The sequence below is a fragment of the Salmonella sp. SAL04162 genome (genome assembly GCF_046551535.1).
In the GTDB taxonomy this organism is placed as follows: Bacteria; Pseudomonadota; Gammaproteobacteria; order Enterobacterales; family Enterobacteriaceae; genus Salmonella; species Salmonella enterica.
Genome location: NZ_JBGDVX010000002.1, coordinates 172330 through 281004 on the forward strand (window position 1 = coordinate 172330; position 108675 = coordinate 281004).

The following is a 108675-nucleotide window of genomic DNA, read 5'->3' on the forward strand; positions in this document are numbered from 1 at the left end:
AATCTATGGGCTGCGCTGTATGATTATCGACGATCCGGTTGCCGGGACGCCGCTGGTGGTACCGCTGGGGCGGCGATAGTCGTTCACACAGATGAAAAAGCCGGATAATCGCTATCCGGCTTTTCATATAAATCAGACTAACCGTTCATCTATCGCCAGCGCGTTTTCCATTTTACGCGAGACCATCGCGTGACGCAGTAATACGCCGCCGCAGGCCATCATACCGCCAATCAACGCCGCCAGAATAATAATGATCGCTTTACCCGGGCCATCTTTTTTCACTGGCAGAGACGGCGACAGTTGATATTTAAACGGGGTAAACTTCACGTCGCTCACATTCATTGCCGCCAGTTGTTCAACATGGTATTGACGGTTACGCAAATCACCGTCGATCTCGGCCACGTCCGTTACCCCTTTTTCAATTTCCAGTTTGCGGGAAATACCATCCGCGCCGAGAGAAATAGAAAAATCCGGATCATCTTTTACCGCCTGACCATTACTGTAAACCGGTCTCTTAATGCCGGCGGCGTTGGCGATTTCCAGCGAATAATGGAGACGTTGAATATTGGCATCAAGCTGGTTTTTGAGACGCACCCGATCCATCGCCAGCTTTTCCTGCTCATAGCGGGTTTTGATTTCCAGCTGGTTACGAATATTTTCCAGCGTCTCTTTCACGACGATATCAGAGATGTACTGAATATAGCCAGCCAGCACTTTTTGCGCTTCTTCCCGCGTCGGCGCGGTAAAACTCAACGTCCACGACGTGAATAATGATGTTTCATTTTTCTTGCCGGCATTACTGTCCACTGCTTTCATTTTTTCGCTCAGCACGACAATCGCCCGGTGAAGATCCTGCTCGTCTATTTGCGCGCCTTTTAATTGATCCATGACATACGGAGAAGAACGAAGATATTCTTCCAGCAGCGAGGGCGAGCTAAACTTTTTAATAAACAGATTAAAGACGCTGGCCCGATCAACGCTTACCTCCATATCCAACACGCGCAGCGCGGTCAACGTTCTCTCCAGTCCCTGCCACTGTACCGACTCCGCCGGTGTGACAATCGCCTGGCTGGTCCATTTTTGCGGCAGCAAAAAGGACAGAAGTAACCCCACGCACGCAAAGGCGAAAACGGTAGCAAGAATACGACGTTTCGCCTGCCATAACACCTCTATAAGGCTAAACAAATCGATTTCATGACTGTTGGCGGGCGGCAGTGAGTAACCTGCAAGTGACTGATGTTTTTCTTGTTTTACATTAAGAGATGGCATGCCGTATGACCTGAAAACTTTATCCAATGAAAGAACACATTCCTGTCAGAGATTCTAACAGCAAGTCAGAATTATCCGAAACACTCTTTGCGCGCCAGTGCCCGAAAAGCTAAATATTCGGAATTAAACTTGCCTGTAGCATGTATCACTTATGTTAAAAGAATTAATCGTTGCAATAAAAAACCCATAATAATTAGTAATTATTATGGGTTTCAGGATTTAATTTTTTAAAGGCAGAAACAACGCCCGTTATTTATTAATGAGCTCGCTGATGATGGGCCCGATAGTTTCAAAAGCGGAGGGAGAAATAATATCTACATGCGCGCACGGCTGGCGATAAATAGCCAAAGACGCTATCCACGGCGACCAGCTCTGTTCAGGCGATACGCCTTCCGGCACCGTTTTATCCGCCACAAAGAGCGTAGCATGTCCATCAAACGGTACGCTATGCGCCGTCGTCAGCAAACGGACGGCATCCGCATAATTGCCTTCAATGGCGGTAAATAAGGCTTCGGAGGCATTTCCCTGCTGAGCGGCGACAAACGCTGCGCGTTCACGTTCAATTTCCGCCAATACGTCCGGATTGAGGCCATTCGCCTCTTTTTCCCGCCAGTTTTGCGTTTCCGGCGGCCAGGTGTCCAGTAACCCCAAAAACGCTACGGTTTCGCCGCGTGCGCGCAACCGGGCGGCGATCCCTTGCGCCAGCGTCCCGCCCAGCGAATAGCCTAATAAATAATAAGGGCCATGCGGCTGCCGGGCGAGCAAAGTCGCCAGATGATGTTCACATACCTCATCAAGGGTGGTTGCGGTTTGCATAGGGCCAGCGGGGCGCGGCGACTGAATCCCCATAATCGACCACGACGGGCTGAGATAGCGTGATAACACGCTAAATTGCCAGGCGAACCCCGACGCCGGATGGAAACAAAATAACGTTGGACCATCGCTTTCACGCAGCGGCAACAGCGGCCCGAACCCCAGATTGCGCGAGCGTTCGTCATCGTCAGTATCGAGCAGCTTACTCAACTGCGCCACGTCAGACGCCACCATCACCTGCCCCGGCGTCACCTGGCGATTAAACGTCTGGCTTAGCTGCGCGGCCAGTTTCATCGCCAGCAGCGAGTGTCCGCCCAGCGCAAAGAAATCACTTTCAACGTCGTTAATCTCACAGCCCAGCAGGCGGGAAAACGCCGCGGCGACAGCAATCTCCGTTGCGGACTGCGGCGCACGCCCTTTCACGCGTGGCGTCAGGTCCGGCAGCGGCAGGGCTTTGCGATCCAGCTTGCCATTAGCGCTAAGCGGCAAGCTGGCAAGTTGCAACAGCACAACCGGCACCATATGCGCGGGAAGTTTTTGGCGTAATTTTTCCTGCAGCGCCGGTAAATCCAGCGGCAAACCGGAGTGCGACACCAGATAGCCGACCAGTTGCCGGGCATCCCCGCCCGTCGCCGCCGCCTGATTAAAGACGCAGGCATGTGCTACCGCCAGTTCAACATCCGGCAGCGTTTGCATGACGCGGTCAATCTCGCCCAGTTCAATACGTTGACCCCGAATTTTGAGCTGATCGTCGCTGCGCCCCAGGTATTCTACCGCGCCGGAATCCAGCCAGCGCGCCACATCTCCGGTACGGTACATCCGTTCACCTGGCGCAAAAGGATCGGCGATAAAACGGCTGGCGGTAAGATCCGGACGTCCCAGGTAGCCCTGCGCCAGTTGGATACCGGTAAGATAGAGATCGCCAGCCACGCCCGGCGGCACCGGCTGCATATGCGCATCGAGAATACGTAAACCGGTATTCCAGACGGGATAACCAATCGGGATGCTGTTGCCGTCAACAGCCGCCAGCTCATCGCCACAGGCCGGATACCAGCTCACATCCACCGCGGCCTCCGTTGGCCCGTACAGATTGTGTAGCGGCGCGTTGGTTAACGTCTCCCATTCGCGGCACAGCGCCGTCGGCAGGGCCTCGCCACTACAGAAAACGCGCTTTAAGGAAGCGCAGCTTTTCCCAGCCGACGCTGGCGTGAGCGAGGCAATAAAGGCCGCCAGCATCGACGGCACAAAATGGGTGGTCGTGACGCCGTATTGCGCAAAGAACCGCTGCATCGCGAGCGGGTCGCGGTGCGCTTCCGGTTCAGCCATCACCAGTTTCGCCCCGGCGATAAACGGCCAGAAAAACTCCCATACTGAGACGTCAAAACTGCACGGCGTTTTTTGCGCTACTACATCATCCGCCGTCAACGGATAGTGATCCTGCATCCACAGCAGCCGGTTGACTATCGCCGTTTGTCCCACCATCACCCCTTTCGGCCTGCCCGTCGAGCCAGAGGTGAAAATGATGTAAGCGGTATGATGCGGTAACGACAGCCCCAGCGAAGTGGCGTCACTGACCGGTAGCGGTTGGCTATAACACAAATATTCCATCCCCGGAATATCGTGAAAGCGCGCCAGCTGCGCCTGAGTCGTAATTAACAGTTTCGGCTGCGCATCTTCCAGCATCATTCGCAGCCGATCGTCAGGATAACCAGTATCCAGCGGCAGCCAGGCGGCGCCCGCCTCGACAATGCCATGCAGCGCTAAGGTCAGGAAAACCGACCGCGGCAACGCCACCGCCACGCTATCGCCAGGCTGAACGCCGCGTTCCCGCAGCGCGTACGCCAGCGCCACAACCTGTTCACGCATTTCACGGTAGGTAAAGCGATAATGCGCATCTGCCAACGCGAAAGCCTCTGGCGTTTTTTGCGCCTGCTGCGCCACCAAATCGCTAAGCGTGGCGGCGGGAATCGTTACCGCCGTATTATTAAGGTGTGTTAATTGCGTTTGTTCTTCCGCCAGCAGCATTTGCGCATCGCCGCAGCGCAGCGCCGGATTATCCGCAAACTGCGTGATAAGCGCCATCAATCGTAAGGCATGGCGGGAGAGCGTGGCATCATCGTAACGCTGTGCATTCGCCAGCAATTCAATATCCAGACCGCCGTTTTCATCCGGAAAAAGCGCCAGTTCAAGATCGTTAACCGGCCCCGTCGCCAGGGTATGGGTTTGCGCCTGTATGCCAGGAAGATCCAGATGATAATCAAATACTTTTATGTTGAGCACCGGGCCAAATAGCGGCGTCTCCCCTGCGGCTCGCCCGCTATCGCGTACAATCTGTTCGGCGTCGTAACGCTGGTGGCGGCGCATCTTCTTTAACTGCGCCGCAAGACGCTTCGCCAGCGTTGGCAGATCTTCCGTCGCATGAAGGTTAACCGCCAGCGGCAACACGTTAAGGACAGGCCCGGTCGCCGTTAACGCCGCCGAGCCCATCCGCCGCATAAAGATAAATCCGGCGGCATAATCCATTCGCCCGCATAATCGTCCCAGCCACAACGTCACCAGCGCCAGGGCAAGATCCGCTCGCGGTATCTCAGGCATGTGCGCCACCAGTTGGCGAAACGCCCCCTCCGGCGCGCTCAATTTCATACGCAGAATATCCGCGCTCGCCGACCGCCCCGGCAACGGCGCGGCAGAAATTGACGCCGGCGGCGGCAGCTCGCGGCGCTGCTGCGCCCAGAAGGCGCCGTCACGCTGCCAGGCCTCGCTCTGGCGATAGCGCTGATATTCCTCGACCACATCCGCAAAGGGGGTAAAAGGCGACTCCGGCGTAGGGGCCTCGCTCTGCCAGGCGCGATAAATCGCCGCAATCTGGCGGGTTATCGCCGGGAAGCTAAAGCCATCCACCAGCAAATGGTGATAGCGCTGATACCAATACCAGCGGGTATCATCAATGCGGATTAAATGGTGAAACGCCAGCGGCTTACCGCTATCTGCGCGCAGGTTTTGCCGTAAATCCGCCTGCATTAACGTCAGCGCCGCGTGATGCGGATCGGGCTGGTCGCGTAAATCGGCAATCGGGGGCTCGCCGAAGGTGTGCTCAGGATCTATCCATTGCCAGACCTCGCCGCTCTCTTCGGTAAAACGCATCCGTAGCGTATCCGCCTGTTGCATCCCTACCGCTACCGCTTTTGCCAGCAAGGGGACATCCAGCTCGCCATTCAGTTCCACGTAGTGCGCCACGCTCCAGGCGGAGGGTAAATCAGAGAGTTTTTCCGCCATCCAGATCCCCGGCTGGGCGGCGACTAACGGTAAACGCTGCGTCATTTCGCCTCCTGCTTATCGGCATAATGCGCCGGATTCAGTGTTGTCCAGCTCGTATTAAGCCACTGCTGGCACGCGTCCTGCGATTGCGGTTCGCATACCACGTCCCAGCCTGCGGGAAGCGCGCACGCCGCTGGCCAAAGGCTGAATTGACGCTGCGCATTTTGCAGGATGTAAAACTGTCCCTGCGGATTATCGAAGGGATTACTGAATTCCATACTCAACTCCTGTCATGGACATGTGCCCGGTTAAAGCGTGTCGATAAGCGGCTGCCAAAGCAGCATCAGCCCTTGCGTTAGCCCGCCGCGCCAGCAAAGCGCATCGTGTCCGCCGTCAACCTGACGCCAGAAAATGGACTGCTGCGAAGTATTCAGTTGGGCATAAAGCGCCTGATTCGCCTGAAACACGATCGGCTCACGCACGCCGGCTTCTAGTACGATACGCAGTCCGCGCGCGCATAATGCGCCGGTTTTCAGCCGGGTAATGACTTCCCCCTCCGGCGGGGTGATGCGATGGGGCCACCAGAACGATCCTGACTGGCTTAGTACACAGCCAAAACGCGTCGGCCAGTTCAGGCCGGCATACAGCGCCGACAGGCCGCCAAAACTCTGTCCGGCGACCACCGTTCGCCCGGCATCATCGCTAAAAGGCGTCACGGCTCTGACTTGCGGCAACAGTTCCTGCTGCACCGCCAGCCAGAAGTCGGCATTGCAGGTCAACTCCTGGCTGCGGTGTTGAGTATCAATCGCGTCAATCAGCAGGTAGACGGCACCAGGAAGCAGGCGTTGATGAGTCAGCGAGGCGAGCGCGGGCCAGACGGGCATATTTTCCGCCCAGAATTGACCGTCCAGCAGAATAGCCAACGGTCTTTCCTCCGGCGCCTCGTCTCCGGTCGTCAATATCCATACGCGGCGGGAGTTACCCAGACGTTCGCTATGCCACTGCATCATCAAAGGCGGCGAGTACGGCGTTTCAGGACGATCCCATCCCGGCTGAAGGGGCGCATCCGGCATTTCCAGCGCTGAAACCGCATGACCACGTCCTCCCCGCCAGCTTTGCGAATTAAGCGGGTCGGCAATCGCCTGCGGTAATAGCTGTCGCCAGCCTTCACGCAGTGCGTTCCGATCGGGCGTTTCGCCCGGCGCAAAAGCGGCAAAAACGTCATCGCGTTCGGTAGGAATAAAACAGTAGCTGCCGCGCCAGTTAGCGCTAAGCGCCGTACTCCAGCGCCAGACATCCGTTCCGGCAATACGCGCCATCGTCTGAGGCTGCGCGTTTTGATGATGATCGGTTACGCCAGTGATGTAGACCCAGACACGCCGTATCGGGGAGTGTGTTTCGTTTCCCTGCGGGTCGCGCCACCAAAAAGTGACCCGATAATTTCCGTCTTTTTCCCGTATCCATTCCGGCCCGGTTTTCGTCCTCCACCAGGCCTCACTTCCCGTTGCCAGCGCCTCTTTCATTATAACCCTGTGTTTATTATGAATTTTGTATATAAAAGGTGAAATATATTGATAATATTATTGATAACTATTTGCATTTGCAATAGCGTATTGTCGCGCTATGGGACGCGCGAACACAATTTCACCACCCGGCCAATGCCTTTGACGGGCGCTTTGGCTTATGTGGCTAAAGAAAAGCAGGATATACAATGAACAAGAAGATTCATTCCCTGACCTTACTGGTCAATTTAGGGATTTACGGGGCCGCTCTGCCCGTGATGGCAGAAGAAAAAACCGATAGCGCTGCGCTCACCAATGAAGACACCATCGTGGTGACCGCTGCCCAGCAAAACCTACAGGCACCAGGCGTATCCACCATCACCGCCGATGAGATCCGCAAAAATCCGCCCGCGCGCGACGTGTCAGAAATCATCCGCACCATGCCGGGCGTGAACCTGACCGGCAACTCCACCAGCGGTCAGCGCGGGAATAACCGCCAAATCGATATTCGCGGCATGGGGCCGGAAAACACCCTTATCCTGATTGACGGTAAACCCGTCACCAGCCGTAACTCGGTACGCCTGGGCTGGCGCGGCGAACGCGATACCCGTGGCGATACCGCGTGGGTGCCGCCGGAGATGATCGAACGCATTGAAGTGCTGCGTGGCCCTGCCGCCGCACGCTACGGCAACGGCGCGGCGGGTGGCGTGGTCAATATCATTACCAAAAAAGGCGGTAGCGAGTGGCACGGTTCCTGGAATACCTATTTCAACGCGCCGGAACATAAAGACGAAGGCGCGACCAAACGCACTAACTTTAGCCTGAACGGCCCGCTGGGCGGGGATTTCAGCTTCCGTCTGTATGGCAACCTCGACAAAACGCAGGCGGATGCGCGTAATATTAACCAGGGGCATCAGTCTGAACGTACCGGGAGTTACGCCGACACGCTACCGGCAGGACGCGAGGGGGTCATTAACAAAGATATCAACGGCGTAGTTCGTTGGGATTTTGCTCCGCTTCAGTCTCTGGAGCTGGAGGCCGGTTACAGTCGCCAGGGCAACCTCTATGCCGGTGATACTCAGAACACCAATACGAACCAACTGGTGAAAGATAATTACGGAAAAGAGACGAACCGCCTCTATCGGCAGAACTACTCGCTGACCTGGAACGGCGGCTGGGATAATGGCGTAACCACCAGTAACTGGGTGCAATACGAACATACCCGTAACTCCCGGATGCCGGAAGGCTTAGCAGGCGGCACCGAAGGGATTTTCGATCCCAAAGCATCGCAAAAATATGCCGATGCCGATTTGAATGACGTCACCCTACACAGCGAAGTGAGCCTTCCTTTCGATCTGCTGGTCAATCAAAACCTGACGCTGGGTACCGAATGGGCCCAACAGCGTATGAAAGACGAGCTCTCCAACTCGCAAACCTTTATGGGGGGAAATATCCCGGGTTACAGCAGTACCAATCGTAGCCCCTATTCAAAAGCGGAAATTTTCTCTCTGTTTGCTGAAAACAACATGGAACTGACCGACAGCACCATGCTGACGCCGGGGCTACGTTTCGATCATCACAGTATTGTGGGGGATAACTGGAGCCCGTCGCTGAACCTGTCGCAAGGTCTGGGGGATGACTTTACCCTGAAAATGGGAATCGCCCGCGCTTATAAAGCCCCGAGTCTGTACCAGACTAACCCAAACTATATTTTGTACAGTAAAGGTCAGGGTTGCTACGCGACTGGCGCGGGTACCGGCATCGGCTGCTATATGATGGGTAACGATGATCTGAAAGCCGAAACCAGCATCAATAAAGAGATCGGTCTGGAATTTAAACGCGATGGCTGGCTGGCCGGCATCACCTGGTTCCGCAATGATTACCGCAATAAGATTGAAGCGGGTACGGTGCCGTTGCAGCGTATCAACAACGGCAAAACGGATGTTTATCAGTGGGAGAACGTGCCGAAAGCGGTCGTTGAAGGTCTGGAAGGCACGTTAAACGTACCGGTTAGCGACACCGTCAACTGGACGAATAACGTTACGTATATGCTGCAGAGTAAAAACAAAGAGACCGGCGAACGCCTGTCGATTATTCCACAGTACACGCTTAATTCAACCCTGAGCTGGCAGGTACGTCAGGACGTTTCTCTGCAATCGACCTTCACCTGGTACGGCAAACAAGAGCCGAAGAAATATGATTATCAAGGTAACCCCGTTACCGGAACAGATAAGCAAGCGGTCAGCCCATACAGTATTGTTGGCCTGAGCGCGACCTGGGACGTGACCAAAAATGTCAGCCTGACCGGTGGCGTGGATAACCTCTTTGACAAACGTCTGTGGCGTGAAGGTAACGCGCAAACCGTCAGGGATACTCAAACTGGCGCTTATATGGCGGGCGCTGGCGCGTACACCTATAACGAACCGGGACGTACGTGGTATATGAGCATTAATACCCATTTCTGATGGCAACCTTCCCTCCCTCATTCGGGGGAGGGAATTAGCAAAAAACGATGCGGACATCTCATTTTCCCCTTCCCTTTGCCGGACACAGGCTGCATATCGTCGACTTTGATGCGAGCAGCTTTCACGAGCACGACCTGTTATGGCTGCCTCATCACGATCGGCTCCGGTCTGGCGGACGCAAGCGTAAAGCTGAACATCTGGCAGGCCGCATCGCCGCCGTTCATGCGCTACGCGAGGTGGGCGTCAGGACAGTGCCCGGTATTGGCGACAAGCGACAGCCGCTATGGCCGGACGGCCTATTTGGCAGCATCAGCCACTGTGCGTCAACGGCGCTGGCCGTCATATCCCGACAGCGTATCGGCATTGATATAGAAAAAATCATGAGTCAGCACACGGCGACAGAGCTGGCGCCGTCCATTATTGATAGCGATGAGCGCCAAATTCTCCAGGCGAGCTCGCTCCCTTTTCCGCTTGCCCTGACGCTGGCTTTCTCCGCCAAGGAGAGCGTTTATAAAGCCTTTTCAGACCGCGTCACGCTCCCGGGATTCGATAGCGCAAAAGTTACCTCGCTTACCGCCACGCACATCTCGTTACATCTGCTGCCAGCCTTTGCCGCCACGATGGCTGAACGTACCGTCCGTACAGAATGGTTTCAACGTGGCAATAGCGTTATTACTCTTGTTTCTGCAATAACGCGCTTTCCCCACGACAGGAGCGCTCACGCTTCTATACTTAGCGCAATCCCCCGATAAATGAGATCGCTATGGCGCTGAATGATTTTCACGTTTCTGAACCTTATACGCTTGGTATTGAGCTGGAGATGCAGGTGATCAATCCACCTGGCTACGATTTAAGTCAGGACTCTTCTACGCTGATCGACGCCGTTAAGCCCCAACTTACTGCGGGAGAAATTAAGCACGATATCACCGAAAGTATGCTGGAGATGGCCACGGGCGTCTGCCGCGATATTGACCAGGTGGCGGCCCAACTTTCTGCCATGCAGCACGTTATTTTACAGGCGGCGTCGGAACACCATCTCGGCATTTGCGGCGGCGGTACGCACCCTTTTCAAAAATGGCAGCGTCAGGAGGTCTGTGATAATGAGCGCTATCAACGCACGCTGGAAAATTTCGGCTATTTAATTCAACAGGCGACGGTTTTCGGTCAGCATGTCCACGTCGGCTGCGCGAACGGCGACGATGCGATTTATCTTTTACACGGGCTGTCGCATTTTGTGCCGCACTTTATTGCGCTCTCCGCCGCGTCTCCCTATATGCAAGGATCTGACACCCGTTTTGCCTGCGCGCGCCTGAATATTTTTTCCGCTTTTCCCGATAACGGCCCCATGCCGTGGGTCAGTAACTGGCAAGAGTTTGCCGGACTATTTCGTCGTCTGTCTTACACCACAATGATCGACAGCATCAAAGATTTGCACTGGGATATCCGCCCCAGCCCGGCCTTTGGCACGGTAGAAGTTCGGGTGATGGATACGCCGCTCACCCTTGATCATGCCATCAATATGGCAGGGTTGATTCAGGCGACCGCGCACTGGCTGCTGACCGAGCGTCCCTTTAAACCGCAGGAACAAGACTATCTGTTATATAAATTCAACCGTTTTCAGGCTTGCCGCTATGGTCTGGAGGGCGTGCTAACCGATGCCTATACCGGCGACCGCCGTCGCCTGGCAGATGATACGCTGCGTCTGCTGGACAACGTTACCCCCTCTGCGCGCAAGCTGGGCGCCGACAGCGCCATTGACGCGCTACGTCTGCAGGTGAAAAAAGGCGGTAACGAAGCGCAATATATGCGGGAGTTTATTGCCGACGGCGGATCGCTGATAGGCCTGGTACAAAAACATTGTGAAATCTGGGCAGGACAATAGACAGCATATTTGCCTTACCAGGCGATATCCCGGACAATGGCGTTTTAACTTACGTTTAACAAAGCCATGAAACACCCGCTTGAATCATTGATGACCGCTGCCGGTATTTTGCTGATGGCGTTGCTCTCCAGCCTGCTGCTGCCCGCCCCTTCGCTCGGCCTTGCACTGGCGCAAAAACTGGTCGGGATCTTTCATCTTATGGATCTCAACCAGCTTTATACTTTGTTGTTTTGTTTATGGTTTCTGTTGCTCGGCGCGCTGGAATATTATGTTATTCGCTTTATCTGGCGGCGCTGGTTTTCGCTGGCCGATTAAACATTTCAATGCGTACGGCCATGATTTTCTTTACGATAAGCGCCTGGCGGCAGGTTGAACGTGCGGGTAAAAATGCGCGTAAAGGTTTGCTGCGAATCAAAACCATACTTTAAACAAATATCATACACCTTCTGGTCGGTGTCGCGCAGGTCGCGCGCCGCCAGTTTTAGCTTCCGTTCACGCACGTAGCGCCCCAGACTCTCCCCTTTGTACTGCATAAAAAGGCGCTGCAGGTGCCACTTGGAATACCCCGCATGACGGGCAATATCATCAATACGTAACGGCTGATTCAAATTATCATCAATCCACTCGACAATCGTGTCGATAACCTGAGCGGAAATGGTCATCGTGCTCTCCCCTCTATCAAACTCGTCAGCGGCTCCCGCACCGCACATTTACGGCAACAGCAATAAGCATAGTAATAACCACACAAATTGTGAGACGGCTTATCGCATGGCCTGCAATATGCTTTTCTACCACTTCATGCGGCAGCCCTTGATTATGAGTGAGTAAGCACTCATTATAGAAAGCAAAGATACGCCGTCAAGGTACTTTTCAAAGGTTGACATTCACCGTTGCGACGCGACAACGGGCATGATTCAATCATGTTTTTCCAGACATAAGGGTAACGTGTAGTGGCTCGTCCGAAGAGTGAAGACAAAAAACAAGCATTACTGGAAGCGGCAACCCAGGCGATAGCGCAATCCGGTATCGCCGCCTCAACGGCGGTGATTGCGCGTAACGCAGGTGTTGCAGAAGGAACATTGTTTCGCTATTTCGCGACCAAAGATGAGCTGATTAACACGTTGTATTTGCATTTAAAGCAGGATCTCTGCCAGTCAATGATAATGGAGCTGGATCGATCCATTACCGATGCCAAAATGATGACTCGTTTTATCTGGAACAGTTACATCAGTTGGGGTCTGAACCATCCCGCGCGCCATCGGGCGATCCGTCAACTGGCCGTCAGCGAAAAGCTCACCAAAGAGACGGAACAACGGGCCGACGATATGTTCCCCGAATTGCGCGATTTATGTCATCGTTCCGTTTTGATGGTGTTTATGTCGGATGAGTACCGCGCCTTCGGCGACGGCCTTTTTCTGGCGCTGGCTGAAACAACAATGGATTTCGCCGCGCGCGATCCCGCTCGCGCTGGCGAATATATTGCGCTGGGATTCGAAGCCATGTGGCGCGCGCTGACTCGCGAGGAGCAATAATGGACGGTCAAACACTGCACGCCTGTGCAAAACGCTTTGCGCTGGAACTGCCTTTTACCGAACACTGCTGGCCTTTCGGCCCACAGTACGATGTGTTTAAAGTCGGCGGCAAAATATTCATGCTTTTCACTGAACATCACTGCCGTCCAGTGGTGAACCTGAAGTCGAATCCCCAAAAATCCCTGGTAAATCAACAAATTTACCCCAGCATTGCGCCTGGCTATCACATGAATAAGAAACACTGGATTTCAGTCTATGCGGGCGAGGATATCACCGTCTCGCTACTCAACGATTTGATAAATGACTCATGGAATCTGGTCGTAGACGGGCTGCCTAAAAGAGAGCAACTGCGCCTGCGGCCGCGCTGATGCAATAACCGTTTCCGCATTTTCCTCCCTTATCTTTTTACCGATAACCCGGTACCCTGCTGATACAAAAGGGTACTAAACCAACCAGGAGCATTTATGGATATCGTTTCTGTCGCCTTAAAGCGCTACTCCACTAAGGCGTTCGATCCCAGCAAAAAACTGACCGCCGAAGAAGCGGATAAAATAAAAACACTACTACAGTACAGCCCCTCCAGCACCAATTCCCAGCCGTGGCACTTTATTGTCGCCAGTACGGAAGAAGGCAAAGCGCGCGTAGCAAAATCCGCTGCCGGAAACTACACGTTCAACGAACGCAAAATGCTGGACGCCTCCCATGTGGTGGTCTTCTGCGCCAAAACCGCAATGGACGACGCCTGGCTGCAACGGGTGGTCGATCAGGAAGATGCCGATGGCCGTTTCGCTACGCCGGAAGCTAAAGCGGCAAATGATAAAGGTCGCCGCTTTTTCGCCGATATGCACCGCGTCTCGCTGAAAGATGACCACCAGTGGATGGCGAAACAGGTCTATCTGAACGTCGGCAACTTTCTGCTGGGCGTCGCCGCGATGGGTCTCGACGCCGTCCCCATTGAAGGTTTCGACGCCGAGGTGCTCGACGCTGAATTTGGTCTGAAAGAAAAAGGCTATACCAGTCTGGTCGTGGTGCCGGTCGGCCATCATAGCGTCGAGGATTTCAACGCCGGGCTGCCGAAATCACGTCTGCCGCTTGAAACCACACTGACGGAAGTCTAATCCCCTGCCTAAGCCGGACGCCCGTCCGGCTTTTTTCACCTTTCTGCCAGGTTCCCCAATGATCAATGGCGCGAAGTGCCAGGTTTAACATCGCTAGTGTTAACTTTCTCTTTCAAGGTATTGAAAATAAATAACATTTAAAACTGGCACGCCGTTGGCCATATCTGGATACCCCTTATCTGGATGAAGGAGAAAACGGCGTGGCACCGGTTTGCGCCTACGATGGCGATATTGTCACCACGGGGTTGGCCCTCCCTGGCGTGTCATCAAAATCGGGCGCTAAACCCAACGTTATAACGGGTTTGATTGCCATCGCTTAACCCTGCCGTTTGCGACAGCCCGGCGAAAGCGGACACCGTTGCCGACAGCGGAATATCTGCGCCAATCGCGATATCAACCCAGTTTTTATCCTGCGCTTTTCCGTCGCGGCTAAACGTCAGCGCGGTCGATTTAAGGCCGCCATTCGCCACATACGTATCATCGCCAAACTGACGGCGATAATTAATCTGCGCCCAGGAGTGAATGATGCTGTGGCGGAGATCCAGACGCCAACCAGCGCTACCCACCTGCGAATGGGCGTTTTGGTCGCCAAAACGCATTGATGTACTGGTATTGAGCTTCTCGCTATAACCATTAACGTGGCTGTAATCCCATGCATATTGCAGCATCGGTCCGGTCGTTAACCACGGCATCATGACAAAATCATAACCACTGGTTAACCTCGCGCCCCACAGCCGACCGTTGGTTTCGCCCTCTTCCACCCGTCTTAACGCACCGAGCGTTATACTGCGCTGAATGTTACTGAATTTAGCGGACAGATAGTGTAAATCGCTATCCAGCCACGCCTGACCAGCGCGTAAATGGCTGAATACGGCGGCCTGAAAACCGCGGGCATCATAACGATAATTATCGTCAGGATGTTGCTTATCCAGAGAACCGGCTATCAGCGCTCCCAGCAGTACCTGCTCGTTAAGCTGATAATCGACGCCAACCGTCAGATTATTATGATTACCGTTCCCGTCGGCCTCATTATTATCATAACGTTGATATCCCCCGCTGTATCCGCCGAACATGCCCAGTGAACCAACAGGATTTTCCCCCTGGCGAAGCTGCTGATAACGGCTGTCAAGCGTGGTACGACTGCCTTGCGCCATCGACTGAACGCTTTGGTTCAGGTATGTCGCCTGTACCGGCGCGGCAATGATCGACTGGATATATTGCGCAATAATGGTATGGACCTGCGGACCGGGATGTAAATGATCGGCAAACAGATAGTCCTGCGACGCATTAAATCCAGGCATTGCCGAGGAGCACGCCGAAGCGGATACGCCCGGCGGGCAGGCCATACCTACGGTATTTGTCAGACCAAACGCCTGCGGGTTGGCAAGAATTTCCTTAAAGAGGCCGTTGATATCGGCACGGGCTATATTGCCGCCGTGTTGCTCCAGCCCCTTCTCTTCCATCTGATTATAATAATCGGTCAGAGCTGACGCCTGCTCTGCCGCCGTTTCATAGCCCGCCAGCAGTTGATCAACGAGCAGTTGCTGAATAAACGGATTGCTGCTTACCGTTGCAGCCGCCGCCAGCAACGCCTTGCGGATCGCCTGTTGCCGACTGGCGAAATCGGGCGTAGCACCCTCCGCCAGCGCGTCTAACGCCGCTTTTAGCGCCGGAGGCGCCGCTGCGCCCAGCCCGGCGGTGATTACCGCCTCCAGAAGCATTGGCGTCGCACTAATATCCGGTACGTTTGGCACCACGACCAGCCCGGCGCCGGCATCCAGTAACAGCCCTACCTGCGCCGCCGCGCTAGTGGCGCTATTACCGGCTATTTGCTGTGCCATGGTTGGTTGCGCGATGGCCGCCGCCAGATCGTTTCCGCCGACCCAGTGAATATACAAACCGTTGTGGTCGGCTTTTCCCCCCGTTTTGGCAAGCCACTGCCGTACCTGATCCGCGGTATTATCCTGCGGGTTTAATTCCGGGGTCGCCGTCGCGCCGCCGGCGGCATAATTAGAACCGCCATTGTTGGAAGGGCTTAATGCCAGCCCAAATCGTTCGGCCAACTGTTCGTCGTAGAGCTTATTTTGACCACTATCCCAGGTCCAGCGACCGTTATTCCCGGTATCGCTAAGGCTATCGCCAAATACCGTAAGAGAGTCAAACGCACAGGCAGATAATGGCGCGGCCAGCGCCAGCGAGAGTATGCCGTATTTTAGCAGGGTACGCTTTTGGGTCATCCGATGTTCCTTAATGTTATTGTTGAGAGGTACGACGGTGCTAATCATCATCCGACAGAAACATTGCAATCGTTTTAAGCATTCTGGTTAAAATGTTTTCATCCATTGTTGACGAACTGGCGCCTGTTCAAAAAAATGGGGTGGCGTAAAATAACGACGTTTATGGGGCGCTGGATAAAATATAGCGTATGGATAACCCCTGAAGCGCTTTTACCCGTCTGTTGCTGATTATGCCTGAAGCGCGAGCGTCCTGATTTGCATAAATGCCATTCAGCAGTCATCATAGGCTGCTGTTTATAAAGGAGAGATTATGCAGGAATTGATATCCCAGGTAGAAGATTTAGCGGGAATTGAAATGAATCACACCACGTCGCTGGTGGTGATATTTGGTATTATTTTTCTGACGGCAGTTGTCGTGCATATTATTTTGCACTGGATAGTACTGCGCGCTTTCGAAAAACGTGCCAGCGCCAGTTCCCGCCTGTGGCTGCAAATTATTACCCAGAATAAATTATTCCATCGTCTGGCTTTTACGCTGCAAGGCATCATTGTCAATATTCAGGCCGCGCTCTGGCTACAAAAAGGCAGTGAGGCTGCGGATATCCTGACGACCTGCGCGCAATTATGGATTATGACCTACGCCCTGCTGTCGTTATTTTCTCTGCTGGACGTGATTTTCAATCTATCGCAAAAATGGCCCGCCGCCTCTCAGTTACCGCTAAAAGGAATATTTCAGGGTATTAAGCTCATCGGCGCAATTATCGTCGGCATTCTGATGATCTCACTGCTGATTGGCCAGTCACCAGCAATTTTAATCAGCGGGCTGGGCGCGATGGCCGCGGTATTAATGCTGGTCTTTAAAGACCCGATTCTTGGCCTGGTTGCCGGTATCCAGCTTTCCGCCAACGATATGCTCAAACTGGGCGACTGGCTGGAGATGCCAAAATATGGCGCAGATGGCGCGGTCATTGATATTGGCTTAACCACGGTAAAAGTACGCAACTGGGATAATACCATCACCACCATTCCCACCTGGTCACTGGTTTCCGACTCGTTCAAAAACTGGAGCGGCATGTCTGCGTCCGGCGGACGCCGGATTAAACGCAGCATTAATATTGACGCGACCAGTATCCATTTTCTGGATGATGATGAAAAACAGCGGCTGTTAATCGCGCAACTGTTAAAGCCGTACCTTACCAGCCGTCATCAGGAAATCGATGAATGGAATAAACAACTGGATGCGCCGGAATCAGCCTTAAATCACCGCCGAATGACCAATATCGGAACATTTCGCGCCTATCTGAACGAATATTTACGCCACCATCCGCGCATCCGTAAAGACATGACGCTGATGGTACGCCAACTGGCGCCTGACGATCATGGTTTGCCGATAGAGATCTACGCCTTTACCAATACCGTCGTGTGGCTGGAATATGAGAGCATTCAGGCCGATATTTTCGACCATATTTTTGCCGTGGTGGAAGAGTTCGGCTTGCGTATTCATCAGACGCCGACCGGCAGCGATATTCGCGCGCTGTCAGGGACATTGCGGCATTAATGGATTGCCCGATCGCATGAGCATGGGATCGGGCAAAAAAGTTAATGAGCCTTACGGCGCAAAACTGTAAACGCGATAAACAGGAATACAATCCATACCGGCAGCAAAATCGCCGACAATCGCATATCGTCCATCGTACACATTAACACCAGAATCAGCGCCAGAAACGCAATGCACAAATAGTTTCCGGCGGGATAGAACAGCGCCTTAAATTGCGTCTCGCGCCCTTTACGACGCATCGCCGCGCGAAAACGTAAATGCGCGAGACAGATCATTATCCAGTTTAGCAATAGCGTCGCGACAACCAGCGCCATCAACAGGCTAAACGCTTTTTGCGGCAACAGATAGTTGATCAGCACCACCAGCGAGGTAATCGCTCCGGAAAGTATCAGCGAGTTCACCGGCACGCCGCGATGGCTGACGCGGGTTAAAAATTTCGGCGCATTGCCTTGTACGGACAGGCCGAACAGCATTCGGCTGTTCGAATAAACGCCGCTGTTATACACCGAAAGCGACGCGACCAGAATAACGAAATTCAGCGCCGAAGCCACCACATTACTGTCCAGGTTATGGAAGATCATCACAAAAGGGCTGCTATTGGATTTCACCTCTACCCACGGATAGAGCGCCAGCAACACCACCAGCGAACCGATGTAGAACAGCAAAATACGGTATACCACCTGATTCACCGCTTTCGGAATGCTTTTTTGCGGATCGCGCGCTTCCGCCGCAGTAATGCCGATCAGCTCCAGTCCGCCAAAAGAAAACATAATCACCGCCAGCGACAGAAGCAAACCATGCCAACCGGTAGCGAAGAAACCGTTATAACGCCAGAGGTTATCAATGCTGGCATGTTCGCCGCCGTGGCCGGAGAACAGCAGCCACAGACCAAAACCTATCATGCCGATAATCGCCAGCACTTTAATGAGCGCGAACCAGAATTCCGTTTCGCCATACAGACGAACGTTCACCAGATTTACGGCATTAATGATAATAAAAAATGCCGCCGCCCAAATCCATGTTGGTACGTCAGGCAGCCAGTACTGCATATAGATGCCCGCCGCGGTCAGCTCCGCCATCCCGACCAGCACAAACATGACCCAATAGTTCCAGCCCGACAAAAAGCCCGCAAACGGCCCCCAATATTTCCAGGCGAAGTGGGCAAACGATCCGGAAACCGGCTCTTCCACGACCATTTCACCCAACTGGCGCATAATGAGAAAAGCGATAATCCCGGCAACGCCATAGCCCAACAAAACAGCCGGCCCCGCCATTTGAATCGCCGGGCCGATGCCCAGAAACAGTCCGGTGCCAATGGCGCCGCCCAGCGCAATTAGCTGAATATGGCGGTTTTGCAACCCCCGTTGAAGCGTCGGTTCATTCTTCGACGCGGCATCCGACACGCTGGCGCCGGATGCAGTTGACGCGTTTTTCACGTCCTACCCCTGTATCGTTTTTATTGAGGGGCACCTTTTAACATTTCGCTCTCGCTGCCGCAAGGCGCAATCGTTTGTCAAGGCTCAACTCCGGACGTTAACGTTATCGTGTAAAAAAAGATGTCGCGGGGAGTAAAAAGAAAAGAGCGCGCGCCGATATAGAACGTTACGGGTGACAGACGCCGAGTATAAAACATGTGAATAACTCTGGACGAAAAGTACGACACCCTACAGAATACATTTAGTATTTTTTCAGTATTTTCAAAAAGGTGAATCAGACCTGGTATCTGTTATCCGTTTTTGAGCCACGCCAGGCATCAACGTCATGAATAAGATCATCAAACGTTTAGAGATCATCAAAAGCGCCATTGAACTTGAGGACGAAGAGATTATCCGTCAGCAGCTCATCTACCTGAAAAATGAGCCGCAGGATGCCGTAATCAGCGCGATTGCCCAGGCGATTGAAGCTCGTCGATTCAGTGACGCCATGCAAGAGATCGCCGCCTGGCTACAGGCTCAACGGGCGCTCTCGACGTGGCAAGATCCCTCTATTGCCGCCAGTAAGCTGGAGCTGAAAGCGCTTGAAGCCCAGCTTCGCGATCTGATTGACAAACGAAATGCGCGGGTACAAATCCTCGACGATTTCAACGACCTCTATCATCTGCGCCTCGGGCCGTTGATGAGCCGTATTCTGGAGTTGCGTAAACAGCTCGCGGTGAGTATGCAGCGTAAGCAAGAAGCCGAAATAAAACGCCGGGAAAAGGATTATCAATCCTGCCTGCAATTTATTTCCCAGGCCGTGGATCAACTGGCAACGCTAAAACAGCAGTGGACAGGATTGAATGCCGCCTCGCGCGAAGCGGTGGGCATCCGTCAGCGAATCCAGCAGCAGACGGAATTAATTACCGCGTTGCTGGCGGAAATTCGCGAGCTGGAAGCGGATTTTTCCCATCAGGACGACAGCGCATTCCGCCAGGCGCAGGAAAATGCGGAACAGGACTATCACCAGTACCGGGAGCAGCAGCAGGAAGCGCAATTCCGCTACGCCCGCGATCAACGTTTGTCGGCAGACGAACGCAGTGAATTAAAACGTTTGTGGCGTCAGGCCAGCCGCCTGTGTCACCCGGATGTGGTCGCCGATGAATTGAAAGAAAAAGCGCACCAGATGATGGTACAGCTTAATCAGGCGCGGCAGAATGCCGATCTGGCGGCAATTCGCGCGTTATTGACGCAGCTGCAAAGCGGTCTGGAACCGATGATGGCAAGCGACAGGCTAAATAATCTGGAACATCTGCGCCATAAAATACGCCAGCTCCGCACGCAAATCGACGCGCTGTTGAAAGAGATAACGCAACTGGAAACGGAAAATGCCTGGCGGCTCGCCTCTTCCGTTGCGGATAAGGAAGCCTATTTCTCCGAGCAGGAACGGGCGCTAACCGAAATTCGCAATACGCTGGAGGCGCAGGTTCAACAGGTGGAACAGGAACTTCTGTCAGGGTAGTCCATCATTCATCAATAAATTGTCGGATGGCGCAAGCGCCACCCGACGAATCGCGGCATAAAGAGGGTAAGAGGGGCGCTACTGTCGCTGTAAAAGTAACGAACGGGCGGAGTCCGCCATGATCATCACCGCACCTGCCAGCATTAACGTATCTTTTAATACCAGCCGTCCGGCGCCCGATAAATACGGAAAACCATAATGCGCATCGCCCAGCGGCATAACCCAGGCCTCCGGCGTGGTGATTAAAAACGACAGCGTGACAAATGGCGTCAGGAATGCCAGCACGCCGCCCGCCAGCCCTAACCAGCGGCTGACAGGGTTAGCCAGTACCAGCGCCGCGATAATCAATTCCACCACGCCCAGACCATCCGAAAACGCATACGTATTATTGGCCGTTTGCCAGGCGCGTTCCTCCGGTTTTAGTTCGCCCTCATGAGTCAGATGCTGACGATATTCTTCAGGATGTTCATAGAAAAAAGACATAAACGGACTGTTCGCTACAAACGGGGTAATACTGTCTGCCTCATAGGGCACAAATTTTAGTAGTCCAATCCAGATAAAAACGATGGCGATACTCAGGCGAATTAATGTTAATCCCAGCCGATCCCCCTGACTTAACAGACGAAGATATTTATCCATCTCAGGCTCTCCTTATTTATATAATATCGCAGTGGCGTAACCCGTATTATCAATACGCATGGACGTAATTTTCCATGACGACGCCTGTTTACTTTGCGCCAGTCTGGCAATAGCGTCTTCAAGCATTGACGGCGTTGCTGACACCGCAGAAACGCTGATATATTCAACGTCAGTTAGCGGCTGGGCGGAGGCGGAAAACGCCAGCGGCGCAGCCAATAATGAAGCAATAAGTGTGGTAACTTTTAACATCGAGATTTCCAGTCGTGGGTTATTTCAATGGTGTTATAATACGTTACGCCTGACTAAAGCCTTTTCTTTCAGACGCCAGCATATTTGTCCTGGCGTATTTTTATAGCCTGACAGGCAAAAAAAAGCCCTGATTAACAGGGCTACGTTATTTATGTTTTACTTAATGAGAGAGAAGAGATCGTTTAAAGACTCACTCATTGTAGGATGGGTAAAGATCTGGTCGCGTAACACCGTATAAGGTAAATCTGCATCCATAACGGTTTTAACGATATTAATCATTTCATGAGAATCGACGCATAACAATGACACCCCTACGATACGCTGCGTATTCACGTCCACTACCGCTTTTAGTACGCCACGGGTATCGTTCATAACACGGGCGCGAGGGATCGCCGCCACCGGTAATGTCACCACCTGCACCGTTGCGCCGCTTGCCCGCGCTTGTTCTTCCGTCAGCCCGACACGAGAGAGCGGCGGCGTCATAAAGACGGAATACGGAACATTCTGGCGATCGCGGGTACTGCGTTTGCCATCTCCCAATAACCCGTCGCGTACAATACGAAAATCATCCAGTGAAATATAGGTAAACTGCAACCCACCGGTAACATCGCCCATCGCCCAGATATTGTCCGCCGTGGTACGCAGGTAATCATCCACGATGATCCCGCCGCGTTCGTTCACCGCCACGCCGGCGTTCCGCAACTGTAAGCCAGCCGTCGCCGGTTTTCGCCCCGACGCCACCAGCAGGGCATCCACAAGATGCGCGCCTTCCGGCGTTTCTACTTGTACCGCGCCCTCCTTTGAGGATACGGCCTGTACGTTGGCGTTTAAAATCAGCTCGACGCCCTTTTCCTGTAAAATACGGGTAATTGCCTGCGCGATATCCCGATCTTCACGAGGCAGGAATTGCGGCGCTGCTTCAAAGATAGTGACCTTCGTACCGAAGTTGGCGAACATTGAGGCAAATTCAAGGCCAATATAACCGCCGCCTAAAATCCCCAGCCGCGCCGGACGCTGGCTCAGGCTGAGTAGCCCGGTGCTATCGAACACCCCTGCCGTCGTTGTTAAGCCCGTAATAGCCGGGATCACCGACTCTGCGCCAGTATTAATGAAGATCTTTTCTCCCCGTAACACCCGCTCGCCGTCCGCCTGAAATACCCGTAAGGTATGGTTATCAATAAACTCCGCCCTTCCCTCAATCACATCGACATTGTCCAGGTCGGCAAGATTATGAAAATTTTTGTCGCGTAAAAAATTTACGACCGCCGCTTTGCGTTGCATGGCGACAGAAAAATCGCCCTCACGTTCCGCATCATGCACCAGCGTTTTCGTTGGAATACAGCCAATGTTGATGCAGGTTCCGCCGAACATACTGGCGGACTGTTCGATAATCGCCACGCGCCATCCCGTCTTCGCCAGAGTTGCCGCCAACGTTTTTCCTGCCTTGCCAAAACCAATAATGAGCGCCTGATACTGTGTCATCTTCTTTCTCCGCCAAATCACCATCTGTTTGTCAGGACAAGTATAAATAACGTCAAAAAAGACAGGGTTATCCGCAACGCGTCATTTTTTGTCTTATCGTCTAAATTGGCGGTTAGCAAAAATAAGGGTAGAAATGACATTGAGTCAGAAATATAGTGAACAGATACAGAAATGTTGATCTCTATTTTTGAAAATAAACCTGTTCTGGAGTCTATATGGATGCGCTTAGTCGGCTATTGACGCTTAACGCCCCTCAGGGCTCAATCGACAAGAATTGCCCGTTAGGCGGCGACTGGCAGTTGCCGCACGCCGCTGGCGAGCTATCGGTGATTCGCTGGCATACCGTTACGCAGGGCGAAGCGCAACTGGAAATGCCTACCGGCGACGCCATGACGCTTACGCCGGGAAAGGTGGTGATTCTGCCGCAAAACTCCGCCCACCGTTTGCGCCAGTCTGGCGAAGCACCGACACATATCGTGTGCGGTAGTCTACGTCTGCACACGACGTCACGTTATTTCCTTACCGCGTTGCCGGAAGTGTTATGTCTTGCCCCACCGCCGCATAGCCCCGCCAGTATCTGGATTAACGCCGCCATTTTGCTGTTACAGCAGGAGTCAGAACGCCATTTACCTGGCGCTGATGTCTTATACAGTCAGCAGTGCGCCACGCTGTTTACCCTCGCCGTTCGCGACTGGCTATCGCAGGCTGGCACAGCGAAAAGCGTGCTCAATTTATTGCTGCATCCCCGGCTGGGCCGCGTGATCCTTCACATGCTGGAAACACCGGCGCATCCCTGGACGGTCGAAACGCTGGCGCAACGGGTACACATGTCGCGGGCGAGCTTCGCCCAGCTATTTCGCGACGTGTCCGCGACGACGCCCTTAGCCGTGTTAACAACGCTGCGCCTGCAAATCGCTGCCCAGACCCTGTCGCGTGAAGCGCTGCCGGTGATGGTGATTGCCGAGTCGGTAGGTTATGCGAGCGAATCTTCTTTTCACAAAGCTTTTGTCCGTGAATTCGGTTGTACACCAGGCGAGTACCGCAAACGGGTCAGCGCGCTCGGACGATAAGCGTATACTGAACCCGCCTGCAGTTTGACGCCGCAGGCGGGGTGCACACGTTATGCCGCAAGGCGACGATGCCTGCGCAGCCACATCAGCTTGTAGGCTGCCGGAATGATGAACAGCGACAGCAACGGCGCGGTAATCATGCCGCCGATCATCGCAAAGGGAACGCTGGTAATGTTCAATAACGCTTCCCTTACGTCGACTCTGCAACCTGCCCCGTGGCGGTTTCAACGCTAATAGACGCTCTACGTAGGCGATAATCCCGAAAAATACAGCGGTTGACAGACTAAGCAGCAAGACGGAATCAAAATGACCCGCCCCCTTTTTAGAGAAGCATAAATTTTTATTTGATTACAAACATTTCAGCGCTGGATTTAAGAGTTTTATTTGAGGGAAATTAAACAGCACCCGTAACGACACCTGTTGCGAGATTATTGATAATTAAAAACGTAAGGTAACTGTTTGATTTATCAATGGCGCGCCCTGCAGGATTCGAACCTGCGACCCACGGCTTAGAAGTTCCTAGAACCATCTTTTAAGTCAACAACATACCGCGTCATCCCTGCGCTCACACGTCCCATGATGCGAAAAGTTAGCAATCACTGCCAATCGTTAGAAAAGGATGACTGTCCCGAATCTGTCCCACCTTCTCCCCCCACAAAATGGACTTCAGCCGCTCCCCGGTAAAACCTATCCTCCCCTCATAACTCAGAACAACTAAAAGTTACAGAACAGACGCAATAGAGATGCAGATGGCGCATGTAAGCGGAGGGGCACGTTTTGTGTACAACGAGCAGTGTATCTTGATACACGCAGGGAGATGATGCAGTGGTGGGATGATTGGTTAGATGATAAGGTGACGTAATGCCACCAAAGCAAATTATGAAGCGGGGAACTTTCTGTACAGCGTTGACAGTCCCGCGTCATAAATTATCGCTACTGGCTGGCTGGTTTCTCCGGCCCGCCAGGATTTTTGATGGTTTGCCCGGTGCAAAAAATATCATCTTGGGAGAACTGACCAAGATGGTTCACCGGATCTTCCCCGATGATGATATTCGGGTTAAACCGATGATGGCAATGCCGGTAATCAACACTGACGCCAGCAAACATGAAAAGGAACAGATAAGCCGTACTGTTCAGGAAAAGTTTGAAGAGGCTGAAATGTGGCTGATTTCAGATTAAACGCCCTGAACCGTCATATCGCTTAAGTACAATCCCGGAAGCAATTAACCTGCCAATTCAGTTGATTTTTATTTTTGTAAAGCAGCTATAGTAAGTTTCAATTCTGTAATTTGCGCTTGCAGGTTCTGAATGCATCCTAGCAAATCCATTACAATTGGGTTGTTGTCTATAGACGGACGGTCTGCATACTGCTGGTTGACAAGCTGGCCTTCTTCATTGTAAACCTGACTGCCAGGTACCGGAAATTGGTTGTGCTTGACATATTGTGGTGCCACATCTTCAGCTTCTTCTGCAATAATCCCGAAACGGACACGCGCCAGTTCATCGTCCTTATACACGAAATTAACCATACGCAGCCCCATAATGCGCCGCATTGCTTCGCAGGTGTCTGCATCCTCTATATCCTTTTTGTATTCCCTTCCGGACGTCCCCTGTACGGCAAGAACTCCCGGCGATGACGGCAGAAGTGACTCTATCTGGTTTTCGGGGGTATTCTGGTTATTTTTTTGTATTATTGATCCTCTCGAATTGGCAGCAACTGAAGCTTCAATAGAGACACGAGCACCAACATCTGTTGCGCCTCGAGAGGTATTCTGCACTCCAATAATTGCGTACCCTGTTGTAGAAATGTTTAACTGCGAAAAAAAAGGGCTGCTTTTTTGACCAAGGCCAATATTATTTGCCGCATCCGCAGGGGTTGCTCCTCCCGTCCCACCTTGGGCAACACTTAACGGCGTTGTCAGTCCTGTAAGGCTGGTAATATCTGAGTTGTTCCCTTTTTTAGCCTTGTCACTGACGCTGTTGATTAACTTTTTCGCTGACGGCCCCGTTGTCTGGCTGGTATCAGGAAGCGTAATGGTTACATCACCGTCCGCAGTGAAAAATTGCTGCCAGTTCTGCTTATCGTAATTCAGTCCTCGCAATGCCTCAGCGCTTTGAGCCACCAAGGCAGCCGTGACCATGTTCAAAGCAACACGAGGCACGGCAGACCACGCAGCGCCGGATTGTGTCGGGCCGGTGTATACGCTGACCAGCGTCAGTGATGTATTGTTATTTACTGTTTTAACCGGGAGTGTATAAGGGATGCCACCGACAGTTACGACAATAAAATCACCAGCAGCAAGTTCTGTTGTAAACGCTGTGCCGCTGCCAGTAACAGCATCGGTGTCATTGGTAAGTGTTAAGGTTCCTGCTGACATGAATATTTCCTCAATACATATCCGGAAGGACAAGAATTGGCATATTGATATTTTGATTAAATGTCATATCAAATCTGTTGTCATTGTAATTACCAACAACCTGGTTATACGCTGACCGGATGTTTCCACCTGACATTACCACACCCTTTTTCCTTATATTAAAATATCCACCCACTCGTCTTGACTGCGCGCCAGTGAATACAATCTGACAATATTTATCACCTATGTATTGATTATTGTCTGTTACCGTTATCTGCTGGTCATATACAAATGGTCGCTTCACTGTTGAAAATGTTACCTGTCCTGCTGAATTTGTCATGGTAATGCCATCACCGGCCACAGGCGCGGTATTATTGAAAATTACCAGTTCCATTGTTACAGATGCGGAAACATCATCCCGTCCTGAGTAATTGATGTCTCTTACAATAATATTTGCTCCGTCAAATCCTACAGACACATTATTGTTATCCCACTTCCCGAATGGTATTCCTGATACGGGAAGCGCCATCGAGCCGTTGACTGTCACCGTGCCAACGTAAGCACATGTCATTAACCTTGCCTGATTCGAAATTACAGTGAAATCAGTAGAGTTGGAAACGAGAAGTCCTTCGTTGTAAGTAGCAGCAGGGAGAATTTCAAATACAGTTCCTGCCCAGTTTGGTATTCGCTGGTAGTTTCCCCTGTTTGTACCGTTAACAGTCACACCGTTGTCTCCGTTTCTTGTAACGGATGTCATATATATCGGTAAAACTATCCATGTCTGATTGTCTGCGAACTCCTGAACGTCAACCGGCCGTGTCGGTAAAACAAAAACTGTGGAGCCTGACGTTAATGGAGTATTAACCTGAAACTGGTTTGCCCCCGTACCGTAACCAGCAAAACTTGTGCAGAATGACGGGGCACGGAGCCCCGCTGTAATCGCCATCGCAGGACGGCCATCGTTATAATCTATCAGTATTCCTTCCGGCATATTTTGTCCTACCATCGCCCAACGACAACGCGCCCTCCACCCGGTAGATTTACCGTGACGCCATTGCCATTTATAACAACCGTGTTGTTTTCACCGTTAAAGGCAAACTGGCCACTGTCAGCGTAAAATTTGCCATGCAATTCAGCATTTCCATTTTTATCAATGCGCCAGCCAGTTGAACCCGCAACGAAGTTATTCGACTGGATGTAATTACCAATTTTGGCATTGCTAATGCTGCCATCCTGAATTAACGCATCACGGATAAATACCTGTCCGTTATAGACAAAGAACGCAGCGGTATAGTTTCCAGGATCACTTCCGGAATAAATGCCAAACTGATCAGCGGCAAAAACCACTGTTGATTTGTATGAGCTACCGTCAGGCTCAATGGACATGCCGAAACCGGTATTGTATTTCACGCCATTGCGAACGATACCGAGATTAGTGATATAAGAAGCTTTTGCTGCACCGTCGATATTCACTTCAGCAGTAAGCTTCTGGTTAACTGCAGCGGTCAGGCTACCTTCAGGGCCAATCTGCGCCTGAACATATGTGGACAGGTCAGCAAGTCCCTGCTCAGCAGTCGCTACCGTGGTTTTCACGACCAGGATATCGGCACGTACCTCACCGTACTGCTGATACTGGTGCTCAACAGTACCGTGGTTCGCCAGCGCGTTCTGCATAATGCCTTCAAGGTTGGTGTTAACACCCTGCTGAACATTTTTAAACGCCTCAGAATCCCGCACTGCTTCATCGACAATTTCAATCATCCCAGGAATATCAGATGACGCCTGACCTGATGCCTCAACGAACTCCGATACCCCGAAAGCATTTTTGGTGCGGACATAAACGTAATACGTCTTATCAGCCTGTAGACCATGAAGCGTCCACTGGTTAGAGCGCCCGAGGAACTGAGCCTGGTCTTCAATATCGTCAGGATTGACAATCTGGTTCTGCCCGGAGTACCAGAACTCAAACGATGTGTCTGTCGTTGCCGTAATGCGCATGACGGGGACCAGGTCAGCAGAGAACAAGCCAGGCGTCCAGATAACACTGGATGGTGCAGGTGGCGCACCGATGACCATGCTAATTTGCGTCTCAGCGCCTTTCATTCCGTTTTCATTGCGACCGCGAACGCCAAGCGTGTATCCACCGGCGTTCAGACCAAAGAACTCGTAGCGGAAGTGGTCGGTTTCATACTGAGCAACCACCTTGCCTTCATCGTTGTACACGTACAGTTCGAACATCAGTTTTTTGGTGGTGGTCGCTGTCTCCCATGTAGCAGTAACCTGAACAGTCTCAGAGTTGGTGTTGATGATGCGCAGGTTCTCTACGTTCGGCACTCGATACCCGTTCAGTGTATCGTTGGGAGTCTCAAACACGGCACCTTCATCAACAATGGCCTGTTTGTTCGGGTCATGTTGTGATGCAGTGATGCTGTAGACCGAGTTGTTATCGGTCTCTGCAATGCTAAGGATGCGGAATAGTCTGGTAGAAACGTTACTGGTAGAGATGGCAAATACAGTACCGTCACGAACCCATGCTGGCGTCGTTTTCAGCGTCACCACGTTGCCGGAAATGCTGCCAATCTCGTATTTAACGAACTTCCCGTTGCTACCCATGATTGACATGGTGTCGCCGTCTGATATCAGGGATGAATCAACCGCATCAACGGTAATTCTGTTACCTGCATGCGACATAATGCGGCCACCAAGACGCGCACCAGCATAGTTGTTATCCATGATTTCAACGATATCACCCGGCGTGAAGTGGATAGCATCGCGAGCCATCTGGAAAGACAGTCTGCTGCTTTCCCGTTTCGCCGTTTCAAGAAGCCATTTCCCAGCGCGCCATGCCTGACCGCGAGACGTGCAACCGAATGCTTCAATTGTTGTTTCGTTGTAGTTTCCGCGAGCGATCATCTCATCGTCGGAAACGTATTCTTTTACCTGCTCCCAACCGTTATCCGGATCAGTCCATGACACAACAACGGCATTGTATTTCTCTGAACGCTTCACGGAGCTACGCTTGAACTCGCCATCAACCACGTTAGCATTCGTGATTGTCGCAATCGGGTCCTGTGGCGCATCCAGCATGACAGACAGTCGCATCCCGTCCCACAGTGCTATACCGCGAAACATGCTCGCTATCTTGTCGAGAATGTCACGCGCACTCACCTGCTCGGTAATATAGGCATTCAGCGTCATCCTTGGTTCCTGCCCGCCGTAGCCATCGTTAACAAGCTGATCGCAATACTGTGAGAGGACGTACAGCGCACCGTCATCTATATCGATATAACCGGCACGTTTCGCCAGGCCAAAACGGGTATTCCTCGCCAGTTCACGGAACAGCCACGCCGGGTTGTTAGTCCACGCTTTTTTGAATCCGCCAGTCCATAGCCCTGAGTAAGTTCTGGCAATCGGATCGTAGTTGTCAGGAACGTCCACAATCAGGCCGCGAAAATGGTATGTGCGACTAGGGGTGTCGGTGTACTGGTCACGATCAATAACTGCACCCGCAATGGCGGAGAACGGATAGCTAAGGTTGTCGTCGGTGATTTCACTGTAGCTATTCCAGATAGTGCCGTTGGACAGCAAATCGCTGCTGCTGTCGGGTGTAATGCGGCGAACGCGAATATCAAACGGCTTGATATCCGGAGCATCAATCAGATGGGCCTCAAGATACTCGCCTGATATCTTTCCGGTGATAGTCACGGTCTTTTCAATAACCCAGCCTGAAGCACCAGTTCTACTCTCCAGCACCATAGTGACGGAAGTGTTATTCTGATTGCCTTTAGTGTCCTGCTCAACCAGACCGGTCACACCAACGTTGAACCGCACCCGGGTAACGTCCTGATCGGTTATAGTGCGTACCAAAGGTGTATCGTATGTGACTTCCGTATTAACGATGGTTGTTGCTTCGATTGCCGAGAATCCGTTAATCGGCTCCTGAGTTTCCGAGCCGGGTCTCCATGCCACGCTGACGCCGTTGATGCTGACGTTTCCGTTTGCATCGGTAACTGGCGTCTTGTTCAGTTTGAATGATGACAGGTGCTCCTGGTCTACCGGACCTGCAATTGGTCCCTCACTGATAAGGTCGAGCACCCGGTAAAATTGTTTTGATTTGAGGTTATCGTCAAGAAGGGTTGGAGTTGATGCTTTGCCGCCACCTGAAGACATATTGCCACCTTAGCGAATTGATTCTGTCCAGTCCGCGTTATTGGAAGTGTCGATGCCGAGAGAAATGACGTTAGAGCCGACCTCCATTTCCCCGAGGAGTATCGGGACGGGTCGCCCCTGCCCCACCCTGTTTTCTGCACTGGTAAATGAGTTGTTCGTCAGCGTGTTTGTTTCCGCCGCTTCTGCCGACGTTTTAGTTTTCATGTTGCGGGACATGTAGACCGAGTACGCAATTGAAGCCACGCTGACGGCAACCGCAATCCATGCCGCAGCAGCGGCAGTGAGAGCGCCTTCGACTACCGGCACAAACAGGACTACAGAACCATCTTTCAGGTGGCGATCCAGATGCCATTGCATAGCCGATGCCTCAACATCCTCGCCCGCTATTCGGATCCGAAGTCTTGTATTGAGGAATGCTTTTTTGAATTCGTGATTCTGGGCAAGAAGCAGTCGCAGTCCCTGAGCGGGCGTATCTACGTTCAGAGGGATTTGGCGGTAAAATCGGCGTAAACTGCCAGCAAATTTAAAGATGAGCACTGTTCATGTCTCCATATGGAATGCATCTGCTTAACATATGCCGGACGCATTGGCTCTCTCCGGCTCAGGTGTCCGACGTGGTCATGGTGAAGCACCATGTTTTCGTCGAGGAGAATCATTGCGTGGCAAGGGTCAGCGCCGGGGAATGGCTGCCTGATGATGACGTCACCTGGTTGCGCTTCACCCGTCGATACCTGGCGGAAGCCGTTGAGAGGCATGTTGTTCAGATAAAGATTTTCACCACGTAACCACCACCCATTAGTGCGTTCGAAGTCAGGAAGGTCAATTCCGCAAAGATGATACGCATCCCTGAACAGGGTGTAACAGTCCATGACACCATGCTTGAACTTGCGCCCCAACAGCAATGGAACAGGCCTGAATTTCATAATCACACCATCGCAAGCCAGCCACCACGGAAGTCCACTGGATACCTGTGCGTTGCGGTCTGCTCCTGACAGAAAAGGCACTCTTCCCGGATGCGAGTGAAATACAGCAGTCACCTCTCCCTCGTCCTCGGCTGCCAGCCATTCATCATCACTGATACGGAAATGCATACCTGGATCGGGATGTATGTTCCGACAGCGGAACAGCCGTTCGTCATCAATGATTAAGCCGCACACTTCATCCTGCGACGACGCCGCATAATCGAGTAATTCTTGCATCAGGAGACCTTTTGAGAGCCGGGGAAACTGCTGATTGGCATTGGTTCCGGTCGCGGATAACGGAAACGGCAGCCGCTACGGCGGTGAGAGCACTTATCTTTCGCCGAGTCTGCGGTTGGATTATCGCGCTCATCTGCAACTGGCGGCCCGTCATATCCACACCCAACGCCGCGATACTGCCACTGGCACACGTCAGCCAGAATAGTGCGAGCCGGGATAATGGCGTTATCGCAGTCAATCGGTGTCGCCAGCGTGTAGGTCACCTGTTCAAACGTCTCTTCCGTCATCTCCTCGACAACGTAGCGGGAAACGGCCTCCTGTGTCGGGTCTGCATCAGGATTACCGTTCGGAAAGTTAACCGCATCAAGATATTTTACCGGCACCTGACGCCTGGTGATTACCACGCCAAGCATGTCATCAAAATCGTGGTTAATCCCGGTAATCAGGCCGGTCACGTTCGCCACAACCATTGTTGGCCTGGCATAGGTTCCTTCGTTCTTTGACTCGAATCCTTCCACTGCTATCGGGTAAGCCTGGTACTGGTTGCCCTTCCAGATAACATTACCGTAATAGCCATTTGTACCGGAATGGAAGCGGATAAGGTCACCGCCATATGGTTGCAGGTCTGCTTCGAAAAGGTCAATGAAAGCGCCGACTCCGGCATCGACGCTATCTATAATCATACTGGCTGGTATGTCGCGCACAGCAATCTCCCATAAAAAAAACCCCCCGGAGGTGGCTACTGTCTGAATATCAGGGTGTTGCTAATCAATAACCCTGGTTAATGTATGCGTTCAGCCCGTCAGTGGTGGGACGCTGGCGCACTTAATGAAGGAGGGATGGCTGATTACCTCATTTAGGAGACAAAATGGAAAGAACAATTAACGATCTGATCCATCAGGTTAACGACCTAAAGAAAGAAAATCAGAAAATCAAAGTGGCCTCAAATTTCTTACTTTACAGCATTGTTTCAGCACTAGACGAGCGAGGCGGTGATGAGAAATTTAGCGATTCACTAAAAGCAAAGCTTAATGACGAACTGAGTAAAATTACTATGGGAGGCACATCAGCGCCAAAGCATGCAATCAATGAACTTATGCAACCACCGGTGAGAGCTATGTTTGGTAATAATCAGCCAGAACCGTTCTTGAAATAAACACTTAAGCCGCCGCCTCCAATTTGTCAGCAATATCACAGATTAGTGAGGCGGCCTTTTCAATCGCCTCCATCTCATAAGCAGAAAGGCTCGCATCGCCTTTTCGTTCCATTTCAATCTCCATACTGAATAACAGTAGCGATGGCATTTGTGAAGAATATATACCTAATCCCACCGATACAGTTTCGTTAACTAAATAAAGTGACTTAACTTTTAGGATGTATTTGTTCATTTTGTGCTCCTCGCTTCTCAGGTCTAAATTCATAACATCTCTCCTTATCGTGGTACTTGTTCAAACGTGGCCGTGAGTTCGTATAACGGCCCGGTCTTTGTCATATTCCAGGAACGACAGACAAATAGCGCCTGAACTCCGGTATCAGATGGCGTCCAGTAGAACACTTCTACCGCCATTCGAGCCCTGAGAAATGCCTCAGCATCCTTCGCGGGGTTGCTACGGCACGCTCCGCTGACGCCGCGAAAGGTGAGCGAGTATTTATCCATAAGAGGATTAATACCCTTCACCTGGCGCTGCTCGTAACCGTCACCGAGCTTAACAACGGCTACGTTTGGGGTACGTTCAACCTGGTACGCTCGCTGTGGTGTCCATGTGAATGTTTCTGGCACGATTACTCCCTATAAAAAACCCGCCGAGGCGGGTTGTACGAATCTTGATACCTTGTCAGAAGCCAGCTACCAAGTCTTTCAGTTGCTGCTTTGCGTTTTCAATGGATTGAGTTTCAATATCTGCCAGGGAAACGTCTTTATCTAGCGGGAGATTAACAAAGACACGAATCCCCTCGTGGCGAAGGGCATAATCCTTAAATTCAACTGTAACCAGTACACCCTGTCCATTCGCGTTATCGAAAGCAGTGATGTTGCCAACTTCTGTTTCCATTGCCATTGCTTGGCTCCTTTTCAATATTCAAAATCAACGCTTATTTCTAGGCTGTATCATACCATTTGGGCGGTTGGCTTGGTCATTGATCTGAAACAGAGCAACCTGCTTCATAGATTTAACAATCCACGCCTTTGTTGCATCGTCTATGCCGCCGGTGGTGTTAATTTCGAAGGTAATGTGCTGAACTACGCTGCTGCCACCACTACCACTTCCATGCATATCTCGGTTGCTAATCACCCGCCCGTTATCACCCGGTATCATGTACTGACTACCATTGCTGGCCTGAAATATTTCAGGCTTTCCGTGCTCGCCTACCCGATACATGGAGCCTGCATCTACCGGGCCACCATTATATCGAGCACCCGCCACCGCCATTCCTTTAGCAGCCAGCAATGAACCGGCATATGCAGTCTGGCCAACAGCAGCAGCGCTACCCATGGTTGCGATTGAAGCGCTCATTGCGGCCGGAGCCCATGCAGAAGCAGCGGCGGTAGCCTGAGCCATTGTCGATGCCAGTGATGCCGCGGCAGCTGCCTGACCCATTAACTGGCTTTTAACCCACTCTATCCCCATCTGCACCAGACTACCGACAACACTATTGAGGATAGTCGTGCCAATGTTAGCGAAGGACTCTTGCAGGCTTTGGGTACCATTGATGAGACCAGTTATCGCATTAGTAGCGCCACCTTGAAGGGAATCGACAGCCGCGCCAAGCATGCTATTAATCTCGCTTTGCTGCTGCCATTCCTCCCACATTGCCGCCATGCGTTTCTGACGGTATTGTTCTTCAATTCCGGCCCGAACAGCTTCAGCCTCAGCAATCCTTTGTGGGTAAAGGCGCGCGTACTCATCAAGCTGTGCCTTCTGCTGAGCAAAAGCATTATCAACCGCAGCGACTGGTGAAGCCTGTCCCTGTAGATTTGTGAAGTTTTGCTGTGACTGTTTGCGTTTACGCTCTTCTTCCGCCGCAGCTTTTGTTGCCTGCTGTATTTTCCATATGGATTCCGCTTGCTGTTCAGCTTTGGCAATCTGCTCTGCTGATGCTTTGTTACCAAGCGCAACAACAGCATCGTATTTCGCTAATTCGAGCGAGCCATCGGCGTAACCAGTGTTCAGACGATCGAGTGCGGCTTGCTGTCTGGCGAGAGACTCTGTTGCTTCATCAGCCTGTTTCTTGGTGGACTTCCCACCCCCTCCTTTTCCTCCCTTATTGTTATCGGTCTGAGGTATCTCCACATGCGCTGTTTTTTCAGCCTGCCCATAAAGCCCTTTTAAATCCCCGGTAAGATTGGCAATTTTCTCGCTTAATACATCGACTTGTTTTGGAGGTTCATCTCCTATAAGCCCGTCAGCTAAAAGTTTTCCAATATATCCAGGATTAAGTTTTGAAATAGCACCAGCGAGAGACCATAGTTTATCTGCAGTTGATGTTGACGAGTCTCCGAGTAACTCGATGTATTTTGCCAATTCATCAATGACAGTAACTGCTGCACTTGATGCTCCAGTTGCGTCATTTATTGAGGAGACAAGTTTTGCAAATGATGTTTCGAGAGAGCCGGTAGCTTGTGATAATGAACGTGGAAGCTTATTAAATTCCTCGTTAACAACTGTCGTTCTGTCCTGTATAGCATTAAGAGCATCTTGCGCTGTCAACTTTCCATTGAGCATTCGCTGACGCAACTCGCCCATGCTAATACCCATACCAGCAGCAATCTGTCTTGCTAACTCAGGCATCTGTTCGAGGATTGAGTTAAATTCTTCTGCTCTGACAGTGCCTGACGCAATTGACTGTCCAAACTGGCGAAGAGCATTCGACATTTCTTCTGTCGAGTTTCCGCCTATGCGACCAATTTTTTGCAGCGTATCGGTAAGATTTAATACCTGAGCATTCGATGCGCCAGCTTCTTTAAGAGACGATGTCAATGTTTCCCACAGTTTGGTTGTATCCGACAGGCTGGCGCCTGTTTTTGACGATATTTGCGTCAACGACTGAAACGTTTCTTTTGCTGTGGAGGCATCCGTTGAAAGCCTTGCTATCCTTGCCTGGAGTTGTGTCATGTTGTCCGCAAGCTCAAGGAACTTCTTCCCCCACTCAACAATTAACGCAACAGAAATGGCGGCAGACAGCTTGCTTATTGTCGTAGACAGCTTTGACGCAGAATTATCAGCCTTCTTAAACCCAGTATCCATGTTATTGGTTACAGATGTAACCTGCTTATCTGCACGCAGCAGCTGAGCTGTATCAGCCTTAATTACATATTCAATATCACCTACGTTCTCGGCCATTTCATTTTCTCCGGGCAATAAAAAACCCGCCGGAGCGGGTTACGATTTACAAAATTTGTAATTATGGCCGCATAACCTGATTGACTTACTTCCGTCTGTCGACCAAGCCTCGATTGATTTTACGTAAACGGCCTTATTTTTTGCATCAATATCAAAGAAAACAATACCTTCTTGGTAATCCAATGGTTTTTCTTTTCCAACGATATTCCTGAAAGTCGCCGAAGCTCCATAGGTATTGTCATTCTTCCTTTCTGAAACCTTGGAGCTTCCCCCCTGGACAATGAAGCATGACGCTGATTTATCTCCGCATAAAGCCATTGAAAGTTCCCTTTTCCCTAACTGGAAAGCCTCGTCCTTGGTTGGCGGAGTATCATAACACCCAGTCAACGTCAGCATTGATGCCAAGAGAATTGTTTCTCGTTTCATATCCCTATCCCCTTTGGTAAAAGATGAGGGAATCGTATCAGGGATCGGAGCAACAGGAAAACCCGCAGTTAAGCGGGTTTGGGATTAGTGAGGTCCAATTAGTCCAAACTTGACGATCCATCGAATGTACTCATCAAGAGTCATCCCCTTTAGTCTCGCCATTGCCTTCGCTTTCTCCAATGTATCTTCATCAAGGTCGAGATCTAAAGAGAGCGTCGCAACCCCGTCCTCATTGACTTTTACCGAATTACTAAAGTCAGGCATTATGCCGTAAGCAAGATAGGCATATGGAACGTTCAACGCTTTTGCAATTTTTGAAAGTACATTAGCTCTTGGAATATTTTTTCCTGATTCATAACGCGAAATCTGAGCAGGCGCTACCTCAGACGCGGCTGCAAGTTCACTTTGCGACATACCACGCTCTGCGCGCATTTCAATGATACGTTTTGCTATAGTGTCATTATTAGTCATCTTTTATCATCTTTAGTCTTGACTAACTTCAATATGGTCCATAACATTTAGTATACATGACTATTGATGACTGTTCACTCCTGAATTTGACACATAGTTCTGTGATGACGAAGCCCCGACTGCGGGAACAGTCAGGGCTTCTGATTTGTCTCTCTCCACACGAAGGAATCAAGACATGACTAATTTAGCAAAAAGCATTGCCGCACACACGCAAGCGGATGCAAAATCTGCAATCGTCATTTCCGATATATCTATCCGTCAAGATTCAGAAGGTCGTTACTCGCTTAATGATCTGCATAAGGCTGCTGGCAACGAGTCTCGCCATGCTCCCGCTCAGTGGCTTAGGCTTGAGCAAGTTGGTGAGTTGATTAATACAATTTTAAATATGCAGATCTGCACAATTAAACCAGTTGATAGCTACAAAGGACGCTACGGCGGCACCTATGTCTGTAAAGAACTGGTTTACGCCTATGCCACATGGATCAGCGCTGAGTTCTTCCTGAAAGTTATTCGTGCATATGATGCGCTGGTTTCTGGCGATGCTGAAAAGGCTGTGAGCATAGCCAAAACCACAGTCGACGACCGCACGCCACTGCGCAGTCTCGTTAACCGCATCATGGCGAAGTACGGCACTACCTATCAGTCAGTGTATAAACTGATTCACCGCGAATTCGGCGTTAAACACATCGATGAACTATCGCCAAAGCAGACCACTGAAGCAATGGAGTATCTCGCCACGAAAGCTATTGAAGGCGAGTTTATAGGGAAGCAGACACTTCCTGCTCCTGCTCGCCTTAATATTAATTATCCCGGAAACTGGTGGCTTCAAAACAGCATAGCTGCACAAAAGGAAAATGCCTGGGCAGAATCTGATGGCGTTATAAATATGTCTCTGATGGTGCTAAAGCGTAAAGAAGAAAGCGCTCTGGGGCGCATTTTATTTGAACTCAGAAACAGCGGCTACAACGTAGATGCAGGTTATATTGAGCTTGATGCTATGAAGCACCATCTTCAGTTGTTAACGCGCCTTGCAGAAGCCATGCAGGATAAAAGTTACCAAGCCATTCATCGGGGATTCCATACCAAGATGTAACTTTATCGTGTAACGTCAACGGCACAAGGATGTGCCTGTCCTCGTCAACATAGCTGGTTACTCGCAGGATATAACTCGAATGAAGTGCGATGTAACAACTAGATCCTCAAGCTGGTTGTCTCGACTTGTGCATAGTGTTCGAGAATCATATTCACGGGACCAGTGACACAGCCAGTTTTCCAAATCTTCAACCGAATAATCCTTTCGCGCTAAACCTTCCGCAATTGTCACAACTTCATCACCAGGAGCAGTAAGTTCGTATCCGTTAAGCAACAAAAAAACGTAACCAGCCATCATAGCGGTTCGTTTATTGGCATTCGCGAATGGATGATTTTGGATTAGACTTTCAATCAGTACAGCAGACAGACGAAACATATCATCTGTCTGCTCATAATACCTGACGGTACTTGGTCTTGATTGTGAAGAACTAAGGTTATTCTGATTCAGAACAGCTATAGGCTCGTTTGGAGTTTGGGTTTCTATCAGAACTTTGTTGATATATACAATGTCATCAAGCGATAGATAGTTGACCCCTTCTACGTGCTCTATCATTGATATTTACTCAGACCTTAGAAAGCTCTTCCATCGCTTTTTCATAGCGTGAAAAACCAAAATCAAACGCATTCTTAACCTGATCGTTGTGAGAGCATGCTTCGCTGATCGCTGCACGAGGTTTCGCCACCGTGGATTTGTCACGAGGCGGAATGTACAAGCGATCTGCCTTTTTTAATGCGTGACCCATAGATGGTTCCCCTTGTTACACTTAGGCAGTGCTGATTAGACAATAGCTTGTGCTATAGGTGTCAGTCTAATACCACTAGTGTTAACTGGTCAACATGATGTTGTCTCATATCGTCTCACTCCTACTCATCTCAATTCATGTTGATTCACTGTAATTCACTTAAAAGCCCACCTAAGTGGGCTGCTCGCACCTTTCATCATGCCGCCGCATACAGAAGCTTCATCTGCCCTTTAACGGGGAATGCGGCCATGCAGCGGGCTTCGAAGTCTCGATAGTCGGAACAACCATTAGCAATACTGGTCACAGCAATAATCTGATTCTCAACCAGTTTAAGTGCGTCTGGTTTTAGGTGTTGGTGGATTTTCTCACCGATCGCCAGTCGTGCTTTTACATCCGCGTAGACTTCAGCAGGCAGGACCGGCCCGTAAATCCACTTAGCGCTAATAAGGCTGAATAACATTGGTTTTCGGTCATTTCTATGGCGTGGAAGCCCGGTCATTCTGAATAGTGCATCATACAGCGGGTCATTAAAACGCTTTTCCCACGAAGACGGATCGCTAAGCAGAAAGATTGCCTTAATGCGCTCATCATCAACAGGTGCTGTATGGCCGCGAATAATGGCGTCTATTTGTTCGTCACACCAGATTTCAAAATCGACAGAAAGCCAGCGCGCAAAGCGAACAGCCAGTTTTGGGTGCAGCCATGTTCCGCCGCCACGATCTTTACGCGCCCGACTGGTTTTTACATACGGGATTTTCCCGTATCTACGCTCAAGTCCTTGAATATATGATTCAGTTTCCGGCAGACGGAGGAATTCATTTGGCACTTTATCGAATTTTTCCGCTGCTGTTGTTGCATCAATCCAGCCATCCTCATAGAAGCGCATCGAGTGGCCTTCGAAATCAACTGGGATAATGTTAGACATCGTTCCTTCCTTTTTGGTGATATGAGCCAGTTCCCCAGATATGGACAGCCCAAGAGCGGCACGATGGAAGCCACCGTCCTATCTCTGTCTCATATCCCGAAAAGGGCTCCTGGTTTGATTTGCGCGGGGAATGCGCATTTACTGCGGATACAAAAAAGCCCCGCGGATGCGAGGCATTGTCTTAAAAGTCACTTGTCGAATTTCTTAAGGCGAGAGATTTTTAGTGCGGCCCATGCCTCTGCGCATCCATCGCCAGCATTTGTTCTGCCCAGTCCATGACTTCGTCGTACTTCTCCTGAGTGGGTACTTTGGCTTTCTCTTTCTGCGGGAACTTGGCGTTCATGGCGGCGCGGAAGCTGGTCATTGTCATATTCCAGGCGTCTGACTCACTCATGCCGAGGTGAGCAACAGCGGTGTAGACGAATGACCGAACATCGAATTTGTCGCTGTATTCACCTTTCTTTCCTTCTAATTCTTCCGGTGGCTGGTCGCCCATTACACCATGAAGAATCAGATGGCGGGCAATCTGGATAACATCCTCGATCGGGATGGCTCCCGGCTTGAACAGAAGTCGTCCCGCACCAGTCACCGAGTAGGAACCGATAACTTCAGCAACGTCACCTTCAGAACAGCGCTTGACTACGTTGGCTGCAGCTGCCGCCATTTCAGCAAAGCAGCGGGCATTAGCCGCTTTTAGTATCTGGGGGTCAGCAATTCTGTGCTTTGGGTAATGGCCCGCATGAACTTTCACGAAAACATCAACGATTTGTTCAGGCGTTCCGATTCGGGACATAGCCAGAAATGAAGGGTTGAGAAATACCTCTTTGTCGCCGGCGCGAATGACAGCCTGGCCGATATCGGTGATTGCTTTCATGAATCCCCATAAGAAAAAGGAGGACGGAGCCTCCTGAGCAAGAAATTACGATGCGTTGACAGTCACCGTGGCCGGATTGGTGGTTACACTGGCTGCGGTGCTGGAACTAATCTGACAAGTATATGAACCAGAATCGCCTGTTGTCGCACTGGACTTAGTATATGTAGCTGTCGTACCACCGGAGCTCACATTGGTTCCGTCTTTTTTCCATTGATAAGTCAATGACGAGCTATCTGAAACAGTAGCTGCAACTGTCAGATTCAGGGTGTCGCCAGCAGTCAGTGTTTTACCCTGCGGATGGGTGGTAATGGTAATAACTGCACCGACATCACGCACATCAACCTGACCTGCACTTGATGCCTCAATGGACCACGTTGCCACATCATCGTGTGGAGCTTCATCACCCCATGAAGTAACCATGAATGGCCCTTCGGTGATATCGTTTGGAGAGATGATTTTGAACCACACATACGGCTGGTTGCTGGTCTCCGCTGGCGGGTTATAAACATGACGCTTCAGCGCGTTTTGCGCGTATACATCCTCTTTGCGGGTAACGCCGTCACCAGAGAACGAAATGTTCTTATAGGTAACAAGATTTTCCTGCGTAAACGCGGCGCTCATATCGGCAGTTGCATCTGCGGTTTCCCACTCTGCATTAACTGTTTTACCGCGCATCATGCCGAGTCGCTGGTAAGCGCTGGCGGTAGGTTGTACTTCCGGGCAGCCAATCGCGTAATAAACGACGACATCACGCCCTGTGAAAGCACCTGCTTCACATGCCATGTCTTTATCTCCGTGTTATCGGGAAATGATGGTTTGAAAGGAAATATCGAAGAGGTAACGGCCTTCTTCGGTCTGGATGGCGGTAATTCCGCCGATTGGCCGCATCGAGATGATGCACTCAGTCTGGTAGTCGTCGATCATCGCCTGGCGGATTGCATCAGCGCGGTCTTCAACTTCGTTAATATCGCTGTCGTTCTGTTCTGACAGAACAAGGATGCGAAAAAAGTCTCGCGTTATGGCTTCCTCAGGAGTGCCACCGCCGTTTTGCTGGATTACAAGGTATCTTTCCCCTTCCGTACCTTCCAGCTCGTTCCAGAAGCGTTTCTGGACGCGGTAGCCGACATCAAACCCGTGAGATTGTAACCACATTCTCAGCGCGTTATACACCTCGCTACGTGTCATACTTTGTATCCTTGCCTGATGATGGCCTTAATCTCGTTGAGCCCATCTCGCTCGAAGCCTTTACGGAGAAAGTCCGGCTCACCGTTAGGGTCCCAGTAATTCCCGCTACCGTCAGGCCTTGGCTTACCTTTTAGCTTGCCCTTTGCAGCATTAACCGCGGCTGCATAATTAGCCGTATACCCCACTCTGCCAATCATTCCTGACGGTATTGGTTCGAGCTTCTTGTACTGGCTATTTATGAGGGTCGACGACTTAACGGGGGTAATTACAGCGGCATGATTGGCGCCGGCATTCATCACCAGATAGAGAACCTTCTCCGTGCGTATGCCAGCTATGTCACTAAGTACCCGGTGGGTATTCATCTGGACGCGCTTGATACCTTTAACGGGCATGATTACCTCACGTCATGATTTTGTAATCTGGCTCTTCGCCAAATGGTGACATATCCCAGTCGGTTACGGCCCTGATAACGTTCGCGCCGGCTTTAAGCGGATCTGATAGCGCCGTGGTGTCACCTCTGGCGATGTACCAGTCTCGCTGCGGCATGTTTGCGGTGACGCCATTACGCTTCAGCTCAGTGAAGAAAATAAGGTTGGTGGTGAACTCTTTACCACTGGCATCAACAGCAACTTCATTGTTCGCCGTCCAGGTGCAGTCAATCAGATATGGGGTGCCGTTTGTCCAGGTGTTGTTCCAGTCGTCATAGACGCGAGGATAGACAGTGGCGACGTTGGTATAACACCACTTAGCCGTGACTGACACTATCATCCTCCCACCGGATAACCTCCGGGTTCTCAGCTGCCACCTTTCGGCACAGCAAATACCATTCACCGTTGCTTTTAACGTACCCTGTAACTCGCCTTCCGCTATCAGTGATAACCCAAACCTTTACGAATGGCTCAGGAAGTCTCTGCCTGACCGATATTAAAGCCATCAGCGGCTCCCGTTACACATGCAACCGCCTTTGCCTATCCAGATACCTGCGAAAGCGGTATTTGTTGGGTCAGGGGGGATGAGGCCTTCGGCGCAACCGAATTTGTCAGCGCCACGCAACAGTGATAAGGACCCCTTCCATCGGTCAGCAAAAGACTGATACCGAAATGAACGCGATGCGCCGTTAGGCGCGGTCTGAGAGCTGATGTATCTATCACCCTGCCCCAACGCCATTAAACCCAGTAAATAGGTCTGAATTAGCAGCGCCGTTGCGGGCGGGTAATGTGCATCGAGGCACTCCTGAATGCTGTTAGCCTGCTCTACGATAGCCTGCAGAATGAAATCTGGCAGCGTGATACCCACTGACTCCAGATATTCCTTGGCCTGTTCTGTGGTAATCATGCGAGCCTCTTATAGCCCTCCGAAGAGGGCATAAAAAAACCGCTTTCGCGGCTATTCGTTTTTACGGGGTCGGCCTGATTTCGCTTCTGGAGTTGCCGGTGTTAGGTCACTACCCGCCTCTCCACGCATCAGACGAACGTTCGACTTCAGGGCTGGATGCAGTTCTTTTATATCCACCACATCGCCAACCTTTACGCCGAACCATGGTCGTACAACTTCGTATTTAGCCATACCATTTCCTTACACAAGGTTAGCGCCATAGACAACTCCGGACAGGCCTTGGTCGTCTGCGGTGATTTGCAAACCTTCAGCAGACATGATCTGGAAGTTGTAGTTAACGTTAGGTAACGGACGCGGCAGCGGCACGACGCCAACAGCCATACCAACCAGCGGAGAAATGATGTCCTGACGGCGAACATAGGCAATGAACTCGTTGCCACTCAGCGCAAAGGTCGGGCGAATTTCACGAACAGGCGCAAATGGCAGCACAGCATTCAGTACGTTGCCGCTAACTACGCCGTTTACTACATACGGTTGAGCCAGGTTAGCCCAGATTTCAGGTGACACCCACATCACATCATACTGAGCGACTTTGTTGGCGCGCGCCAGTGTACCAAATGCGCCTTTCCCGAAGAAAGCAAACAGTGCTGTCATATCGGCAGTGGTCAGGTCTATATTTGCGCCACCCGAACCAGAACCCAGGTTGATCTTCTTGGTGTTACGGTGGTTTTTGATACCCTGTGCCGGGTAGGACTGCACCTGAATATTCGGGTCGCCGTTCAGATAGTAGTTGACACGCTTCTGGTTAAACTTGCGCATTTTAGCCATCTGCGAATCCAGCACAAGGTCAATACCTACAGAGTTAAGACCAGCAGCATGACGCCAGTTCACGCCGTAACCTGCGGTGAATACCGGAATCGGGTCGCCATCACTCGCATATTCGGTATGGTCAAATGAGAATGGAGCCTGACCGTCAATGCTCACAGACACATCATCAGCGATATCACCAATAACGTTGTAGAGCTTTGCAGTTTTGCCAACAGAAAGAACAGTCTGCACACCAATCAGGTCGTTGACGATTTCCATGCCAACCTCCTGATCACGCAGTTGCAGCACCTGACGGTCAATCTCGGCCCAGAAATCACGCGTAAAACCGCCTACAGCATTAACCGCCAGCCATTCAGGAGTCATATTAGAACGATTTGCCGCAATCATGGCATCATGCTGTGCGTTCCACATGTTGCGGTTTGCCCAAAGCTCATTCCAGTGACCACCAAGGCGCGAGTTGGTCGCCAGTGTCTCTTTAGAGAAATACATATATGTTTATCCTTTTGTTACGCGCCTGCAGCGGAGGCAGTGCCAACGCGCATACGAACGCGAATGAAGTCGGTGGTGCTGGCTGCGATGGTGAACTCGTCCTGGCTGTAGCCGATTACTGAATCGGTGTCGCCAGTTGCCAGTGTGAATTGACCAGCCGCGCCAAGCTTAATCGGGCTGTCCTTCTTGTACGCACCAGGTACACACAGAAGCGCAAGTTCACGACCTTCTTCGATATAGTTGCCAACAGCAGAATCGCCAGCAGGAACGGCATCACGAATGCCAAGCCCCTGATGATAAGCACAATCAATAATGTACATGCGGCCAGTTAATGCTGTGGCTTGTGCGAACTTACCATCACCGTTAATAGTGACGGCGGTGCCTGGCAGTAGTTCTGCGGCGGTGAGACGGGTTTCGGTCTTGTAGAGCGATTTCCCATCGATATTAACGCGACGATAACGTGACATTATCCAGGCTCCTTATTTGAAGTATTCAGATGCGGCAGGTGCACCAGTTTCTTTCTGCTGTTGCGCAGAGTTGGTTCCCAGCGGCGCGGATTCACCAATGGTTTTGTACATCGCATCCAGCGCATCATCCGACAGTGCGTTTGCCACGATTTCGCCGTGAACTTTTGCAACGGCTTCGCGCTTGGCTTTCTCTTCTGCACGGGAGTTGGCAGTCAGAGTTTCAGCCAATTGCTGCTGGTTGGCCTGCAACGCATCTACCTTTTCTGCGAGAGGCTTGATCGCTTTTTCGGTATTGGTGGCAACGGCCTCGCTAACCATGCTGCCGAGTTGTTCCAGTTCTTCTTTGGTTAAAGGCATGTCGCCCTCCGTTTTGTGGTTTGTTGCAGGCTGCTCCTGCGGTGTGAAAAGAGATTTGAATTTATTGGCGACGATAGTCACCCATGATTCCTGTCGTGCGACTGCCGTTCCGGTATCGTCGAATGTGATTGCGCCGCCATCGGACTTGTAGCCAAATACCTCAGCGCCGCCGCCGTTTCTGACGATTACCGCCTGCGAGTCAGTGAAATCAGCTACCCAGGCGTATTCGTTTTCACCTGGTGCGAACTTTGCTTTGGCTGCACGGTCAAGGCGTTGTTCACGCTCCCGGTAGGACTCGCCAATCAACGCCCCACTATTAGGCTGTAGCGATATTGCCTGGTCTGCGTTCACCATTAGGCCGACGCCCTTTTCTGGTCCGGCTGCCGGTGGTTCGTCGAGAAGAATTGCGTCATGATCAATTGAATGAATCTTTACTACCCAATCAGCACCCTGCTTTTTCAGTTCTTCCGGTGCAGGAATCTGCTCTCGGTACACTGCAACGCTTGACCAGATAGGCTCCGATGAATCACCGCTTTCCAAAGACGAAATGCGCTCCATCAGACGCTGACCGCCTGGAGATTGCATCGCTCTCTCAACGTCTACCCACTTTTCTGAATAAACGCGATTCCCTTTCAGGCTCACATTGCGATTCCACGCTCCGATGAAATTGGTGCATAACCCTTCTGGTGAGAATGCAGAAACATTCCGCCCATCAACTGTTGGATGACCTAGCGGTGCTATTGTCCCTTCCATGCTTTGATAGTTCGCGGTTATCTCTGCCTCTGGATAGAACTCTCTGTTCATAATCACGTTGGCAGGAAGCGTGTAACTTGGAATAACGACATGCTCTCGCCCGTTATAAATCTCACGGCGGATGGTCTGGCTGTTTACCTTTGTGTTGACGTGAATCTGAATTGGCATAGTTATTTCTCCGCCCAGGCGTAACCGCGCGCCTGCATCGATTTATATTCCTGTTTGAGTTTGGTAATGGTGTCTGGGAACTGAGGCCTTCCATCGTCGTCAACCAGAACTGCCTGTTGGCTGCATTTGCAGTTGATACTGTTCGCATCCTTTGCATACCATTCACGAACCTCTTCATTTGTGTAGAGGTGAGCATGGCGCACGGCGTGGGTGTGTCGCGTTGTCGGTGACAGCGCCGAGATGTGAACCAGAAGCGTTTTCAGGGCGAAGAGGTCATTCGCCTCCTTGTCTTCATCCCACTTGGCTCGACGCAGCGCGGTAGTCACTTCAGTGCGCGCTATCCTGTTCGCCCGGCGCTTCTCTATGCCAGCCTGTGCAGTCAGGTTACGAGCAATGTCACGGGGATTAAGACCTCGCCCCACGCCATCAGTCAGCACTCGTGCCATGTCGCGCTTAACATCAGCACTCAGCCCTTTCATTTCCTCAAACACACGCGCATGTACCAGCGCCATACGTTGCTGATACGAGTCACTTGCGAGGATTGCCGCCAGTGACTCGCGTCCTGCTGCATACACAGGTGATTGCTGGCTGAGGTTGTAGAAGGTTTGCCCTGTCCCTTTCTCAGCAGCCAGTTCGATGTACTCGTAAAACCATAGGTCGTATTCGTTACCATCAAGCAGCACTTGGTCTACCAGGTAACTGGCATCGTTCAGGATGATGGAGAGCAGCGTTGGGTTTAGCTGGTATTCATATCTGGCGTTTACTGCGAGGGAGGAAGGTATTTTGTCTAGTGCTGATTTGTACGCTTTGCCAATCTTATTCATCCGCCTGGAGAAGTCTTTCATTGCCCGGCGTTCCAGCGCATCGGCTCCGGTCGGATCCTGATAGTTACGCGGCAGAATCGGTGGCTTTGTCCTCTTCGTCGCCATCCTCTTCTCCTAACGGCTCTTCGTCATCATTGTCATAGCCCGCAGCTGTGCGAATCTCCTCACGGCTAAACGCCGGGTTGTCACCGCTGCCCAGCATGGTCTGGTTAATCTCGCCCATGGTCTTGGCGTTGGTGAGCTTTTCAGTACCGGTCTGTTCGTTCAGGTCATCCCATATCACCGCTTTCTGGCTGACGGAGTCGATAATCTGCAGCTCAATGAGCTTGTCGCAAAAGTCCTCTATCTCGAATGACAGGTCTACGCGGCGAGACTGACATCGGGCGTTGAAATATTTTTGGTCTTCAGTACTTGAACGTTCTGCCTGCTGATTACCAACCAGAATTCTCGTAGGAATATCTACCCCTGCGGCTGCTGTCTGGAGGTTCACGTTGTATGTTGCTGTAGGGTCTGCAACTGATGTAACGAGGGGTGTAACTGTCGCCCCCTGCGTGGTCATTAGCACGTCGTTACCACGGTTAATTTCCCCAGCAACTTCGTTAAACTTATCCTGTAGTTCATCAATACTCACGCCATACAGCGACGCCAGATTTTTGAAGTCGATTTCCTTTTCGAAGTTGACATTAAGCTGGCGTGCAGCGTTCTTTAGGAACGACTCACCTGAACCACCCTCCACCTTCTCCAGACTGACAAAGGCGTTATATGCTGGTTCAAGGAATCCGATTGCATCTTCTGAGTAATCACCCAGGATGAATACTCGGTCAGGGTGAATATCCACACGGCGGCTTGAACCATTCGGCAACCGTTCGGTGTACTTCCACATCTTCGGCTGGCCGTATGTCTTAGAGTTAATGCCAGTGTCCCACTCGCCAACCTTCAACGACCCAGCCCATGACACGGAAACCTTCTGTAGCCCACGGCCTTTCGTGGCAGGCAGATTCCAGTCTTTTTCATCGCGGATGTGCAGCAGTATTCCGGCATATCGACCGACAAGACGACGGCGATCCGCCTCAGCGAATGAGCGCCATAATCGGTTGGTGAATACCAGCTTCGTTTTCTTCTCCCACGCGGTTTCATCTTCGCTCTCGTCTGCGTCGTCACCCTCGATGATTTCCGGGTTCGTCTGCCAGCACTTGCCAACCAGTTTCTCAACTGCGCCGTGGGCTATGCCACCGCGGCGATAGAGCGCATAGAGATTTTCGTATGTTACCTGCTCAGGGAAGCCGTATTCGCACCATGCGGAATGACGCTTATTATCCAGACCCATTGTTGGTGCCAGCATCCCCATACGGGCGCGAGCTAGCCTGACGTTATTCAGCGCGTGATTGACGGCTAGTGTTAATTTGTCAGTCATGGTTTGTCCGTTATGGTCGCTTAGGTGGTGGAGCAATTTCCCCAGCGGGATAATTTTTGGCACATGGCTGATAACCAGGCCAACCTTTTCTTTTGCGTTCACAGCCAGGGCATTTGCATTTGTCTTTCATGATTATCCCCCCCGAAGGCGCTTAGGAATCATCATCCCCACAGGTTGCGATCCATTCAGTTCTGTCAGTGCGTAAACCATCGCGTCGAGCCGGTCAGGTGATTTCTTCGCGGTGGCGGGTATGTATTCCATCAGCTGGTTCTCCAACACGTAGAGATTGCCGTGATTTGCCACTCGCCCCTGTTCGTAGAGCGCCGATATCGGCTCCGCGCGGGCATACTTCCCTTTGCTGGCATGGACACGAATGATGCGACCTTTGAACCCGGCGTTGCGGAGTGTCTCCTCCGCCATGTCTCCGCCCTGGTTCGTCTCAATGACTATCGCGTCAGCTTCGTGCTGCTCATAGGCCGATATAGCTTTCTTGGCCCACCCTGCGGGCGAATATTTGCCGCTGTAATCTCCATCCACAGAGAACTGCTTTTTATCGCCGCCACCATATGAGCTTGCAGCAACAATTCCCGTTTCATCGCTCTCATCGCTATTCGTTGCCTGCGGGTCAATCGCTACGACGGTGCGAACCTTATCATGATGAATTTGCAGTTCTCGCGCTGCGCTGATCATCACTTCTGTCCACAGGGCTCCTTCGGCATTAAACCTGCGAGGCTTCTGCATGTACTGAGCTTCGGCGGTGCGACGGTGCGAGAACAGCGATACACGATGTGATTCGTTATGTTTAAACGGCCATAGCCAGCCATCAGGCAGGCCATGGTCAATTGGTATAGCGTGGGTATTTTCAGGATACTGCGCAGCGTATGGCTGACTATTGTCGATAATCACCGGCAGATTCAGGTGATGCCATTTCTCTCCACTCCCGCCACGCAGCAGATAGCCGCTCAGGTCGTGGTAGTGAATGCGCTGCATGATGACAATCATCGGTGTCGTCTCGATCGCCAGTCGTGATTTGATTGTCTCGTTAAAGCGGTTGTTAACGCCGTTTCGCACAGTATCGGAATAAGCGTCATCCGGCTTGACCGGGTCATCGATGATCAGCGCACCCTGCCAGCCTGGCTCCATATGCCCGGCACGGAATCCGGTAACCTGTCCGGCAGCTGACGACGCATAGACACCGCCGCCGTGTTCAGTCCACCACATAGCCTTGCTGTCTGCGTCATCACGCAATGCCATAGGCCACATAGACTGGTACGCCTGCGACTTAATCATGCCGCGCGCGGTCGAGGAGTTCAGCAGAGCCAGGTTGTGCGAATAGGACAGGTGCATAAAGCGAGCGCGGTTGTTGAGTGCCAGCCCTCGCCCCATCATGTTGATGGTTGCCAGTTCTGTTTTTGTGTAGCCAGGGGGGACGTTGATGATTAAGCGTTGTATCTCACCATCAATGACGCGATCCAGTGTTTGCTGAATCACTTTGTGGTGAGGCGCAACAATCATCTTGCCACCGGTGCGCTGCTTGAAGAAGTAACGCGCAAAATAAAGCCCGTCAGCCTCGCACATGCTGGCGCGGATGGAATCGTCAGCAGTCGTCATTCTCCATCACCCGCTTAATATCGTCAGGCGACATAGTTACTACCCGAACTGGGCCGCCACCCTGACCTGTTAACTCCACGACCTGCTTGTCAAGCCCGGTAAGCTTGGCCTTACCCATCGTTGCCGCTACAGCCGCTGATGATTGAGGCGTTTCTGCGCTCAAAGCTTTCTGTCGAGCCTCTTCCAGTTCAGCGAGGAGAGAATCGACGGTGACGTTATGACGTTGCTTAATCTCGCCCCTCAATTCTTTTATCCTTAGGGCTATCTTAGGGTTATCCTGCAACTTACATGCTTGAACATGTACTGCCTCCGGCTTCATCTTGTCAGCAGCATACGCCGTCCGATAAGCCTCAGAAGCATTACCCGTTTCGATGTATGCCTGACAGAAAGCTTCTTGCTTAATTGTCAGACCTGTCATATTGGAATATTCCTCTACTTAGTTGGTATATCACCCGGAGGCGCACATAAAACAAATTCTGCTTTATAGAGCCCTCGTGGTGGAAAGAACTGTAAAACACTCTCGATTTCTTCTACCCCCGCATCGAGATGGCGAGCAATGAGGGATAGACCAGCCATCGTAAAAGCTGCAAACCCCGGTATGCATCGTTATTGATTATCATTGCACACTCACGCAGAAGGAGCTCCCATTAAGGGCTGCGGTCATTGTTAATGCGGTGATACTGCGACGATACAACGCTGTTATTTCCCCACTTTCTGGCTTGGGTTGTTTCGCTGTACTGCCGTTAATTGGTGAGTCCGGGGATTACGGTTTGCCCGTGCTGTTCAAGGCGTTCAATTCTCGCCAGTAGCTGAGGCTTCTTAATTTTTCCCCAGCGGTTCAGCAAGCGTCCTGACATACTGGCAACATCCTTTTCCTTCATGAACTCCAGCATTAACTCGTTGTGCTCTCTTTGGTATGAGTGAGCCATCTCCATCAGCCTGTCACGCATCCAATTAAATGCTTTGATAAACGCCTCTTTGATGGCGGCAGCTTTTTTGCCGGTAAACGACATGATGATGTACATCGCGCCGTCTTTGGAAATTTCATATTCAACATACTGATTACCCTTGTGTTCATAGGTAACCCGCGAAAAGTTGCTGGTTAGAAATTCATCCGAACAGTCTAGCTTTTCGATTTTCTGAATGATGTGGTGATGCTGCTTGTCGAAGTAAGCTGCTACCTTGCGGGAGGTTGTGATCACGCGATCACCAGAAACAACCACCATGTCCCGGAAATCGAGATTAGCCAATTGATGATTCATAGCGTCTTTACCTTTTAGAAAGTGAGCCTGTCTCACAGAAAAGCCGCCCGAGAGAGGTCGCCACCTATAACGGCATTTCTCAGGCTCGCTTACTGAAAGGCTCTCGTTAATATGCGCGTGAGATGCGCTGTGAAATTCAGATATAAAAAGCCCCGCGAATGCGAGGCTAAATCCTGGTATTTGTAATGAACTGGCTCTTATCTCAACGCAGCCCCTTACCGCGCGCCATATGCTTTACTTCAAGCATCAGCAATGAGATGTTTAATCTGGATTCACTCCAGAAGTGATCACCACCCTGTCTACAGAGCCAAATGTGAAGGATGATGAGTAAAATTATCGCTATCATTGAAGGCATTGCGTCCTGATATATTCCTGAAGCGTTCTTAGTGCTGTCTGGTCTCTGATGATTCCGTCCCGGATACCGAGAACGTTTCGTCCAGCAACTGGAGAGAGTTCGACGGTGGCATCATTGCCCATGCCGGAGGCGCTGGAGGTTTCGGCTGAGGATGGCACAGGGCATTTTCCTTTGACGAGCACCCTGCCACCATTATCAAGCTTCCGCCGAAGAGCATCATTTTCAGCTTTCGCATCAGCTAACTCCTTCGTGTATTTAGCATCAAGTGCATCAGCATCACGCTGGCGCTGCTGCATGTCAGTAATGGTGGCGGTCGCCTTCTTCAGTTCACTGACTTTTTTATCGCGCTGCTCTTTGTAGGTAATGGCGTTATCACGGTAATGATTAACAGCCAACGAAAGACAGACGATGATGCAGATAATGACAGACGCAATAATTGCCTTAATACTACTCACGATAAGAACAGCGCCCTTTCTCGCCGCCTCCTAGGAAGGAGAATATCAGGGTCTTTACCAGCTTTTTTCCATAGCAGGAAAGCATCTGCTGCTGCCTGGTAATTCTTTAAATTCAACTGGCGCAGAACGGTAGAGCCAGCAAATGCTGATTTACCTATATTGAATATAAGACTACATAGTGCATCATACTGGTTCTGATTCAGCTGGACGCGAACAAGACTACTTATCGCATCTTCAACCCACTGCAAATCCTCTTTAAGCAGTTCAGACGATTTTTCGGATGTGATTGTCATCCCTGATACGACAGGATTACCATCCACTTTTCCGGTATGTCCAACCCCAATGGTTGGTATCCCCCTGCTATCTGGATAGGCTTTTAGTCTCTCGCCCTCTTCACGTTTTAATCTGGTGATTCCGTTACTGCTGATTTGCATCATCGACTCCGGCTTTTTTAGCAGCGAAGCGTTTGATTAGCGAACCAATCGAGTCTGTGCCGATGTAGCCGATAAATACACTCGCTATGTAAGCAAGATTACTACTCAGTCCGGCGAAGACTAAAAGGTCACGAATGAACCAGGCGATAATGGCGCACATCGTTGCGTCTATTAGTGTTTTCTTAAACGCACCGCCATTATACCGACCGCGAAGGTACGCCATTGCAAACGCAAGGATGGCCCCGATGCCCTGTTCCTTTGCCGCCATCATGGCGGTTAACAGATCATGTTTTTCTGGCATCTTTTTCATGTCTTACCTCACGACCGTGAGGATTTGTTCAATGTTATGAATTATTGATATTGGAAATAACAAATCCAGGATACAGTGATTAGTAACGTGGTTTGTTCGTGACTAAAGGCATGGGCAAATCAGGCAGGAGGCTGCGTCAACAGTCTCTTGCCGCCCATTTCACGAAGCCCAGCCGAGTGCTGTGTTTTCTTTTGGTCATTATCAAGCGCCCATATATAGACGCTTTGTAATGACTACTGGAATGTAGCTACTGTCACGCCTTTTTCATTGCAGACGTAAGCAACTTCTCCATCGTCAAGTAGCACTTCGGAATCACCTCCATGCCATCCAGTGAAGAAAATCATTCTTGACTCTTTCACGTAGCTGACATCACCTGTCACTTGGAAAATAGAGGTGTCTTTATCTGAGTTAATCGTCTTGAGAGTAAGCATTGTTATTCCTATTGGTATTGGTGGTTGTTTATAGGGTGAAAGCGTCACTACCCCGTCGCCACGAATGTGCAAGGGTATCTGGATGTGTTCTGGTGATTGGTGATAGGGCGCTTTCAGAAATGTCGTGCTTAAAACGCGAAAAGCCCCGAGCTGTTAAACTCAGGGCTTTATTTAACGAGTGCATTTATCCATCGTTGAGTCAAATTTACCCAACTTTATTCAAAAAGTCAATATCATGCTGTTAATATGTTGCCATCCGTGGCAATCATGCTATTAACGCGTAACTGCATTCAAAATATTGTCTGCGATTGACTCTTCCTTGTGGCATTGCACCACCAAAGCGTCATACAGCGGCTTAACAGTGCGTGACCAGGTGGGTTGGGTAAGGTTTGGGATTAGCATCGTTATGGCGCGATATGCGGCGCTTGCCGGCACCCTTGAATAGCCGACGCCCTTGCATCTTCCGCACTCCTTCTCAACAACTCTTCCCCACTGTTCAGTTTTGGAAATATCAACCGCCCGGCCTGTACCGTGACAATCTCTGCATCTTGCTCCCGGCGTCGCAGCACTACGGCAATAATCAGCATAAGCAAATGTTGCGAGCACTTGCAGTACCTTTGCCTTAGTATTTCCTTCAAGCTTTGCCACACCGCGGTATTTCCCCGATACCTTGTGTGCAAATTGCATCAGATAGTTGATAGCCTTTTGTTTGTCGTTCTGGCTGAGTTCGTGCTTACCGCAGAATGCAGCCATTCCGAATCCGGCTTGTGATTGCGCCATCCCCATAGCAGCCATCACATCAGTACCGGAAAGAGAGTCAGAAGCCGTAGCCCGCGGTGAGTCACTCATCATCGGGCTTTTTGGCGAATGAAATTTAGCTACGCTTTCGAGTCTCATGCAGCATCGCCTCCCGCCGGCTTGTTCAATCCAAGCCGGTTCACCAGTTCACGCTCTCGCTCATGCAGATAATCCATCGCCTTCTGGTGTTGCTCCGTCATCTCTCTGACGCTGCGCAATTCAGCTTCGTCACGTTCACGCTGCTGTTTCGCCTGGTTAATGCTGGTTACGGTCATAGATACCTCTCCCGCCCTGATGAATCATTAAAACGCCGTTAACGATGGCGTGATACCTGGCTTCTTTGTCGTACAGATAACGCCTGACTGTGTTGCGGTGGCACGATAAGCGCCGTGCTACTTCTGTCTGGTTTCCATATGTCTCAATGAGCAACTCTGGGATGGTTTTGATAGATGGCGTCATGCTGCCTCCCGGATAACCTGCTCATAAATCAGATATTGACCCCAGCAACTGACCAACAATCTCACTTTCACAGCGTCTTTCTCTTCGTTGCACCACCTGCAGAACCAGTTAACAGCGCCTTCCATTTCTTGCATAACCTTGCCGGCATTGTCGAAATGCAGCGGATAGACAACGTCATTGAAAATTGCCGCAGTGGTCATTGGGTATTGGATTTTGCTCATGCTGCCTCTCTTCTGCTGTCACGCAGGTCTTTAAGTTTCTGCTGATACTCCGCCTTAATCGCTTTGCATTCTTCGATAGTCCAGCGATGGCGGTTATGGTTTGATTCGATTTCGTCTACCGCGGCCTGACCGATACGGTTAATAAGCTCGACGCGATACGGAACGAGATTTCCGCTTTTATGCTGGTTGCACACCACGCATTGCTTGTGAATATTGCGTTCATCAAATCGGAGTTGAGGTGCCGCAGCAGTTGTCCGGTAATGTCCGGCATCCCACTGAGCAGACGTGAGCGTTCCGCACGAGATACATGGTAAGTCGCAGTCTCTTTCTCTGATGAAGGCGTTTACGGCTTGTTGGGCTTGTTTAATCCAGTAACTGCGGGGCTTTAAGGCGAGTTTTCGAATCTTCAGTTTATCTTTCTGTTTCTGCTCCTCTCGTCGTCGTTTCTTCTCTGCTGCTTTTTCCGCTTTTTTTCGCTGTTTACTTTGTAGTTTGAGTGCTAACTGAGTTCCGTGTTCCGGGCAGCACCACCACTGATTTGAGAATGCCGGGTGAAACCATTCCTTGCATATTTTGCATTTCCTTCGCGCTGGTTTAGCCATCGTCTTCTTCCTCGTACATTGAGCTATTCGGATCGCTCATCAGTTCTGCGCAGCAGTGCTCACACACGTGAACTTCAAGCACATGCAGCTTCTGACCGCAGTTAGCGCACGTTAAAGCCCGCTCGACGCTTTCTTTCTGGTATTGAAGGGATTGGGATGGGCTAAGCATTATTAGCGTCCTGCATCATGAGAAAGACAATCATGGCGGCGCGGAGGGGATTAGACTGGTACTGAACTCGGCAAGAATCGAACTGATCAACAGAATTCCACCATTCAGAACTGCCATCTTCAGCGCAATCCCAAACAAGACTGATGCGATTCTTCAAGATGACAGGTCCAGCATCCTCCCAGCAAAGAGTTGGTGCATATTGCACCCATGGGTTTTTACCATCACTCACCCAAACAGTGTGCGGCCGGAGTTCGTGATATTTGCTAGTCATTCCAGTGGCTTTACTATCATCAATGCCCTGAACCAAAAGTCCATTTGCGATTGCCACTCGCTTGTTAATTTCAAAATCACTTAACTGTGAATAATCCATTGTCATTTCCTCGCACGTTCTCTAAGCCACCGGATATCCCACAGGTGAGCCGTGTAGTTGAAGGTTTTTACGTCAGATTCTTTTGGGATTGGCTTTGGTTTATTTCTGGAGCGTTTCGTTGGAAGGTATTTGCAGTTTTCGCAGATTATGTCGGTGATACTTCGTCGCTGTCGTGCCATACGTCCTCCTTCGTCTCTGGCGCCGGGAAATTACCTACTGGCGACCGCTCACATCTGATACACCATTGGTGCCAATAAGGTTGATTTGGCCGGAATCGATAATCGTCTTTGCTTTCTCCGCAGCGGTAGCAGTGTTTCATGCGGCGTCTCCAAATCTCGCTTTCCATTCCAGTGCTAACCGGGCTTCGTCTGACCACTTAACGCCACGCTCTGTACCGAATGCCTGTATAAGCTCTAATAGCTCCGCAAATTCGCTTACACACATCCTGCTGGTTGACTGGCCTATTACCACAAAGCCATTCCCGGCAAGGTTAGGAACAACGTCCTGCTGCTTTAATGCTGCGGTAAACACACACTTCCAGCTTTCTGCATCCAGCCAGCGACCATGCCAGTTAACCTGACGTGAGACATCACTAAGGCAAGCCCAAAGCTTCCTATTTTGGTCTAAGCTGCGGTTGCGTTTCTGAATGGTTACTACGATTGGTTTGGTTGGGTCTGGAAGGATTTGCTGTACTGCGTGAATGGCATTTTGCTGATGTGCTGGAGATCGAATTTCAAAGGTTAGTTTTTTCATGTCTTCCCTCTCCCCCAAATAAAAAGGCCTGCGATTACCAGCAGGCCTGTTACCAGCTCAGTGATGTAGATGGTCATTTAGTACTCCGTAACATTCTCCTGCCTCCACACTTCGTCATACTCCGATTTCGGCATGTTAGCGATATAGTTGTATGGTGACGCACCTTCCATTTGCAGGAACTGGTGAGACTGCTCGTCAAGAAATAACGGCACACCACCTTCCCACCCTTCCCCGTTTCGCTGCTTCTCAAGCATTAAAACAGATGCGGGTGCAGCAAGAAGTTGCTGGTCTTTCTCGTTAATTTGCTCGCCAGCCTGAACGCGCTGTAACGCTCTCTCGCGAGCTTTATTGCGCCAGATGATAAACAGGTTATCTGTCAGGTCTGTAATCGCTCCTGAGCCTTTTACGTCCATCTTTCCGGTAGGTTTCTCCTCGCTGTCTCCCTTTCTGGAGTGAGTGACGAGAATAATGTGAGAGTTGGTTTTATTCTTGAAGTCGCACAGCGCGTCAACAAACGCCTTTTGTCCGTTGTAATCGTCATCGCCAATACCGCACTTCATGAGGCTGTCGATGATGAATAACTGGATGCCGTATCGCCGTCTGGCATATGTGAAAATTTCAATCAGGCGTTCCGCCTTGGCCGTACCTGTCAGGCCAAATAACCAGAGCCGGTCATCGTAAAACTTAAATGCTGATTCAATTTCCAGAACTGGCGGCATTTTGCAACATGTAGACTGCCGGGTCAGGCGTTTAAGCAGAATTCCTGGCTTCAGTTCAAGCGAGGCGACGCATGTTTTTACCCCCTGCCTCATGGCCTCAAGTGCCATATGCCCGACAACCTCCGTTTTTCCATGACCGTTCACGCCATTGACAAGAGTTAACTCCGCCTCGCGGAACTGGAAGTTGTAAGCCAGCGTTTCCCACGGTGGGTTAAACAGATACTGCTGCTTGCCGTAGAAAGCATTGACTGTATCCTGGTAAAACTCACGAGCGCTGTAGAGTTCTTCCGGGTCGAAATATGACGCTGTCCCGATGTACTGCCAGATTTCATCCTCGGTGACGCCGTTCATCAGGCATTCGTTGATATCTTTGTGTGGCAGCGTAACCAGACGACAGCGATGTTCACCCAGTCGGCTTGCGATTTCCCTTGCAGCTTCGCGACCTACATCATCAACATCCATCGAAATGAATATTTCCTCAAACCTGTCGAGGTTATGGTATTCAAACTCAATCCACTGTTGTTTAGCGCCTTTCCCGCCACCGAACGGGACAGATAGCGCCGGAATTCCGTATTGCGCATAGCTCATGCAATCAATTTCGCCTTCGCAAAGTACAACCGCCCTCACGCCAGCATCGAGAGCCTGCCATCCGAACAGACAAGGTTCACAGTCGCCTTCTGCCATGATGACTTTCTTCCCGTCCGGACGTTCGGTGCTGATTCTCTTGACCTGCAACAACTCACCATCGCGTTTGTACGGAAGCACCAAAGCATCCAGTTCTCGCTCTCCATTCCACACCTTGCCGCTGACCACCTCGTACCGCTTTACGACTTCTGGAGATATGCCACGCGATTGCAGGTACTCAAGATGGGATTCTGTTCTGGTAACGTAGCGGGCGATTTTCTTGCGATCAGGTCTGGAGAATTTCTTCTCACGTCTGGCGTCGAAATGGTGGTCATCATCCTTGATACCGAGAAATGCCTTTGCCTCCTGCATAGCCTGATGCAGATTTATTCCCCGACAGGCCATCCACAAATCAAGCATGTCACCGCCGTCGCCCTCAGCGAAATCAGCCCATTTTTTCTTGCCGCTAAGGTTGACCTTCAGGCTGTTTCCCTTGTCACCGTTGACGTTACCGGCAACCCACTCATGCCCCTCTTTCTTGCCGTTTGGCAACAGGTGCGGGGCCACCCTGTCTACCTGCGTCCATAGCAGGTCACTCAGTTCACTTGGAGTCATTACGCTGACCTCAGATCGAGACGGTTAAACCAGAACTCAACGAATGCAGAACTAAGCCAGCCACGGTTATAGCCAGCGATAAGTAACGATTTGATTCTGGATTTCATGATTCACCTGTCGAAAAACACGTAGCCAGTTTTCGATACGGTGATTGCGGATGATGGTTTGGATTGTGGTTGAATTGTTTCTGGCTTTTCGTCGTTCCAGCGCTGACCGTTCAGGTAGCTCGATGGTAACAACCTGTCGAATCCGAACTGCTTACCATTCCTGCATGCGATGTCTTCTGCCAGCATCGTGGCAAACTCGCTTGCCGTCCCCCTGGTAGTTTTACGCCACTCCCTGAACTGTGTTCTGAATGCCGAAGCTGCGTTTTTCTTCCCGGCTTTCCGCATGCCTGCACACCAGAATATTTCCTCGAATGCCTTGTCGGTTTCTTCGTAACGGTCAGGTGATTTTTCACACTCCGTCCGAACACTTTCGGACATAGTGTTTTTATTATTTCTTTTTTCTTTTGTAATAGTTTCTTTTGTGTGTCCCTGTTTTGGTGACAGCGCTGTCACCGTTTTGGTGACACTTTTTGTCACCAATGCAGTGACATTATCACCAGAGTAGTGACAGCCTTCGATTTGCCATTCCTCGATGTTCTTGTTTGGCCCGATTTGCTGGCCTTCGCGAAGGATAACCTTCATCGCGATAAGCTCATTCTTGGCCTTGTTTACCTTCTGTCTTGGCAGCCTGGTAATTTGAGCTAACTGACTATCAGAGATGCGATCCATCTTTTTACCGTAGCCGTATGTTTTACGGCATATGGCGTGGGCAACCTTGCTCTGATTTTTCGTTAAATCTGCGCCGATAAGCTCTTCATACAGGACATTTGCAAGACGGGTATAACCATCTTCAACTTCTGCCACACGACGCTCCACAGGCCGTTGTGAAGGCCTTAAATGTGTTACGGTTGCAAGATTACTCATGACCTTTCTCCTTCTGCATCAGCTTCACTTTTTCCAACTCAGCCCGGAATCGACCAGGCTGCTTGAAGCTGGACAGGAAGCGATCACGTAGTATGTTTTTGTGTAATTTGTCCTGGTCAGGACTGAGTTGTTTTGGCATAATTACTCCTGTGGATTGATCCAGTCTTTCTACATCAGGCCTCGAAGAATTCGCCGTTCTTCGGGGCTTTTTCTTTTGTCAGCAGATGCGCAACTTTCTTTGCCAGTTCTGCCAACTCTTCATCCTCAACACCCCACTCCAGAACCGCCAATAACATCCCCATTTTCGGAATGAAATCGCCTTTCCATCGTGAAATTTGAGATTCGTTAATGCCCAGCGCATCAGCGACTTTCCGCTGACCACGAATAGCTATCCGGTTAAGAATGCTGCTGGTAATTGCGTTGGCTTTCTTGCGAGTGCTTGTGAGTTCCATATGTGAACATTCCTGTAGTTAATAGTTAGTTGTGGCTATGCGCACTGGCGCATAAACCTGTGGTTTATTTGTTATCTGGAGTTCGCTTTTCAGCGACGTAGGACGAATGTCCGTTGTTGGAAGTGGTGTTGCTTACGCAGCCTTTGGTGGAAAAAGATCGTCTATGGTTAGTTCGTAACCGTATTCTTTGAACGCATTGATAAAAGCGCGACAAAGATTGATGTCCATTCCCCTTCTGCCTGTCTCGTAATGACAAACTGCACCACGCGTACAACCGAGTACTTTCGCAAGATCTTCCTGCGTTAAACCGAAGCGCTCGCGAAAATTGCGAATATTATTCATAGGATCCTCCTCACCAATAAGTATACACATCGTATTCAATATCGCAATACATAGTTTACGAGTTGTGACTGTTCTTGTTTGATACAAATTGTATAATTTAAGGATGAAAATGAACTGGTATGACATAGCGAAGCAAAGGATTGATCAGCTTGGATTGAATCAGGATAAAGTTGCTGAACACCTTGGTGTAACCAAAGGTGCTGTTAGTCATTGGCTTAACGGAAGAAGGAACCCATCAATACAAGAAATTGGAGCAATTTTTCAATATCTTGGAGTTACAGACGTGAGGTTCAACGCTGACGGAACCTTTAGCGTTGGAGAATCAACAGAACAAAAGCCTGTTAAACCTCAATTTGAATACCCATTCTTCTCTCACGTTCAGGCTGGAATGTTTACACCAGAATTTCGCACATTCACCGAGAGAGATGCAGAATGCTGGATTAGTACGACCAAAAAAGCCAGTGATTCATCTTTTTGGCTTGAAGTTGAAGGCCACTCAATGACGGCTCCAGCGGGATCACGACCAAGCTTTCCTGAAGGAATGCTGATTCTTGTAGACCCAGAAGTTCCTGTAGACCCAGGCGATTTTTGCATTGCAAGGTTATGTGGTGATGAGTTCACTTTTAAGAAGCTCATCAAAGACAGCGGACAAGTATTCCTACAACCGCTAAACCCTCAGTTCCCAATAATGCCATGTAACGAACAATGCAGGGTTGTAGGTAAGGTTGTAGCCAGCCAATGGCCTGATGAGATATTCGGGTGATGATGGATAAGGGATGTTTGGGTGATATACAAATGATTAAAGAACGTATTTCTTATGTTATCCCGATCGCGATAGATGGCAGCAAATCAGGAGCCCCAGTCCTCATCTATGAGATGGCAAAAGACTCATATGAAGTGGATTTGTCATTCGGTATTTTTTTTATCGGTCTTAGAGCGGCCAAGAAATACTCCGTTGGCATCGAGGTGTTCAATGACAATGAGACACCAATTCCAATTGATACAAAGAAATTTTCCAACCATATGTTTTTCACCGTTGCAGAAGCTGGTGATGGAGAAACTGTTGTGTCGGCATCCATAAAAATAACGTTTCCTAAGGTTGAAATTATTAACCCTGGAATATTTGAAGTTAGAGCATCACTGGTTAATCCAGACACCAAAGAAATCATTGATGTGAAAAGCTCTTTTTTCGATATTAAGCGTGCTGGAGTGGTTCGCAATGAGTTCCAATAACACCGTTACTCAGCTTCGTCCAAATCAAGACATCTCTCGCCAAATTGGACACCACTTCACTGATGATGCATACTCACGGCATGGTGGTGGCAATGGCGGTGGTGATGACATGCTAAAACGTGTAGAAAAATTGGAAGAGAAAATAGCTTCTATTAGCACTGATCTAGCTGTTATCAAGGCCACAATGTGTACAAAGGAAGATTTACACAAAGAGCTGAATGGTCAGACTTGGAAAATTGTCATAGCCCTTGTTATTACTGTTCTAATAGCCGTTTTTTCTAAATACTACATAAAGTAACCCTGACGCCGAGCTGGGGTTCACTGCCTGCCGATCCCTACGTAAACAATTCGCCCGCCAACGTAACTCATTGATAATTACGCAAACGCATAGCTATTTCATCCATTTGCTCGCCACCTTGTAACCACAAAGATCCCTACTCTTTCGGCAGTGTCAGAACATCAATAGCCAGTTCTACAGCCAAGTCCACATCCTCTTCCTGCCACAGCACCTGAATCATTTCTATCAAAGCTTCACGCGAAGGTTCGCGCTGCTCTACCAGTACCTGCATCAGCGCAGTACCGAGAACCTCAACCACTTGCGGGTGAAGCTCCGCAAAGAACTCATCCTCACTTTTCACACAGATTCCTCGCTCGTTTTTTGTTCAGGACAGTATGGCATAGAGGATTTAAAAAAATAAATCACTTTAAAAATCAACACAATGTAAACAAAACAACTATGAGGATACAAAATGTATTTGCAATGATGTTTACCATACGTATACTAAACACATCAACAGGACACACTACTCACCAGGATGGTGAACATACAACGATTCAGTGATGAATCTACGCGGCTGAAAAGCCGGAACGACCAAAGTGAGCTTTGGGATGCGATGAATTGCAGTCCATCGAGACAACCAGAAGATAAGCATCTGGCATCGCATCACCAAAGTTCATCAGGAGGTCTATATGACACGCAGAACAACTTTCAATGGCTCAGCAGCAGGTCGTCGTCGCGAGCGCCGTGCAGCGCTTCAGAATGCGGTAACGGCAAGCTCAGAAGTAATGCACCGCCCTACTCTTAGCCGTGCGCAGATTCAGGCCAAAGGAAAACACGAAACGCCAAAACGCATTGAAGACGCAAAATCACTTCAGTTCATGGCGAAAGATGCATTCTGGCAACTGGAAGAATACAGACGCAATCTGGAGCGGGCAGCCATTGTGTACGCAAATGAGTTTGGTCATAAGCCACCAGAAACCGGTGTATGTTTGCCAGACGTAGCACTTTACGCGGCTGGTCATCGTAAGTGTGGGCAAATTACCGCTAGATAATTATTCAGGAAGAAATCATCTCATCTAATAAGGTCGCAATGCGGCCTTTTTTATTGCCAAAATTTAAGGATTAACAACATGAATTCAGCAGATTTATCGAAGATTCTTGAAGAACACAAAGTGTGGATTACCTCAATGCATGAGAGCGGATCGAGAGCCGACCTGTGCGGTGCCAACCTGCGCGGTGCCAACCTGCGCGATGCCGACCTGCGCGGTGCCGACCTGCGCGGTGCCAACCTGCGCGATGCCGACCTGCGCGGTGCCGACCTGCGCGATGCCGACCTGCGCGGTGCCGACCTGCGCGGTGCCGACCTGCCTGATCTCACTTTCGTAATCCTGGGTGAGAAATACTTCATAAGTATAACGAACGGTGAATATGTACGGGCAGGATGCCAGAACCACACAGTTGAGGAATGGCGTAAATACAGTAAGCATGAAATTGCTGAGATGGATGGTCGTAAAGCTCTTAAATTTTATCCACGCTTGCTTTCGATAATTGACTTTTACCTCGGTGCTGGAGAATGGCCTGATTGGGTTAAAAACGATGGGGAGGAGTGATGAGTAATTTAGATAACGGAGGGTATGCATTCCCAATTCCGAATGCAGATTTTCAAACGTTCGCACCAAGTACGATTGAAGAATATAAGCGAGTTCAGTCAGGAATGACCTTGCGTGATTACTTCGCTGCTAAGGCAATGCAGTCACTTATTGCACGCGGAGGTGTGTTTGACGGCACAGAAATTCAGGCATACAAAATAGCAGATGCAATGCTCAAAGCACGCGAATAAGCACCTAATGACCATTTTAATAGTGGTCATTGTGAGCAATATCGCTCGTAACCAAACGAGGACGACGACTCGTTCTGGTTAATCGAAAAATCATCCCTTGATGTTATTTGCCGCTCTATATGGGCGGCTTTTTTCGCATACCAACAACGCTTCATTCGAGGCATTTTTGTTATGCAAATTAACTAAGGAGCACGCCATGCAATATCGTTTTGCCGGGTGGCCCATTGCTGGCTGCCCTTCTGAATCACTTCTCGACAGAATTACCAGAAAATTACGAACCGGATGGAAACGTCTGGTCGATATCCTGAATCAACCAGGAGTGCCGTGTAATGGATAAATCGCTTATGGCTATTCAGTCTAAATTCGCAATTGCTGTTTATCTTGGTGACAAAATAATGTATCGCGAAGCTGTAGAAGCCTTTCGCGAATGGAGGTTGAAATGATACCAGTGGATTTAGCAAGGACACCGGAGTTGAGCAGGTTAAAACGTCAGTATCACCTGACAGAGGCAATGTACTGGCGCAAGTCAGGTAATAAATCGATGAAACGAAATTGCCTTTCATTAGCCAAAAACGAGCGAATAAACAAAGGTGAATTTCTGGCTAATCCTTCCGAATTACCATTCTGAGGTGAATTATGGATTTGAATAAATTCGATGAGCCATTCAGCCCTGAAGATATCGAATGGCGAATACAGCAAAGCGGTAAAACACGCGATGGCAAAGTGTGGGCTATGGTGCTGGCTTATGTAACGAACCGGGCAATCATGAAACGCCTGGACGATGTTTGTGGCAAAGCAGGATGGCGCAATGAATACCGCGATATTCCCAACAACGGCGGCGTTGAATGCGGCATATCAATAAAGATTGATTCCGAATGGGTAACCAAATGGGATGCTGCTGAAAACACGCAGGTAGAAGCCGTCAAAGGTGGTCGTTCCGGTGCAATGAAGCGCGCTGCCGTTCAGTGGGGAATCGGTCGGTATCTGTATAACCTTGAGGAAGGTTTCGCACAAACATCTCTCGATAAAAAGCAGGGATGGCACAGGGCAAAACTGAAAGATGGAACAGGATTTTACTGGTCCCCTCCATCGCTGCCGGGATGGGCAATGCCAGCATCTGGCAATCAACCATCACCAGAAAATACCAACCAGAAATCTCCATCGGTTGACTGCGAACAAATCCTGAAAGACTTCAGCGATTATGCATCGACAGAAACTGACAAGGAAAAACTCATCGAGCGTTATCAGCGTGACTGGCAATTAATGGCTGGCAACGAGGAGGCGCAGGCTAAATGCGTTCAGGTAATGAACATCAGAGTTAACGAACTAAAACAGGCGGCATAAATGGCAAGCAGAGGCGTAAATAAGGTGATCATTATTGGTCGCCTTGGGCATGATCCAGAAATCAGATATTCACCATCAGGAACGGCATTTGCAAACCTTACAGTTGCTACGTCAGAACAATGGCGTGATAAGCAAACTGGAGAGCAAAAGGAGCAGACGGAGTGGCACCGCGTGGTAATGAGCGGGAAACTGGCAGAAATTGCCAGCGAATATCTGCGAAAAGGCTCTGAGGTTTATCTTGAAGGCAAATTGCGGACAAGAAAATGGCAGGATCAAAGTGGACAGGATCGGTTCACTACCGAAGTTATCGTGGGCGTTGGTGGAACCATGCAAATGCTTGGTGGCAAGCAAGGAGGCAATGAACAGTCTTCACCTCAGCGAAATAACGGTCAGCAACAAAAACAGCAGCCTCAGAAGCAGGTAAATCACAGCGAACCACCTATGGATTTTGACGACGATATCCCCTTTGCACCAGTAACTCTCCCTTTCCCTCGTCACGCTATTCACGCAATTTAAGGACTTACATGAATCACTTGATGGTTGACCTTGAAACAATGGGCAACGGGCCATACGCGCCAGTTATTTCTATTGGGGCGGTATTATTTGAACCGAATACCGGAGAAACAGGAGAAGAGTTCTCGGTAAATATCTCGCTTGAGTCATCAATGCGATATCGGGCGCGTCCTGACGCTTCAACGATTTTATGGTGGCTGGAACAGAGTGAAGAAGCCAGAAAATCGCTAACCAGCAACACTCAGGAGCTTTCAACGGCTCTTTCATGGTTATCTGAATTCATCATAAAGAACGCTAACCACAAATTCGTTCAGGTTTGGGGGAATGGAGCATCATTTGACTGCGTTATTCTCCGAAACAGTTATTCGCTGACAGGGCAGCCAGTTCCGTGGCAGTGGTGGAATGACCGCGACGTAAGAACAATCGTCGAGCTTGGAAAGGTAATAGGATTCGACCCTAAGCGAGATATGCCATTCAAAGGAACTCGCCACAACGCGCTTGATGATGCCATCCACCAAGCCAAATACGTTTCAGCGATCTGGAAAAAGTTAGCTAAATAATAAACAGGAGAAAAACATGCCAGCGCCTTTGTATGGTGCGGATGACCCGCGCCGCTGTTCCGGCAAATCCGTATCGGAGGTGCTGGATAAATTCAGAAAAAACTACGATCGGATAATGTCGCTACCACAGGAAACGAAAGAGGAAAAGGAATTTCGCCACTGTATATGGCTTGCAGAGAAAGAAGAACGAGAGCGAATTTACCAGACATCAATCCGACCATTCCGTAAAGCCACATATACCCACTTCCCTGAATATATCGACCCGCGCCTGCGTAATTACCGCTCACGCTATGGCGCTATCAGTAATGACTGAGGAATTTACCATGAGAGGACTTGCATACAATCCCGGCATTCTTCCGGCAGAAATGATTATTCGCCAACGCGTAAAGCCAATGCCATCGAGAGAGGAATTACTTAAGAGAAATTCTTTTCCATCAGTGAATGAAAACAAATATCTGAATGCGATGTGGCGCAAAGGAGGCAGCCAGTGACTAACCGTTTTTACATGATGTGCTCGCGTGAAACTGTGGGCAATAACGCTTCATTCCATTGCCATAACGGCAATGGTTACAGTTCTGATATCGATCGCGCTCATGTTTACACGCTGGAAGAAGCCCAAAAAGCCTGGAATTGTGGGCGAGATATCGATCAGCCTGTTTGCGCTGATAGCGTGGATGCAATGGCAGTGTGGCACGTTGATTGCCAGTACATCCCTACAGAAAGCCTGATTGAGTCAGATTGCACTGCGTATGTGGCCTACAAAAAAGGTAGCTGGAACGGCAACGATGTTTACTGGCTTCAACACGGTGGATTGCCAACAGATGACTTCAGTAAAGCGACCATCTTTAGCGTCGCCAACAAAAACGAACCAGGAATAGTTTGGTTGCCATTTTCCATTGCTGATGCAGCAAAGCGCAGGACGTTCAATATCAATAACTTTAACCGCAGAACAATGGTTCAGGGCGCAGGTTTGGTCATGCCTGACTGGTTGAAAGAGCAGAACAGAAGAAAGAAGTCGCGAAGCGGGAAGGTGCGTTGGAATTGTCCGCATTGCGGAAAAATCTCCTGGCAGTACAGCCCATATGATTTTGAAGGCTGTAGTGATTACAACTGTGAAGGATGGCGAGAATGACAATTGACTATCAGGCACTGCGTGATGCGGCAGAAGCAATAAAAATAGCAGCCACACCACAAAAATTGCTGGCATTTCGTATGAAGGTCACACCTCAGGTTGTGCTGGCACTACTGGATGAACGGGAAAGGAACCAGCAATACATCAAATCCCGCGACCAGGAGAACGAGGAGATTGCGCTTACGGTTGGGAAGCTGCGTGTTGAGCTTGAAGCAGCAGAGAACAACCTTATTGATAGTGAATGCCATGTTGCTGAACTGGAAGAAGCTCTACGCGATAAGCAGGCGTTACTTGAAGCCTCAGAAAAGCGCAACGCAAAATTACAAAGCGAGAATGCATACATCCGCAACCGGTACAAAGAACTGGACCTATTAATCGGGAAAAACATTCTGGTCATGCAGGCTGCCATTATCGAATGGCAGGCAACTGGCGACGCTAAGAGCGGACTGGCATGGATTTATAACACACTGTTTGGCCCGGGCGAATTGCCGGACGAATCTGAGAAAGATGCTCAGGCCTACTTTAATCGCAAATATGCACCGATTGACGAAAAGCTTATGGAGCTTCACAAGTGGTTTTGGGAACAAAGTAAAGCCGAGCGCGCCGCTGGCATTCGCATCAAAGGAGAGTGATATGACCACTATTACCAGAGAAAGCATAGAGATTAAATCATTTATCACTGGCTTCCTGAGCGACGCGGCGCACGATAACCAATCTTCAAACAGTCTGCTTGCCAATGTGTTTCGTATCGCACTGGCATCACTGGAAGCAGAGCCAGTGGCGTGGAAGGCAACCTTCACGCAAATTGACCATGAATATAATACGTTCACCGATATGTATTCTGACAAAGCAGAAGTCGAGCGGTGTGTGCGGCTGTATAAAGTAGGTGATTTTAGGGCAGATATAACACCACTTTATGCAGCACCTCCAGCGCAGGCACAGTGCATAGAGGTTGCAGTAAACGACGACATGGCTTACGCATTCCATCACGCACTGTCAGATTCATCGCCGGGCGCTGATGAGGTAGAGGAAATTAAGACCGGGTTGCGTGCAGCCTTTGCCAACGTCACCACCCAATCAGCACATGTAGGGCCGAAATTTGAAACATGGTTTAACAGCCAGGAGTCAGGGAGGAGTATATGCAGCACACAGATTCGTCGTTACCTTCAGGAAATTTCATGGAACGCCTGTTGCGCTGCCATGCTCTATGGTGCCGTACCTGTAAGTCAGGCTTACAAGTTGAACGCGCTGGCTGGCAACTCTCCGGTAACTCCGGATGGTTGGATAAGCTGTAGTGAGCGAATGCCCGCTCAAGATGATTGGATTTTAATTTATTCAAAGCACGGCGAGTATATGGCAGGACAGGTACAAGAGGAATACGTGGAGTTGAGCGACGGCACTTTATCGTGGTTAGGGAACGCCTTGTTCTGGATGCCTCTACCAGAACCTCCTCTGGAGGCAAAATGATGGATGTCAAAGAGAAGATTTTGCAGGTGATGCGTTCCCGGGCTGCCCTGCAAGATAAAGCTCTCGGCGGGGAATATCCATTCAGGATGGCAACCTGGAATCTGCGGTTGGCAATGGAGAAGGAATTTCCTGATGAAGAATGGCGTTCGGCAGATTTGCGCAAAATTCTTATGGAGATGGCTAAAGACGGAACAGTATCCAAAGATACCTATGCCAGCCGGATTGGTCAGGCGGTATGGAGACTGGAGGTGCGGTAATGGCTAACCTGCAACTTGCCGTCAAATGTGAATAACAATCCTCGCATTCGCGGGGATTTTTTTATCTGAACTCGCTACGGCGGGTTTTGTTTTATGGAGTGAATGATGTCTGATTTAGCAATGAAGGTATTGAAGTGGCAAACGAAAGGCCACGTTGGCATAAGTAGCGCAACTATGGCTTCTATTGCTCTTGGGCTGGAAAAGAGCTTCTACCACGGACGGTTTGACGCACCAAGCGATCCTGCCGATTTGCGAAGATGCATGATGCTCGTAGATGAAATACCTGAAATTAAAGATAGCTTTCCGCTCATAGCGAAAAAGGTAAAGCGGTTTTCTCCGATTTTACGTGAGTGGGATTCACTTATTGCTCTGCTTAAGCTTGAGCTTAAGAGGCCAGATAAGCGAGCACCAAAAACATATAAATGGATAAAAGAGCTTCTTTCTGACCAGGAGTAACCATGGAATCACACAGTCTCACACTCGATGAGGCCTGTGCATTTCTCAAGATATCCAGACCTACCGCCACCAACTGGATTCGCACAGGCCGACTACAGGCAACACGTAAAGACCCCACCAAACCGAAATCCCCTTACCTCACCACACGACAAGCCTGCATTGCGGCGCTTCAGTCTCCGCTGCATACTGTCCAGGTGAGCGCGGGTGATGACATAAAAGAGGAAAGAAAATGTCCATCTTCCGCAGAGGTGAAATATGGTACGCGTCCTACTCGACGCCGGGCGGGAAGCGAATTAAGGAAAGCCTTGGGACTTCCGACAAGCGGCTCGCTACTGAGCTACATGACAAGCGCAAGGCTGAATTGTGGCGAGTAGACAGGCTTGGCGATTTTCCTGACGTAACGTTTGATGATGCCTGCATGCGCTGGCTGGAGGAAAAGGCAGAGAAGAAATCACTGAAAGATGACCGCAGCCGTATGGCTTTCTGGCTGGCGCATTTTGAGGGAGTACGGTTAAAGGATGTAACCGAGCAAAAGATTTACTTAGCAGTAAACAAGATGAGCAACCGCAAGCAGCTTGAGATATGGAAAATAAAAGCTGCCGCGGCGCAAAAGAATGGAGAGCCAGTGCCAGTTTATTCAGCTAAACCGGTCACTACATCGACAAAGGCAAAGCACCTCGCACTGATGAAAGCCATTCTCCGGGCGGCAGAACGTGACTGGAAATGGCTGGAGAAAGCGCCTGTAATCAAGGTACCAGCCGTCAGAAACAAACGCGTCAGATGGCTTGAGCGTGATGAGGCAAAAAGACTTATTGAAGAATGTCCTGAACCGTTGAAGTCTGTTGTTAAATTTGCGCTGGCAACAGGACTTAGGCGGTCTAACATCATCAATATGGAGTGGCAACAGATCGACATGCAGCGTCGTGTTGCCTGGGTGAACCCTGAAGACAGCAAGTCAAACCGCGCTATTGGCGTAGCGCTAAATGACACTGCCTGTAAGGTATTGCGTGACCAGATTGGTAAGCATCATAAATGGGTGTTCGTGCATACGAAAGAAGGCATCCGGCCTGATGGCTCAAGGACGCCGACTATCAGAAAGATGCGCGTCGATGACCAGCGAGCATGGAATGCGGCTTGCTGCAGGGCTGGAATTGAGGATTTCCGTTTCCACGATCTGAGGCACACGTGGGCCAGTTGGCTAATTCAGTCCGGAGTGCCGCTTTCTGTTCTGCAGGAAATGGGAGGATGGGAGAGCATCGAGATGGTGCGCCGATATGCTCACCTTGCGCCGAACCATTTAACGGAACACGCGAAGCAAATTGACTCGATTTTCAGTGATGATGTCCCAAATATGTCCCATATGGAAAATAAGGAGGGAATTAAAGAGGCGTAACCAGTTGATATATAATGGCGCGCCCTGCAGGATTCGAACCTGCGACCCACGGCTTAGAAGGCCGTTGCTCTATCCAACTGAGCTAAGGGCGCCTTGTGAAGTGAAGACTTCGTGTAGACGAAACGCGAGAATTATACGGTCAGGTACTCCTGAGTCAATGGCTTTTGTTCTGGTTGCTGACTAAGTGTACGAATATCGTCTTTTCTGGCGCAATGCCAGGTTCCAGGAAATCGCCTGGACACATCTCAGCACGCATAAAGTGGGAATTAAGGCCGCCAGTATTTAGATAATCAATCAGTTTCTTTAATATTTCACCATGATTCACCTGCCGTGTAGGATATTTTTTATGCTGAGTATCGCTATTAAGGAACAAAACAGTCACTTTGAGCATGGGTTGAAAATCATCATGACGCGTCTGGCGAATCAATGGCAGCAGAAAATTGACTTTCTGCCGCCAGAAGAGATAGATAATGCCGATATCGCTTTTCTGGCCCTGGATGATGATTGGTTCAGCGCAGGTTGTTACCAGATACCTATGCATACCCAACATCAGCTACGGGTGATTATTTGTAATAAATGCGATAAAGAAAAGCTCATGTTCAGACCATGTCTGTATATGCTGCCGCATATTTATCGGGAAGATGATGTTGAAGAAATTACCCGGAAAATGATATTGATCTTACATAAGCGAGCGCTTCGACATAGCGTCCCTTCTGGCATTTGCCACTACTGCACGACTCGTCATTTTTCAGTAACAGAACGTCACCTGTTAAAACTGATCGCCAGCGGTTATCATTTAAGCGAAACGGCTGCTTTACTTTCACTTTCTGAAGAGCAGACAAAGTCACTCCGCCGGAGCATTATGCGCAAATTACATGTTAAAACGGAGCAGCAGTTTTTAAAGTATATTAGAGTTAACCTTCATTTCTTACTCAGTAAGTAAACTCACTTAACTTTTTACAAGGCTTACGAAATATCTCACCAATAATTAAGTAACGATACCTACAGGCATTTTTTTAACGCTGCCACAATGATGCCCATAATATCCTGATAGATTCAGGGGTCGAAAATATATGGCTGCATCATAAATGCCTGGAGGAGTGTTTGGTGGCACAGGGTACTTTATTAAAGGAAAGGATAAATCCCCCACACCTGGCGTCTTCACCCACACGTCATTCATATCTCAACAGCAGATTGTTAAAATCTGAGCCAATCGTTAATCTCTCAACTGCGCAATTAATCGGCTATGAGGTCCTGACGCAACTTCCGTCAAAACATGATAGCGAAGTTTTTTTTCAGCAGTTAATGCTGATGGAAGGCATTGAAACATCAGAGCAACGAAGCATTGCTTTTTACGCTGGTGCAACGATGGGACAAGGTTATTTATGGCCAGCCATATTACCAGATATATATTAGAGCAATGGAAAAAGCAGGATGCGCAGCGTACCACGCAGGGAAAGACACCGCCGTTTAAGAAATGCCAAAGACTGCGCCTGCCGTTATCACTCTCCAACGCCGCAGATATTTGATCGCCTTGAGTTACTGGACCAACAGCTTAATTATGCCTTGCCGGTTGGTATCATTTCCCAGGCAATAATTACAACTGATAACTACCTCGGCTATTCATTGAGTCACTACTTATTTTCCGGAAAACGTACCGCAGCATTCCGCTCATTAGATGACATTTCTTTGTGGATTGAAAAGGGGTCGCTCAGACAACTGATTGTAGATATGGAGACGCTACCTGTCTCCTGTATTGAGGCGCTTAACCAGCTACGCGCGCTCAGTTGGCAACAAAGCGATATCCAGATTTACCTGCTGGTATCAGATAAAACCGCCGCTATAACACAGTTTATCCGTATGGCTGGGCGTTTTTTTGTTCTGTCACGACGACAAAATCTGGCTTCAGTACGCGAAGCCTTGTTATCAGCCGCCGAACCTCGCTTATCGGAAAGCTTTAGCCGTACTGACTGGTTGATGATTGAAACTTTAGCGCAAGGTGCCTCTTTAAAAGAAATAGCACGTCAGCAAAGCGTATCTTATCATCGTGTAGTTTACCGGCTTAAACAACTTATCACCCTCCTTAACCTTCCCCACAGGCAAAGCTTTCTTCGGCTGATCCAGCAGCTAAACGTTACTTTCCACGATATTTTTTAACGGAGTAACGTTTTGGCGAATAAGATTTTTTAAGAAATTACTTATTTTCACTTCCATTAAATGTAAATATTTCACATAAAATTAATATTTACAACTCGTCCTGGTAAGCGATAAAAATTTTTTTCTTACATCGCCCCTTGTCCCTCCTCGTTTTTTGAGGTCTCCCGCGTAAACATCTTTCTGTTGTTACATAACAAATACTAAACAATTAGTCTTTCATATTATTTTTATACTTAAAAACAACAGTTTAAACTACTCAATGTCAACTCCAAAGAAAATAGCTCTACCACGAACAAATTTTCTATAACGCCACAGAACATCCTACCCGCTATCCATAATTCGCATTTCGCAAGACTTTTCCGAGAAATCAGACCAGGTATAATCCATATTGTTTTTACTTAATCAGAAATTTCTTTTTTGTTGGTGCGAAATGGATATTCCACATATTTATTACTCTTACGCAAAATAGCCAGTCAACAGGGATGTCTCATTCTTTATTATTGCTCCACTGTGTGGTGTGTAGATCTGGCTATTTCACAATCTTTAAGGTGTCTGACGCTTATTCTAAAACGAAGGACGCATAACAGTCTGAGGCATACAACAATGAAACCTGCATCTGTTATCATTATGGACGAACACCCTATTGTAAGAATGTCGATCGAAGTTTTACTCGGTAAAAATAGCAATATTCAGGTTGTCCTGAAAACGGATGATAGCCGAACAGCGATAGAGTATCTGCGCACTTATCCTGTTGACCTTGTCATTCTGGATATTGAATTACCGGGCACCGACGGCTTTACCTTACTTAAACGAATCAAATCTATCCAGGAACATACCCGGATACTTTTTTTATCGTCAAAATCAGAGGCTTTTTATGCCGGAAGAGCAATAAGAGCGGGCGCAAACGGATTTGTAAGTAAACGCAAAGACCTCAATGATATTTATAATGCGGTAAAAATGATTTTATCCGGCTATTCTTTTTTTCCATCTGAGACGCTTAACTTTATCAGTAATACCCGTCCCCCCAAAGGCGGGCACCATGATATGCCACTTTCTAACCGCGAAGTCACCGTGCTGCGCTATCTGGCTAATGGAATGTCTAACAAAGAAATTGCCGAGCAACTTTTATTGAGTAACAAGACTATCAGCGCGCATAAGGCCAATATATTTTCTAAACTTGGCCTTCACTCTATCGTTGAGCTTATCGATTACGCCAAATCACACGAATTATTGTAAAGGTACTCCCGACGAATTATCGTTCGGGAGCCACAATAACGGACACTAATTGTAATTGATCAGGAAGGTCGCATCCGCGTTAGCAAGTCCGGGCTGCACGCCATCGGCTAAGGCGATATAGTTCGCATAGAATTTCAGGGTAGCATTGCCGTTGTTGTCAATATCAACGGCCTTGCTGGCCTGTTCAAGTGGCAATCGACGTTGATCGCCATCGCGAATTTCAATCGCCAGTTTTTGCGCCATTGCCGTATCAGCAAGCGCCAGTAATGCCGTGCCGGGCGCTGGCGTCCCGGAAAACGTTATAGACGCCGACCCCGGCGGGCAACCTTCAAGTTTTAGGCTAAAGGCTACCGGTTGCGTGGCGTCACCGACGGCGTGAAGCTGTTTTGTCGGCCAGGTGCCGAGATTAACCGACTTGTTACTGTCGCCCGCCACCACGGCGCAGGTAAAATCCACCACGTTACCGCGCAGTTCAATATTCACTTCGCCCAGAGATGAGGTGGCCTGACTCAGCGGGCTTAACAAAACACAACCGATAGCGATGAAAACGCGCCGAAGGATCATTATGCCTCCTTAATCATAATCGACTCGTAGATAGCCGCGCGCAGTAAACGGCCCTTCCGCCGGTTTATTCCCCGTCACGCTGATCGGCCAGGCGCGAATACCTACGCGAGCGGCGGCGTTATCATCAAGATGAAACGGAATTTTACTCGACAAATTATTGGGTGTGAGCGGCGTACCGTTGCTATTAGCAACTACAAAACCTAAATCCGGATTATCGGACACCATCGCCTGCCCTGAGGCCTTTTCGGCTTCAAGCCGCATCGATAAATAGGCCTGCGCCGCGACGTTGGTACATTTGATAGCGATGGTTTTCGTTTGCGGCGTGACGCCTTGCGGACGATTACCCGCTCCCGCCTGACTAAATAACGACGCGCCGATATCGCCGAAATCAAACTCCACGACCTGTCCGGCATTCACTTCGCAGTTTTGCGGCACTTCCACTTTGCCGCTGTAGCTAATGGTATACACCGGCGTGCTCAACGCGTCGCCGGTAGAGGTCGTCACATAGACGGTAAACATTGTCTGGCGAGGGATCGTCACCATATTAATAAAAGGCCGTATCACTTTTAATTTAAAAACCAGCTTTGAGTCCTGCACGCCAAACGGCATTTGCTGCGACACGTTAGAGTCGACGCCCATGCGAATATAGTTACGGGGCGGATAAAATACGCCAGCGACACTATCGGTTATGCTCATCGCGCCCAGAAGGTAGTCATTCAACTTGAGGTATTTAAAATTTCCTTCGGTGCTTTGTACCGGTAATTCTGATACATAGCTTCGGTAGGTATAATTCACCGTTGTCCCCGCCGGGCACGTCGCGTTTACGCCGACCCAACCTGATTTTTCCGGCAACGTAACCACCTGTCCCGGCTGATTATTGCCGCTGGTGAAAACATCTGACAGGTCGTAAAAGATATCGGTCGCCGTCCCGTTTGAATTGCGGCAAACCGTCGCCAGCGCGGGATGGGTGAAAAAGAGCGCGGTCCCCGCCAGCAATAGCGCTGAGTATATTTTCATCTCTATTTTTCCTTTTATGACGCCGGACGGATACAGGTCGCGCTGGCTATCGTAATCGCCTGCTTCAGACTATCCTCCGCCAGGGCGTAAGGGGCGATACAACGCGCGTTTTTCCCCTCTCCCCACTGGATGAACAGTTCACCTTTTAGCGGCAAGCCGCTCAGATAAATTTGCCCGTCATCGCCGACCATACTGGTAACGCCGCTGGCGGTTTCTCGTACTATCGCGCCAAACGGTAACGGACGTCCGCCAAGCCTCGCGGTAATGATGGCCCTTACGCCTATCCGCGTATCAAAAGCGGCCCGCACCAGCGCGCCCTCTGTCGGCACCACGCTGCTGACGTTATTCTCGACATCGGTATGGTTGTCCATCGTGTTGGTATCTAACGCGACGCGGTTATAGCGATATACCGTGGCGTAGGGCATTACCGCATAACCCCGCCAGTCCGTTTTCACGCCGGTCTGGTTTTCGATGCGCACGCCTTTCGCTCCCGGCGCTTTAATCAAGACATTGGTATCGCCCAACGGTTGGCTAAACGTAATACCATCCGCATGACCGACCACGCCGCCGGAAAGTTGCCAGTTATAGTCATGCTGATCGCGATCGTAGTTATATCCCACGCCCAGCGTGCCATACGTCGCCTGCCAGCTAGCGCTGGCGCTGCCGCTATAACCATTGCTACTGCTACGCCCTTGCGTCACGCTGTAGCTCAGATTACGTCCTTCCAGAAGCGTGCCGCCCACGCCGGTCTGCCAGCTATTGTCGCCGTCGCGGTTGCGGTTGGCGTTAAACGTGGCATAAGTACGATCAAGAAGAGTGTCGCGCGCATAGCGCCGTCCGGTCAGAACGCTAAACGGAACGGACATATTGAATGCCAGAATGCGGTCGGTGCCTGAGATCCCCACCGACTCGCTCCACGACCATGACAGCGAATAACTTATGCCTTGCCATCCACTGGCGTATCCCAGTTGATACCAGGTATTGGTATCCGCCGTATTCCAGTAATTTTGTTGACTGCCGGAAAGATACAGTGACCCGTAATCCCCCAGGTTTTGCGAAATATTGACCTGAAAGCGGCCTTTTTTGCTGTAGCGGAGATTGTGGTAGCTCTGCGCCACCGGCACTTTATGGCGGCGTCCGTCGCTATCGTATTCGTAGTCGTACCCTTCCATACTGCGGTATGCCACATCATCCAGGGTGTAAAATCCGCGTGTGGAATAGCGGTAACCCAGCAATTGAAAATTAGTCCCGTAATTATTCAGCGATTTGGCGTACAGAAAACGCAACGATTGCCCCTGATGGGTGCTGTCATCTGCCAGTTGGCTACGCGCATGTGTGACATCGACCGACACGGCTCCCCAGTCGCCCAAATTTCGCCCCGCCCCGACCACCACGGCACGGTAACGATCGGCAAGTTGCGTACCGCCGTAAGCCGTCAGCCCCGCAGGCAGGCCGGCAATCACCGTTCCCTGGAAAAAGAATGGCGAAGACTGCTGACTATTGCCGCTGCGAAAATCCCCGGCCACCAGGTCATACTTCACCCTGCCCTCACGCTGCAATAGCGGAACGGTAGAGTAAGGCACCGTGTAACGTTGTTGGCTACCGTCTTTTTCATCTACCGTCACCTCAAGGTCGCCGCTGGAAGAGGTAGGATTAAGATCGGTAATCGCAAACGCGCCCGGCGACACATAGCTTTGGTAGATAACATACCCGTTCTGTCGTATCGTCAGCTTTGCCGCCGTCCGGGCGATCCCTCTGACCGTGGGGGCGTAGCCCTGCAGGCTATCGGGATACATATTGTCAGAAGAGTACAGCCGCGCTCCGCGAAAGCCGACGCTGTCGAAAACATCGTTCCCGGTATTGCTGTCCCCTATGACCAGTTCGCTTTTTAGCGGAATGATGGCGCGCTGTACCCAGGTGCCAATGTTGTTCCAGCGTTGCGAATGATAGCCGTCCCCCTTCGAATAGTTCCAGGCTCCGTTATTACGCAGCCGCCAGGGGCCATAGTTCAAACCACTCAACAGACTCAAAAAATAGCTATCGCTGTCTGTTCCGCGGCTACCGGTAAAACTGTAATTGATGAGTGCGGCGGGTATCCCTTCATCCCACTCTTCCGGCGGGATATAGCCACGCGCGCTGTTGAGCAATGACGCCTGCGGCAAGCTAATATTTAAGCGCATCGACGCGAAATCGAACGCGACCTCCGCGCCCGGGATTTTCTCAGGAAGGTGAATACACGTGGTATCGACGCCTTTATCTGAGACAGGGAACGCCGCGGTATTCACGCCCAGGCGTTTAATCCACTCCGGTGTAAAACAAGGCATCAGGCCGCCGGATTTATCGCCGGCGCCCACGGCGCCCGCCTCAAAACGGATATCCTGCGTCGCTACGAATTCGTCGTTACGCCAGATATCCACCCGGTAAATACCGGGAGGCTGATGATTACCTTTTTCAAAGCGAGATAAATCCGCCACAGACGCGGTATCCGCCGACAAAAACGCAGGGTTGAAATAACTTTCGCCGCGGCTCGTCAGCGGACACAGCGCCGCCAACACCGACAGCGCCACGCCGCTTAACGGTGATACATAGCCGGGAAATCGCCCTGCAAACCAGGTTGTCTTCTTCATCGTGTTCTCGTGTGGCTTCACGCTCTCTGCTTAACCGAGACTGGCCGTTGTCGCCGACGTCAATGCGCCGTAATCATTGACGGTCTGAAATGTCACGCTGCCCTGCGCGCCAGTCGGTAAGGGAATTTGCATGTCGCTTTTTGGCGCGATCATCACGTTATCAATCTTTTTCGCGCCCACGCTGATATTGACCAGCGTGAGGTAATAAGCAGATGGGTTGGTTATCTTGAGATGGTTGCCGATACGGGAAAATTTCAGCAAGGTCGGCGCGTCTTCCGGCGTCTGCGGCAAATTCGCCGGACGCACAAACAGTTTGATCCGCGACAGAATCGCCAGTTGCAGAACGTTTTTTCCCTCAATATGACTTTTATCGACCGACGGGATGGCTTTCACGTTCATCCAGAATAACGACTCCCGATCCCCGGGTAGCGGTTGCCCGGCGTAGATAATACGCAGCGTGTTTTCGCTTTTGGGTTCGCTGACGAATAAAGGTGGCGTAACGATAAACGTTTTTTCTTTCTGCCCGGCGCTATTTTCGATCCATGAATTGACGAGGTAACGTTCTTGAGTATCGCTATTACTGATTGCCAGAGAAGTCTGTTTCGCCGCCGAGGGATAAATAACGCGCGTGGCGCCTAATGCAATCCCCCCCGCCGCCTGTACGTTCAGCGAAGTAAATAACGTGAGAAGAACAATAAAGCCTAATTTTATACTATTCAGCATGGTAAAAAATACCTTTTGCATTGAGTCACGTCGGCAAGAAAATTCATGGGTAAACCAGCGTAAACCACACTTCTGAATGAATTCGTCCCGGCGTCATATTTTCTGAAATTGCCCGATAGCGGGCAGTAAAATGCAAAGTCATTTCTGACGTTAAAATGGGCGTGTAATGAAGCGGTAACGTGTTAGGTATGATTTGCCGCTGCTGGTCATCAAATAATGCCAGGCCGATTCCGGCATTACCGATACCCTCGCCGCTGGCCAGAAAAACATGGGGATCTTCCGCAGGCGTAACGCCGGCAAACGCAATGCCGACATGACGCCAGACCTCCGCGCTACAAGAGATTAACCGTAACGAAAATGGAACGCTGACGGGAGCGAAGCTGCCAGGACCGGTAAACGCATTCGTGCGGTACTGTCCCATCAGTACGCGCAAATCCTGGCTTTCAGTGGCGACAGCGCAGCCGCCATTGACCAGTTGTCCGCGCAGGTGAATACGCCCGCTCTCCACCATTACCGGCTGCGCAATAACGGGCGACATCAAAACAAGCCCCACTAGCGCCGCGCCTTTCCTTATCATCTGCTATGTTCTCTTTTATCCCCGATAGCCTCTTCCGTTGAGGCGCCTCCCTTCCCTGGCGTTCCCAGACGGGATTATTCGTATTTCATGATAAAGGTGGCGTCGGCATTAGCCTGGCCTGGCGTCGTGGCGGTGGCGGTTGCCTTATAGCGTGCGGTAAAACGCAGCGTATTGGTGCCTTCAACCAGCGCCTGCTTCGCCGAGAAGGTCGCGCCGTCCGGTTTCAACGGTGAGGAGGTGTTATCAAGAATCTCAATCCCGACGCCGGTTGCGGTAGTGCTATTGTCCGCAGAGGAGACAGCCAGCAAATTAGGGTTGGTGTTATCTGCCTGACCAGAGAAAGCCACGGCAGCGGTGGCCGCCACTTTCGGATCGCAGTCATTCAGGACGATGGAGAAAGGCACCTGCGCGGTCGTATCATCAATCGCCGTAAAGCTGGCGGTACGGTATTGACCCAGCGTCACCGTTTGATCGGCGGATTTAGTGCTGACGGCACAGGCTGCATTAACCAGTTTACCTTCGAAATGAATAGTACCGCCACTCACGCTCACCGGAGTAGGATCAGCCGCAACCGCTGCGCCAGCGACAAACATCAGACTCGCAATAGTAGAGGTCATTAATTTATGTTTCATGGATTTCCCTTGAATTACACACACCCGGTTTCGGCATCCTGTCGGCTCCGTTTGAATTATTATCGACATAGCATGTCAGAAAAGTTATCTCTGCATCCTGTAAAGATAGATATCGCAGATTAATTAGTTTTCTGTTTCTCCCCTGAGTATCAGACGCAGTAATTAATCTTTGCGAATATGACATTTCGTCACGGTAATAAATTAAACATTTCGCTAAATAAAAAATAGCCGCAAACTCTTTTAATGACCTAAGCTAATTCTTATTGGGATATAAGAAGGGTCTAATCTTATTTTGTATAAAATGTCGCATTATGCCGCCCGATGCTATTAACGACGAGGGATTACGGTAACCATAGCCAGGGTGATGAATTGTTTCTTTTTGGTTAATCATGGCGCGCTTACGGGTCACGTCTCAGCATCGGCAACGAACGGGGGAGACGTCGCGTTTGCATCGGAAACACAAACGTTAACTGACAGCGAGGCCCGCTTCTGACAAAATAGCGTCATCCCCTTTGACTTGAAGTAACAGATGGAATCTTCTCTCTGATGGCAGCAAAGATTATTGACGGTAAAACGATTGCGCAGCAGGTGCGATCTGAGGTTGCTCAAAAAGTTCAGGCACGCGTCGCAGCAGGACTTCGCGCTCCCGGCCTGGCTGTGGTGTTGGTCGGCAGCAATCCGGCCTCACAGATTTATGTCGCAAGCAAACGTAAAGCGTGCGACGAAGTGGGGTTCGTCTCCCGCTCCTATGACCTGCCAGAAACCACCAGCGAAGCCGAACTGCTGGCGCTTATCGATACTCTGAATGCAGATAACACGATTGACGGTATTCTGGTGCAGTTGCCTTTACCGGCAGGCATCGACAACGTTAAAGTGCTGGAGCGTATCGCGCCAGATAAAGACGTAGACGGTTTTCATCCTTATAATGTCGGTCGTCTGTGCCAGCGTGCGCCGCGCCTGCGTCCCTGTACGCCCCGCGGTATTGTGACCCTGCTTGAGCGTTACAATATTGATACCTACGGCCTGAATGCGGTGGTCATTGGCGCGTCCAATATCGTTGGACGCCCGATGAGCATGGAGCTGCTGCTGGCTGGCTGTACGACTACCGTTACACACCGCTTTACCAAAGATCTGCGTCACCATGTCGAGCATGCTGATTTGCTCATTGTCGCCGTAGGTAAACCGGGCTTTATTCCCGGCGAATGGATTAAAGAAGGCGCAATTGTGATTGATGTCGGTATTAACCGTCTGGAAAATGGCAAGGTCGTTGGCGACGTCGTGTTTGACGAAGCCGCGGCGCGCGCGTCATACATCACGCCAGTACCGGGCGGCGTCGGCCCGATGACGGTCGCTACGCTTATCGAAAACACGCTGCAGGCGTGCATTGAATATCACGATCCACAAGGAAAATAACATGGCGACATTCTCTTTAGGCAAACACCCGCACGTCGAGCTGTGCGATCTGCTCAAGCTGGAAGGCTGGAGCGAAAGCGGCGCGCAGGCGAAAATCGCCATTGCCGACGGGTTGGTGAAGGTTGATGGCGCGGTTGAAACGCGTAAACGCTGCAAAATTGTCGCCGGGCAAACCGTTAGCTTCGAAGGCCAAAGTGTGAACGTCGTGGCCTGATACAGAGTGCCGGATAGCGACGCAAAGCGTCTTATCCGGCCTGATTACGCTGTCTTTTCAGATAATCATCCACTTAATCCTCTGCGTTCCAACTGCTAGCATGGCTATTTCCCTGTGAACGATCGCTATGTCTACCGTTATCACCCACGCCGCCGTTCCCCTGTGTCCTGGCGCAGGCTTAGGCCTGAAAGTTATCCCTCCTCGCCTGCCATTTGCCGGTGTTGTGCTGGCGTTGCTCCCCGATGCCGACGTGCTGGCCTTTAAATTTGGCATCGCCTACGGCAACGTTTTCGGCCATCGCGGATTTACCCACTCTTTACTTTTCGCATTCGTCCTCCCCCTGTTGTGCGTACTCGCGGGACGACGATGGTTTCGAGCTGGGCAGGTGCGCTGCTGGCTGTTTTTAACCGTTTCATTGTTGTCGCACAGCCTGCTGGATTCGATAACCACGGGTGGTAAAGGCGTCGGCTGGCTGTGGCCGTGGTCAGATGAACGTTTTTTTGCGCCCTGGCAGGTGATTAAAGTCGCACCGTTTGCGCTTTCAAGCTACATCACGCCGTATGGGCACCAGGTCATTCTCTCAGAATTGCTGTGGGTGTGGTTGCCGGGAAGTATTTTAGTGTTATTTCTATGGGTATTTAAAACGCATATTAAAAGGAATCAATATGAATAAAATGACATTCGCCGCCGCGGTCGTCTGTTTCTCATTTTCCCACGCCAGCTATAGCGAAGAAATGTCTGCCACTGGCTGGTATGCGGCATCGTCTGCGGTTGTCAGCGTGGGCAGTTCCGCACTGGTTAGCGGAATTATACTCTCCCCCGTACTGCTGCCGCTCAACCTGATCATTGGATCTGTTGTCGAAAATAAAAAGCAAAAAACCGCGCTGATAACCACTAAGTCTCCCGATAACAAAGACATTAAAATGCAAGTTCCGCTAAATGTCGTCAAAGAAGGCAACCTCAAAGCAGGTGATAAAGTCACTCTGGAAAAAACGCAGGAAGGCACCGGCGCTTATTTGAAAAAAGAGGGCAAAGTCCTTGCCCATATGGTAAATCAGGACGACGCAGGACTTTCCAGCAACCAGACGGTACCGGCCAAATGAAGCGATTCGCGTTTGCCCTCTGGCTCAGCGCAATCTCGCTCAACGCTTATGCAGACAGTGCTAACTGCCACCAAAAAGCAAACACGCCGGAGAGCATCGCAGCGACAATGGATCAGGCGTTACAACTCAAACAACAGCTTAACAGTCAACCCGATCCGGTCGTCATTCTGGTTCGCCAGGGGCAAGATATGTCGAGCCGACATTTAACCTGGTCACATGCTGGCTATGCCATGCGCCAGCCAAACGGAGACTGGCGGGTTTACCATAATCTGAATACTTGCGGAACCGCTGAATCAGCGCTCTATATACAAGGTCTGTATGAGTTTCTGGCTGATGACCTGGTGAATCAGAGCATTGCCGTTTTGCGCCCGCGTTCAGATATCGCGACGGCATTACAAACGCTCTTACATAGCGCTATCAAACTCAATCTCTTCCACAGTCCCCGCTACAACCTGATTGCGTGGCCTTTTTCCGGCCCTTATCAGAATTCGAATGGCTGGCTTCTCGAAGTGTTTGCGCGAGCAAACGATGCGCAGATTTGGTCACGTAATGATGCCCGCCGCTGGTTGCAGCTTCAGGGTTATCAACCCTCTATCGTTAGTGCTGGCACTTTTGAACGATTAGGCGCAAAACTGTTCACCCCTAACGTTTTCACCGACGATCAGCCAGCAGAATTGCTGCGAAAAGGAAATGTGGGGCTAAACAGCGGCGACAGCGTCATCCGCTTTATTGCCCGTTACAGCCGGGCAATACCCAAGTGTGAACATCAGAATCTGGGGGAGTCAGTGTGTGTTTATCTTTCGCCCGGCGCGAAAAAATAAAAAACAGGCCGTTCTATGCAAATAGAGCGGCCTGTAAAAGCGCTTACTTACGTCGCCAGGTGGTGCCCTGCGGGCCATCTTCCAGAATAATACCCATTTCAGTGAGACGATCGCGCGCCGCGTCCGCCGCCGCCCAGTCTTTCGCTTTACGGGCATCCAGACGCTGTTGAATCAAGGCTTCAATTTCCGCAACTTCACCGTCATCCGCCTGCGCGCCGCTTTGCAGGAAAACATCCGGCTCCTGCTCCAGCAGTCCCAGCACGCCGGAAATCTTCCGCAGATGAGACGCCATCGCATTCGCGGCGGTCATATCCTCGCCCTTCAGACGGTTGACTTCACGCGCCATATCAAACAGGACGGAGTAGGCTTCCGGCGTGTTGAAATCGTCATTCATCGCTTCCACGAAACGCGCTTCAAACGCCTCGCCGCCCGCCGGGGCCGCTGATTTATCCGTTCCACGCAATGCAGTGTATAGCCGCTCCAGCGAGGCGCGCGCCTGCTTGAGGTTCTCTTCGCTGTAGTTCAGTTGGCTACGGTAATGCCCGGACATCAGGAAGTAGCGCACGGTTTCCGCATCGTAGTATTTCAGCACGTCGCGCACGGTAAAGAAGTTGCCCAGCGATTTGGACATCTTCTCGCGATCCACCATCACCATACCGGAGTGCATCCAGTAGTTGACGTATTCGCCGTCGTGGGCACAGGTAGACTGGGCAATCTCGTTTTCATGGTGCGGGAACATCAGATCGGAACCGCCGCCGTGAATATCAAAATGGTTACCCAACTGCTTGCAGTTCATTGCCGAACATTCAATGTGCCAGCCCGGACGCCCTTCGCCCCACGGCGACGGCCAGCTCGGCTCGCCCTCTTTCGACATTTTCCACAGCACGAAATCCATCGGGTTACGCTTCACATCAACGACATCCACGCGCGCGCCCGCCTGAAGCTGCTCAAGATCCTGACGGGAAAGCTGCCCATAAGTCGGATCGGTCGGTACATCGAACATCACATCGCCGTTATCCGCCACATAGGCGTGCCCTTTCTCGATTAAGGTGCGGGTGAGCTCGATAATTTCCTGAATATGGTGCGTCGCACGCGGCTCGCTGTCCGGACGCAGAATATTCAGCGCGTCAAAGTCCTGATGCATTTCCGCAATCATTCTGTCGACCAGCGCGACAAAACTTTCGCCATTTTCATTGGCGCGTTTAATAATTTTATCGTCGATATCGGTAATGTTACGCACATACTTCAGCTTATAACCGAGAAAACGCAAATAGCGCGCGACAACGTCAAAAGCGACAAACGTGCGTCCGTGGCCAATGTGGCAGAGATCGTAAACGGTGATACCACACACGTACATGCCGACTTCCCCGGCATGAATGGGTTTGAATTCCTCTTTTTGGCGCGTCAGTGTATTAAAAATTTTTAACATCGAAGATTCCGTATAGACGTGTGTGGGTAATAATCTCCGTATGATACATATTATTCGTAATCGAAGCAGCACACTTTGCAAGGTGATCGCAGCTTAAGGTTATGCTATAACAAGCCCCTATATGTGCCCCATTGCGGGCTAAAGCACCACTCTCTTGGAACAGGATGCAAAAATGGTTACTTTCCACACTAATCACGGCGATATCGTAATCAAGACCTTTGATGATAAAGCGCCTGAAACAGTTAAAAACTTCCTGGACTACTGCCGCGAAGGTTTTTACAACAACACCATTTTCCACCGTGTGATTAACGGTTTTATGATTCAGGGCGGCGGCTTTGAGCCGGGCATGAAACAGAAAGCCACCAAAGAGGCGATCAAAAACGAAGCCAACAATGGTCTGAAAAATACCCGTGGTACGCTGGCAATGGCGCGTACTCAGGCACCACACTCGGCTACCGCGCAATTCTTCATCAACGTGGCAGACAACGACTTCCTGAACTTCTCCGGCGAAAGTCTGCAAGGCTGGGGCTACTGCGTCTTTGCGGAAGTCGTAGAAGGTATGGACGTGGTAGATAAAATCAAAGGCGTCGCCACTGGCCGTAGCGGTATGCATCAGGACGTACCAAAAGAAGACGTCATCATTGAAAACGTGACCGTCAGCGAGTAATCGTGGCGACACTGTTTATTGCAGACTTGCATCTGCAAACGGAAGAACCGGCGATCGTCGCCGGTTTTCTGCGTTTTTTAGCCGTAGAAGCCCGTCAGGCCGACGCGCTGTATATTCTTGGCGATCTCTTCGAGGCCTGGATTGGCGACGACGACCCCAACCCGCTACATCGTGAAATGGCCGTTGCCATTAAATCGCTGGTTGATTCCGGCGTCCCCTGCTTCTTTATTCATGGTAATCGCGACTTCCTGATTGGCAAACGCTTTGCCCGCGAAAGCGGCATGATTCTACTGCCGCAGGAAAAGGTGCTCGACCTGTATGGCCGCAACGTGTTGATTATGCACGGCGATACGCTTTGTACCGATGATGCCGGTTATCAGGCGTTTCGCGCCAAAGTCCATAATCCGTGGATTCAACGACTATTCCTTACCCTGCCGCTGTTTATCCGCCGCCGTATCGCCGCCAGAATGCGCGCCGGCAGTAAAGCCGCCAACAGCAGCAAATCGCTGGATATTATGGACGTCAATGCGCAAACCGTCGTCGCCGAAATGGAAAAACACCGCGTACAGTGGCTGATTCACGGTCATACCCACCGCCCGGCGGTCCATGAACTTTCCGCCAACGACCAGCCCGCATTCCGCGTGGTGTTAGGCGCATGGCATCATGAAGGTTCAATGGTAAAAGTCACACCGGACAACGTGGAGTTAATCGCCTTCCCCCTGTAAATGTTCGTCGAATCGTCCGTTACGGCGCACACGCAACCGTTTTCCTTGCCTGATTATCATGCTATTCTCTGACACCTCAAAAGCAGCGTGTCCCGCACCACAGGAGTTTTAAGACGCATGTCTTCCCGCAATAATCCGGCGCGTGTCGCCATCGTGATGGGGTCCAAAAGCGACTGGGCTACCATGCAATTCGCCGCCGAAATTTTTGAAATTCTGGATGTCCCGCACCATGTAGAAGTGGTTTCCGCTCATCGCACCCCCGATAAGCTGTTCAGCTTCGCCGAAACGGCGGAAGAGAACGGATATCAAGTGATTATTGCCGGCGCGGGCGGCGCGGCGCACCTGCCGGGAATGATTGCGGCAAAAACGCTGGTCCCGGTACTCGGCGTGCCGGTACAAAGCGCTGCGCTAAGCGGCGTGGATAGCCTTTACTCCATTGTGCAGATGCCGCGCGGCATTCCGGTGGGTACGCTGGCGATCGGTAAAGCCGGTGCCGCTAACGCCGCCCTGCTCGCCGCGCAGATTCTGGCGCAACACGACGCGGAACTGCATCAGCGCATCGCTGACTGGCGCAAAGCGCAAACCGATGAAGTTCTGGAAAACCCCGATCCGCGGGGGACGCTATGAAGCAAGTTTGCGTTCTCGGCAACGGACAACTGGGCCGAATGCTGCGCCAGGCGGGCGAACCGCTGGGTATCGCCGTCTGGCCGGTTGGTCTGGATGCAGAGCCTACTGCTGTTCCGGTACAGCAGAGCGTCATTACCGCAGAGATTGAGCGCTGGCCGGAAACCGCGCTTACCCGCGAGCTGGCACGCCACCCGGCATTCGTCAATCGCGATGTATTTCCGATCATCGCCGACCGTCTGACACAAAAACAGCTTTTCGATAAACTGGGACTCGCGACCGCGCCGTGGCAGCTGCTGACCAGCGCCGACGAGTGGTCCGGCATCTTTGACCGCCTGGGCGAACTGGCGATTATTAAGCGTCGCGTTGGCGGCTACGACGGTCGCGGGCAGTGGCGTCTACGCGCGGACGAAACCGGGCAACTGCCGGATGACTGCTATGGCGAATGTATTGTTGAGCGCGGCATCCATTTTTCCGGCGAAGTGTCGTTAGTCGGCGCGCGCGCTCATGACGGCAGTACCGTGTTTTACCCGCTGACGCACAATTTGCATCAGGACGGCATCTTGCGGACCAGCGTCGCGTTCCCACAGGCGAACGCCGAACAGCAGGAGCAGGCGGAATCGATGCTGTCAGCAATTATGCAGGCGCTGAACTACGTCGGCGTAATGGCAATGGAATGTTTTATCACGCCGGAAGGCCTGTTAATCAATGAACTGGCGCCGCGCGTGCATAACAGCGGACACTGGACGCAAAATGGCGCCAGCATCAGTCAGTTTGAATTGCATTTGCGCGCGATTACCGGCCTGCCGTTGCCCGCGCCGGTGATTAACGCCCCGTCGGTGATGATCAACCTGATCGGCAGCGAGCTGAATTACGACTGGCTGAAGCTGCCGCTGGTACATCTGCACTGGTATGATAAAGCGGTACGTCCGGGGCGAAAAGTCGGCCATCTGAATCTGACCGACAGCGATACGTCACGTCTTAGCGCCACCCTGGAAGCGCTCTCTCCGCTCCTGCCGGGCGAATACGCCAGCGGCATTATCTGGGCGCAAAGTAAGCTTAAATAACACATAAAATGCCGGGAGAATGATCTTCCCCTTTCCCGGCTCCTCCCTCAGCGCGTAAAATCTCGCTATTGCTGTTTTGTTTTTCGGGATTACACATGAACGATGGAACGGACTATCGCGCGCTCCTCCTTGCCGATACGCCTTTAATTGATGTACGCGCGCCGATTGAGTTTGAACAGGGCGCCATGCCGGGCGCTATCAACCTGCCATTGATGATGGATGACGAGCGGGCCGCCGTCGGCACCTGCTACAAACGTCAGGGCGCGGATGCGGCGTTAGCGTTGGGGCATCGGCTGGTTTGCGGCGACATTCGCCAGCAGCGGCTTGAGGCCTGGAAAGCCGCGTATCAACGTTTCCCCAACGGGTATCTGTGCTGCGCGCGCGGCGGTCAGCGGTCACATATCGTACAACGTTGGCTGCAAGAAACAGGGATTGACTGCCCGCTTATTGAAGGCGGCTATAAAGCGCTGCGCCAGACAGCAATTCAGGCGACCTGGCAACTGGCGCAAAAACCGATACTTTTAATTGGCGGCTGTACGGGCAGCGGCAAAACGCAACTGGTGCGACAACAGCCCAACGGCGTGGATCTGGAAGGTCTCGCGCGTCATCGCGGCTCCTCTTTTGGCCGCACGCTGAAACCCCAACTCAGCCAGGCCAGTTTTGAAAACAAACTTGCCGTTGAATTGCTGAAAATTAACGCGCGTCAGACGCTAAAAAGGTGGGTACTGGAAGATGAAGGGCGAACGATCGGCGCCAACCATCTGCCTGAGTGTTTACGCGAAAGAATGGCGCAGGCCCCCATTGCGGTAGTGGAAGATCCGTTTGCGCTTCGTCTGGAACGACTGCGTGAAGAGTATTTCATCCGTATGCATCACGACTTCACTCACGCCTACGGCGATGAAGCCGGTTGGCAGGCGTATAGTGAATATCTTCATCATGGACTGTTCGCTATTCGCCGCCGTCTGGGGTTGCAACGCTTTACCGAACTGACGGACACGCTGGATAGGGCGCTGGCGGAGCAATTATCCAGCGGCAGCACCGACGGCCATATGGCATGGCTGGTTCCGCTACTTAACGAATATTACGACCCAATGTATCGCTATCAACTGGAGAAAAAAGCCGCGAATATCGTTTTTCGCGGCACATGGCAAGACGTTGCCAACTGGCTAAAAGCGCAATAGCTTATTTTTATTGCCGGCTGACGCTACATTGAGCCGGCTTAGTGTCTGTCGCGCTTGTCGGCACGTTTTGCCAGCCAGTCGCCCAGCATCTGAACGACCTGAACCAGCACAATCAGCGCCACTACGGTAACAACCATCACTTCGGTTTCGTAACGGTAGTAGCCATAGCGAATCGCCAGGTCGCCTACCCCGCCGCCGCCGACAATCCCGGCCATCGCCGAGTAGCCGATTAAGCTTACCAGCGTAATCGTCAGGCCGCGCAGCAGCCCTGCGCTGGCTTCCGGCAACAGTACGGTACAGATAATACGCATCGGACTAGCGCCGAATGCCAGCGCCGCCTCAATAATCCCTTTATCGACTTCACGGAGCGCGCTATCTACCAGGCGTGCATAAAACGCGATTGCGGCCACCGACAGCGGGACGGAGGCTGCAATCGGGCCAATCGTATTACCCAGCAAAAGCTGCGTTAGCGGCAGTAACAGCACCAGTAAAATAACAAATGGCACCGAGCGGATAATATTCACCAGAACCGAGGCGACGAGATAAATAAAACGGTTCTGCCAGAACAGATGACGATCGGTGACAAAAATCAGAAAACCGAGCGGTAGACCGCCAAGAATCGCCAGCACCGTTGAAATACTCAACATCTGGAAAGTTTCATTGAACGCCAGCGTTAAATCCGGCAATAAATCATCCACGGATCACCTCCACCTGTGCGGTACGTTGACGGATATGCTCCACGGCGGCGGCCACCGCCGTTGGATTATGCGGCGCGGTTAATTGCACTACCAGAATGCCCAACGCGCGTTCGCCGATATATTCAATCTTGCCATGCAGGATATTGACCGCGACGCCAAACTTGATCGCCACCTCCGACAGTACCGGCTGCTCCGCCGAATCGCCGATAAACAAAATTTTCAGCAACTGCCCGGGCAGGTGTTCCCGTAAACGTTCCGGCAGGGTCAAATTAAGGGTATGAGACACCAGTTGCTGTGTGAAAGCGTGTTGCGGGTGGGCAAACACATCAAACACCTCGCCCGACTCTACAACCTTACCGCCCGACATCACCGCCACGCGATCGCAAATAGATTTGATCACGTTCATTTCATGGGTGATCAGCACAATAGTAATCCCGAGCTGTGCGTTGATCTGTCTGAGCAGGGCCAGAATCGTGGCGGAAGTTTCCAGATCCAGAGCGGAAGTCGGTTCGTCACATAGCAACACATCCGGATGGTTAGCGATGGCGCGGGCTATCCCCACCCGCTGTTTTTGCCCGCCGCTGAGCTGTACCGGAAAACGGTTCGCTTTATCGGCAAGGCCCACCAGCGTTAAAATTTCCGCCACCCGCGGCGCGATTTTGCTGCGTTCCCAGCCAGCCGCTTTCAGGCTAAACGCAACGTTTTGCGCCACTGTCCGGGTATGCATTAAGTTAAAATGCTGGAAAATCATACCAATACGCTGCCGCGCCTGGCGTAACGCTTTTCCGTCCAGCGCCGAGATTTCCACGCCGTTGACGTTGACGCGCCCCTGGCTGGGACGCGTTAAGGCGTTCAGGGTACGCAGCAGAGTGCTTTTTCCTGCGCCGCTGGTACCAACAATGCCAAAAATCTCGCCCGCGGCGATATGCAGGCTCACATCATCCACCGCGCGCGTGGGGGTACCGCGACCGGCGGTAAAATCGACGCAGACTTTTTCTATTTCAATCATATTCACCTCAGAAATTGGGGATGGCTACCGCTGCGATCAGGGTGTCGCGGTCATCCATTCCGGTTTCTGGAAGGCGCTATAAATATTCTTTGGATCGTCGATGACCGCGCGATAAGCCGGCGATTTCACCGCCTCGACAATATCTTTGGCAAACGGCTTATCGGCATCTTCACTGCGTACCGCAATGATATTTTTCAGATTCTCATCCAGGTGTTCCTGCTTAATCGCGCTGGAGAGATCCAGTCCTGCCGCCACCGCAAAGTTCCCGTTAACCAGCGCGCCGGTCACGCCATCCAGCGTGCGCGGTAGCTGTGCGGCTTCCAGCGGTTTGAAAACCAGTCCTTTTGGATTGCTGGCGATATCTCGTTCAGAGGCTTTGGTCGGATCGATATTGTCCTTAATCGTGATAAGCCCCAACGATTGCAGGAAGCGAAGGCCGCGCGCCAGGTTGGTCGGATCGTTGGAGAGGGTAATAATGTCCCCTTTTTTAAGCGCATCCAGACTGTTGATTTTACGTGAATAGAAGCCCATCCCGGCGGTCGGTACCACAATAAGTTTGCTGAGCTTCAACCCTTTGTCAGCGGTGAATTTGTCAAAATAGAGGGTATGTTGAAAGAGGTTGGCGTCAATGCTGCCGTTAGCTAACGCCATATTGGGCTGGACATAGTCGCTAAACTCGCGCACCACGACCTTATACCCTTTTTCTTTTAATGTCGGCGCAATCGCCTGCTTCACCATGTCGCCATACGGCCCTGGCGCGACGCCAAATACGATCGTTTGCGGGGAACTATCGGCATGGGCAAACTGTAATCCGCAGGCCAGTAATAGCGTGCTGGCCGCAATGCGTAAACTCTGACGCAATCCCATAATTTCTCCATTTTAAATAGTGTGATGCTGTGCCGGATGCCGTTCATGCGGCATCGTCTGTTTTGGCCCAAACGAAAGGCTATTTCTTAACATGACACAGATCACAGCCTGCTGTCCTTGAAATTATTTCATGATGTTTCCTGGTGTGTCGTTAAATGTACGAGGCAGGCGCTCAGGCGTGTGTCAGGCGGGAATGGCGTAGAGGGAAATGCCGGATAAGAGGTCTTAACGCCAACATCCGGCAGAGGAAAACGCTTTAGAAATCGTAACGCAGACGCACCAGGTTCATATCGCCCAGATTGTCAGTGCTGGAGGTGAAAACATGTTCATAATCAACGCGGAAACCATAATCCAGTTGGAAGGTGATCCCCACGCCGTTATCGGTGCGCAGATAGTCGCGGCCATTCACATATTCAATGCGGTCGCCCATAAAGTACGGTTGAATAGCTTTCACGGCATACTGACCAATCGGGAAAGCGTAACCGACAAAATATTCCAGACCCCACGCATCGCCGGCAAAGTAATCATTCACAGACACTTTTTTGGTCGTCATAAAGTTCTGATACCAACCGCCGCCTGCGGCGATAGTCCAGTTTTCCGGCGTCCAGCTTAACGCGGTACCGACAATATTTTGATCGTAAGTTTTATTGCCGTTGCCGCGCATCTCCGCACGGGTATAGTTCCATGCCGTCCCCCAGGTCAGATCGTCGGTGAGATGGTAATCCGCGCCTAAAGAACCGCCGCCTTTACGTTTGTAATTCAGGCCGTTATTGGCATTATAATCGTCGCTGAACAGATAAGACGCGTAGAGATCGACATTACCAATGCTTTTCTTATACTTCAATGATTTACGCGTGCGATAAGAACCATCGTAGTCGCCGTTAATCCCGTTGCCCGGCGCCTGACCTATCATGTCGTAATCCCAGATATCGGTTTTTGCGCCCACCACATCGTAATAAATGCTGTTCTGTTGACCGAAGGTCAGCGTTCCCCACGTCGCGCTCTTGAAGCCGGTATACAGCATACGGCGAGTGGTATCAGTCGCGCCCTTCGCATAATGGTTATCCCAGTCAAATACCGCAGGGATATTGACGCCCAGCTCGTAATAGCTAATCCAACTGATATCATCAAACAGATAGTAATCCGCGGCGAAGCGGAAACGCGTCCCGCCATCAAAACCATTACGTTTATAACCGTTCGCGCCGTCATTGCCGGTCATATTCTGGAACTGCGGACGAATACTCCCGCCAACGGTGAAATTGAGTCGGCTGAGTGGATTACCCGCCTGGGGATCTTGTTTTAAAACGGTGATTTCCGCCTGAGTAGCGAAAGGCATGAAAGCCACTGCCGCGCCGATCGATGCCGCCAACGCTGTTATTTTAATTGTCATTATATTTTCCTTGATAGATAGCCAATCCAAATCATTTAGCAGGCAAATAATAACTGTTATAAAACCTTACGTGTTGTGTATTTTTTAATGATTTGTGCTACTAAAAATCAAGGAGTTATCAATTTGTGCGACTAAAAAAGTACGCGCCGTTTTAAAAACCGGCGCGAAATTATTCACATCATGAATCATCCGCTAAACTGGCGGAATAGCGCTTTGCCTTTCAGCAAACGAACGCCAAGCCAGCCGCCGCATACGGAAAGCAGCAGCGCGCCGCAAAACGGCAGTGCGCCCCATAAACGCCAGTCCGGCTCCCAGGGGAAATCAAAAACGTTGATTTGTAAGATCGCCAGCGCCGTTTCCGCGCCAATCGCGGCGACCAACCCGGCAACTAATCCCAGCATGGCGAATTCGCACCAAAGTGTGGTACGCAACAGTTTCTTTCCGGCTCCTAACGTGCGCCACACCACCAGCTCCTGATGACGCTGACGCATCCCGACCTGCACCTGGGCCAGTAATAGCAACATACCGCAGAGGGTGACTAGCACAACCATCACCTCCAGCGCCCGGCTGACCTGCTCCAGCACCTGTCCCACCTGTTTCAGGATCGCCCCGATATCTAACAGGCTGACGGTAGGAAACTCGCGGTTAAGCTGCGTTAACATGCCGTTGCCATTCTCCCAGCGAAAACTGGTCAACCAACTTTGTGGTTGCCCGTCCAGCGCCCCGGAAGGAAAAATGAAGAAAAAGTTGGGCCGCAGGCTTTCCCAGTCCACTTGACGCAGGCTGGTGACTTTAGCGCTAAATGCCTGGGTATCGCCCATAAAGGTTACGCTATCGCCGAGTTTGACGTTCAACCGCTTCGCCAGCCCCTCCTCCATAGAGACTTCGCCCGGTTTTGGCGGCCAGTGACCGGCGACCAGCGGATTATGCGCCGGGCGCGTATCCTGCCAGGTCAAATTCAGTTCACGGTTGAGCGACTCATCCTGCTGACCTTCCGTCGGATTACCGTTTATCCTGGTTAACCGCGCCCGCACAATCGGATAAAACGTCTGCGGAATCACCTGATGTTCCGCCAAAAAGGCGTTCAGCGGCGCGACCTGTTCTGAAGCAATATTGATAAGGAAATAGTTCGGACTTTCCGACGGGAGCTGCTGTTGCCAGCGATCAAGGAGGTCGCCGCGCAGCACCAGCAAGAGCGCCAGCAGCATAAACGAAAGCGAAAACGCCGAAAGCTGACTCAACGTTGACCACGGCTGACGCAGAAGTCGGCTGACGGCCAGACGCAGCGGTAGCGACGTCAACGTCATGCCGCGCAGCACGTTAAGCAGCATCCAGCCCACCAGACCGCACAGCAGCGCCAGTATCACTGCACCCGCCAGAACCGCCCACAACAGCATACTTCCGCCCATCAATCCGGCGAGCAGCGCCACCACGACGGCGCAGGCGACAGGCAAATAAATTTTTAACGGCCAGACGCGAGCGACAACATCGCGGCGCAGCACCCGTAGCGGCTGGGTCGCCAGCAACAATCGATAAGGCCGTAAACCGACCAGCAGAGAGATGACCGTCATCGCACCCAGCGCCCACAGCCAGGGCCACAGGCTGGCGGGCGGCAAATCGGCGGGCAATACCGGTTTTAGCAGCACCAGCAATATGTTTTCAAACAGTAACCCAATCGCGCCTCCCGTGACGGCGGAAAGCCCCAGCACCATCAACCACTGTCCGATGATAAGTTTACGCAACTGGGCCCGGCCCGCGCCCAACGTTTTTAAAATCGCCACCAGATCGTAGCGGCTACGGCAGTAATGGCTCATCGCCACCGCGACGGCAGCTACCGCCAGCAGTAGCGTTAATAACGCCGAAAGCAGCAAAAACTGCTGCGAACGTTCGAGCGATTTCCCCAATGCCCCGTCATCCTGCTCCAGTCCGTACCAGCGATGTTCCGGTTTAAGCTGCGGTAACAGCCAGCTTTCATAGCCAGCAAGCTGTTGCGGCGTTCCGCCGAATTTATACCGCCACATCACGCGACTCCCCGGCTGTATCGCACCGGTTTTTGCCACATCGGCCATATTCATCATCAGACGCGGCGCCATCTGAAAAGGGTTAAACCCGGAATCCGGCTCCTGCACCACTTCACCGGCAATACGCAAGGTCACGTCGCCGACATCAATGGTATCGCCCGTTTTCAAATTAAGCAGCGCCATCAGACGCGGCGCCAGCAGTACGCTACCCGGCTGCGGTTTCACTCCGCCAGGACGGGTTTGCAATTCGCCGTACATCGGATAAACGCTATCTACCGCCTTCACGCTGGCCAGTTGCGGCGTATCGCCGGCAAACGTCATGGTCGCAAAGGTTAACTGCTCGCCCACGTTAAGACCGCGTTTACGCGCCTCTTCAAGCCAGGCTTTCGGTACCTCTCGCGAACTTTGCAGCGTCCGATCGCCTGCCATAAACTCACGGCTTTGCTGACTTAACCCTTTTTCCATCCGGTCGCTGATACTGCCGAGCGCCAGTACGCAGGCCACCGCCAGACTCAACGCCAGCCAGACAATAATCAGCGACGGCGAGCGCCATTCGCGCCAGAACCAGCGAGCTATCATGCCTCCTCCTGTAACTGACCGTTGACCAACCGCAGCCGCCGGTCGCAGCGCGCCGCCAGCGCCGGGTCGTGCGTCACCAGAATCAGTGTGGTGCCGTGTTCGCGGTTAAGCGAAAATAGCAGGTCGGCGATTTTATCTCCGGTCTGGCGGTCGAGGTTGCCCGTCGGCTCATCGGCAAACAGCACATCAGGACGCCCGTTAAACGCGCGCGCCAGCGCTACGCGCTGCTGTTCGCCGCCGGAAAGCTGTGCCGGAAGGTGGTCAAGCCGTTTTCCCAGTCCCAGTTGTTCGAGCAGCGCTTTCGCCCCCGCCTTACTCTGACCGCTGTTTTCACCGCGTAGCAGGGCCGGTAGCTCAACGTTTTCCAGCGCGTTAAGCGTAGGAATAAGCATAAAGGATTGAAAAACAAAACCGACATGCTGAGCGCGAAGCTGCGCCCGCGCCTCTTCGTCCATCTGGTGAAGCGGTTTCCCCACCAGACTGACCTCTCCGCTACTGCCGTCATCCAGTCCGGCGAGAATCGCCAGCAGCGTAGATTTTCCCGATCCTGATTCGCCAATCAGCGCAATGGTTTCGCCGCGTTTGACAACCAGTTCAACTCCGGTAAGGATGGAAAGCTCATGCTCACCCTGACCGACGGACTTCCTGAGACGATGAACTTCAACACTGTTTTCCGCTGGCATTTGCCCTTCCTGTTTTTGATCCTGTTAACTTTCCGTGCCGCCGCCGCAGACACCTTATTAATTCTGGGCGATAGCCTCAGCGCCGGTTACCGTATGGCCGCCAGCGCGGCATGGCCGTCGCTCCTTAATGATAAATGGCAAAACAAAACGTCGGTCGTTAATGCCAGTATAAGCGGAGATACCTCGCAGCAGGGACTGGCGCGTTTGCCGGCGCTGTTGCAACAGCATCACCCGCGCTGGGTAGTGGTGGAGCTTGGCGGCAACGATGGCCTACGCGGTTTTGCGCCTGCGCAAACCGAACAGACGCTACGTAAAATCATTCAGACGGTGAAAGCCGCCGATGCCCAACCGTTACTGATGCAAATTCATCTGCCCGCTAACTACGGTCGCCGTTATAATGAATCCTTTAGCGCCATTTATCCTAAGCTCGCCAAAGAGTTCGATATTCCTCTGTTACCGTTTTTTATGGAAGAGGTATATCTGAAACCGCAGTGGATGCAGGATGACGGCATTCATCCCAACCGCGACGCCCAGCCGTTTATTGCCGACTGGATGGCGAAGCAGTTGACCCCTTTTCTCTCCTGAATAATTCGAGTTGCATGAGGGCGGCACGTAAGAGAATGTCCAGGAGCATAGATACCTATGTGACTGGAGTAAACGAACGCACAGGCAACTTGAAGTATGACGGATATAGTTAACCACGACTCTTAAATCAACGGAGATCCTGACAGGTAAAGTTATGCAAAAATCGGTCTTAATAACAGGATGTTCCAGCGGAATCGGTCTGGACAGCGCGCTTGAACTTAAACGCCAGGGCTTTCAAATCCTGGCGGGCTGCCGCAAACCTGATGATGTCGCCCGGATGAACAGTATGGGATTTACCGGCGTGTTGATCGATCTCGACTCCCCTGAAAGCGTGGATCGTGCCGCCGATGAAGTGATCGCCCTGACCGATAATCGTCTGTATGGGATCTTTAACAATGCCGGCTACGGCGTGTATGGCCCCCTTTCCACCATCAGCCGTGAGCAGATGGAGCAACAGTTTTCCAGTAATTTCTTCGGCGCGCATCAGCTTACTATGCGCTTACTTCCGGCCATGTTGCCGCATGGCGAAGGACGCATTGTGATGACCTCATCGGTGATGGGGCTGATTTCCACCCCAGGGCGCGGCGCTTACGCTGCCAGCAAATATGCGCTCGAAGCCTGGTCTGACGCGCTACGTATGGAGCTACGGCACACAGGCATTAAAGTGAGTCTGATAGAACCGGGACCAATTCGTACCCGTTTTACGGATAACGTTAACCAGACGCAGCGTGATAAACCGGTAGAAAATCCAGGCATCGCCGCACGTTTCACCCGCGATCCTGACGCGGTAGTAGCGAAAGTACGTCATGCTTTTGCAAGCGATAAACCCAGGCTGCGCTATCCCGTTACGCTGGTCACCTGGGCAGTGATGGCGCTGAAACGCCTATTGCCGGGCCGGATGCTGGATAAAATTTTACAAAGCTGAGTTGAAGCGCGCCCGTCAGCCCCCATGTAAACGTGACACAGACAAAAGAGAGCGACGCCATGTCCGTACAGAACATTGTCAATATTAATGAATCCAACCTGCAGCAGACCTTAGAGCAGTCCATGACCACGCCGGTACTGTTCTATTTCTGGTCTGAACGCAGCCAACACTGTCTGCAATTAACGCCAGTGCTGGAAAGTCTGGCTGCCCAGTACCACGGTCAGTTTATTCTGGCAAAGCTGGACTGCGACGCCGAACAGATGATCGCCGCTCAGTTTGGTCTGCGCGCCATCCCGACAGTCTATCTGTTCCAGAATGGCCAACCGGTCGATGGTTTCCAGGGGCCGCAGCCGGAAGAGGCGATCCGCGCTCTGCTGGATAAAGTACTGCCGCGCGAAGAAGAGCTAAAAGCGCAACAAGCGATGCAGTTAATGCAGGAGGGCAACTACATTGACGCGCTGCCGTTGCTCAAAGACGCCTGGCAGCTCTCTTCGCAGAACAGTGAGATTGGCCTGTTACTGGCGGAAGCGCAAATTGCGCTGAACCGCTCTGAAGAGGCCGAAGCGGTATTAAAAACTATCCCGCTACAGGATCAGGATACCCGTTATCAGGGGCTGGTTGCGCAGATCGAACTGCTTAAACAGGCGGCGGATACGCCGGAAATTCAGCAACTTCAGCAGCAAGTCGCGGAGAATCCGCAGGATGCGGCTTTGGCAACGCAACTGGCGTTGCAGTTGCACCAGGTCGGACGTAATGAAGAAGCGCTGGAATTGCTGTTCAGCCATCTGAGAAAAGATCTTGCCGCCGCCGAGGGACAGACGCGCAAAACCTTCCAGGAGATCCTTGCCGCGCTCGGCACCGGCGACGCGCTGGCGTCGAAATACCGCCGCCAGTTGTACGCGCTACTGTATTAATCCTCTCTTGCCTGATGGCGCGCTTATCTGGCCTACCTGTCGTCCTCAGGCCGGATAAGGCGCTTGCGCCATCATCCGGCAACTATCATGATTTCTTGAGCGGCATCACTACTAACTGATGACGCGAATTATAGAACTTCCGGTAGGTTAAATAGCAGGCAATGATGGTAGACAGGCTGGCTGTCGACAACAGCATAAACGTTACCATAATTTGATATTTAATCGCTTTTACCGGATCGATCCCGGCAAAAATCAGCCCGGACATCATCCCCGGCAGGCTCACCAGCCCAACGGTCTTTGCCGAGTCGATCGTCGGGATAAGCGATGCGCGGATGCTATCGCGGATAAGCCCGGCGGAGGCCATTTTCGGCGTTGCGCCCAAACTTAACTTTTCCTGTATTTGCTGCTGCTCGCTGTGAAAACGCAGCCCCAGTTGGTTGTAGCACAGCCCTACCGCCACCATCGCATTGCCGGCGACCATGCCAGCGATGGGAATCACCTGCATCGGCGCAAATTCAATCGAACCGGTAAGCACCAGTACCGTCAGCGTTAGTCCGGCGCCGACGGTGATGGCGATAAACGAGGAGAGAAATGCCTTATCGATATATTTACTGCGCTTTTGCGCGTTCCAGGCGGCGTTAAAACAGATGAACAGCACCATTAGCAGCGTCAGGGCGGCATGATTAACGCCAAAGATGTATTTCAGTACATAGCCGACAATAATGAGCTGTATCACCGCCCGGCATACGCTCCACAGAATATCTTTTTCCAGCGCCAGCTTTTCCTTGTGACTGATGAGCATCGCGACCACCACCAGTAGCATCGATAACGCCAGCGAGGTATTGGTAATATTATGCTCGTTCATAACGCGCCTCCTGCATCTCTCCGGCAGATGGCGTTAACGTTATCACCTTATCCGCGTGTTGAATTTCATCTTTATCATGCGTTACCCACAAGACAGCGACCTGCTTATCGCGAACATAGCGATGAATAATATCATTCACATTCCGTTTGTTATGTTCATCCAGCGCGCTGGTTATTTCGTCGAGTAACAGTATTTTCGGCAGAAACTGTAGATTACGAATTAGAGCAATACGCTGTTTTTCCCCGCCGGAAAGTGCGGCAATCGGTTTTTGCAGAATCGTCTCCGGCAGTTCAAAACGCGCCAAATCGTCTGCGAAGGCTGTCGGCTGCGGGCGCTGATGGCGAATTTGCCAGGGAAAAATCAGGTTATCGTAAACCGTATCGCCAAATAGCGCTGGCGTCTGAGCGCAATAAGAAACCTGCTGGCGATAGGCTTCCGGACTCAGAGTAGTAATATCCTGCCCCTCAAAAAGAATCACGCCGATATCAGGGCTTATTAGCGAGGCCACCATTTTCAACAACGTACTTTTTCCGCAGCCAGAAGGACCGGTAATTAACTTAAATTCGCCGCGTTGCAGCGTAAAACTGATGTTATTCACTATTTTTGTCGTCGCAGTCCGGTAACCGACCTGCTTTAACTCAAGCAACATGCTACGTTCTGTCATTTATTGCGCATCCGTTGTTCATATTTTTATAGCGATAGTGTATCCCTGTAATTAATAAGGGGGGAACATGCTTTACTGAATCAGGTATAATTCGCTTAATTCGTCAGCAAAATCGGTTTATGGACAACGCAACAGGAGGTTTAGCTATGCTCATTCTTATCCCTATTCTCATTTTCGTCGCGCTGGTGATCGTCGGCGCGGGCGTCAAAATCGTTCCGCAGGGATACCAGTGGACGGTGGAGCGCTTTGGACGTTACACCAAAACCCTGCAGCCGGGATTAAGCCTTGTTGTACCATTTATGGACAGAATTGGCCGCAAGATCAATATGATGGAGCAGGTGCTGGATATTCCGTCGCAGGAGGTGATCTCAAAAGATAACGCCAACGTCACTATCGATGCGGTCTGTTTTATTCAGGTTATCGATGCGCCGCGCGCCGCTTATGAAGTCAGTAACCTGGAACTGGCGATCATTAACCTGACCATGACCAATATCCGTACGGTGCTCGGTTCGATGGAGCTGGATGAAATGCTCTCCCAGCGCGACAGCATCAACACGCGGCTGCTGCATATTGTCGATGAAGCCACCAACCCGTGGGGAATTAAAGTTACCCGTATCGAAATTCGCGATGTCCGCCCTCCGGCGGAATTGATCTCCTCGATGAACGCCCAGATGAAAGCGGAACGTACCAAACGCGCCTATATCCTTGAGGCCGAAGGGGTACGTCAGGCGGAAATCCTGAAAGCCGAGGGGGAAAAACAGTCGCAGATTCTGAAAGCCGAAGGCGAACGTCAGTCCGCTTTCCTGCAGGCGGAAGCGCGCGAACGTTCCGCCGAAGCGGAAGCCCGCGCTACGCAGATGGTGTCTGAAGCCATCGCCGCCGGGGATATTCAGGCGATAAACTACTTCGTGGCGCAGAAATACACCGAAGCGTTACAGCAAATCGGCTCGGCGAATAACAGCAAAGTGGTCATGATGCCGCTGGATGCCAGCAGTCTGATGGGCGCTATCGCCGGGATCAGCGAGCTGGTTAAGGACAGCGCCAGCGAACGGAAAAAAGCATGATAGCGATGATTCTGGTACATCCGCATATCTTCTGGCTTAGCCTCGGCGGCCTGTTGTTGGCTGCGGAAATGCTCGGCGGTAACGGCTATTTGCTGTGGAGCGGCGTGGCGGCAGTGATTACCGGCTTAACCGTCTGGCTCTTACCGCTCGGCTGGGAATGGCAGGGCGTGCTGTTTGCGGCCTTAACGTTGCTGGCGGCCTGGCTTTGGTGGCGCTGGCTGGCGCGTCGCGTGCGGGAACAGAAGCCGACCGACAGCCGCCTTAACCAACGCGGACAACAACTGGTAGGCCGCCGGTTTATGCTTGATGCCGCGTTAGTTAACGGACGGGGTCATATGCGTGTCGGCGACAGCTCGTGGCCGGTATGCGCTGACGAAGACCTGCGCGCAGGTACGCATGTCGAAGTGATCGCCGTGGAAGGCATCACCTTACGCATTCGCGCCGTTTAATCAACGTGGCTTTTGCGCCTTGTGATGACAGCAGCCGGAAAGATTATCAATAATCGGGCAGTCGGCGCTGTCATCGCCGGGACAACTCTCCGCCAGCGCCAGCAATTGATCGCGCATTGATTGCAGCTCGCTGATATGGCGCTCGATCTCCGCGACCTTTTCCAGCGTCCGCTTTTTCACATCTGCGCTATGGCGTCGCGGATCGTTAAACAGATTGACCAGTTCGCCACACTCTTCCAGATTAAACCCCACCTGCCTCGCCTGTCGCAGCAACGTCAGCTCGTTTAAATGCTTCTGCGTATAGGTGCGATAACCATTTTCGCTACGTAATGGCGGCGTCACCAGCCCTTTCTCTTCATAAAACCGAATGGCTTTGCTGGTTAAACCGGTTTTTTTCGCCACATCGCTAATATTCATATTTCCCCCTTGACCTTAACCTTGCTGGAAGGTTTAACCTTTATCACAGTGAGTCACTACGATTACTAAGGTCAATGAATTGATGACCAATCATAAAGGAGTTTTTACTATGTCTCAAACTATCGACCTGACCCTGGACGGTTTGTCCTGCGGTCATTGCGTTAAACGCGTGAAAGAAAGTCTTGAACAACGTCCGGATGTTGAGCTGGCGGACGTCACCGTAACCGAAGCGCACGTTACCGGTACCGCCAGTGCGGACGCGTTAATTGAAACCATCAAACAAGCCGGGTATGGCGCGACGTTAAGCCACCCAAAGGCTAAACCGCTGACGGAGTCATCAATCCCGTCGGAAGCACTGGCAGCGGTTCCTCATGAGCTTCCGGTAGCGACGGCCGATGAAGAAAGCCAACAGTTGCTGTTAAGCGGCATGAGCTGCGCCAGTTGTGTCACCCGCGTACAACATGCGCTACAAAGCGTACCGGGCGTCACGCAGGCACGGGTAAACCTGGCGGAACGCACTGCGCTGGTGATGGGCAGCGCGTCCGCCGCTGATTTAGTGCAGGCGGTGGAAAAAGCCGGCTACGGCGCAGAGGCGATTGAAGATGACATCAAACGCCGCGAGCGCCAGCAGGAAACCGCCATCGCCACCATGAAACGTTTTCGCTGGCAGGCCATCGTCGCTCTGGCGGTCGGTATACCGGTCATGGTCTGGGGGATGATCGGCGATAACATGATGGTGACCGGCGACAACCGCAGCCTGTGGCTGGCTATTGGCCTGATCACGCTTGCGGTGATGGTCTTTGCGGGCGGTCATTTTTACCGTAACGCGTGGAAAAGCCTGCTGAACGGCACGGCGACGATGGATACGCTGGTGGCGCTCGGCACCGGGGTCGCCTGGCTCTACTCCATGAGCGTCAACCTGTGGCCGCAGTGGTTCCCGATGGAAGCGCGGCACCTTTATTACGAAGCCAGCGCGATGATTATCGGTCTGATTAATCTCGGACACATGCTGGAAGCGCGCGCCCGTCAGCGTTCCTCAAAAGCGCTGGAAAAATTACTCGATCTCACCCCGCCCACCGCACGCGTCGTGACAGAAGACGGCGAAAAAAGCGTCCCGTTGGCGGACGTTCAGCCAGGGATGCTGTTGCGGCTCACTACCGGCGATCGCGTGCCGGTGGATGGCGAAATTACCCAGGGCGAAGCGTGGCTTGATGAAGCCATGCTGACCGGCGAACCCATTCCACAGCAAAAAGGCGAAGGCGATAGCGTTCATGCCGGCACCGTCGTCCAGGACGGCAGCGTCCTGTTCCGCGCCAGCGCGGTGGGCAGTCATACCACGCTGTCACGCATTATTCGCATGGTACGCCAGGCGCAAAGCAGTAAACCGGAAATTGGCCAACTGGCCGATAAAATCTCCGCGGTATTCGTTCCCGTCGTCGTGGCCATTGCGCTGTTCAGCGCCGCTATCTGGTATTTCTTCGGACCGGCGCCGCAAATTGTTTATACGCTGGTCATCGCCACCACCGTACTGATTATCGCCTGCCCTTGCGCATTAGGCCTGGCGACGCCAATGTCGATTATTTCCGGCGTAGGCCGCGCTGCCGAATTCGGCGTGCTGGTACGCGACGCCGATGCCCTGCAACGCGCCAGTACGTTGGATACCCTCGTTTTTGATAAAACCGGGACGCTGACGGAAGGCAAGCCGCAAGTGGTGGCGGTAAAAACCTTTAACGGCGTTGAGGAAGCTCAGGCATTACGTCTGGCAGCCGCGCTCGAACAAGGCTCCAGCCACCCGCTGGCCCATGCGATTCTGGAAAAAGCCGGCGACGATAAACTGCCTCAGGTGAACGGTTTCAGAACGCTGCGCGGACTGGGCGTCAGCGGTGAAGCGGAAGGTCATCAACTGCTTCTGGGGAACCAGGCGTTGCTGAACGAACAGCACGTCGCCACGGATGACATGACGGCGGAAATCACCGCGCAGGCCTCGCAAGGCTCTACTCCGGTCCTGCTGGCGATTGACGGTAAAGCGGCGGCGTTACTGGCGGTACGCGATCCATTGCGCAGCGATAGTATTGCCGCGCTTGAACGCCTGCACAACGCCGGATACCGTCTGGTAATGCTCACCGGGGATAACCCAACGACGGCTAACGCGATTGCCAAAGAAGCGGGTATTGATGAAGTGATTGCGGGCGTTCTGCCGGATGGCAAAGCCGATGCGATTAAACGTCTGCAAAGCCAGGGTCGTCAGGTTGCGATGGTCGGCGATGGTATCAACGATGCGCCCGCGCTGGCGCAGGCGGACGTCGGTATCGCGATGGGCGGCGGCAGCGATGTGGCGATTGAAACCGCGGCGATTACGCTGATGCGCCATAGTCTGATGGGCGTGGCGGATGCGCTGGCCATTTCGCGCGCGACGTTGCGCAATATGAAGCAAAACCTGCTTGGCGCATTTATCTACAACAGCATTGGTATCCCGGTGGCCGCCGGTATTCTGTGGCCGTTTACCGGTACCTTGTTAAACCCGGTAGTAGCGGGTGCGGCAATGGCGCTGTCTTCCATTACCGTCGTGAGCAATGCCAACCGGCTATTGCGCTTTAAACCGAAAGCGTAAAAAGTCCTATCAGGCAGCATTAGCTGCCTGATATATTATTAAGCCATCAGTAATTTACCGTATCAATATATAAAAATTTAACCGCACATCCTGTAGAAAAATAAAAAACAACATTTTATAATGTTTTTTTGAATCATAAGGATGTGTTATTTATGTTTAGAAAAGCAGTTACGCTTCTTTTCCTGCTTTCTCCCGCAGTTAGTTATGCAGGATTATTTGATTCCACTCCAGAGTTAAAATGTGGCAATGATAATGCAGTCACGGCGGCAAAAGAGTGGATTTACAATGAAGCATTAGGTCGTTTACAGCAAGACTATATTAAAGCGCCTTCCACGCTTTTCTTCGATATCCCCCAGACTCAGTACGAGCAGCAACTCCGGGCTATTCCTGTTCAATTCAGTGATGTAATAACGCAAAATCCTCAATCAGAAAATGCCAACCTACGAATTTGCTCGGCTACCGTCGCCATGGGTATTCCTCAGTCATTGTTTAAAGTAATTAAATACTTACCAGATACTCTATTCTATATTTCACAAGGGAATGGACAGGTAATAAACAATACGATGACCTGGAAAGAGGTTAACTACAATATCCAGCTTGCTGACAACAACAAAGATATTGTCGTCACCCCGGTGAAAAAAACCGATAAATTGGCGTGGTCTATTTATGTAATGGCAAGAATGACGGTATCTGGTGATAATCTCATAAAGAAAAAAAATAGCTCACTGATTGAAATCGCAGCAAAGAAATTTGAGAGTAGAGATCGCGAGCTTAATCAGGTCTGGAATTCACTACCCGCCTCTGCCCGAACGGCATTAAAACAAGAGCAGCGAGTCTGGGTGACCAAAAAAGAGCAGCAGTGCGGCAAACTTAGCGATGCAAAATCCGAGGCCTTACCTGCTGAAAAGCGCATCAGTATTTATACATGCCAGCTTGAAATGACCATCGCCAGAACGGCCTATCTCGACGGCAGCGAACTACCCGACTGATCGTTGACCTCCAGTCAGGGCGCATTGCGCCCTTTTCTCCAACGCGCTAGCATGAGCTTTTTCAAAGGGAGCGCGTATGGAGCTATTAAATCAACTTAAACGTTTATGGCGCGCGCTGCGTGGTACCTCAAATAGTTGGCCTGCTATCGATCTCTCCCTGCCCGGCGGTCGTCATCTGCATCTGGTTGGCAGTATTCATATGGGGACGCGCGATATGGCTCCTCTTCCAGCAAAGCTGGTGAAAAAGCTACGCCAGGCCGACGCGCTGGTCGTTGAAGCGGATATTTCCGGTAACGAAACGCCATTCAGCAATCTCCCCAAATGTCCGCCGTTGGTCGAACGTCTCAGCGCCGGGCAGCTAAGCGCACTGGAAAAACGGGTCAGCGAGTTGGGTATGCCGCTGATCCATTTTGATAATCAACCTTTATGGCAGATAGCTATGGTGCTACAGGCCACGCAGGCGCAACGGCTGGGATTGCGTCCGGACTATGGCATTGATTATCAGCTATTACAGGCTGCCCGCGAAGTGTCGCTGCCGGTGCAAGAGCTGGAAGGGGCGAAACACCAGCTCGAACTACTCTGCGATCTGCCCGATGGCGGGATGGCGCTGCTCGACGACACGCTGACGCACTGGCACACCAACGCACGGCTTTTGCAGGTGATGATCGGCTGGTGGCTTGAACAGCCGCCGACCAGCGTCGGCGCTTCGCTCCCCAGAACGTTTAGCCAACCGCTGTATGATGTACTGATGGTGAAACGCAATGAAGCCTGGCGCGACGCGCTGCTGGCACTGCCGCCGGGACGCTACGTGGTAGCCGTAGGGGCGCTACATCTGTACGGCGAAGGCAACCTACCGCAAATATTGAAATAAAAAAATGGCCAATATCGCTATTGGCCCGTCAAAGAGGAATTTCATCGTTATTATTATCCCGACGCTTTCGCTTCGGATCTTCAGATTGTCGCTCAAAGTTGCCGCAACTGCCAAGACCTAATGCACAAGATTATACTATTTTTTAGTCCGCTTTCGGGCGTATGCTGATGGCAAATCACGTCTGTAGTAAGAAGGAACGTTATGACACCCGCAGTTAAGTTACTCGAAAAGAATAAGATTCCGTTTAACATTCACACCTACGATCACGATCCGAATGAAACTAACTTTGGCGATGAAGTGGTGCGTAAGCTCGGGCTAAACGCCGATCAGGTGTATAAAACGCTTTTGGTTGCCGTAAATGGCGATATGAAGCAACTGGCCGTCGCCGTGACGCCTGTAGCCGGGCAGCTGGATTTGAAAAAAGTCGCCAAAGCTCTGGGCGCGAAAAAGGTCGATATGGCCGACCCGATGGTGGCGCAACGCACCACGGGATATCTGGTCGGCGGGATCAGTCCGCTGGGACAGAAGAAACGGCTGCCCACGCTGATTGACGCGCCAGCCCGCACGTTTGCCACTATTTATGTTTCCGGTGGTAAACGCGGGCTGGATATTGAACTGGCGGCTGACGATTTGGCCGCCATACTGGGTGCTAAATTCGCTGATATCGCGCGTCGGGATTAAGCCTGCGTAAAATACATTGCCGGATAGCGGCGCAAACGCCTTATCCGGCCTACAGCAGACATAATCCGTAGGCCTTAAGGCTGCGCGCCATCAGGCAGAAATGGCTATCCGTACCGCTACAGCCAGCTCACCTCACCCTTTGGTGTAAACGCTGCCGCATCCAGCGGTGAATTTTGCTGAATAAACTCTTTCAGCACTTCCGCGTCAATAAACCCGGTATTCACGTATCCCGGTTTGTTATCGATGCGCGGATAACCATCGCCGCCCGTGGCGTTGAAACTCAGCGTCGCCATGCGGTAGGTTTTGGCCGGATCAACAGGCTCGCCTTTGATTTTCAGATCGGTGAGCTTGCCCTCTTTGGCGACAAAGCTCACATTGGCGAACTGTGGATAAGCGCCGGAGTCCGGTTTCATCTGCGCTACGGCGGTGAGATAATCAACCACCTCTTTGCCACTCATATCGGCATACACCACAATGTTGCCGAACGGCTGTACCTTGAGCACGCTTTTATAGGTAATATCTCCCGCCTCAATCGAGTCGCGAATACCGCCGCCGCTCATCACGCCAAAATCGGCGCCGGTGCGCGCGATCTGCGCAGCCAGAATCACCCGTCCCATATTGGTCTGGACAAATCTGACCTTACTGCGATCGCCTTCAAGAAGGCCATTCACGCTACCAATTTTCACCTCCAGTTGCGCTTTACCTTTATTCTGGAACGGCGTTAATAACGAGAGCATTTGCGGATTTTCTGCGATTTCCG

General features: G+C 51.1%; 135 protein-coding genes, 1 tRNA gene and 6 pseudogenes (2 of these 142 cut by a window edge). 61 read left to right on the forward strand and 81 right to left on the reverse strand.

Annotated features, from left to right (window positions below; translation table 11 throughout):
• Positions 1–79 carry the 3' end of an iron-enterobactin ABC transporter ATP-binding protein gene (fepC, locus tag ACLJRH_RS04945; RefSeq protein WP_000140622.1) on the forward strand. It extends 716 nt beyond the left edge of the window, so the window shows 79 of its 795 coding nt (coding positions 717–795); its start codon lies beyond the left edge, outside the window; the stop codon is at positions 77–79.
• A gap of 53 nt (positions 80–132) precedes the next feature.
• On the opposite strand, the gene wzz(fepE) is transcribed toward fepC, so the two are convergent.
• From wzz(fepE) to fes, 4 genes are all read right to left on the reverse strand, one after another.
• Positions 133–1269 carry an LPS O-antigen length regulator Wzz(fepE) gene (gene wzz(fepE), locus ACLJRH_RS04950; RefSeq protein ID WP_001139570.1) on the reverse strand — a complete coding sequence of 379 codons (1137 nt, stop codon included), beginning with the start codon at positions 1267–1269 and terminating at the stop codon, positions 133–135.
• Between the two features lie 249 nt (positions 1270–1518).
• The gene (gene entF, locus ACLJRH_RS04955; protein WP_023223317.1) at positions 1519–5403 is read right to left on the reverse strand and encodes an enterobactin non-ribosomal peptide synthetase EntF; all 3885 of its coding nucleotides are present in this window, start codon (positions 5401–5403) and stop codon (positions 1519–1521) included.
• Positions 5400–5618 carry an MbtH family protein gene (locus ACLJRH_RS04960; RefSeq protein ID WP_001603140.1) on the reverse strand — a complete coding sequence of 73 codons (219 nt, stop codon included), beginning with the start codon at positions 5616–5618 and terminating at the stop codon, positions 5400–5402. The genes entF and ACLJRH_RS04960 overlap by 4 nt, the downstream gene beginning before the upstream one ends.
• Before the next feature lie 30 nt (positions 5619–5648).
• Positions 5649–6863, reverse strand: coding sequence for an enterochelin esterase (fes, locus tag ACLJRH_RS04965; RefSeq protein WP_023137263.1), 1215 nt, complete (start codon positions 6861–6863; stop codon positions 5649–5651).
• Between the two features lie 188 nt (positions 6864–7051).
• Between fes and ACLJRH_RS04970 the strand changes: the two genes are divergently transcribed.
• From ACLJRH_RS04970 to ACLJRH_RS04985, 4 genes are all read left to right on the forward strand, one after another.
• Positions 7052–9307, forward strand: a complete 2256-nt coding sequence (locus ACLJRH_RS04970; RefSeq protein ID WP_001034966.1) for a TonB-dependent siderophore receptor — start codon at positions 7052–7054, stop codon at positions 9305–9307.
• A gap of 47 nt (positions 9308–9354) precedes the next feature.
• Positions 9355–10059 carry an enterobactin synthase subunit EntD gene (entD, locus tag ACLJRH_RS04975; RefSeq protein WP_023137264.1) on the forward strand — a complete coding sequence of 235 codons (705 nt, stop codon included), beginning with the start codon at positions 9355–9357 and terminating at the stop codon, positions 10057–10059.
• 11 nt (positions 10060–10070) lie between these two features.
• A complete protein-coding gene (locus tag ACLJRH_RS04980; protein WP_001529047.1) occupies positions 10071–11189 on the forward strand; it encodes a YbdK family carboxylate-amine ligase in 1119 nt (372 codons plus the stop codon).
• 66 nt (positions 11190–11255) lie between these two features.
• On the forward strand, positions 11256–11504 hold the full coding sequence (locus ACLJRH_RS04985) for a DUF1158 family protein (RefSeq protein WP_000682497.1): 249 nt from the start codon (positions 11256–11258) through the stop codon (positions 11502–11504).
• Between the two features lie 5 nt (positions 11505–11509).
• Here the strand turns inward: ACLJRH_RS04985 and ACLJRH_RS04990 are convergent, their stop codons facing one another.
• Entirely contained in the window at positions 11510–11851 is a 342-nt protein-coding gene (locus ACLJRH_RS04990) for a RamA family antibiotic efflux transcriptional regulator (protein WP_000155635.1), read from the reverse strand.
• Between the two features lie 288 nt (positions 11852–12139).
• On the opposite strand from ACLJRH_RS04990, the gene ACLJRH_RS04995 reads away from it, so the two are divergent.
• The 3 genes from ACLJRH_RS04995 (at position 12140) to nfsB (ending at position 13839) form a co-directional block, all read left to right on the forward strand.
• Positions 12140–12721, forward strand: a complete 582-nt coding sequence (locus ACLJRH_RS04995) for a TetR/AcrR family transcriptional regulator (protein ID WP_000113609.1) — start codon at positions 12140–12142, stop codon at positions 12719–12721.
• Positions 12721–13089 carry an MmcQ/YjbR family DNA-binding protein gene (locus ACLJRH_RS05000; RefSeq protein WP_001642947.1) on the forward strand — a complete coding sequence of 123 codons (369 nt, stop codon included), beginning with the start codon at positions 12721–12723 and terminating at the stop codon, positions 13087–13089. Before ACLJRH_RS04995 ends, ACLJRH_RS05000 begins: the two co-directional genes overlap by 1 nt.
• A gap of 96 nt (positions 13090–13185) precedes the next feature.
• A complete protein-coding gene (gene nfsB / locus ACLJRH_RS05005; protein ID WP_001529050.1) occupies positions 13186–13839 on the forward strand; it encodes an oxygen-insensitive NAD(P)H nitroreductase in 654 nt (217 codons plus the stop codon).
• A 266-nt stretch (positions 13840–14105) separates the two neighbouring features.
• Here nfsB and ACLJRH_RS05010 read toward each other — a convergent pair whose 3' ends face one another.
• Positions 14106–16076 carry an autotransporter domain-containing esterase gene (locus ACLJRH_RS05010; RefSeq protein WP_023137265.1) on the reverse strand — a complete coding sequence of 657 codons (1971 nt, stop codon included), beginning with the start codon at positions 16074–16076 and terminating at the stop codon, positions 14106–14108.
• 310 nt (positions 16077–16386) lie between these two features.
• On the opposite strand from ACLJRH_RS05010, the gene ACLJRH_RS05015 reads away from it, so the two are divergent.
• Positions 16387–17634: a mechanosensitive ion channel family protein gene (locus ACLJRH_RS05015; RefSeq protein WP_023137266.1), complete on the forward strand. Its 1248-nt coding sequence runs from the start codon at positions 16387–16389 to the stop codon at positions 17632–17634.
• A gap of 41 nt (positions 17635–17675) precedes the next feature.
• Here ACLJRH_RS05015 and pheP read toward each other — a convergent pair whose 3' ends face one another.
• Positions 17676–19070 carry a phenylalanine transporter gene (pheP, locus tag ACLJRH_RS05020; protein WP_000786283.1) on the reverse strand — a complete coding sequence of 465 codons (1395 nt, stop codon included), beginning with the start codon at positions 19068–19070 and terminating at the stop codon, positions 17676–17678.
• A 325-nt stretch (positions 19071–19395) separates the two neighbouring features.
• On the opposite strand from pheP, the gene ACLJRH_RS05025 reads away from it, so the two are divergent.
• Positions 19396–20571 carry a DnaJ family molecular chaperone gene (locus ACLJRH_RS05025; protein ID WP_001033457.1) on the forward strand — a complete coding sequence of 392 codons (1176 nt, stop codon included), beginning with the start codon at positions 19396–19398 and terminating at the stop codon, positions 20569–20571.
• Between the two features lie 78 nt (positions 20572–20649).
• Here the strand turns inward: ACLJRH_RS05025 and rclC are convergent, their stop codons facing one another.
• The 3 genes from rclC to rclA all read right to left on the reverse strand — a co-directional run bounded on the left by rclC (position 20650) and on the right by rclA (position 22941).
• The gene (rclC, locus tag ACLJRH_RS05030; RefSeq protein ID WP_000362177.1) at positions 20650–21210 is read right to left on the reverse strand and encodes a reactive chlorine resistance membrane protein RclC; all 561 of its coding nucleotides are present in this window, start codon (positions 21208–21210) and stop codon (positions 20650–20652) included.
• A gap of 12 nt (positions 21211–21222) precedes the next feature.
• Positions 21223–21459: a reactive chlorine resistance periplasmic protein RclB gene (gene rclB / locus ACLJRH_RS05035; RefSeq protein ID WP_000922170.1), complete on the reverse strand. Its 237-nt coding sequence runs from the start codon at positions 21457–21459 to the stop codon at positions 21223–21225.
• A 156-nt stretch (positions 21460–21615) separates the two neighbouring features.
• Complete coding sequence (gene rclA, locus ACLJRH_RS05040; RefSeq protein ID WP_000195932.1) at positions 21616–22941, reverse strand: reactive chlorine resistance oxidoreductase RclA; 1326 nt, start codon at positions 22939–22941, stop codon at positions 21616–21618.
• 215 nt (positions 22942–23156) lie between these two features.
• On the opposite strand from rclA, the gene rclR reads away from it, so the two are divergent.
• Entirely contained in the window at positions 23157–24011 is an 855-nt protein-coding gene (gene rclR / locus ACLJRH_RS05045) for a reactive chlorine-specific transcriptional regulator RclR (RefSeq protein WP_000339619.1), read from the forward strand.
• Positions 24012–24061: 50 nt separating this feature from the next.
• Here the strand turns inward: rclR and ACLJRH_RS05050 are convergent.
• A pseudogene (locus ACLJRH_RS05050) lies at positions 24062–24163 on the reverse strand (cation transporter); the annotation flags it as partial.
• Between the two features lie 361 nt (positions 24164–24524).
• Here ACLJRH_RS05050 and ACLJRH_RS05055 point away from each other — a divergent pair.
• The 3 genes and pseudogenes from ACLJRH_RS05055 to ACLJRH_RS05065 form a co-directional block, all read left to right on the forward strand.
• A pseudogene (locus ACLJRH_RS05055) lies at positions 24525–24617 on the forward strand (SOS response-associated peptidase); the annotation flags it as partial.
• Positions 24618–24742: 125 nt separating this feature from the next.
• Positions 24743–24873: pseudogene (locus ACLJRH_RS05060) on the forward strand (integrase); the annotation flags it as partial.
• 74 nt (positions 24874–24947) lie between these two features.
• Complete coding sequence (locus tag ACLJRH_RS05065; protein ID WP_031307734.1) at positions 24948–25190, forward strand: DinI-like family protein; 243 nt, start codon at positions 24948–24950, stop codon at positions 25188–25190.
• Positions 25191–25258: 68 nt separating this feature from the next.
• Here ACLJRH_RS05065 and ACLJRH_RS05070 read toward each other — a convergent pair whose 3' ends face one another.
• The 6 genes from ACLJRH_RS05070 to ACLJRH_RS05095 are packed head-to-tail and all read right to left on the reverse strand — an operon-like array spanning position 25259 to position 32441.
• Positions 25259–26389 (reverse strand): tail fiber domain-containing protein, encoded by a 1131-nt coding sequence (locus ACLJRH_RS05070; RefSeq protein WP_023223432.1) that lies wholly within the window; start codon positions 26387–26389, stop codon positions 25259–25261.
• A 10-nt stretch (positions 26390–26399) separates the two neighbouring features.
• Positions 26400–27359, reverse strand: a complete 960-nt coding sequence (locus ACLJRH_RS05075) for a DUF6453 family protein (RefSeq protein WP_023892136.1) — start codon at positions 27357–27359, stop codon at positions 26400–26402.
• 8 nt (positions 27360–27367) lie between these two features.
• Positions 27368–30538, reverse strand: a complete 3171-nt coding sequence (locus tag ACLJRH_RS05080; protein ID WP_023223430.1) for a host specificity protein J — start codon at positions 30536–30538, stop codon at positions 27368–27370.
• 9 nt (positions 30539–30547) lie between these two features.
• The gene (locus tag ACLJRH_RS05085) at positions 30548–31075 is read right to left on the reverse strand and encodes a tail assembly protein (RefSeq protein WP_031606456.1); all 528 of its coding nucleotides are present in this window, start codon (positions 31073–31075) and stop codon (positions 30548–30550) included.
• Positions 31018–31737: a C40 family peptidase gene (locus tag ACLJRH_RS05090; protein ID WP_023223428.1), complete on the reverse strand. Its 720-nt coding sequence runs from the start codon at positions 31735–31737 to the stop codon at positions 31018–31020. The genes ACLJRH_RS05085 and ACLJRH_RS05090 overlap by 58 nt, the downstream gene beginning before the upstream one ends.
• The gene (locus ACLJRH_RS05095; protein WP_023223427.1) at positions 31737–32441 is read right to left on the reverse strand and encodes a phage minor tail protein L; all 705 of its coding nucleotides are present in this window, start codon (positions 32439–32441) and stop codon (positions 31737–31739) included. Before ACLJRH_RS05095 ends, ACLJRH_RS05090 begins: the two co-directional genes overlap by 1 nt.
• A 164-nt stretch (positions 32442–32605) precedes the next feature.
• Here ACLJRH_RS05095 and ACLJRH_RS05100 point away from each other — a divergent pair, with 164 nt between their 5' ends.
• Entirely contained in the window at positions 32606–32893 is a 288-nt protein-coding gene (locus tag ACLJRH_RS05100) for a hypothetical protein (RefSeq protein ID WP_023223426.1), read from the forward strand.
• 4 nt (positions 32894–32897) lie between these two features.
• On the opposite strand, the gene ACLJRH_RS05105 is transcribed toward ACLJRH_RS05100, so the two are convergent.
• The 6 genes from ACLJRH_RS05105 to ACLJRH_RS05130 all read right to left on the reverse strand — a co-directional run bounded on the left by ACLJRH_RS05105 (position 32898) and on the right by ACLJRH_RS05130 (position 36974).
• Positions 32898–33158, reverse strand: coding sequence for a DUF1327 domain-containing protein (locus ACLJRH_RS05105; protein ID WP_023223425.1), 261 nt, complete (start codon positions 33156–33158; stop codon positions 32898–32900).
• Positions 33159–33169: 11 nt separating this feature from the next.
• On the reverse strand, positions 33170–33517 hold the full coding sequence (locus tag ACLJRH_RS05110; protein WP_023223424.1) for a phage tail protein: 348 nt from the start codon (positions 33515–33517) through the stop codon (positions 33170–33172).
• 55 nt (positions 33518–33572) lie between these two features.
• Entirely contained in the window at positions 33573–33794 is a 222-nt protein-coding gene (locus ACLJRH_RS05115) for a hypothetical protein (RefSeq protein ID WP_001240563.1), read from the reverse strand.
• Positions 33795–33821: 27 nt separating this feature from the next.
• Positions 33822–36077 (reverse strand): tape measure protein, encoded by a 2256-nt coding sequence (locus ACLJRH_RS05120; RefSeq protein ID WP_023223423.1) that lies wholly within the window; start codon positions 36075–36077, stop codon positions 33822–33824.
• Between the two features lie 39 nt (positions 36078–36116).
• The gene (locus tag ACLJRH_RS05125) at positions 36117–36503 is read right to left on the reverse strand and encodes a hypothetical protein (protein ID WP_016050276.1); all 387 of its coding nucleotides are present in this window, start codon (positions 36501–36503) and stop codon (positions 36117–36119) included.
• Between the two features lie 84 nt (positions 36504–36587).
• Complete coding sequence (locus tag ACLJRH_RS05130) at positions 36588–36974, reverse strand: helix-turn-helix domain-containing protein (protein ID WP_023223422.1); 387 nt, start codon at positions 36972–36974, stop codon at positions 36588–36590.
• 175 nt (positions 36975–37149) lie between these two features.
• Between ACLJRH_RS05130 and ACLJRH_RS05135 the strand changes: the two genes are divergently transcribed.
• The gene (locus ACLJRH_RS05135) at positions 37150–38067 is read left to right on the forward strand and encodes a KilA-N domain-containing protein (RefSeq protein WP_023223421.1); all 918 of its coding nucleotides are present in this window, start codon (positions 37150–37152) and stop codon (positions 38065–38067) included.
• A gap of 57 nt (positions 38068–38124) precedes the next feature.
• On the opposite strand, the gene ACLJRH_RS05140 is transcribed toward ACLJRH_RS05135, so the two are convergent.
• The 39 genes from ACLJRH_RS05140 to ACLJRH_RS05330 form a co-directional block, all read right to left on the reverse strand.
• On the reverse strand, positions 38125–38619 hold the full coding sequence (locus ACLJRH_RS05140) for a type II toxin-antitoxin system death-on-curing family toxin (protein WP_023223420.1): 495 nt from the start codon (positions 38617–38619) through the stop codon (positions 38125–38127).
• 10 nt (positions 38620–38629) lie between these two features.
• On the reverse strand, positions 38630–38809 hold the full coding sequence (locus ACLJRH_RS05145; protein ID WP_023223419.1) for a hypothetical protein: 180 nt from the start codon (positions 38807–38809) through the stop codon (positions 38630–38632).
• 196 nt (positions 38810–39005) lie between these two features.
• Positions 39006–39734, reverse strand: a complete 729-nt coding sequence (locus ACLJRH_RS05150; RefSeq protein ID WP_023223418.1) for a KilA-N domain-containing protein — start codon at positions 39732–39734, stop codon at positions 39006–39008.
• 220 nt (positions 39735–39954) lie between these two features.
• Positions 39955–40608 (reverse strand): DUF6246 family protein, encoded by a 654-nt coding sequence (locus ACLJRH_RS05155; RefSeq protein WP_023223417.1) that lies wholly within the window; start codon positions 40606–40608, stop codon positions 39955–39957.
• A 45-nt stretch (positions 40609–40653) separates the two neighbouring features.
• The gene (locus ACLJRH_RS05160; RefSeq protein ID WP_023223416.1) at positions 40654–41391 is read right to left on the reverse strand and encodes a phage tail tube protein; all 738 of its coding nucleotides are present in this window, start codon (positions 41389–41391) and stop codon (positions 40654–40656) included.
• 15 nt (positions 41392–41406) lie between these two features.
• Positions 41407–41793 carry a hypothetical protein gene (locus ACLJRH_RS05165; RefSeq protein ID WP_023223415.1) on the reverse strand — a complete coding sequence of 129 codons (387 nt, stop codon included), beginning with the start codon at positions 41791–41793 and terminating at the stop codon, positions 41407–41409.
• Entirely contained in the window at positions 41790–42185 is a 396-nt protein-coding gene (locus tag ACLJRH_RS05170; RefSeq protein WP_001144356.1) for a hypothetical protein, read from the reverse strand. The genes ACLJRH_RS05165 and ACLJRH_RS05170 overlap by 4 nt, the downstream gene beginning before the upstream one ends.
• A 7-nt stretch (positions 42186–42192) precedes the next feature.
• Positions 42193–42555: a hypothetical protein gene (locus ACLJRH_RS05175; RefSeq protein WP_023223414.1), complete on the reverse strand. Its 363-nt coding sequence runs from the start codon at positions 42553–42555 to the stop codon at positions 42193–42195.
• On the reverse strand, positions 42539–42727 hold the full coding sequence (locus tag ACLJRH_RS05180; RefSeq protein WP_001174016.1) for a hypothetical protein: 189 nt from the start codon (positions 42725–42727) through the stop codon (positions 42539–42541). Before ACLJRH_RS05180 ends, ACLJRH_RS05175 begins: the two co-directional genes overlap by 17 nt.
• On the reverse strand, positions 42727–43128 hold the full coding sequence (locus tag ACLJRH_RS05185) for a hypothetical protein (protein WP_023223413.1): 402 nt from the start codon (positions 43126–43128) through the stop codon (positions 42727–42729). Before ACLJRH_RS05185 ends, ACLJRH_RS05180 begins: the two co-directional genes overlap by 1 nt.
• Before the next feature lie 51 nt (positions 43129–43179).
• A complete protein-coding gene (locus ACLJRH_RS05190) occupies positions 43180–43359 on the reverse strand; it encodes a hypothetical protein (protein WP_001151798.1) in 180 nt (59 codons plus the stop codon).
• A 9-nt stretch (positions 43360–43368) separates the two neighbouring features.
• Positions 43369–44445 (reverse strand): major capsid protein, encoded by a 1077-nt coding sequence (locus ACLJRH_RS05195; RefSeq protein ID WP_001747836.1) that lies wholly within the window; start codon positions 44443–44445, stop codon positions 43369–43371.
• A 17-nt stretch (positions 44446–44462) separates the two neighbouring features.
• Positions 44463–44912 carry a hypothetical protein gene (locus tag ACLJRH_RS05200; protein WP_000092739.1) on the reverse strand — a complete coding sequence of 150 codons (450 nt, stop codon included), beginning with the start codon at positions 44910–44912 and terminating at the stop codon, positions 44463–44465.
• Between the two features lie 12 nt (positions 44913–44924).
• A complete protein-coding gene (locus ACLJRH_RS05205; protein WP_410958006.1) occupies positions 44925–46190 on the reverse strand; it encodes a hypothetical protein in 1266 nt (421 codons plus the stop codon).
• Between the two features lie 2 nt (positions 46191–46192).
• Complete coding sequence (locus ACLJRH_RS05210) at positions 46193–47119, reverse strand: phage minor head protein (protein ID WP_023223411.1); 927 nt, start codon at positions 47117–47119, stop codon at positions 46193–46195.
• Positions 47079–48428: an anti-CBASS protein Acb1 family protein gene (locus tag ACLJRH_RS05215; protein ID WP_023892134.1), complete on the reverse strand. Its 1350-nt coding sequence runs from the start codon at positions 48426–48428 to the stop codon at positions 47079–47081. Before ACLJRH_RS05215 ends, ACLJRH_RS05210 begins: the two co-directional genes overlap by 41 nt.
• A gap of 132 nt (positions 48429–48560) precedes the next feature.
• Positions 48561–50039, reverse strand: a complete 1479-nt coding sequence (locus ACLJRH_RS05220; RefSeq protein WP_023223409.1) for a hypothetical protein — start codon at positions 50037–50039, stop codon at positions 48561–48563.
• Positions 50026–50457, reverse strand: a complete 432-nt coding sequence (locus ACLJRH_RS05225) for a terminase small subunit (protein WP_023223408.1) — start codon at positions 50455–50457, stop codon at positions 50026–50028. Before ACLJRH_RS05225 ends, ACLJRH_RS05220 begins: the two co-directional genes overlap by 14 nt.
• A 325-nt stretch (positions 50458–50782) precedes the next feature.
• Positions 50783–51301 carry a Rha family transcriptional regulator gene (locus ACLJRH_RS05230; protein ID WP_023892133.1) on the reverse strand — a complete coding sequence of 173 codons (519 nt, stop codon included), beginning with the start codon at positions 51299–51301 and terminating at the stop codon, positions 50783–50785.
• Positions 51302–51503: 202 nt separating this feature from the next.
• Positions 51504–51656 (reverse strand): hypothetical protein, encoded by a 153-nt coding sequence (locus ACLJRH_RS05235; RefSeq protein WP_015953503.1) that lies wholly within the window; start codon positions 51654–51656, stop codon positions 51504–51506.
• A complete protein-coding gene (locus ACLJRH_RS05240; protein ID WP_023892132.1) occupies positions 51644–52111 on the reverse strand; it encodes a lysis protein in 468 nt (155 codons plus the stop codon). Before ACLJRH_RS05240 ends, ACLJRH_RS05235 begins: the two co-directional genes overlap by 13 nt.
• Positions 52108–52545, reverse strand: coding sequence for a lysozyme (locus ACLJRH_RS05245; RefSeq protein ID WP_017441427.1), 438 nt, complete (start codon positions 52543–52545; stop codon positions 52108–52110). Before ACLJRH_RS05245 ends, ACLJRH_RS05240 begins: the two co-directional genes overlap by 4 nt.
• Complete coding sequence (locus tag ACLJRH_RS05250; RefSeq protein WP_000738703.1) at positions 52529–52855, reverse strand: phage holin, lambda family; 327 nt, start codon at positions 52853–52855, stop codon at positions 52529–52531. Before ACLJRH_RS05250 ends, ACLJRH_RS05245 begins: the two co-directional genes overlap by 17 nt.
• A 233-nt stretch (positions 52856–53088) precedes the next feature.
• The gene (locus ACLJRH_RS05255; RefSeq protein ID WP_017441426.1) at positions 53089–53286 is read right to left on the reverse strand and encodes a hypothetical protein; all 198 of its coding nucleotides are present in this window, start codon (positions 53284–53286) and stop codon (positions 53089–53091) included.
• 273 nt (positions 53287–53559) lie between these two features.
• Positions 53560–54183: an antitermination protein gene (locus tag ACLJRH_RS05260; protein ID WP_001235465.1), complete on the reverse strand. Its 624-nt coding sequence runs from the start codon at positions 54181–54183 to the stop codon at positions 53560–53562.
• Positions 54180–54359: a hypothetical protein gene (locus tag ACLJRH_RS05265; RefSeq protein ID WP_000219138.1), complete on the reverse strand. Its 180-nt coding sequence runs from the start codon at positions 54357–54359 to the stop codon at positions 54180–54182. Before ACLJRH_RS05265 ends, ACLJRH_RS05260 begins: the two co-directional genes overlap by 4 nt.
• Positions 54340–54543, reverse strand: coding sequence for a phage NinH family protein (locus ACLJRH_RS05270; protein WP_000188966.1), 204 nt, complete (start codon positions 54541–54543; stop codon positions 54340–54342). The genes ACLJRH_RS05265 and ACLJRH_RS05270 overlap by 20 nt, the downstream gene beginning before the upstream one ends.
• Complete coding sequence (locus tag ACLJRH_RS05275; RefSeq protein ID WP_023223589.1) at positions 54540–54764, reverse strand: hypothetical protein; 225 nt, start codon at positions 54762–54764, stop codon at positions 54540–54542. The genes ACLJRH_RS05270 and ACLJRH_RS05275 overlap by 4 nt, the downstream gene beginning before the upstream one ends.
• On the reverse strand, positions 54761–55366 hold the full coding sequence (locus ACLJRH_RS05280; protein ID WP_023223590.1) for a recombination protein NinG: 606 nt from the start codon (positions 55364–55366) through the stop codon (positions 54761–54763). Before ACLJRH_RS05280 ends, ACLJRH_RS05275 begins: the two co-directional genes overlap by 4 nt.
• Positions 55359–55535 carry a protein NinF gene (locus ACLJRH_RS05285; RefSeq protein WP_000950963.1) on the reverse strand — a complete coding sequence of 59 codons (177 nt, stop codon included), beginning with the start codon at positions 55533–55535 and terminating at the stop codon, positions 55359–55361. Before ACLJRH_RS05285 ends, ACLJRH_RS05280 begins: the two co-directional genes overlap by 8 nt.
• Entirely contained in the window at positions 55528–55911 is a 384-nt protein-coding gene (locus ACLJRH_RS05290) for a phage protein NinX family protein (RefSeq protein WP_000177638.1), read from the reverse strand. Before ACLJRH_RS05290 ends, ACLJRH_RS05285 begins: the two co-directional genes overlap by 8 nt.
• Positions 55908–56084: a NinE family protein gene (locus ACLJRH_RS05295; RefSeq protein ID WP_000113765.1), complete on the reverse strand. Its 177-nt coding sequence runs from the start codon at positions 56082–56084 to the stop codon at positions 55908–55910. Before ACLJRH_RS05295 ends, ACLJRH_RS05290 begins: the two co-directional genes overlap by 4 nt.
• Positions 56051–56251, reverse strand: a complete 201-nt coding sequence (gene ninD, locus ACLJRH_RS05300) for a protein NinD (protein WP_309064189.1) — start codon at positions 56249–56251, stop codon at positions 56051–56053. Before ninD ends, ACLJRH_RS05295 begins: the two co-directional genes overlap by 34 nt.
• On the reverse strand, positions 56221–56658 hold the full coding sequence (locus tag ACLJRH_RS05305) for a recombination protein NinB (protein WP_023223591.1): 438 nt from the start codon (positions 56656–56658) through the stop codon (positions 56221–56223). The genes ninD and ACLJRH_RS05305 overlap by 31 nt, the downstream gene beginning before the upstream one ends.
• 77 nt (positions 56659–56735) lie before the next feature.
• On the reverse strand, positions 56736–58616 hold the full coding sequence (locus tag ACLJRH_RS05310) for a toprim domain-containing protein (RefSeq protein WP_023223592.1): 1881 nt from the start codon (positions 58614–58616) through the stop codon (positions 56736–56738).
• 110 nt (positions 58617–58726) lie between these two features.
• Complete coding sequence (locus ACLJRH_RS05315) at positions 58727–59587, reverse strand: replication protein (RefSeq protein WP_023223593.1); 861 nt, start codon at positions 59585–59587, stop codon at positions 58727–58729.
• Entirely contained in the window at positions 59580–59726 is a 147-nt protein-coding gene (locus ACLJRH_RS05320; protein WP_001125982.1) for a DUF2740 family protein, read from the reverse strand. The genes ACLJRH_RS05315 and ACLJRH_RS05320 overlap by 8 nt, the downstream gene beginning before the upstream one ends.
• A 34-nt stretch (positions 59727–59760) precedes the next feature.
• Positions 59761–60039, reverse strand: a complete 279-nt coding sequence (locus ACLJRH_RS05325) for a lambda phage CII family protein (protein ID WP_000424166.1) — start codon at positions 60037–60039, stop codon at positions 59761–59763.
• 132 nt (positions 60040–60171) lie between these two features.
• Positions 60172–60381 (reverse strand): helix-turn-helix transcriptional regulator, encoded by a 210-nt coding sequence (locus ACLJRH_RS05330; RefSeq protein WP_001059982.1) that lies wholly within the window; start codon positions 60379–60381, stop codon positions 60172–60174.
• 109 nt (positions 60382–60490) lie between these two features.
• Here ACLJRH_RS05330 and ACLJRH_RS05335 point away from each other — a divergent pair, with 109 nt between their 5' ends.
• From ACLJRH_RS05335 to ACLJRH_RS05345, 3 genes are read left to right on the forward strand one after another with little or no spacing between them, the layout of a single operon-like run.
• Positions 60491–61144 carry a LexA family protein gene (locus ACLJRH_RS05335; RefSeq protein WP_001104735.1) on the forward strand — a complete coding sequence of 218 codons (654 nt, stop codon included), beginning with the start codon at positions 60491–60493 and terminating at the stop codon, positions 61142–61144.
• A complete protein-coding gene (locus tag ACLJRH_RS05340) occupies positions 61144–61614 on the forward strand; it encodes a hypothetical protein (RefSeq protein ID WP_000968836.1) in 471 nt (156 codons plus the stop codon). The genes ACLJRH_RS05335 and ACLJRH_RS05340 overlap by 1 nt, the downstream gene beginning before the upstream one ends.
• The gene (locus ACLJRH_RS05345; RefSeq protein WP_000097748.1) at positions 61601–61912 is read left to right on the forward strand and encodes a hypothetical protein; all 312 of its coding nucleotides are present in this window, start codon (positions 61601–61603) and stop codon (positions 61910–61912) included. The genes ACLJRH_RS05340 and ACLJRH_RS05345 overlap by 14 nt, the downstream gene beginning before the upstream one ends.
• A 136-nt stretch (positions 61913–62048) precedes the next feature.
• Here ACLJRH_RS05345 and ACLJRH_RS05350 read toward each other — a convergent pair whose 3' ends face one another.
• Positions 62049–62252 carry a hypothetical protein gene (locus ACLJRH_RS05350; RefSeq protein WP_000834165.1) on the reverse strand — a complete coding sequence of 68 codons (204 nt, stop codon included), beginning with the start codon at positions 62250–62252 and terminating at the stop codon, positions 62049–62051.
• 331 nt (positions 62253–62583) lie between these two features.
• On the opposite strand from ACLJRH_RS05350, the gene ACLJRH_RS05355 reads away from it, so the two are divergent.
• The 19 genes and pseudogenes from ACLJRH_RS05355 to ACLJRH_RS05445 all read left to right on the forward strand — a co-directional run bounded on the left by ACLJRH_RS05355 (position 62584) and on the right by ACLJRH_RS05445 (position 70856).
• On the forward strand, positions 62584–62946 hold the full coding sequence (locus ACLJRH_RS05355) for a hypothetical protein (protein ID WP_000198447.1): 363 nt from the start codon (positions 62584–62586) through the stop codon (positions 62944–62946).
• A gap of 78 nt (positions 62947–63024) precedes the next feature.
• Positions 63025–63504, forward strand: a complete 480-nt coding sequence (locus ACLJRH_RS05360) for a pentapeptide repeat-containing protein (protein WP_071790383.1) — start codon at positions 63025–63027, stop codon at positions 63502–63504.
• The gene (locus tag ACLJRH_RS05365; protein WP_000067090.1) at positions 63504–63734 is read left to right on the forward strand and encodes a hypothetical protein; all 231 of its coding nucleotides are present in this window, start codon (positions 63504–63506) and stop codon (positions 63732–63734) included. Before ACLJRH_RS05360 ends, ACLJRH_RS05365 begins: the two co-directional genes overlap by 1 nt.
• A gap of 196 nt (positions 63735–63930) precedes the next feature.
• A complete protein-coding gene (locus ACLJRH_RS05370) occupies positions 63931–64071 on the forward strand; it encodes a protease FtsH-inhibitory lysogeny factor CIII (RefSeq protein WP_001200014.1) in 141 nt (46 codons plus the stop codon).
• A complete protein-coding gene (gene kil, locus ACLJRH_RS05375; protein ID WP_000361564.1) occupies positions 64064–64177 on the forward strand; it encodes a host cell division inhibitory peptide Kil in 114 nt (37 codons plus the stop codon). The genes ACLJRH_RS05370 and kil overlap by 8 nt, the downstream gene beginning before the upstream one ends.
• On the forward strand, positions 64174–64362 hold the full coding sequence (locus ACLJRH_RS05380) for a hypothetical protein (protein WP_001552364.1): 189 nt from the start codon (positions 64174–64176) through the stop codon (positions 64360–64362). The genes kil and ACLJRH_RS05380 overlap by 4 nt, the downstream gene beginning before the upstream one ends.
• 8 nt (positions 64363–64370) lie before the next feature.
• Positions 64371–65078, forward strand: a complete 708-nt coding sequence (locus ACLJRH_RS05385; RefSeq protein ID WP_023223597.1) for a Rad52/Rad22 family DNA repair protein — start codon at positions 64371–64373, stop codon at positions 65076–65078.
• Positions 65079–65486: pseudogene (gene ssb, locus ACLJRH_RS05390) on the forward strand (single-stranded DNA-binding protein); the annotation flags it as partial.
• Between the two features lie 18 nt (positions 65487–65504).
• Positions 65505–65594: pseudogene (locus tag ACLJRH_RS05395) on the forward strand (single-stranded DNA-binding protein); the annotation flags it as partial.
• Between the two features lie 8 nt (positions 65595–65602).
• Positions 65603–66151 (forward strand): 3'-5' exonuclease, encoded by a 549-nt coding sequence (locus ACLJRH_RS05400; RefSeq protein WP_023223613.1) that lies wholly within the window; start codon positions 65603–65605, stop codon positions 66149–66151.
• A 16-nt stretch (positions 66152–66167) separates the two neighbouring features.
• Positions 66168–66464 carry a phage anti-RecBCD protein gene (locus ACLJRH_RS05405; RefSeq protein WP_023223614.1) on the forward strand — a complete coding sequence of 99 codons (297 nt, stop codon included), beginning with the start codon at positions 66168–66170 and terminating at the stop codon, positions 66462–66464.
• 10 nt (positions 66465–66474) lie between these two features.
• Positions 66475–66642, forward strand: a complete 168-nt coding sequence (locus ACLJRH_RS05410) for a DUF2737 family protein (RefSeq protein WP_001214448.1) — start codon at positions 66475–66477, stop codon at positions 66640–66642.
• Positions 66639–67283: a hypothetical protein gene (locus ACLJRH_RS05415; protein WP_000184762.1), complete on the forward strand. Its 645-nt coding sequence runs from the start codon at positions 66639–66641 to the stop codon at positions 67281–67283. Before ACLJRH_RS05410 ends, ACLJRH_RS05415 begins: the two co-directional genes overlap by 4 nt.
• Positions 67280–67915 carry an ead/Ea22-like family protein gene (locus ACLJRH_RS05420; RefSeq protein ID WP_023223615.1) on the forward strand — a complete coding sequence of 212 codons (636 nt, stop codon included), beginning with the start codon at positions 67280–67282 and terminating at the stop codon, positions 67913–67915. Before ACLJRH_RS05415 ends, ACLJRH_RS05420 begins: the two co-directional genes overlap by 4 nt.
• 1 nt (position 67916) lies before the next feature.
• Positions 67917–68750 (forward strand): DUF551 domain-containing protein, encoded by an 834-nt coding sequence (locus ACLJRH_RS05425; RefSeq protein ID WP_023223616.1) that lies wholly within the window; start codon positions 67917–67919, stop codon positions 68748–68750.
• Positions 68747–69007, forward strand: coding sequence for a hypothetical protein (locus ACLJRH_RS05430; RefSeq protein ID WP_023892125.1), 261 nt, complete (start codon positions 68747–68749; stop codon positions 69005–69007). Before ACLJRH_RS05425 ends, ACLJRH_RS05430 begins: the two co-directional genes overlap by 4 nt.
• Before the next feature lie 105 nt (positions 69008–69112).
• Positions 69113–69463, forward strand: coding sequence for a hypothetical protein (locus ACLJRH_RS05435; protein WP_016049827.1), 351 nt, complete (start codon positions 69113–69115; stop codon positions 69461–69463).
• Between the two features lie 2 nt (positions 69464–69465).
• Positions 69466–69561 (forward strand): annotated as a pseudogene (locus ACLJRH_RS05440) (helix-turn-helix domain-containing protein); the annotation flags it as partial.
• A 131-nt stretch (positions 69562–69692) separates the two neighbouring features.
• Complete coding sequence (locus ACLJRH_RS05445) at positions 69693–70856, forward strand: integrase (RefSeq protein ID WP_023892124.1); 1164 nt, start codon at positions 69693–69695, stop codon at positions 70854–70856.
• Between the two features lie 15 nt (positions 70857–70871).
• Here the strand turns inward: ACLJRH_RS05445 and ACLJRH_RS05450 are convergent.
• Positions 70872–70948, reverse strand: a tRNA-Arg gene (locus tag ACLJRH_RS05450).
• 254 nt (positions 70949–71202) lie between these two features.
• Here ACLJRH_RS05450 and fimW point away from each other — a divergent pair.
• From fimW to fimZ, 4 genes are all read left to right on the forward strand, one after another.
• Positions 71203–71799 carry a fimbria biosynthesis transcriptional regulator FimW gene (gene fimW, locus ACLJRH_RS05455; protein ID WP_000948629.1) on the forward strand — a complete coding sequence of 199 codons (597 nt, stop codon included), beginning with the start codon at positions 71203–71205 and terminating at the stop codon, positions 71797–71799.
• Between the two features lie 161 nt (positions 71800–71960).
• Positions 71961–72272, forward strand: a complete 312-nt coding sequence (locus ACLJRH_RS05460) for a hypothetical protein (RefSeq protein ID WP_023203049.1) — start codon at positions 71961–71963, stop codon at positions 72270–72272.
• Between the two features lie 18 nt (positions 72273–72290).
• Entirely contained in the window at positions 72291–73013 is a 723-nt protein-coding gene (fimY, locus tag ACLJRH_RS05465; RefSeq protein ID WP_001258112.1) for a fimbria biosynthesis regulator FimY, read from the forward strand.
• Between the two features lie 603 nt (positions 73014–73616).
• The gene (gene fimZ, locus ACLJRH_RS05470; RefSeq protein ID WP_000801272.1) at positions 73617–74249 is read left to right on the forward strand and encodes a fimbria biosynthesis transcriptional regulator FimZ; all 633 of its coding nucleotides are present in this window, start codon (positions 73617–73619) and stop codon (positions 74247–74249) included.
• A 45-nt stretch (positions 74250–74294) separates the two neighbouring features.
• Here fimZ and sfmF read toward each other — a convergent pair whose 3' ends face one another.
• The 6 genes from sfmF to fimA all read right to left on the reverse strand — a co-directional run bounded on the left by sfmF (position 74295) and on the right by fimA (position 80389).
• On the reverse strand, positions 74295–74813 hold the full coding sequence (gene sfmF, locus ACLJRH_RS05475) for a fimbria assembly protein (protein ID WP_000603409.1): 519 nt from the start codon (positions 74811–74813) through the stop codon (positions 74295–74297).
• A gap of 9 nt (positions 74814–74822) precedes the next feature.
• Entirely contained in the window at positions 74823–75830 is a 1008-nt protein-coding gene (gene fimH, locus ACLJRH_RS05480; protein WP_000708656.1) for a type 1 fimbria D-mannose specific adhesin FimH, read from the reverse strand.
• Between the two features lie 14 nt (positions 75831–75844).
• Positions 75845–78457, reverse strand: a complete 2613-nt coding sequence (locus tag ACLJRH_RS05485; protein WP_023137269.1) for a fimbrial biogenesis usher protein — start codon at positions 78455–78457, stop codon at positions 75845–75847.
• A gap of 30 nt (positions 78458–78487) precedes the next feature.
• Positions 78488–79180: a type 1 fimbria chaperone FimC gene (gene fimC / locus ACLJRH_RS05490; RefSeq protein WP_001531073.1), complete on the reverse strand. Its 693-nt coding sequence runs from the start codon at positions 79178–79180 to the stop codon at positions 78488–78490.
• Between the two features lie 43 nt (positions 79181–79223).
• On the reverse strand, positions 79224–79757 hold the full coding sequence (gene fimI / locus ACLJRH_RS05495) for a type 1 fimbrial protein subunit FimI (RefSeq protein ID WP_000619614.1): 534 nt from the start codon (positions 79755–79757) through the stop codon (positions 79224–79226).
• 74 nt (positions 79758–79831) lie between these two features.
• A complete protein-coding gene (gene fimA / locus ACLJRH_RS05500; RefSeq protein ID WP_000681026.1) occupies positions 79832–80389 on the reverse strand; it encodes a type 1 fimbrial protein subunit FimA in 558 nt (185 codons plus the stop codon).
• A 546-nt stretch (positions 80390–80935) separates the two neighbouring features.
• Between fimA and folD the strand changes: the two genes are divergently transcribed.
• The 5 genes from folD to ACLJRH_RS05525 all read left to right on the forward strand — a co-directional run bounded on the left by folD (position 80936) and on the right by ACLJRH_RS05525 (position 83940).
• The gene (folD, locus tag ACLJRH_RS05505; protein ID WP_000729165.1) at positions 80936–81802 is read left to right on the forward strand and encodes a bifunctional methylenetetrahydrofolate dehydrogenase/methenyltetrahydrofolate cyclohydrolase FolD; all 867 of its coding nucleotides are present in this window, start codon (positions 80936–80938) and stop codon (positions 81800–81802) included.
• Position 81803: 1 nt separating this feature from the next.
• Positions 81804–82016, forward strand: coding sequence for a ribosome-associated protein YbcJ (gene ybcJ / locus ACLJRH_RS05510; protein WP_000190278.1), 213 nt, complete (start codon positions 81804–81806; stop codon positions 82014–82016).
• A 127-nt stretch (positions 82017–82143) separates the two neighbouring features.
• Entirely contained in the window at positions 82144–82689 is a 546-nt protein-coding gene (locus tag ACLJRH_RS05515; RefSeq protein WP_023137270.1) for a metal-dependent hydrolase, read from the forward strand.
• Positions 82682–83119: an STM0539 family protein gene (locus ACLJRH_RS05520; protein WP_001038577.1), complete on the forward strand. Its 438-nt coding sequence runs from the start codon at positions 82682–82684 to the stop codon at positions 83117–83119. The genes ACLJRH_RS05515 and ACLJRH_RS05520 overlap by 8 nt, the downstream gene beginning before the upstream one ends.
• Positions 83116–83940 carry a DUF2145 domain-containing protein gene (locus ACLJRH_RS05525; RefSeq protein WP_000819112.1) on the forward strand — a complete coding sequence of 275 codons (825 nt, stop codon included), beginning with the start codon at positions 83116–83118 and terminating at the stop codon, positions 83938–83940. Before ACLJRH_RS05520 ends, ACLJRH_RS05525 begins: the two co-directional genes overlap by 4 nt.
• 43 nt (positions 83941–83983) lie before the next feature.
• Here the strand turns inward: ACLJRH_RS05525 and cysS are convergent, their stop codons facing one another.
• Positions 83984–85369, reverse strand: coding sequence for a cysteine--tRNA ligase (cysS, locus tag ACLJRH_RS05530; RefSeq protein ID WP_000912377.1), 1386 nt, complete (start codon positions 85367–85369; stop codon positions 83984–83986).
• A gap of 172 nt (positions 85370–85541) precedes the next feature.
• On the opposite strand from cysS, the gene ppiB reads away from it, so the two are divergent.
• The 5 genes from ppiB to mnmH all read left to right on the forward strand — a co-directional run bounded on the left by ppiB (position 85542) and on the right by mnmH (position 89633).
• A complete protein-coding gene (gene ppiB / locus ACLJRH_RS05535) occupies positions 85542–86036 on the forward strand; it encodes a peptidylprolyl isomerase B (RefSeq protein ID WP_000255991.1) in 495 nt (164 codons plus the stop codon).
• Positions 86037–86038: 2 nt separating this feature from the next.
• Complete coding sequence (gene lpxH, locus ACLJRH_RS05540; protein ID WP_000212281.1) at positions 86039–86761, forward strand: UDP-2,3-diacylglucosamine diphosphatase; 723 nt, start codon at positions 86039–86041, stop codon at positions 86759–86761.
• A gap of 117 nt (positions 86762–86878) precedes the next feature.
• Positions 86879–87388 carry a 5-(carboxyamino)imidazole ribonucleotide mutase gene (purE, locus tag ACLJRH_RS05545; RefSeq protein ID WP_000098736.1) on the forward strand — a complete coding sequence of 170 codons (510 nt, stop codon included), beginning with the start codon at positions 86879–86881 and terminating at the stop codon, positions 87386–87388.
• On the forward strand, positions 87385–88452 hold the full coding sequence (gene purK, locus ACLJRH_RS05550; protein WP_000815601.1) for a 5-(carboxyamino)imidazole ribonucleotide synthase: 1068 nt from the start codon (positions 87385–87387) through the stop codon (positions 88450–88452). Before purE ends, purK begins: the two co-directional genes overlap by 4 nt.
• Positions 88453–88547: 95 nt before the next feature.
• Complete coding sequence (gene mnmH / locus ACLJRH_RS05555) at positions 88548–89633, forward strand: tRNA 2-selenouridine(34) synthase MnmH (protein WP_000997742.1); 1086 nt, start codon at positions 88548–88550, stop codon at positions 89631–89633.
• Positions 89634–89671: 38 nt separating this feature from the next.
• Here the strand turns inward: mnmH and ACLJRH_RS05560 are convergent, their stop codons facing one another.
• From ACLJRH_RS05560 to ybbA, 6 genes are all read right to left on the reverse strand, one after another.
• Positions 89672–90331, reverse strand: a complete 660-nt coding sequence (locus ACLJRH_RS05560; protein ID WP_000342247.1) for a methionine ABC transporter permease — start codon at positions 90329–90331, stop codon at positions 89672–89674.
• A complete protein-coding gene (gene sfbB, locus ACLJRH_RS05565; protein ID WP_000569660.1) occupies positions 90324–91340 on the reverse strand; it encodes a virulence-associated ABC transporter ATP-binding protein SfbB in 1017 nt (338 codons plus the stop codon). The genes ACLJRH_RS05560 and sfbB overlap by 8 nt, the downstream gene beginning before the upstream one ends.
• Before the next feature lie 36 nt (positions 91341–91376).
• A complete protein-coding gene (locus tag ACLJRH_RS05570; protein WP_000524317.1) occupies positions 91377–92207 on the reverse strand; it encodes a MetQ/NlpA family ABC transporter substrate-binding protein in 831 nt (276 codons plus the stop codon).
• Between the two features lie 256 nt (positions 92208–92463).
• A complete protein-coding gene (locus tag ACLJRH_RS05575) occupies positions 92464–93597 on the reverse strand; it encodes a porin (RefSeq protein ID WP_000152866.1) in 1134 nt (377 codons plus the stop codon).
• Between the two features lie 185 nt (positions 93598–93782).
• Positions 93783–96197 (reverse strand): putative ABC transporter permease subunit YbbP, encoded by a 2415-nt coding sequence (gene ybbP / locus ACLJRH_RS05580; RefSeq protein WP_023137398.1) that lies wholly within the window; start codon positions 96195–96197, stop codon positions 93783–93785.
• Positions 96194–96880, reverse strand: coding sequence for a putative ABC transporter ATP-binding protein YbbA (ybbA, locus tag ACLJRH_RS05585; RefSeq protein ID WP_001110598.1), 687 nt, complete (start codon positions 96878–96880; stop codon positions 96194–96196). The genes ybbP and ybbA overlap by 4 nt, the downstream gene beginning before the upstream one ends.
• On the opposite strand from ybbA, the gene tesA reads away from it, so the two are divergent.
• The 3 genes from tesA (at position 96851) to cnoX (ending at position 99304) form a co-directional block, all read left to right on the forward strand.
• Complete coding sequence (gene tesA, locus ACLJRH_RS05590; protein ID WP_001010574.1) at positions 96851–97465, forward strand: multifunctional acyl-CoA thioesterase I/protease I/lysophospholipase L1; 615 nt, start codon at positions 96851–96853, stop codon at positions 97463–97465. The genes ybbA and tesA overlap by 30 nt on opposite strands.
• Before the next feature lie 154 nt (positions 97466–97619).
• Positions 97620–98390, forward strand: coding sequence for an SDR family oxidoreductase (locus ACLJRH_RS05595; RefSeq protein WP_001172804.1), 771 nt, complete (start codon positions 97620–97622; stop codon positions 98388–98390).
• Between the two features lie 59 nt (positions 98391–98449).
• Positions 98450–99304, forward strand: a complete 855-nt coding sequence (gene cnoX, locus ACLJRH_RS05600) for a chaperedoxin (RefSeq protein WP_000116060.1) — start codon at positions 98450–98452, stop codon at positions 99302–99304.
• An 85-nt stretch (positions 99305–99389) separates the two neighbouring features.
• Here cnoX and fetB read toward each other — a convergent pair whose 3' ends face one another.
• Together fetB and fetA are read right to left on the reverse strand one after the other, a co-directional pair.
• Positions 99390–100169: an iron efflux ABC transporter permease subunit FetB gene (gene fetB, locus ACLJRH_RS05605; RefSeq protein WP_001002130.1), complete on the reverse strand. Its 780-nt coding sequence runs from the start codon at positions 100167–100169 to the stop codon at positions 99390–99392.
• Complete coding sequence (gene fetA, locus ACLJRH_RS05610) at positions 100156–100833, reverse strand: iron efflux ABC transporter ATP-binding subunit FetA (protein WP_000140192.1); 678 nt, start codon at positions 100831–100833, stop codon at positions 100156–100158. Before fetA ends, fetB begins: the two co-directional genes overlap by 14 nt.
• A 146-nt stretch (positions 100834–100979) precedes the next feature.
• Here fetA and ACLJRH_RS05615 point away from each other — a divergent pair, with 146 nt between their 5' ends.
• Positions 100980–101897: an SPFH domain-containing protein gene (locus tag ACLJRH_RS05615; RefSeq protein WP_000906146.1), complete on the forward strand. Its 918-nt coding sequence runs from the start codon at positions 100980–100982 to the stop codon at positions 101895–101897.
• Positions 101894–102346 (forward strand): NfeD family protein, encoded by a 453-nt coding sequence (locus ACLJRH_RS05620; RefSeq protein WP_000561177.1) that lies wholly within the window; start codon positions 101894–101896, stop codon positions 102344–102346. The genes ACLJRH_RS05615 and ACLJRH_RS05620 overlap by 4 nt, the downstream gene beginning before the upstream one ends.
• Here ACLJRH_RS05620 and cueR read toward each other — a convergent pair whose 3' ends face one another.
• Positions 102347–102763, reverse strand: a complete 417-nt coding sequence (cueR, locus tag ACLJRH_RS05625) for a Cu(I)-responsive transcriptional regulator (RefSeq protein ID WP_001026760.1) — start codon at positions 102761–102763, stop codon at positions 102347–102349.
• A 109-nt stretch (positions 102764–102872) separates the two neighbouring features.
• Here cueR and copA point away from each other — a divergent pair, with 109 nt between their 5' ends.
• The 4 genes from copA to ybaK all read left to right on the forward strand — a co-directional run bounded on the left by copA (position 102873) and on the right by ybaK (position 107915).
• Positions 102873–105374: a copper-exporting P-type ATPase CopA gene (copA, locus tag ACLJRH_RS05630; RefSeq protein WP_000083913.1), complete on the forward strand. Its 2502-nt coding sequence runs from the start codon at positions 102873–102875 to the stop codon at positions 105372–105374.
• Positions 105375–105526: 152 nt separating this feature from the next.
• Complete coding sequence (locus ACLJRH_RS05635) at positions 105527–106363, forward strand: lysozyme inhibitor LprI family protein (protein ID WP_023136491.1); 837 nt, start codon at positions 105527–105529, stop codon at positions 106361–106363.
• Between the two features lie 76 nt (positions 106364–106439).
• Entirely contained in the window at positions 106440–107234 is a 795-nt protein-coding gene (locus ACLJRH_RS05640; RefSeq protein WP_000421867.1) for a TraB/GumN family protein, read from the forward strand.
• Between the two features lie 201 nt (positions 107235–107435).
• Entirely contained in the window at positions 107436–107915 is a 480-nt protein-coding gene (gene ybaK, locus ACLJRH_RS05645) for a Cys-tRNA(Pro)/Cys-tRNA(Cys) deacylase YbaK (protein WP_000186618.1), read from the forward strand.
• Positions 107916–108031: 116 nt separating this feature from the next.
• Here the strand turns inward: ybaK and ushA are convergent, their stop codons facing one another.
• Positions 108032–108675 carry the end of a bifunctional UDP-sugar hydrolase/5'-nucleotidase UshA gene (gene ushA, locus ACLJRH_RS05650; protein WP_000670402.1) on the reverse strand. It continues 1009 nt past the right edge of the window, so only the last 644 of its 1653 coding nucleotides appear in the window; its start codon lies beyond the right edge, outside the window — the gene reads right to left on this strand; it ends in the stop codon at positions 108032–108034.

What these genes read in the sequence shown, in the direction of transcription:
- entF (WP_023223317.1), bottom strand. Translation starts at nt 5,403, where the DNA reads ATGACGCAGCGTTTACCGTTAGTCGCCGCCCAGCCGGGGATCTGGATG.
- ACLJRH_RS04960 (WP_001603140.1), bottom strand. Translation starts at nt 5,618, where the DNA reads ATGGAATTCAGTAATCCCTTCGATAATCCGCAGGGACAGTTTTACATC.
- fes (WP_023137263.1), bottom strand. Translation starts at nt 6,863, where the DNA reads ATGAAAGAGGCGCTGGCAACGGGAAGTGAGGCCTGGTGGAGGACGAAA.
- ACLJRH_RS04970 (WP_001034966.1), top strand. Translation starts at nt 7,052, where the DNA reads ATGAACAAGAAGATTCATTCCCTGACCTTACTGGTCAATTTAGGGATT.
- entD (WP_023137264.1), top strand. Translation starts at nt 9,355, where the DNA reads ATGCGGACATCTCATTTTCCCCTTCCCTTTGCCGGACACAGGCTGCAT.
- ACLJRH_RS04980 (WP_001529047.1), top strand. Translation starts at nt 10,071, where the DNA reads ATGGCGCTGAATGATTTTCACGTTTCTGAACCTTATACGCTTGGTATT.
- ACLJRH_RS04985 (WP_000682497.1), top strand. Translation starts at nt 11,256, where the DNA reads ATGAAACACCCGCTTGAATCATTGATGACCGCTGCCGGTATTTTGCTG.
- ACLJRH_RS04990 (WP_000155635.1), bottom strand. Translation starts at nt 11,851, where the DNA reads ATGACCATTTCCGCTCAGGTTATCGACACGATTGTCGAGTGGATTGAT.
- ACLJRH_RS05000 (WP_001642947.1), top strand. Translation starts at nt 12,721, where the DNA reads ATGGACGGTCAAACACTGCACGCCTGTGCAAAACGCTTTGCGCTGGAA.
- nfsB (WP_001529050.1), top strand. Translation starts at nt 13,186, where the DNA reads ATGGATATCGTTTCTGTCGCCTTAAAGCGCTACTCCACTAAGGCGTTC.
- ACLJRH_RS05010 (WP_023137265.1), bottom strand. Translation starts at nt 16,076, where the DNA reads ATGACCCAAAAGCGTACCCTGCTAAAATACGGCATACTCTCGCTGGCG.
- ACLJRH_RS05015 (WP_023137266.1), top strand. Translation starts at nt 16,387, where the DNA reads ATGCAGGAATTGATATCCCAGGTAGAAGATTTAGCGGGAATTGAAATG.
- ACLJRH_RS05025 (WP_001033457.1), top strand. Translation starts at nt 19,396, where the DNA reads ATGAATAAGATCATCAAACGTTTAGAGATCATCAAAAGCGCCATTGAA.
- rclC (WP_000362177.1), bottom strand. Translation starts at nt 21,210, where the DNA reads ATGGATAAATATCTTCGTCTGTTAAGTCAGGGGGATCGGCTGGGATTA.
- rclB (WP_000922170.1), bottom strand. Translation starts at nt 21,459, where the DNA reads ATGTTAAAAGTTACCACACTTATTGCTTCATTATTGGCTGCGCCGCTG.
- rclA (WP_000195932.1), bottom strand. Translation starts at nt 22,941, where the DNA reads ATGACACAGTATCAGGCGCTCATTATTGGTTTTGGCAAGGCAGGAAAA.
- rclR (WP_000339619.1), top strand. Translation starts at nt 23,157, where the DNA reads ATGGATGCGCTTAGTCGGCTATTGACGCTTAACGCCCCTCAGGGCTCA.
- ACLJRH_RS05070 (WP_023223432.1), bottom strand. Translation starts at nt 26,389, where the DNA reads ATGTCAGCAGGAACCTTAACACTTACCAATGACACCGATGCTGTTACT.
- ACLJRH_RS05075 (WP_023892136.1), bottom strand. Translation starts at nt 27,359, where the DNA reads ATGCCGGAAGGAATACTGATAGATTATAACGATGGCCGTCCTGCGATG.
- ACLJRH_RS05080 (WP_023223430.1), bottom strand. Translation starts at nt 30,538, where the DNA reads ATGTCTTCAGGTGGCGGCAAAGCATCAACTCCAACCCTTCTTGACGAT.
- ACLJRH_RS05090 (WP_023223428.1), bottom strand. Translation starts at nt 31,737, where the DNA reads ATGCAAGAATTACTCGATTATGCGGCGTCGTCGCAGGATGAAGTGTGC.
- ACLJRH_RS05100 (WP_023223426.1), top strand. Translation starts at nt 32,606, where the DNA reads ATGGAAAGAACAATTAACGATCTGATCCATCAGGTTAACGACCTAAAG.
- ACLJRH_RS05105 (WP_023223425.1), bottom strand. Translation starts at nt 33,158, where the DNA reads ATGAATTTAGACCTGAGAAGCGAGGAGCACAAAATGAACAAATACATC.
- ACLJRH_RS05115 (WP_001240563.1), bottom strand. Translation starts at nt 33,794, where the DNA reads ATGGCAATGGAAACAGAAGTTGGCAACATCACTGCTTTCGATAACGCG.
- ACLJRH_RS05120 (WP_023223423.1), bottom strand. Translation starts at nt 36,077, where the DNA reads ATGGCCGAGAACGTAGGTGATATTGAATATGTAATTAAGGCTGATACA.
- ACLJRH_RS05125 (WP_016050276.1), bottom strand. Translation starts at nt 36,503, where the DNA reads ATGAAACGAGAAACAATTCTCTTGGCATCAATGCTGACGTTGACTGGG.
- ACLJRH_RS05130 (WP_023223422.1), bottom strand. Translation starts at nt 36,974, where the DNA reads ATGACTAATAATGACACTATAGCAAAACGTATCATTGAAATGCGCGCA.
- ACLJRH_RS05135 (WP_023223421.1), top strand. Translation starts at nt 37,150, where the DNA reads ATGACTAATTTAGCAAAAAGCATTGCCGCACACACGCAAGCGGATGCA.
- ACLJRH_RS05140 (WP_023223420.1), bottom strand. Translation starts at nt 38,619, where the DNA reads ATGATAGAGCACGTAGAAGGGGTCAACTATCTATCGCTTGATGACATT.
- ACLJRH_RS05145 (WP_023223419.1), bottom strand. Translation starts at nt 38,809, where the DNA reads ATGGGTCACGCATTAAAAAAGGCAGATCGCTTGTACATTCCGCCTCGT.
- ACLJRH_RS05150 (WP_023223418.1), bottom strand. Translation starts at nt 39,734, where the DNA reads ATGTCTAACATTATCCCAGTTGATTTCGAAGGCCACTCGATGCGCTTC.
- ACLJRH_RS05155 (WP_023223417.1), bottom strand. Translation starts at nt 40,608, where the DNA reads ATGAAAGCAATCACCGATATCGGCCAGGCTGTCATTCGCGCCGGCGAC.
- ACLJRH_RS05160 (WP_023223416.1), bottom strand. Translation starts at nt 41,391, where the DNA reads ATGGCATGTGAAGCAGGTGCTTTCACAGGGCGTGATGTCGTCGTTTAT.
- ACLJRH_RS05165 (WP_023223415.1), bottom strand. Translation starts at nt 41,793, where the DNA reads ATGACACGTAGCGAGGTGTATAACGCGCTGAGAATGTGGTTACAATCT.
- ACLJRH_RS05170 (WP_001144356.1), bottom strand. Translation starts at nt 42,185, where the DNA reads ATGCCCGTTAAAGGTATCAAGCGCGTCCAGATGAATACCCACCGGGTA.
- ACLJRH_RS05180 (WP_001174016.1), bottom strand. Translation starts at nt 42,727, where the DNA reads ATGGCTTTAATATCGGTCAGGCAGAGACTTCCTGAGCCATTCGTAAAG.
- ACLJRH_RS05185 (WP_023223413.1), bottom strand. Translation starts at nt 43,128, where the DNA reads ATGATTACCACAGAACAGGCCAAGGAATATCTGGAGTCAGTGGGTATC.
- ACLJRH_RS05190 (WP_001151798.1), bottom strand. Translation starts at nt 43,359, where the DNA reads ATGGCTAAATACGAAGTTGTACGACCATGGTTCGGCGTAAAGGTTGGC.
- ACLJRH_RS05195 (WP_001747836.1), bottom strand. Translation starts at nt 44,445, where the DNA reads ATGTATTTCTCTAAAGAGACACTGGCGACCAACTCGCGCCTTGGTGGT.
- ACLJRH_RS05200 (WP_000092739.1), bottom strand. Translation starts at nt 44,912, where the DNA reads ATGTCACGTTATCGTCGCGTTAATATCGATGGGAAATCGCTCTACAAG.
- ACLJRH_RS05205 (WP_410958006.1), bottom strand. Translation starts at nt 46,190, where the DNA reads ATGCCAATTCAGATTCACGTCAACACAAAGGTAAACAGCCAGACCATC.
- ACLJRH_RS05210 (WP_023223411.1), bottom strand. Translation starts at nt 47,119, where the DNA reads ATGGCGACGAAGAGGACAAAGCCACCGATTCTGCCGCGTAACTATCAG.
- ACLJRH_RS05215 (WP_023892134.1), bottom strand. Translation starts at nt 48,428, where the DNA reads ATGACTGACAAATTAACACTAGCCGTCAATCACGCGCTGAATAACGTC.
- ACLJRH_RS05220 (WP_023223409.1), bottom strand. Translation starts at nt 50,039, where the DNA reads ATGACGACTGCTGACGATTCCATCCGCGCCAGCATGTGCGAGGCTGAC.
- ACLJRH_RS05225 (WP_023223408.1), bottom strand. Translation starts at nt 50,457, where the DNA reads ATGACAGGTCTGACAATTAAGCAAGAAGCTTTCTGTCAGGCATACATC.
- ACLJRH_RS05230 (WP_023892133.1), bottom strand. Translation starts at nt 51,301, where the DNA reads ATGAATCATCAATTGGCTAATCTCGATTTCCGGGACATGGTGGTTGTT.
- ACLJRH_RS05235 (WP_015953503.1), bottom strand. Translation starts at nt 51,656, where the DNA reads ATGCCTTCAATGATAGCGATAATTTTACTCATCATCCTTCACATTTGG.
- ACLJRH_RS05245 (WP_017441427.1), bottom strand. Translation starts at nt 52,545, where the DNA reads ATGCAAATCAGCAGTAACGGAATCACCAGATTAAAACGTGAAGAGGGC.
- ACLJRH_RS05250 (WP_000738703.1), bottom strand. Translation starts at nt 52,855, where the DNA reads ATGAAAAAGATGCCAGAAAAACATGATCTGTTAACCGCCATGATGGCG.
- ACLJRH_RS05255 (WP_017441426.1), bottom strand. Translation starts at nt 53,286, where the DNA reads ATGCTTACTCTCAAGACGATTAACTCAGATAAAGACACCTCTATTTTC.
- ACLJRH_RS05260 (WP_001235465.1), bottom strand. Translation starts at nt 54,183, where the DNA reads ATGAGACTCGAAAGCGTAGCTAAATTTCATTCGCCAAAAAGCCCGATG.
- ACLJRH_RS05265 (WP_000219138.1), bottom strand. Translation starts at nt 54,359, where the DNA reads ATGACCGTAACCAGCATTAACCAGGCGAAACAGCAGCGTGAACGTGAC.
- ACLJRH_RS05270 (WP_000188966.1), bottom strand. Translation starts at nt 54,543, where the DNA reads ATGACGCCATCTATCAAAACCATCCCAGAGTTGCTCATTGAGACATAT.
- ACLJRH_RS05275 (WP_023223589.1), bottom strand. Translation starts at nt 54,764, where the DNA reads ATGAGCAAAATCCAATACCCAATGACCACTGCGGCAATTTTCAATGAC.
- ACLJRH_RS05280 (WP_023223590.1), bottom strand. Translation starts at nt 55,366, where the DNA reads ATGGCTAAACCAGCGCGAAGGAAATGCAAAATATGCAAGGAATGGTTT.
- ACLJRH_RS05285 (WP_000950963.1), bottom strand. Translation starts at nt 55,535, where the DNA reads ATGCTTAGCCCATCCCAATCCCTTCAATACCAGAAAGAAAGCGTCGAG.
- ACLJRH_RS05290 (WP_000177638.1), bottom strand. Translation starts at nt 55,911, where the DNA reads ATGACAATGGATTATTCACAGTTAAGTGATTTTGAAATTAACAAGCGA.
- ACLJRH_RS05295 (WP_000113765.1), bottom strand. Translation starts at nt 56,084, where the DNA reads ATGGCACGACAGCGACGAAGTATCACCGACATAATCTGCGAAAACTGC.
- ninD (WP_309064189.1), bottom strand. Translation starts at nt 56,251, where the DNA reads ATGGAAAGCGAGATTTGGAGACGCCGCATGAAACACTGCTACCGCTGC.
- ACLJRH_RS05305 (WP_023223591.1), bottom strand. Translation starts at nt 56,658, where the DNA reads ATGAAAAAACTAACCTTTGAAATTCGATCTCCAGCACATCAGCAAAAT.
- ACLJRH_RS05310 (WP_023223592.1), bottom strand. Translation starts at nt 58,616, where the DNA reads ATGACTCCAAGTGAACTGAGTGACCTGCTATGGACGCAGGTAGACAGG.
- ACLJRH_RS05315 (WP_023223593.1), bottom strand. Translation starts at nt 59,587, where the DNA reads ATGAGTAATCTTGCAACCGTAACACATTTAAGGCCTTCACAACGGCCT.
- ACLJRH_RS05320 (WP_001125982.1), bottom strand. Translation starts at nt 59,726, where the DNA reads ATGCCAAAACAACTCAGTCCTGACCAGGACAAATTACACAAAAACATA.
- ACLJRH_RS05325 (WP_000424166.1), bottom strand. Translation starts at nt 60,039, where the DNA reads ATGGAACTCACAAGCACTCGCAAGAAAGCCAACGCAATTACCAGCAGC.
- ACLJRH_RS05330 (WP_001059982.1), bottom strand. Translation starts at nt 60,381, where the DNA reads ATGAATAATATTCGCAATTTTCGCGAGCGCTTCGGTTTAACGCAGGAA.
- ACLJRH_RS05335 (WP_001104735.1), top strand. Translation starts at nt 60,491, where the DNA reads ATGAACTGGTATGACATAGCGAAGCAAAGGATTGATCAGCTTGGATTG.
- ACLJRH_RS05340 (WP_000968836.1), top strand. Translation starts at nt 61,144, where the DNA reads ATGATGGATAAGGGATGTTTGGGTGATATACAAATGATTAAAGAACGT.
- ACLJRH_RS05345 (WP_000097748.1), top strand. Translation starts at nt 61,601, where the DNA reads ATGAGTTCCAATAACACCGTTACTCAGCTTCGTCCAAATCAAGACATC.
- ACLJRH_RS05355 (WP_000198447.1), top strand. Translation starts at nt 62,584, where the DNA reads ATGACACGCAGAACAACTTTCAATGGCTCAGCAGCAGGTCGTCGTCGC.
- ACLJRH_RS05360 (WP_071790383.1), top strand. Translation starts at nt 63,025, where the DNA reads ATGAATTCAGCAGATTTATCGAAGATTCTTGAAGAACACAAAGTGTGG.
- ACLJRH_RS05365 (WP_000067090.1), top strand. Translation starts at nt 63,504, where the DNA reads ATGAGTAATTTAGATAACGGAGGGTATGCATTCCCAATTCCGAATGCA.
- ACLJRH_RS05370 (WP_001200014.1), top strand. Translation starts at nt 63,931, where the DNA reads ATGCAATATCGTTTTGCCGGGTGGCCCATTGCTGGCTGCCCTTCTGAA.
- kil (WP_000361564.1), top strand. Translation starts at nt 64,064, where the DNA reads ATGGATAAATCGCTTATGGCTATTCAGTCTAAATTCGCAATTGCTGTT.
- ACLJRH_RS05380 (WP_001552364.1), top strand. Translation starts at nt 64,174, where the DNA reads ATGATACCAGTGGATTTAGCAAGGACACCGGAGTTGAGCAGGTTAAAA.
- ACLJRH_RS05385 (WP_023223597.1), top strand. Translation starts at nt 64,371, where the DNA reads ATGGATTTGAATAAATTCGATGAGCCATTCAGCCCTGAAGATATCGAA.
- ACLJRH_RS05400 (WP_023223613.1), top strand. Translation starts at nt 65,603, where the DNA reads ATGAATCACTTGATGGTTGACCTTGAAACAATGGGCAACGGGCCATAC.
- ACLJRH_RS05405 (WP_023223614.1), top strand. Translation starts at nt 66,168, where the DNA reads ATGCCAGCGCCTTTGTATGGTGCGGATGACCCGCGCCGCTGTTCCGGC.
- ACLJRH_RS05410 (WP_001214448.1), top strand. Translation starts at nt 66,475, where the DNA reads ATGAGAGGACTTGCATACAATCCCGGCATTCTTCCGGCAGAAATGATT.
- ACLJRH_RS05420 (WP_023223615.1), top strand. Translation starts at nt 67,280, where the DNA reads ATGACAATTGACTATCAGGCACTGCGTGATGCGGCAGAAGCAATAAAA.
- ACLJRH_RS05425 (WP_023223616.1), top strand. Translation starts at nt 67,917, where the DNA reads ATGACCACTATTACCAGAGAAAGCATAGAGATTAAATCATTTATCACT.
- ACLJRH_RS05430 (WP_023892125.1), top strand. Translation starts at nt 68,747, where the DNA reads ATGATGGATGTCAAAGAGAAGATTTTGCAGGTGATGCGTTCCCGGGCT.
- ACLJRH_RS05435 (WP_016049827.1), top strand. Translation starts at nt 69,113, where the DNA reads ATGTCTGATTTAGCAATGAAGGTATTGAAGTGGCAAACGAAAGGCCAC.
- ACLJRH_RS05445 (WP_023892124.1), top strand. Translation starts at nt 69,693, where the DNA reads ATGTCCATCTTCCGCAGAGGTGAAATATGGTACGCGTCCTACTCGACG.
- fimW (WP_000948629.1), top strand. Translation starts at nt 71,203, where the DNA reads ATGCTGAGTATCGCTATTAAGGAACAAAACAGTCACTTTGAGCATGGG.
- fimY (WP_001258112.1), top strand. Translation starts at nt 72,291, where the DNA reads ATGCGCAGCGTACCACGCAGGGAAAGACACCGCCGTTTAAGAAATGCC.
- fimZ (WP_000801272.1), top strand. Translation starts at nt 73,617, where the DNA reads ATGAAACCTGCATCTGTTATCATTATGGACGAACACCCTATTGTAAGA.
- sfmF (WP_000603409.1), bottom strand. Translation starts at nt 74,813, where the DNA reads ATGATCCTTCGGCGCGTTTTCATCGCTATCGGTTGTGTTTTGTTAAGC.
- fimH (WP_000708656.1), bottom strand. Translation starts at nt 75,830, where the DNA reads ATGAAAATATACTCAGCGCTATTGCTGGCGGGGACCGCGCTCTTTTTC.
- ACLJRH_RS05485 (WP_023137269.1), bottom strand. Translation starts at nt 78,457, where the DNA reads ATGAAGAAGACAACCTGGTTTGCAGGGCGATTTCCCGGCTATGTATCA.
- fimC (WP_001531073.1), bottom strand. Translation starts at nt 79,180, where the DNA reads ATGCTGAATAGTATAAAATTAGGCTTTATTGTTCTTCTCACGTTATTT.
- fimI (WP_000619614.1), bottom strand. Translation starts at nt 79,757, where the DNA reads ATGATAAGGAAAGGCGCGGCGCTAGTGGGGCTTGTTTTGATGTCGCCC.
- fimA (WP_000681026.1), bottom strand. Translation starts at nt 80,389, where the DNA reads ATGAAACATAAATTAATGACCTCTACTATTGCGAGTCTGATGTTTGTC.
- folD (WP_000729165.1), top strand. Translation starts at nt 80,936, where the DNA reads ATGGCAGCAAAGATTATTGACGGTAAAACGATTGCGCAGCAGGTGCGA.
- ybcJ (WP_000190278.1), top strand. Translation starts at nt 81,804, where the DNA reads ATGGCGACATTCTCTTTAGGCAAACACCCGCACGTCGAGCTGTGCGAT.
- ACLJRH_RS05515 (WP_023137270.1), top strand. Translation starts at nt 82,144, where the DNA reads ATGTCTACCGTTATCACCCACGCCGCCGTTCCCCTGTGTCCTGGCGCA.
- ACLJRH_RS05520 (WP_001038577.1), top strand. Translation starts at nt 82,682, where the DNA reads ATGAATAAAATGACATTCGCCGCCGCGGTCGTCTGTTTCTCATTTTCC.
- ACLJRH_RS05525 (WP_000819112.1), top strand. Translation starts at nt 83,116, where the DNA reads ATGAAGCGATTCGCGTTTGCCCTCTGGCTCAGCGCAATCTCGCTCAAC.
- cysS (WP_000912377.1), bottom strand. Translation starts at nt 85,369, where the DNA reads ATGTTAAAAATTTTTAATACACTGACGCGCCAAAAAGAGGAATTCAAA.
- ppiB (WP_000255991.1), top strand. Translation starts at nt 85,542, where the DNA reads ATGGTTACTTTCCACACTAATCACGGCGATATCGTAATCAAGACCTTT.
- purE (WP_000098736.1), top strand. Translation starts at nt 86,879, where the DNA reads ATGTCTTCCCGCAATAATCCGGCGCGTGTCGCCATCGTGATGGGGTCC.
- purK (WP_000815601.1), top strand. Translation starts at nt 87,385, where the DNA reads ATGAAGCAAGTTTGCGTTCTCGGCAACGGACAACTGGGCCGAATGCTG.
- mnmH (WP_000997742.1), top strand. Translation starts at nt 88,548, where the DNA reads ATGAACGATGGAACGGACTATCGCGCGCTCCTCCTTGCCGATACGCCT.
- sfbB (WP_000569660.1), bottom strand. Translation starts at nt 91,340, where the DNA reads ATGATTGAAATAGAAAAAGTCTGCGTCGATTTTACCGCCGGTCGCGGT.
- ACLJRH_RS05570 (WP_000524317.1), bottom strand. Translation starts at nt 92,207, where the DNA reads ATGGGATTGCGTCAGAGTTTACGCATTGCGGCCAGCACGCTATTACTG.
- ACLJRH_RS05575 (WP_000152866.1), bottom strand. Translation starts at nt 93,597, where the DNA reads ATGACAATTAAAATAACAGCGTTGGCGGCATCGATCGGCGCGGCAGTG.
- ybbP (WP_023137398.1), bottom strand. Translation starts at nt 96,197, where the DNA reads ATGATAGCTCGCTGGTTCTGGCGCGAATGGCGCTCGCCGTCGCTGATT.
- tesA (WP_001010574.1), top strand. Translation starts at nt 96,851, where the DNA reads ATGAACTTCAACACTGTTTTCCGCTGGCATTTGCCCTTCCTGTTTTTG.
- ybbA (WP_001110598.1), bottom strand. Translation starts at nt 96,880, where the DNA reads ATGCCAGCGGAAAACAGTGTTGAAGTTCATCGTCTCAGGAAGTCCGTC.
- ACLJRH_RS05595 (WP_001172804.1), top strand. Translation starts at nt 97,620, where the DNA reads ATGCAAAAATCGGTCTTAATAACAGGATGTTCCAGCGGAATCGGTCTG.
- cnoX (WP_000116060.1), top strand. Translation starts at nt 98,450, where the DNA reads ATGTCCGTACAGAACATTGTCAATATTAATGAATCCAACCTGCAGCAG.
- fetB (WP_001002130.1), bottom strand. Translation starts at nt 100,169, where the DNA reads ATGAACGAGCATAATATTACCAATACCTCGCTGGCGTTATCGATGCTA.
- fetA (WP_000140192.1), bottom strand. Translation starts at nt 100,833, where the DNA reads ATGACAGAACGTAGCATGTTGCTTGAGTTAAAGCAGGTCGGTTACCGG.
- ACLJRH_RS05615 (WP_000906146.1), top strand. Translation starts at nt 100,980, where the DNA reads ATGCTCATTCTTATCCCTATTCTCATTTTCGTCGCGCTGGTGATCGTC.
- ACLJRH_RS05620 (WP_000561177.1), top strand. Translation starts at nt 101,894, where the DNA reads ATGATAGCGATGATTCTGGTACATCCGCATATCTTCTGGCTTAGCCTC.
- cueR (WP_001026760.1), bottom strand. Translation starts at nt 102,763, where the DNA reads ATGAATATTAGCGATGTGGCGAAAAAAACCGGTTTAACCAGCAAAGCC.
- copA (WP_000083913.1), top strand. Translation starts at nt 102,873, where the DNA reads ATGTCTCAAACTATCGACCTGACCCTGGACGGTTTGTCCTGCGGTCAT.
- ACLJRH_RS05635 (WP_023136491.1), top strand. Translation starts at nt 105,527, where the DNA reads ATGTTTAGAAAAGCAGTTACGCTTCTTTTCCTGCTTTCTCCCGCAGTT.
- ACLJRH_RS05640 (WP_000421867.1), top strand. Translation starts at nt 106,440, where the DNA reads ATGGAGCTATTAAATCAACTTAAACGTTTATGGCGCGCGCTGCGTGGT.
- ybaK (WP_000186618.1), top strand. Translation starts at nt 107,436, where the DNA reads ATGACACCCGCAGTTAAGTTACTCGAAAAGAATAAGATTCCGTTTAAC.